Below are 115,343 nucleotides of genomic sequence, written 5' to 3'. Positions count from 1 at the left end.
GCTGGTGATGTGGGTCATTGCACTGCAATTGGCCTGGCATGGGCTAACCGCTAATTGGTAATAATCAACTATCTTTGACCGTAGGGGCGCCGCATGCTGCGCCCCTACAGCCCGATTAGCCCTTATATTTGTCACTAATCCGAATTCCAAGGGCGGCAGGATGTGTTAGCTTTGAAGGCAAGCATTTAGTCATTCAAGGAGACACTGTGAAGCTTAAAGCATTGGCCATGGCCGCAATGATTGGATTAGGCACGTTACCTCTGGCGCTGCAGGCAGCAGAAGTACCTGAAGGGCCGCACGTGGTCACTTCCGGCACGGCCAGCGTAGACGCCACCCCGGATATTGCCACACTGGCGATCGAAGTTAGCGTCTCTGCCAAAGATGCCGCCCAGGCGAAAAAACAGGTTGATGAACGCGTAGCGCAGTATTTTGACTTCCTGCAGAAAAACGGCATTGAAAAGAAAGATATCAATGCGGCCAACCTGCGTACCCAGCCAGAATATGACTATCTGAAAACCGGCGAATCGCAGCTGAAAGGCTACCAGGCCGTGCGCCAGGTGCAGGTGACCTTGCGCCAGTTGGATAAACTCAACGAGCTGTTGGACGGTGCGCTGAAATCGGGTTTGAACGAAATTCGTGCGGTTGAGCTTGGGGTGGCCAAGCCAGAGGTTTATCGCGAACAGGCGCGTCAGAAAGCGATTGAAAATGCCACTCAGCAAGCCGCATCGTTGGCGCAGGGCTTTAAGGCCAAGCTGGGGCCGGTGTACAGCATTCGCTATCACGTTGCCAACTACCAGCCGATGCCAGTCGCACGCATGTTTAAGGCCGCTTCTGCGGCACCGGAAAGCGATGCCGCTCAGACTTACGAACAGCAAAGCATCCACTTTGACGATCAGGTGGACGTGGTATTTGAGCTGAAAACCAACGCCGCGCAGTAAGCAATCTCTTGCCATGGCGCGGTGTTATGCCGCGCCTTTAATCCTGCCTTAATACCTGATGCCCGTGAGACAGCAGCGCATCGGTGACCTTACGCATCATGCGGCTCTCCGGCGCAAAGCGGTGCCAGAACAGCATACGGCGCTGAAACAGGCCCGGAGTCAGGTCGATCAGTTCTCCGCTAGCCAGCTCTCTCTCAATCTGCAAATGCGGGATCATACAGCAGGTGGTGCCTTGCCGTGCCAACTGAACAAATGCCTCTGACGAGTTAACGATATGGCAGGGAACGCTGCCCGGCGAGAGATCGAAGTTCTGCTGTAAAAACGCCTGATGCATATCATCGAGATGATCGAAAGCCACCGCCGGTGCCTTCAGCAGGGCAGAACGGGTCACGCCATTAGGGAAATAGCGATCGGCAAAGGCTTTCGAGGCGACAAACAGATAGTCCAGCGCGCCCAACCGATCGACCAGGCAGCTCGGCAGCGGCTGCGGCTGGATACTCACCGCACCCACCACTTCCCCCCGGCGCAGACGTTCCTGCGTGCGGGTTTCGTCTTCCACCTGCAAATTCAGACGTACAGGAGAATCGGCCAGCACCGGTTTTAGCGCCGGTAACAGCCAGGTTGCCAGGCTGTCGGCGTTGACTGCCAGTGACAGCAACAGCGGCGTATCGACCCCATTGTCATTCCCTAACCACTCCTCTTCCAGCAGCTCGACCTGATGCAGCAAGGCCAGCAGTTTTTGACCCTGCTCGGTTGGGCGCGGTGGCACGGTGCGTACCAGTAGCGGTTGGCCGAACAGGTTTTCCAACTGTTTGATGCGCTGGGATACCGCCGATTGGGTGATGCAAAGTTTTTGTGCCGCGCGCTCAAAGCCACGCTCACGGATCACCGCGTCCAGCGCTTGCAGCGTTCTATAGTCTGGGCGTTTCATCGGAGAGAAGATCCCTTTTAGTAAATTGATTCAGGCACTATGCCACATTTTTGCACTTTCTCAGGTGAAAAAATCCCGCCGCTCTTTTCAGCGCGGGCGCCGTAGGGAAGGGCAGAAATGTGCGTCAGGTTAAATAAGTGTGTTTTAGCCTAAGTTGCCGTCAGTGATTTACCCTATAATACGCACACGTTTTCGTATATAGGCAATGAGACATCATGACTCAGGATGAACTGAAAAAAGCGGTAGGCTGGGCAGCATTGGAATTCGTGAAGCCTGGCACTATCGTGGGCGTGGGCACCGGCTCTACTGCGGCTCACTTTATCGATGCGTTGGGTTCGATCAAACACCAGATCGAAGGCGCAGTATCCAGCTCAGACGCGTCGACCGCCAAGCTGAAAAGCCTGGGGATCCACGTTTTTGATAGCAATGAAGTGGATTCGTTGGATATCTACGTGGACGGTGCCGATGAAATCAACGGCCACATGCAGATGATTAAAGGCGGTGGCGCAGCGTTGACCCGTGAGAAGATCATTGCTGCCATTGCCCGTCAGTTTATCTGCATTGTCGATTCCACCAAGCAGGTTGATGTGCTGGGTAAATTCCCGCTGCCGGTAGAAGTGATCCCGATGGCCCGCTCCTACGTAGCGCGTGAGCTGGTCAAACTGGGCGGCCTGCCGGAATACCGCCAGAACGTGTTAACCGATAACGGCAACGTGATCCTGGACGTGCACAACCTGGAAATCCTTGACGCTATCGCGTTGGAAAATAAGATCAACAGCATCGCAGGTGTGGTTACCGTGGGTCTGTTTGCCAACCGTGGCGCGGACGTTGCACTGGTCGGCACGCCGGATGGCGTAAAAAAAGTGGTCAGATAATCTGGCCGTTAACAGGTTGAGCAATCCCAGCCTGTTCACTAAGTAGGGGCGCTGCATGCTGCGCCCTTTAACGTGTGCCGGGCATGCTCAGCAGCTCGGGGGTGAAAGTCCCCTGTCCAGCCTGATGGTGGCGAAGGACTAGTGAAGCGCAAGGGCGTCGTCGTGAGGCGGGGTCTGAAGGAAGCGTGGAGCAAAACCATGACCTGACGAACAGAAATCAGATATGAGGCCTACCCGGCTGGCGGAGCAAGCGTTTGATTGCAAAGGCCATAACCATCAAGAGTCGGGGGGGTAGATCTGGCAGGTGTGTGGTGAAAGCGGCTGAGCTTACCCCGGGAGGCCTGTCCGGCGTTCTGCATTCAGAACTGAGCGCACCGTAAGGTGCGCTGATCGGCGGACAGGAGTCAGCAGAGGGCATAGTAGGACAGGACTGTCCGAAGGCCCGAACGGTAATGAGTGACAAGTATCAGCGGAGGTTCTGAACGGTCATGCAGCAGAAAACGCATCGCGGCCCTGAAGCAGAAAGACGGGGTGAAGCCCCGAACGTCGGCTCTCAGGGGGCTGAAACCGTACAGGCACCGACGACCAGAGAAAGTCCGTCGTCAGCAGAATGGCTGATGGAAGCCATCTGTGAACCCGTCAATCTCAAGCAAGCCCTGAAAAGAGTGAAAGCCAATAAAGGTGCGGCGGGAAGTGACGGCATGAGCGTAAGCGATCTGCCGGACTACCTGAAACGCCACTGGCCGGAACTGAAAGCGCAACTGCTGTCCGGCAGTTACTGCCCATCCCCTGTGAGAAGAGTGAGCATCCCGAAACCCGGGGGCGGCGAACGCCTGTTGGGTATCCCGACGGTAGTCGATCGCTTTATCCAGCAGGCGGTGATGCAGGAACTGCAACGGCAGTGGGATGCGTCGTTCAGCGATAACAGCTATGGGTTCCGGCCCGGACGCTCGGCCCATCAGGCAGTGAAACAGGCTCAGGACTATATCGGTTCTGGGTATCACTGGGTAGTCGATCTCGATCTGGAGAAGTTCTTTGATCGGGTAAATCACGACGTGCTGATGAGCCGGATAGCGAAACGGGTAACGGATAAACGGGCGCTGTCACTTATCCGCCGGTTCCTGAACGCAGGTGTGATGGAGGCCGGTCTGGTAAGGCCGGTGACAGAAGGGACGCCGCAGGGCGGCCCACTGTCGCCGTTGTTATCGAATGTGCTACTGGACGACTTCGATAAGGAACTGGAGAAACGTGGCCTGAAGTTCGTGCGTTACGCAGATGACTGCAATATCTACGTGAAAAGCGAACGGGCAGGCCGCCGTGTGATGGAGGGGCTGACACATTGGCTGAGCCGAAAACTGAAACTGAAGGTGAACGCGAAGAAGAGCGCGGTAGCGCAGCCGGAAACGCGTAAGTTCCTGGGTTACAGCTTCAGAAGGGGCAGAAAGGTCAGGTGCGTGGTGTCGCCGGACGCAGTGAAACGGTTCAAAGTGCGGGTAAGGGAACTGACGGGGCGCAACACAGGGAGAAGTCTTGAGCAGCTAATCCAGCCATTAAAGCGGTATCTGATGGGATGGAAAAGTTACTACGGGATGAACGAGTGGCCGTCGATAATGCGAGAGCTGAACGGATGGATAAGACGCAGGCTGCGAAGTGTACTCTGGAAACAGTGGAAAACAGGCAGCAAGCGTTATAAAGAGCTGCGGCGGCGGGATGTAAGGAAAGACCTGGCGGCGCGGACGGTGGGAAGCAGCCATAAACAGTGGCGGATAAGTAATAGCCCGGCGCTGAGCATAGCCCTTCCCAACCAGCTGTTCATCAAACTGGGCCTGCCAGAACTGTAAGCAGGCGGCGATAAACATAACCGAACCGCCGTATACGGACCCGTATGTACGGTGGTGTGGGAGGAGGCTGATCGTGAGGTCAGCCCCTATCCCGATCGTGCCCGTCATAATTCTTGTCTTAAAATATCTTTTCTCAAAATCGACGAATTTGGTGACATATGTCACATTCCGTTAATAACCTCCGTTAAGCTTCTGCCTAAATCTTTCCCAATGGCATTTTCCACCAGAAAGCACCGACATCGCTGAGCCTTGTGCTAACGGGTAGGCAATCGTTTGTATTGCCGGGCGCGTTATTTTTGTTATGTTGGAGGGACGTGCTGTTGATTTTGGGTTGCTGCCAGTGTGGTGGCAATTTGAAAGCTATCCCCGTCGTGTGGTTTAAAGGATGGCGGGTATAAAGGGGAAAACAGCCGCTTCTGAAGTCTGATTATAGGGTCGGGTAAATGGCAAAAGTATCATTGGAGAAAGACAGGATTAAGTTCCTGTTGGTAGAAGGGGTTCATCAGAGCACCGTAGATAACCTGCGTGCTGCCGGATATAGCAACATCGAATATCACAAAGGTGCGTTAGACACCGAAGCGCTGAAAGCATCGATCCGTGATGCACACTTCGTAGGTATCCGATCGCGCACGCATCTGTCCGAGGAAGTCTTCGCGGCCGCAGAGAAGCTGGTCGCGGTGGGCTGTTTCTGTATCGGCACCAACCAGGTTGATTTGAAAGCGGCGACCAAACGCGGCATTCCGGTGTTTAACGCGCCTTTCTCCAATACTCGATCCGTGGCCGAAATGGTGCTGGGTGAGCTGCTGTTGATGCTGCGTGGGATCCCAACGGCCAACGCCAAGGCACACCGTGGCCAGTGGCAGAAACTGGCCGTAGGCTCGTATGAAGCACGGGGCAAGAAACTGGGGATCATCGGCTACGGCCATATCGGGACTCAGCTCGGCATCCTGGCGGAAGGCCTGGGGATGAAGGTGTTCTTCTACGACATCGAGAACAAGCTGCCGCTGGGTAATGCCCAACAGGTGCGCCATCTGTCCGATCTGCTCAATATGAGCGACGTGGTCACGCTGCACGTGCCGGAAACGCTGTCGACCAAGAACATGATCGGCACCGAAGAGCTGGCGCTGATGAAGCCAGGTGCGATCCTGATCAACGCCTCACGCGGCACCGTGGTGGATATCCCGGCACTGTGTAACGCCTTGGCGAGCGACCATCTGGCCGGTGCGGCAATCGACGTGTTCCCGGAAGAGCCGGCAACCAACAGCGATCCGTTCAATTCTCCACTGTGCGAGTTCGATAACGTGCTGTTGACGCCGCATATCGGCGGTTCAACCCAGGAAGCGCAGGAGAACATCGGTGATGAGGTGGCTGGCAAGCTGGCGAAGTATTCCGATAACGGCTCAACGCTGTCTGCGGTCAACTTCCCAGAGGTGTCGCTGCCAGCTCATGGCCCGAACGCCAGCCGTTTGCTGCATATTCATGAAAACCGCCCAGGTATCCTGACGCAGATTAACCAGATCTTCGCCGAAGAAGGGGTGAACATCGCGGCCCAGTATCTGCAGACCAGCTCGGAAATCGGCTACGTGGTTATCGATATCGAAGCGGAAACCGAACGTGCGGATGCCGCGTTGCAACGTATGAAAGCGATCGAAGGGACTATCCGCGCCCGCCTGTTGCTCTAACTGGCCATACAACGGGCGCAGCATGCGGCGCCCCTACGACGAACCATCTGAGGCCGGAGCAATCCGGCCTTTTGCTATGTGGAGAGCGGCCAGGCCCAGCTTTGTGACGGGGTAATAATTTCTGGCAGAGGGATATCCCATTGCTCCACCGGCAAGGCGCTAACCCGTTGGCAATCGTGCGCAATCCCCATCGGATAGGGGCCTGCGTGCTGCCAGTTTTGTAAGGTGCGATCGTAAAACCCGCCGCCCATCCCCAGACGTTGCCCTGCCGAATCGAAGGCGACCAGCGGTGTCAATACCACATCCAACAGCGACACCGGCAAGACGTGGCGGACATCGAGCGCTGGCTCAAGAATGTTGAAGCGGTTGCTAACCAGTGATGTTTGCGCGGTGTAATGCAGGAACAGCAAGTTACCGGGGCTGAACGGATGCAAAACCGGCAGATAAACCTGTTTACCCAGTTGCCACAGCTGCTCGATCAGCGGGCCAGTATCTAGTTCACCATCAAAAGAGAGAAATGCCGCGATGTACCTGGCTGCCTGAATGCGTGGATGCTGCGCAATATTGCTGGCCATTTGCTGGGCGAAATCATGCTGTTGAGCGGGCGTTAAGGCACGGCGTCGTTGACGTATTTCGTTACGGATGAGTTGGCGTTGCTGAGCGAACTGAGGTTGCAAAGACATAGTGTTAGATTCGCCAGTAGTGGTGAGTTAACACACTGAAAACGCAGGTGAAGGGATCTCCGAGATGCCGTCGCAGGCTGTAACCCTTGAACCCATGGTTCAAGGTGAACGTGCTGTCACAATCTTAAGGCTTCTCGGACGGGCCGAGCATGCACACCGATCGTGGATCATCACATTCTGTTGGTACTAAATATCGGCTCAGGGGACTGGCCCGCTGGCAAACATCTCAGAGAAATTTTTCACTCATTGCCGGAGCCTTCAACTCCAGCAACTTAAGTTATTCGAATTGTGCATCCTGACGTTCAGAGATGCGACCCTGTTCAAGCAGCGCTTGTTCAATGGTCTGTTGCAGCATACGAATTCGTTGTTCCATATTGGCCGCATAGTCACGCGTTTTCAAGCGTTCTTGAGCAAGTTCGTGACAGACGTTCAATGCTGCGATAAATACGAGCTGCTCTGTATTTGTGACTCTAGTGCGAACTTTAAGATCTTGCAACCGTTGGTTAAGATCTTCTGCTGCCATGTTCAACGCATCTTGTTGTTCTGGCGGGCAATTGACTCTTAACGAGCGGCCAAAAATTTGAATATCTACCGGTTGTGCAGACATGCCACCTTCCTGCCTAAATTTCGCGCCAGCACCGGTCAGCCATTGCCGGGCTGCCGAAGCGGGCGTCACTATATATACCTGGGTACCAAGATTCAACACTTTTTCAGTACCTGGTTGTAATCTACCGCGCCTAACATTACCAGACAAAAAACGGTTGCAAAATGCGTATTTACCGTACGTTTGCCCGGACTGCGCTGATTATAACTAGCCACTGAGGTGTTGCCTCAACTGGTATACCAACGGACCTTGGTGGTAGCATAACACGAACTTATCCTGCCAACGATGACGAATGCGCATGTCTATACAGAATACATTTCCAAGTTACCAATCTTTGACCGTGGCTCTTAACCAGCAGGCGGTTGCTTTGACCGCCGCTGAGATGCACGGTTTGATCAGTGGCCTGCTGTGCGGCGGCAACCGTGACGCCAGCTGGCAGACGCTGGTGTTTGATCTGACCAACGAGGGCATTGCCTTCCCGCAGGCGTTGAGCCAACCGTTACAGCAGCTGCATGAAATCACTCGTGATACGCTGGAAGATGACGAGTTCATGTTCCAACTGATGATGCCGGAAGGCGAAACCGTCAGCGTGTTTGACCGTGCGGATGCCTTGGCAGGTTGGGTAAACCATTTCCTGTTGGGGCTGGGCATGATGCAGCCGAAGTTGGCGCAGGTGAAAGATGAAGTGGGCGAAGCGATCGACGATCTGCGTAATATCGCTCAACTGGGTTATGACGAAGGCGAAGACCAGGAAGAACTGGAACAGTCGTTGGAAGAAGTGGTGGAGTACGTGCGCGTTGCTGCGCTGCTTTGCCATACTGAATTTACCCGTCAGAAACCGACGGCCCCGGAAAATAAAAGGCCAACGTTGCACTGACCGGCGGATCCCACGTCCGTTGGCCGAGAGCGCTGATAACCCCTACTGACCGCGTTCAGCAGGTGGCATAAACCGATTTCAGGAGATGTGATGACCCAGCAGGAATTTCATAAACGCCGTCAGGCTTTGTTGGCACAGATGGCTCCGGCCAGCGCGGCAGTGATTTTTGCCGCACCGGAAGCGACGCGTAGTGCAGACTCTGAATATCCTTATCGTCAGAACAGTGATTTCTGGTATCTGACCGGTTTCAACGAGCCGGAAGCGGTGCTGATCCTGGTGAAGAGTGATGAAACTCATAACCACAGCGTGCTGTTCAACCGCGTACGCGATCTGACGGCAGAAATCTGGTTTGGCCGCCGTTTGGGGCAAGACGCGGCTCCGGCCAAGCTGGGGGTAGACCGCGCGCTGGCCTTCGACGAAATCAACGATCAACTGCACCTGCTGCTCAACGGCCTGGACGTGGTGTATCACGCGCAGGGGCAATATGCCTATGCCGATGAAATCCTGTTCGGCGCGCTGGATAAACTGCGTAAAGGCTTCCGTCAGAATCTGGAAGCTCCTGCAACCCTGACGGATTACCGTCCTTGGTTGCATGACATGCGCCTGTTCAAATCGGCAGAAGAAGTTGCCGTTATGCGCCGCGCCGGTGAGATCAGCGCCATGGCACATACCCGTGCGATGGAAAAGTGCCGCCCGGGCATGTTCGAATATCAGCTAGAAGGGGAGATCCTGCACGAGTTTAATCGCCTGGGTGCCCGTTTCCCGTCTTACAACACCATTGTCGGCAGCGGAGAGAATGGCTGCATCCTGCATTACACCGAAAACGAATGTGAAATGCGTGATGGCGATTTGGTGCTGATTGATGCCGGTTGTGAATATCGTGGTTATGCTGGCGATATCACCCGTACTTTCCCGGTCAACGGCAAGTTCAGCAAGCCGCAGCGTGAGGTATATGACATCGTGCTGGCGTCGATCAACAAGGCGCTGGAAATGTTTAAACCGGGGATCAGCATTCGCGAAGTGAACGATCAGGTCGTGCGCATCATGATCGCCGGGTTGGTGGAGCTGGGCGTGATGAAGGGCGACGTGGAACAGCTGTTTGCCGAGCAGGCACACCGCCAGTTCTTTATGCACGGCCTGAGCCATTGGTTGGGGCTGGATGTGCATGACGTGGGCCACTATGGCTCAGCGAGCCGCGATCGCGTGCTGGAGCCTGGCATGGTGTTGACGGTAGAACCTGGCCTGTATATCGCACCAGATGCCGATGTGCCGCAGGAGTATCGCGGTATCGGTATTCGCATCGAAGATGACATCCTGATCACCCAAGACGGCAATGAGAATTTGACCGCCAGCGTGGTGAAAGATGCCGACGCGATTGAAGCCCTGATGGCGGCGGCCAGATAACATGAGCGTAATCATTGTGGGCGGTGGGATGGCGGGCGCTACGTTGGCGCTGGCGATTTCATCACTGACGCAGGGCAAGGTGGCCGTCGATCTGGTGGAGGCCACCCGGCCGGACGATCGTGCGCATCCAGGTTTTGATGCACGGGCTATCGCTCTGGCGCAGGGAACCTGCCAACAGCTGGCGCGTATCGGCGTTTGGGCTGCCTTGCGGGACTGTGCCACGGCAATCACTCACGTCCACGTCAGCGATCGCGGGCATGCCGGTTTTGTGAACCTGCACGCGCAAGACTATCAGGTGGAGGCGTTGGGGCAGGTGATTGAACTGCACGACGCTGGGCAGCGGTTGTTTGCTCTGCTGGCGAAGGCCCCTGGGGTCACTCTGCATTGTCCGGCCAAAGTGGTCGACGTGCTGCGCACCGCCGATCGTGCTGAAGTGCAGTTGGATAACGGGCAGCGCCTGACGGGCCAGTTGCTGGTGGCGGCGGACGGTTCACGTTCGGCGCTGGCGCAGGCCTGCAATATCCAGTGGCAGCAGAGTGATTACCCGCAGTTTGCCACCATTGCCAACGTTTCGACGGCCGAGGCTCCGCAAGGGCGTGCGTTCGAACGTTTCACCCGCTACGGGCCGTTGGCGCTGTTGCCGATGTCTGGTGGGCGTAGCTCGTTGGTTTGGTGCCATGCACGGGAAAATCGTGAACAGGTCGATAGCTGGAGTGATGAGCGTTTTCTCAGTGAGCTGCAACAGGCCTTCGGCTGGCGGCTGGGCAAGATGCTGAAGGCGGGTAAGCGCCACAGTTACCCTCTTAGCCTGCTGAAGGCCAATCAGCACGTTAGCCACCGTCTGGCGCTGGTTGGCAACGCGGCGCAGACGCTGCATCCGATCGCCGGGCAGGGATTCAACCTGGGCTTGCGAGACGTGATGTCGCTGGCGGAAACCTTGGCAGAAGCCGCGCAGGCTGGCACCGATTTGGGTGCCTATGCGTTATTGAGCCAGTATCAGCAACGTCGGCAACAGGATCAGCAGGCGACTATTGGCGTCACCGACGGTTTGATCCGCCTGTTTGCCAATAGCTACGCGCCGCTGGTCGCCGGGCGTAATCTGGGGCTGATGGCAATGGAGCAGCTACCGGCCATGCGCGATGCCTTTGCCAAACGCACGTTAGGTTGGGTTGAACGCTAATTTATTCCCTCATATTCCTTGTCGAAGTGGGGCAAGATATTGATAACGGTCACCGAATCAGTTCCCTCTCCCTAGTGGGATAGAGTTAGGCCGACGTTGGGATGAACACTAATTTTTGCCCTACCACCTTGCCGAAGTGGGGCAATATTTTGATAAAAGTCACCAAATCAGCTCCCTCTCCCTGTGGGAGAGGGTTGGGGTGAGGGGCAAATTTAAGGAACTCAAGCAGCATGCAATCATTTGATGTGATTATCGCCGGTGGCGGTATGGTGGGATTGGCACTGGCCTGCGGCTTGCAGGGAAGTGGCCTGCGCGTCGCGGTGCTGGAACAACGGCAGCCGGAACTATCGCCGTTGCCAGAACAACCCGCGTTGCGCGTATCTGCCATTAACGCCGCCAGTGAGCGCTTGCTGCAAAGCATTGGCGTGTGGGATGAGATCCGCAACCTGCGCGCCAGCCCGTATAACGCGATGGAAGTCTGGGATCGTGACAGCTTCGGTAAGATCGCGTTTCGCGGCGACGAATGTGGTTTCAGCCATCTCGGCCATATCATTGAAAACGAGGTGATCCAGCAGGCGCTGTGGCACAAGGCGGCCACCTTGGCCGATGTGACGCTGCTCGCTCCGGCCGCGCTGAAACAGGTGGCATGGGGGGAAAACGACGCCTTCGTCACACTGGAAGATGGCCGCATGTTAACCGCCCGACTGATGATCGGGGCCGACGGAGCCAACTCCTGGCTGCGCCAGCACGCCGATATCCCGTTGACCTTCTGGGACTACCGCCACAGCGCGCTGGTGGCCACCATTCGCACCGAAGAGCCCCATTTGGCCACGGCCCGCCAGATGTTTCATGGCGAAGGGATCCTGGCCTTCCTGCCGTTTAGCGATCCGCATTTGAGTTCGATCGTCTGGTCGGTTGCGCCAGAAGAAGCTGAACGGCTGCAACAGCTGGAACCGGAAGCCTTTAACCGGGAACTGGCAATGACCTTCGATATGCGTTTGGGTAACTGCCAGCTCGAAAGCGAGCGGCTGACCTTCCCGCTTACCGGGCGATACGCCCGCAGCTTTGCCGCCCATCGTCTGGCGCTGGTAGGGGATGCGGCACACACCGTGCATCCGCTGGCCGGGCAGGGCGTAAACCTGGGCTTTATGGACGCCGCCGAGTTGATATCCGAGCTGAAGCGTCTGCAGCGTCAGGGCAAGGATATTGGTCAACACCTGTATCTGCGCCGTTATGAGCGCCGCCGCAAGCACGGTGCTGCAGTTATGCTGGCGAGCATGCAAGGGTTCCGCGAACTGTTTGCAGGCCATAACCCGGCGAAGAAACTGCTGCGTGACGTGGGCTTGAGGCTGGCAGACAGCCTGCCGGGCGTGAAGCCGAAACTGGTGCGGCAGGCCATGGGGCTCAACGATCTGCCGGACTGGCTCGCCTAAAACCAGTGTAGTTGTCAAACGGGCGCACATGCGGCGTCCCTACGGCCGAATATTTCAGCAACCATGGCGTTGCTGCCAAAACTTGACCGATTCACTACGTCGTAGGGGGTGCCACATGCCGCGCCCGCTAATCTGCATGTTTACCCGTCATCGATTTCCCTTATATCTCCCTTCGTTTGAGAAATTCTAATTTCAGGCAGAATTTCCCATTACTTTTTCTAATTCCATGGTCGGTTATCAAAAACCGAAATTCTCTATCCCAGCCTCTGTTTGTTATATAACTTCGGATTTTTGCCGCTTTAATTGTTAATTTTGTGCCTCAAAGCGCATTTTTCCAGTGAAAAACTCTGCAAACTAACGCGGCATTTTACCGACCCTGAACCCGGTCGAACCTATTTTAACTTATGGTTAATAGGGGCGTTCGGTGTTAACGTCAGGACAAAGGTATCGTTTGCGTCGTTGACCATTGGCGAGGCAATTTGTGTTGAGCAGCCAGCGTGTTTCGCGCAATCAGGCCCGCGAGCTACACCCGCCTTATTGCGTAATAACACCCTGTCTTCGGCTACTTGAGTGGAAAGAGGGAAAAGATGGCAAAGCAAACCCCACTGTACGACCAGCACGTGGCGTGCGGTGCGCGCATGGTTGATTTTCATGGCTGGATGATGCCGCTGCACTATGGCTCCCAGATTGATGAACACCACGCCGTGCGTCAGGATGCCGGCATGTTCGATGTCTCCCATATGACCATCGTGGATCTGCGCGGTGCTCGTACCCGTGAATTCCTGCGTTACCTGTTGGCGAACGATGTCGCCAAACTCACTCAATCTGGTAAAGCGCTGTATACCGGCATGCTGAATGCCTCCGGCGGCGTGATCGACGATCTGATCGTCTATTTCTTTACCGAAGACTATTTCCGCCTGGTGGTGAACTCCGCCACCCGCGAAAAGGATCTGGCCTGGATCGAACAGCATGCGGCTCCGTACAACGTTGAGCTGACGGTGCGTGACGATCTGGCGCTGGTTGCGGTGCAAGGCCCACAGGCCAAAGAGCGCGCCGCCACCTTATTTACCCCAGAACAGAAGCAGGCTGTGGAAGGCATGAAGTCGTTCTTCGGCGTGCAGGCGGGTGACCTGTTTATTGCTACCACCGGCTATACCGGCGAAGCGGGCTATGAAATTGCCCTGCCAAAAGAGCAGGTGGTGGATTTCTGGCAGAAACTGCTGGCCGCTGGGGTAAAACCTGCCGGACTGGGTGCCCGCGACACCCTGCGTCTGGAAGCCGGTATGAACCTCTACGGCCAGGAAATGGACGAAGGCGTTTCACCACTGGCTGCCAATATGGGCTGGACCGTTGCCTGGGAACCGCAGGATCGTCAGTTTATCGGCCGTGAAGCGTTGGAACAGCAGCGCGAAAATGGCACCGAACAACTGGTCGGCTTGATCATGACGGAAAAAGGCGTATTACGTAATGAGCTACCGGTGCATTTCACCGATGCGAACGGTCAACCCCAGGTTGGGGTGATCACCAGCGGTTCTTTCTCACCAACCTTGGGCTTCAGCATTGCGTTGGCAAGGGTTCCGGCCGGTATCGGTGAGCAGGCTATCGTACAGATCCGTAACCGTGAAATGCCAGTGAAAGTCTGTAAGCCAGGTTTTGTACGTGCCGGTAAGTCACTGATCAATTAGTTTTTATTCTTCGAAGGAGTAGCAGGCCAATGAGCAATGTGCCAACAGAATTGAAATACGCCACCTCCCATGAGTGGGTGCGTGACGCAGGCAACGGTGAATATGTTGTCGGTATCACCGAACACGCGCAGGAACTGCTGGGCGATATGGTCTTTGTCGATCTGCCGGAAGTCGGCACCACGGTTTCCGCGGGCGATGACTGTGCCGTTGCGGAGTCGGTCAAGGCCGCTTCCGATATTTACGCGCCAATCAGCGGTGAGATCATCGCGGTTAACGGCGAACTGGAAAGCTCCCCGGAGCTGGTCAACAGCGAGCCATACGGCGAAGGTTGGTTGTTCCGCATCAAGGCATCCGATGCGGCAGAGCTAGACAAGCTGCTAGATGCGGGTGCTTACCAGGCCTCCATCGACGAATAATCACTATCACGCCCCACCTACCTGTGGGGCGTTTTGCAGTTCAGGCTATATCCCGTACCCCGCAAGCATTCAGGAATTTGTAGCAATGACTCAGACACTCAGCCAACTTGAACACAGCGAAGCGTTCATCGAGCGCCACATCGGCTCTTCCGCAGAGCAACAGCAGCAGATGCTGGAAGCCGTGGGCGCTCGCTCGCTCAGCGCGCTGATCCAACAGATTGTGCCAGCCGATATCCAACTGCCAGGGCCTCCGCCGGTAGGCGATGCGGCCACGGAACATCAGGCGCTGGCCGAACTGAAGGCGATTGCCTCACAGAATCAGCGCTACAAATCCTATATCGGTATGGGCTACAGCGCGGTGTTGACGCCGCCGGTGATCCTGCGCAACATGCTGGAAAACCCAGGCTGGTATACTGCTTATACCCCTTATCAGCCGGAAGTGTCGCAAGGCCGCCTTGAGGCGCTGCTCAACTTCCAGACGCTGACTCTCGATCTGACCGGGCTGGATCTGGCCTCTGCCTCCTTGCTGGATGAAGCTACCGCTGCCGCAGAAGCGATGGCGTTGGCCAAACGTGCCAGCAAACTGAAAGACGCCAACCGCTTCTTTGTGGCTGACGATGTGCACCCACAAACGCTGGACGTGGTCCGTACCCGTGCCGAAACCTTTGGCTTTGACGTGATCGTCGACAAACCGGCGAAGGTGCTGGAGCTGCAAGGCGTGTTTGGCGTACTGCTGCAACAGGTTGGCACCACCGGTGAACTGCACGATTACAGCGCCCTGTTGGCAGAGCTGAAAACGCGCAAAATCATCACCAGCGTGGCAGCCGATATCATGGCGCTGGTGCTGCTGACGGCACCGGGCAAGCAAGGGGCCGACGTGGTATTCGGTTCTGCGCAACGCTTTGGCGTACCAATGGGCTACGGTGGCCCACACGCGGCGTTCTTCGCCTGCCGTGACGAATTCAAACGCTCGATGCCTGGCCGTATTATCGGGGTGTCCCGCGATGCTGCCGGCAATACCGCGCTACGCATGGCGATGCAAACCCGTGAGCAACATATCCGCCGCGAAAAGGCCAACTCGAATATCTGTACCTCGCAGGTGCTGCTGGCCAATATCGCCAGCCTGTATGCGGTGTACCATGGTCCACAAGGCCTGCAACGTATTGCCGGGCGTATCCATCGCCTGACCGATATTCTGGCCGCTGGCCTGCAACAAGCGGGTCTGACACTGCGCCATCAAACCTGGTTCGACACACTGACCGTGGAAGTGAAAGACAAGGCGGCGGTGCTGGAACGCGCGCTGGGCTTTGGCATCAACCTGCGTACCGATATCCACGGGGCAGTCGGCATCACGCTGGATGAAGCCACTTCCCGTGAAGATGTGCAGACGCTGTTTGCCCTGTTGCTCGGCGATAACCACGGTTTGGATATCGATGCGCTGGATGCCGCCGTGAGCAAAAACAGCCAGTCGATCCCGGCGGCAATGCTGCGTAAAGATCCGATCCTCACGCATCCGGTATTTAACCGCTATCACAGCGAAACCGAGATGATGCGTTATATGCACCGTCTTGAGCGTAAAGATCTGGCGTTGAACCAGGCGATGATCCCGCTGGGCTCCTGCACCATGAAGCTGAACGCCGCTGCGGAGATGATCCCGATCACCTGGCCTGAATTCTCTGAACTGCACCCGTTCTGCCCACCGGAGCAGGCCGCAGGTTATCAAGTGATGATTGGGCAGCTTTCCCAATGGTTGGTGCAACTGACCGGTTACGATGCGGTGTGCATGCAGCCTAACTCGGGCGCACAGGGCGAATATGCCGGTTTGCTGGCGATCCGCCGCTACCATGAAAGCCGCAATGAGGCAGGGCGTAATATCTGCCTGATCCCAAGCTCGGCGCACGGTACCAACCCTGCTTCTGCCCAGATGGCGGGCATGGGCGTGGTGGTCGTGGCCTGTGACAAGAACGGCAACATCGATCTGCACGATCTGCGGGTGAAAGCCGAGCAGGCCGGGGAGGCCCTGTCCTGCATCATGGTGACCTACCCGTCAACCCACGGCGTGTATGAAGAAACCATCCGCGAAGTGTGCCAGATCGTGCATCAGTTTGGCGGCCAGGTTTACCTGGACGGTGCCAACATGAACGCGCAGGTGGGGATCACCACGCCGGGCTATATCGGCGCGGACGTATCGCACCTCAACCTGCATAAAACCTTCTGTATCCCTCACGGCGGTGGCGGCCCAGGCATGGGACCTATCGGCGTGAAGTCTCATCTGGCACCTTTCGTACCAGGCCACAGCGTGGTGCAGATTGATGGCGTTACCACCCAGCAGGGCGCGGTTTCTGCCGCACCGTTCGGCAGCGCCTCTATCTTACCTATCAGCTGGATGTATATCCGCATGATGGGCGCGGAAGGGCTGAAGCAGGCCAGCCAGGTGGCGATCCTGAATGCCAACTACATCGCCACTCGCCTGAAAGACGCTTATCCGGTGCTGTATACCGGCCGCGATCATCGCGTGGCGCACGAATGTATTCTGGATATTCGTCCGCTGAAAGAAGAGACCGGCATTAGCGAGATGGATATCGCCAAGCGCCTGATCGACTACGGTTTCCATGCGCCGACCATGTCATTCCCGGTAGCTGGCACGTTGATGGTTGAACCGACCGAGTCGGAAAACAAGGTGGAACTGGATCGCTTTATCGATGCGATGCTGGCTATCCGCAGCGAGATTGACCGCGTGCAGCAAGGCGAATGGCCACTGGAAGACAACCCATTGGTTAACGCACCGCACGTGCAGGCTGAACTGGTTAACGACTGGCAGCATGCTTACAGCCGCGAGCTGGCGGTATTCCCGATAGCTGGCGTACGTGAGAATAAATACTGGCCGAGCGTGAAGCGCCTGGATGATGTTTACGGCGATCGTAATCTGTTCTGCTCTTGCGTACCGATGAGCGACTACGAGTAACACCATCTGCCAAAATGATGATCGAGGGACACTGCATGATGCCGTGTCCCTTTTTTATTGCAGCTCCACAGTGATTGCTGTTCACTGAGTAACGGGTCACCCGAACGAACAAGGAAACGGTATGAAAGCGGCAGTCGTTAATACGTTAGGTCAGGCACCACAGTTAGGCGTTTTTGCTGTTCCACAGCCATTAGACGGCGAAGTGGCTATCGAAGTGATGGTTACCGGTATCAAACAGTTGGATCGCGCCATTGTGGCTGGTAAACACTACTCCAGCCCGAAGGATCTGCCGTTTGTCCCCGGTACCGATGGTGTAGGCAGAACACCAGATGGGCAGCGGGTGTACTTTGCTTCTTTTCGCCAGCCACACGGCGCATTGGCCGAGCGTACCGTTGCTTCATGGACGGTTCCAGTGCCCGATGCGCTGGATGATGCGACCGCCGCAGCGTTGATCAATCCGGCGCTGGCGGCATGGTTGCCGCTGTTCTGGCGTGCCAATATTCAGCCAGGGGAAACCGTCTTGATCATTGGCGCGACGGGCACTTCAGGCAAGCTGGCGGTTGCGGCGGCGCGTCAGGCCGGTGCCGGGCGAATTGTCGCGGCTGGACGGCGGCAGAGCGTACTGGATGCGTTAGCAGTGGATGCCACGGTGGATCTGAGCCTTGAGGGTATTGAACTACAGCAAGCCTTTACCGCCGCTGCCGGGCCGCAAGGCTATGACGTGGTGGTGGATTATATCTGGGGACCCGCTACGGAGGCACTGCTGGCGACCTTCAATAATCACGATCTTTCCTCTCATGCTGGTGGGCTGGGCATCCGCTTGGTGAACGTAGGCTCCATGGCTGGGCCTACCATTAGTTTGCCTGCGGCGGTGCTGCGCAGTACGCAGTTGCAGATCCTGGGTAGTGGCACGGGCAACTTCCCGCCGATCCCGCAATTAAAAACCATCGTGGCCGATATTCTTGCACTGGCAGCGGAAGGAAAAATCAGTGTCGATACCCAGGAACATGCCTTTGCCGATATTGCCGAGGCGTGGGATATCAACAAGAAAAGCGATACCCGCTCCGTTATCCGCATCCGCGACTAAGCGCAGTTAAGGAACAGAAATGACAAAAGTAGTGTTAGTGACCGGTGCCAGCCGTGGGATAGGCCGCGCGACGGCATTATTATTAGCCCAACAAGGCTATGCGGTGGGGGTCAATTATCTGCGCGATAGTGAGGCGGCTGAGCAGGTGGTGGCGCAAATCCGCCAACAGGGTGGCAAGGCGCAGGCACTGCAAGCCGATATCGCTGAAGAAGCAGAAGTGGTGGCGATGTTTGCTGAATTGGAGGCCACGTTGGGGCCAATCGGCGCTCTGGTCAATAACGCAGGTATTCTGTTCCAACAGGCGAGCATTGAGCAACTCACCGCCGAGCGGATCAATAAGGTGCTGACGACTAACGTCACCGGGTATTTTCTCTGCTGCCGCGAAGCGGTAAAACGTATGGCGCTACGCCATGGTGGGCAGGGCGGAGCGATCGTCAATGTGTCTTCCGCTGCGTCGCGTCTGGGGGCCCCGTGGGAATATATCGACTATGCGGCGTCAAAAGGGGCGGTGGATACGTTGACTACCGGTCTGGCGTTGGAAGTGGCGGCACAGGGGATACGCGTCAACTGTGTAAGGCCAGGTTGTATTTACACCGAGATGCATGCCAGCGGAGGAGAGCCGGGGCGGGTAGATCGGGTGAAGGCGGCGTTGCCAATGCAGCGGGGTGGTCAGCCAGAGGAAGTGGCGCAAGCTGTTGCCTGGCTGCTTTCCGATGCGGCGTCCTACGTCACCGGCACTTTTATCGAGGCCGCTGGCGGACGTTAAGTACGGCAATTGCGGTGTCCCCTCACCCCAACCCTTATGTCTTGATCTTCTCCGCCTTAGCGGAGAAGATCCCCGACTGATCATCGGGAGATAGCCGGTGAGCTCCCCCTAACCCTAGTGCCTATGAGCCCGTGGGAGAGATTGTGCCCCGGCTGTCTATTTCCCTGTCGCCTTCTAGACCGAACGGTATCCTGTGCCTATGAGCACCCACATATAAGGATGGTCCGGCGATAAATTTCAGACATGGTTATGGAGTGCCATAATGCGTAGAACCCCTGTCGGCGTTGATATCGCCAAACACAAATTTGATGTCGCCGTACTGCTGGACAATCAGAAGTATAAAACCAAAAAGTTTGCCAATACCCCTTCTGGATGCCGCGAGTTCGCAGCCTGGTTGAGCCGCTTTGGCGACTGTCATGTCTGTATGGAAGCCACCGGGAGCTACAGTACGGAACTGGCCACTTATCTGGCAGACAACAACTACCACGTCAGTCTGATGAACCCGGCGTGTATCCATTCCTTCGGCAATACAGAACTGGCCCGGAACAAAACGGACAAAAGCGATGCAGCGATGATAGCCCGCTACTGCGCACTGCATCAGCCTGACCCGTGGTTCCCAGCCCCGTTGAGCGAACGCCAGTTGACCGCGTTGGTCAGGCATCTTAAGAACCTGGAAGAGATGCGTCAGATGGAAGAAAATCGCCTGGAGGTGGCCGAAGCAGTCATCGTCCCTTCACTCAATGAGCACATCGCCACGTTGGATGAACTGATACGAGAAACGAAGAAGAAAATCAGTCAGCACATCGATGATAACCCTGACCTGAAACGGGACAGCGAGTTGCTAAAAAGTATCCCTGGAGTGGGAGAGATGCTGAGCTCCAGCCTGCTGGCCTTCGCAGGAAACCTGCGTCGGTTCACCAGCAGCAAGGCCCTGGTAGCGTACGCAGGACTGAATCCACAGCGATGTGAGTCGGGGATGTTTAAAGGGAAAAGCCGGTTATCGAAAGTGGGACACGGTGAGCTACGAAGCGCGTTATACATGCCCGCGGTGGTGGCAAGCCAATACAATGTTGTGGTTAAAGACTTAACAGAAAGACTGAAGTTGCGTGGGAAATCGGGCAAAGAGAGAGTGTGTGCGGCGATGCGAAAACTGCTGCAACTGGCCTATGGTGTGGTGAAATCAGGAAAGACATTTAATGCGGAAATACCGCTTGCCGGATAGCCGACAAGACGGTATCTCTCCCTGTACAGACCGGGGACATGGTGAACAGGTGTTCAAGGACATGGTGAACACTTTTTAACATCCTTTACCCATGATGATCGACCTATTTCTCAGGTCGATCGTCCCCACTTTCGTGCTGTACCACCATACCTCGTAGTACCCCTCCCTCTCACTTTCCTTCAGTCCGACATATTCACCGATAAAGGCCTTGCCCACTTTCAGGCTCATCCCTTTCAGACTCAGTTTTCCACTGACATCCACTTTCCTGACCAAGACCCCCTCGTCATACTCGGCTGCCGCTGGATTACCATTGTACTGTCGCGATGAAGGCTGATAACGGGACGCCGGTACCGCCATTGACAGGGCTTCATGTGGACGTTCTAGGTTGTAGATTTCTCGCCAGGCGTCGAACACCTCCTGCAACTGCGTGGCATGGGTAAACCACCGCCCCTGCAGGAGCTCTGCCTTCAGGCTGCGGTGGAAGCGCTCCAGCTTACCCTGAGTCTGAGGATGATAAGGCCGCGAGTGACCCACCCGGATACCCTGACGCATCAGCCACAGTTCCAGTGCGGTCCAACTGCCCGTCGTGTCGCCCCAGGGCGCACCGTTATCCATGGTCATTCTCTCCGGCAAGCCATAACGTTCGAACACCGCTACCAACTGAGACTGCACGGTGACGCGTCGTTCGTCTGGGCAGTGCGCCAGACAGAGCGAGAAGCGTGAATGGTCATCCAGCAGGGTCAGCGGATGGCAACGCCCTTCGGCGAAGGGGAAGTGGCCTTTAAAGTCCATCTGCCAGAGCTGGTTCGGTGCATCATGTTCAAAGCGTCCAACAGTGGGCGCTGGTGATGGGCCACCCGGTAGCAGGTCATGGCGGCGCATCAGGTTATGCACGGTGCTGGCGGCAGGTAACGTATGCCCCTGCATCTCAAGCCACCGCTTGAGCTTGCGCGCCCCCCACATCGGATGGGCCAGATGCGCAGCGCGGAGGTGTTGGACAACGATATCGGGTGTTCTGGAAGGGGAATGGTGTGGCACTCGAGAACGTTCGTTCAGACCGGCCCGCCCATCAGACTGCCAGCGATGTAACCACTTGTATGCGGTAGCAGGCGCTATGCCGAACTGACGGCATAGCGCACGGATATTAGCGCCTTCTTGCGAGGCGAAAAGCACAAACTCGGTACGTAATGACATGGCAGATCTCTCATTCCACGGCATAAGCAGCTCCACTCAGAAGTACTCATACCTATGTTGTAAGTGTCTACCATGTCCCCGAACAAGTGTTCATGATGTCCCCGGTCTGTACACTCCCACAGGGAGAGGGAGCTGTAATCAGGTAATAGGTGTTAATCTTTAACAGTGGCGATTTAGGGGACGAATACAGAAGCCGATATGTAGCACGTTAAGTCCTCTCTCCCTGTGGGAAAGAGGGAGCTAGTACTGAGTTGTAATCAGGTATAGGTGTTAATCTTTAACAGGGGCGATTTAGGGGACGAATACAGAAGCCGATATGTAGCACGTTAAGTCCCCTCTCCCTGTGGGAAAGAGGGAGCTAGTACTGAGTCGTAATCAGGTATAGGTGTTAATCTTTAACGGGGCGATTTAGGGGACGAATACAGAAGCTGATATGTAGCACGTTAAGTCCCCTCTCCCTGTGGGAGAGGGTTAGGGTGAGGGGCGTTACTTCAGCCAGCCTTTACGCTGCGCATCCTGCAAATGCTGCTCCAAATAGTGCCACAGCTCAGGATGGATATCGGCAATCATCGTATTACGGTCCAATACCTGCTGCAGGCTGATATCATTCTCTACCCAGCTCTGACCGCCGTTGTGCAGGTTCATCAGCATTGGCATGCAGCGATCCAGCACCAACGCGAAGCGGGCATCGGCGCTTTCGCCTGCTTCATACTCTTGCCACAGCGCGGTGAAAACCCCGCGTTGAGGTTCAGGTAATATCCCGAACAGCCGTTTTGCCGCCGCCACTTCCTGATCGTGGATCGCCGCCCGTGCCGCCAGATCGTAAACCATAACGTCACCGGCATCGATCTCGACGATATCGTGCAGCAGGGCCATCTGGATCACGCGCTGAATATCCACTTCATCGCTGGCATAAGGGGCCAGGCTCAAAGCCGCAATGGCAAAGTGCCAACTGTGCTCGGCCGAGTTTTCCTGACGCTGGGTGCCCATCACCTTGGTACGGCGTTGCACGCTTTTAAGTTTGTCGATTTCCATCAGAAACTGGATGGTTTGAGTCATGGAGCCAAAGTCTAACGCGGGTACAGCGGATGACATGGTACGAACCTCGAGGTGAATGATGGGATACCCGCCGTCTTCCAGCCGTAACTGAAATCCATAGGGTGCAAAGCATATCGATTGTAGCCCAGCGGGCTGAGGATTTCGATGTTAGCGTGGTGTTACAAGCGCTCACAGTTTTATTTTAGCGTACACGTGTACACTGGAATCGTTCTCAGTTAATCTCATTTGCGGTTAATTCGCACAATATGCGTTGTTTTGAGGAGTTGCGCGTTATGGGGAAAAAGGACGAAGTGAAAGCCGGGGCCGACCAGTTGCCCGCCACGGCTTATCCATGGGCAGAGGAAATTGCCAACAGCATTAGCCACGGTATTGGCTTGGTGTTTGGGATTGTCGGCCTGGTGCTGCTGTTGGTTCAGGCGGTAAACGACGGCGCTGGGGTAACGGCCATTACCAGTTATAGCCTGTATGGCGGCAGTATGATCCTGCTGTTCCTGGCTTCCACGCTGTACCATGCTATTCCACATCAGAGAGCCAAACACTGGCTGAAAAAATTTGACCACTGCGCTATCTACCTGCTGATCGCCGGAACCTATACGCCGTTCCTGCTGGTGGGGCTGGACTCACCGTTGGCGCGAGGGCTGATGGTGGTGATCTGGGGGCTGGCGCTGTTCGGCGTGATTTTCAAACTGGCATTTGCGCACCGTTTCGAGGTGCTGTCGCTGGTGACCTATCTGACCATGGGCTGGCTATCGCTGATCGTGATCTACCAGTTGGCAATGCGCCTGGACGTCGGTGGAGTCACTTTACTGGCGGTGGGGGGCGTGGTGTATACGCTAGGGGTGATTTTCTACGCCTCGAAACGCTTCCGCTTTGGCCATGCGATATGGCACGGTTTTGTGCTCGGCGGCAGTGTGTGCCACTTCATGGCGATCTACCTTTACGTATAATCCGCCCATCTGTTGTCGATATATTGCCAAAGCGTTTCTTTTGGGTTAAAAAGAGGCGCTTGTTTCTTTCGGGTATCCAGCAAGCCTTAGCTTTATTTCTGAGCCCGCCAAACCCCTCGCTTTCAAGTCGCAGGGGGTTGGCTGCGCTTGCTGCTGGCTGACCTGCATCTTGAGATCTATGGGGTCGTTTGCACCTCCCGGTGCCTTTAATCATTACCCAGGACTCTTCACTATGATCGTTCGTTTATCCAAAGCCCTGCTGGTTTGCGCTATCGCGCTATTTGCCTCACTGGTGGCCTTTGGCAATATCACTGATTACGACACCAACTTCGCCTTCGTACGCCATGTTTTTATGATGGATACGATCTTCCCTGATGCCACTATCACCTATCGTTCCATCCAGTCGCCATGGCTGCATCAGGCGGGGTATATCGGCATTATTGCGTTGGAAACCCTCACCGCTATTTTGTGTTGGATTGGGGGGATCCGCCTGCTGTGCGGCCTGAAATTGCCTGCGGCCAGCTTTAACCGTGCCAAGACCTTTGCCATCGCAGGGTTGACGTTAGGCTTCCTCACCTGGCAGGTGGCCTTTATGTCGGTTGGTGGTGAGTGGTTTGGCATGTGGATGTCAAAACAGTGGAACGGGGTGCCCGATGCCTTCCGCTTCTTTGTCACTATTTTGCTGGTGCTGATTTATCTGGTGCCGCGTGATGGGGAATTGGACGAATAACTCGTCTGGCCGCAGGCGCGATGCCTGCGGCCAAACCATTTACTTTTCTTCTGCCAGTGAGTAAGGCAGAGACTTGATGGTTAACTGGCTGCTGACATCATCGCGTACGCGCAGCACGCTGTCCGCTTCCAGATCGTTATTCATTACCACCTGCACCCACAGTGTCCCGTCAGCCAGCGAGCTTGCTGCCAATACGGTGCCGGTACGGCGCCAGTTTTCACCCAGCTTCAACTCCAGATCGTCACCCGCCTGCGGAACCTGACTGCTTTTACCTTCCAGCCAGTACAGGGCACGTTTGTTGGCTCCCCGGAACTTGGCACGAGCTACCATTTCCTGCCCGGTGTAGCAGCCTTTACTGAAGCTGATCCCGTCCAGCGCCTGTAGATTGGTCGCCTGAGGGATCAACTGCGCACTGTTTGCAGCATCAATCACCGGATAACCGGCCTCGATATCCAGTGCCAGCCATTGGCGGCTGTCGTTCAGTTCAGCCTGACCTTCCAGCTTGGAAGCTAGCAGAGCGGCGGTTTCTGCCGTGGTAATCAGCACAAAACGTTCTGCTGGCAGCGCAAAGTGCAGCAAGGTGGTATCGCCGTCTTGCACCACTTGATGTTCTGCATCCGGCAGGGTGCTAAACACCTTCGCCAATGCGGCCCGAGCCTCAAGGCCAGCTAGGCCCAGCAGCACCGCATCGCTGTCTGCCGCGATGGTGATTTTAGAGAACACCGCGTATTTCTTTATTTCCGCCAGTTGGCTTTCCAGCACGCTGCGGCGCTCAAGATAGGCAAAGCCTTCACCGCGGTGGAATAAACGCAGATTGCTCCACATTTTGCCTTTGGCATCGCAATGGCCGCACAGCACGTGTTGATCGGCCGCCAGTTTATCGATATCAGCCGTTACCTGGCCCTGAAGATATTTTACCGTGTCTGGCCCGCTCAACTGCACCATGGCCCAATCTTCCAGTGAGATCAGCGTCAGTGGCAGATGGGAAGAGGCGGAAGGTTGACGGGGTGGAAAAGGAATATTGAACGCCATAATCGGTTCCTGCTGCATGTTTAGCATACCTGTTGGGGTTGCTACCATGGTAAAAGAGGTGGCTGGCTTTGCAAACAGTTATTACCAGGCAGCGCTTTTTTTGACATTTTACGTTTTGTTGGGTGAACGCCCTTCCCGGCGAGTATGTCAAATTGTTACTCTAGGCGCTTACGGCCAACGAGACCCAATTGCACTCAAATCGTTGGCTGACGGAATTAAATTGCGCGCGCGTTGCCATACCAAGTGTCGGTTGCCCAAGAGCATGGCAAGCCATGCCGAAAAGAGGTTAGTCATAACAACATGGATATTAATAATAAAGCACGTATTCACTGGGCCTGCCGCCGCGGCATGCGCGAGTTGGATATCTCGATCATGCCGTTTTTCGAACATGAATACGATACGCTGAGTGATGCAGACAAGGCCGTATTCATCCGCTTGCTCGAATGTGACGACCCCGATTTGTTTAACTGGCTGATGAATCATGGCGCTCCGCACGATCAAGATCTGCAGAGAATGGTGTCCCTGATCCAAACGCGAAATAAAGCCCGTGGCCCAGTGGCGATGTGATGTCCGCGTTTCCTGGCGTACCCAGTTAATCTCGTTGTTGACTCACGGCCTGCTGATTTTGCTGATCCTGATCGCCCCGTGGCCGGAAGGCTATGGCCCGATTTGGTTGGTGCTGTTGACGTTGGTGGTGTTTGAGTGCATTCGCAGCCAAAAGCGCATTGCATCCAGGCAGGGAGAACTGCGGTTGCTGGCTGAACGCCGGATTGAGTGGCATGGCCAGGAATGGCTGATGGTGAACAAGCCCTGGATGCCTGGGTTCGGTATTTTACTGTCGCTTCAGCAGATCGACGGCAAGAAACGCCATCGGCTGTGGTTGGCTTCGGATTCCATGAGCAAAGCGGATTGGCGCCAACTGCGTCAGGGGTTGTTGTTTGAACAATCCGCTACCGACGAGGACGTATAATGAAACCGCTGCTTTGGCTGGTAGAAGACGAGCCCAGCATTGCGGATACGCTGATTTATACCCTAGAGAGCGAAGGCTTTCAGGTGCGTTGGTTTGAACGTGGCGAGCCTGCTTTGCAGGCTCTGCAACAGGGCTTACCGGCGTTGGTGATCCTCGACGTCGGTCTGCCCGATATCAACGGTTTTGAGCTTTGCCGTCGGCTGCTGGCGCAGGCGGCGGATTTACCGATCCTGTTCCTTACCGCCCGTAGCGGCGAGCTCGATCGCCTGATCGGGCTGGAAATCGGTGCCGATGACTATGTCGCCAAACCCTTTTCCCCGCGTGAGGTTAGCGCTCGTGTACGCACGATCCTGCGGCGTTTACACAAACAGCAGCGCTTGCAGCAGCCGACTCTCTATCATTTTGGCGCCTTCAGCCTGGATGAAGAGGGGGCCACGATCTGCTACCACCAACAGCCGCTGCCGCTGACCCGCTATGAATTCCTGTTGTTGAAAACCCTGTTGCAAGCGCCTGGCCGGGTGTTCTCCCGCCAGCAGTTGATGGATATCGTTTGGGCCCAGGCGGAAGAGAGCCTGGATCGTACCGTCGATACCCATATCAAAACGCTGCGGGCCAAACTGCGGGCGATCGACGCCGCAGAACCCCCGATCCATACCCATCGTGGCTTAGGCTATAGCGTGAGCCGCCAGCCATGAGGATTGGCCTGCGCCTGCTGTTGGGCTATTTCCTGATTGTGGCGGTGGCGGGCTATTTCGTACTGAGCATTTTCGTTCAGGAGGTCAAACCTGGCGTACGGCGTGCCACCGAAGGCACTCTGGTGGATACTGCCAACCTGCTGGCGCAGGTGGCGCGGCTGGATATGAGACATGGGGATGCGGCAAAAGGCCAGTTAGCACAGGCTATCGCCCAGCTTAATAAGAGGCCGATCGGGGCCAATATTGCCGGGATCCGCAAAGATCGTAACGAATATCGCGTCTATCTTACCGATGGGCGCGGCAAGGTGATTTTCGATTCATCAGGCCAGGCGCTGGGGCAGGATTACTCCCGTTGGAATGATGTTTATCTGACATTACGTGGCCAATACGGTGCGCGTAGCACCCGAACGATTGCCGAAGATGAGAGCAGTTCGGTGATGTATGTCGCCGCACCGGTGGTAGAGCAAGGGCAGATTATCGGCGTGTTGAGCGTCGGCAAGCCCAACAGCACCATGGCTCCGGTGATCCGCCGCAGCGAACGGCGTATTTTGCTGGCGGGCGCGGTGCTTCTGGGGATTGCGCTGGCGATCGGCCTGGGCTTCGTCTGGTGGATTAACCGCTCGATTAACCGTCTGGTTCGCTATGCCGACGGAGTGGCGCACGGCGAGGCGGTGCCGTTACCACGCATGGGCAGCGTTGAGCTGACCCAACTGGCGCAAGCGCTGGAAAGCATGCGCATGAAGCTGGAGGGCAAGGCCTATATTGAGCAGTATGTGCATACCCTGACTCACGAGTTGAAAAGCCCGCTGGCGGCGATCCGTGGCGCGGCGGAACTCCTCCAGGAATCACCGCCTCCCGCGACGGCGAAACGCTTTTTGACCAACATCGAACAGCAGAGCGCCCGCATTCAGCAATTGGTCGATAAGCTGTTGGTGCAGGCGCAGTTAGAAAGCCGGCCCGGTTTGGAATTGGCTGCGGTAGCGCTGGTGCCGTTAGTCCGGCAGATTGTCGCGGGCAAAGAAGCACAAGCTGCGCAGCGTGGTGTCACGATCAAACTGGGAGAGTTAGCTGAAACCTCACTGACCGGGGATGCCTTTTTACTGGGGCAGGCGCTGAGCAACCTGCTGGACAACGCCCTTGATTTCACCCCTGCTGGTGGCTCGGTAAGTATCGATGGCGAGCGGTTAGAGCATCACTACCAGATCACCCTTTGCGATACCGGCAGCGGCATACCCGACTATGCGCTGGATAAAGTGTTTGAACGTTTCTATTCCCTGGCGCGGGAAGATAAACCCAAGAGCAGCGGCCTGGGCCTGAACTTTGTGCAGGAAGTGGCGCGCCTGCATCGTGGCACCATCCGTTTGCAAAACCTGCAACCCACCGGCGCGAAGGCTATCCTCACTTTACCTCTCTGATTACAACTTATTGCCCGCACTTCACCTTCTCTTCACATAACCACATTCTGATTTCACTTGCCGACTCTATCGTAGCGACATTACCTACAAGGAGTCTGCCACGATGTTTAAATCGGTACTGTTTTGGAAAATAACCACTCTGCTGGGATTGATGATCCTGATGATGATCCCGGTGGGTATGCTCATGGATGTGGTACAGGAACGCAGCGGCTATCGCCAGAGCGTGGTGGGGCAAGTGAGTGAAAGCACCAGCCGGGCGCAGCGTATTCTTGGGCCAGTGATCGTGATCCCTTACACCTTGCGAGAAGAGAAGAAGAATGAAAAAGGTGAAATCAAGATAGAGACCAGCCGCTATCAACGCTTTGTCTTGCCCGAATCCTTGGTGGTGAATGGCAGGCCAAACGTTGAGATCCGCAAGCTGGGTATCTACCAGACTCAGGTGTATCAGGGGCCACTGGATTTCCAGGTGAAATTCGGCCAACCCGATCTGGAGGATTTGCAGCATAGCAACATCACGGTTGGCCAACCCTTCCTGATGGTGTCATTGAGCGATTCTCGCGGTATCAAAAGCATTTCTGCCCTCAACGGCATTCAACAGCAGGCCAAGTTTGAGCCGGGTACTTTGGTCAGCGGGCTTTCTCAGGGGATCCATGCGCCTCTAGCCCTGGCCTCGTTGCAGAAAGAAGGGCTGACGGCGGATTTCACACTGAACCTGGCAGGGACCAGCAGCTTGTCCCTGGTGCCGGTAGGGCGTAGTTCCGAACTGCTGCTGCAAAGCAACTGGCCGCACCCGAACTTCCTGGGCAACTTCCTGCCGGATGAGCGCAAGGTGACCGATAGAGGCTTCTCTGCCCGCTGGCGCAGCACCTGGTTTGCCAACAACATCAATAGCGCCTTCATGTATGACAACGGCATTATGGAAGAGGAAAAGCTGCCGACCTTCACCACCAGCCTGATCGAACCGGTCGATCACTATCAACTGACCGAGCGGGCGGTGAAGTATGCGGTGCTGTTCCTGGGGCTGACGTTTATGGCGTTCTTCCTGTTCGAAACCCTGACCGGGCTGCGGGTACACCCGATCCAGTATCTGCTGGTGGGGGCGGCGCTGGTGCTGTTCTATCTGATCCTGCTGGCTTTCTCGGAACATCTGGGGTTCGACGTGGCCTACCTGCTGGCAAGTGTGGCCTGCAGCGGACTGATTGCCTTCTACCTCAGCGCGGTACTGCGCGGGATGCGCCGTGGCATGCTGTTCGCCGCCAGTCTGCTATTGCTGTATGGCATTCTGTATATGCTGTTGCAGTCGGAAGATAACGCGCTGGTATTAGGGTCGGTGCTGCTGTTCGGGGTGCTGGCAGGCATTATGCTGCTGACACGTAAGCTGGACTGGTATCAGGTGGCCGACCCGGCTCGCTTGAAGGGCAACGCTGCCGAGCCAGAAACCGCTGAGACGCCAGCCAGTAATGGCGATAGCCGTTTCAGATTGTGGAAGTAAGATTGTCGGGTCGAACATGTTCGACCCCTACAAATTTAGCTCGGAGTTCGTGATGTAGGGGCGCAGCATGCTGCGCCCGTTGCGTTACAGCAGAGGTTCCATCTCCAGCAGGATCTGTTCACACCACTGTTGCAGGCGTTCTTCGCTCAGGTCGTATTGATTCACTTCATCCAGCGCCAGGCCAACAAAGTGTTTGCCGTCGGCGCTGAGCGGTTTGGGGCTGGTAAATTCAAACCCGTCAATCGGCCAGAAACCGATAAACTGCACGCCCTGTGGGGCAAGCTGGTCGTGTAACATCCCCAGCGCATCCAGGAACCATTCGCCATAACCCAACTGATCGCCCATCCCGTACATGGCGACGATCTTGCCTTTCAGGTCTAGTTCAGTCAGTTGCGGCCAGATCGCTTCCCAATCCTCTTGCAGCTCACCAAAATCCCAGGTTGGAATACCCAGGATCAGGATGGAATAGTCTTCCATCAGCTTGGGGGAAACGTCTTTCAGGTTGTGCAGGTCGACCAGGTCTTCACCCAGAATCTCACGGATTTTTTCTGCCGCCATCTCGGTGTAGCAGGTGCTGGAGCCGTAAAACAGACCAATCTTCATGTTTAAACCATTTATAATGCCGTAGGTAGAATTGCAACGAGTATACCTTAAGGCATAATGCCTGTGGCATATACCCGTCGTCTTTCAAGCTGCAGCTTGAAATCCATAGGGTATGAAGATAATGAAGAGGGGACCGCGTGCAACAGCAAGACAGTGCGCTGATTGAGCAATTCCTGGATGCGTTGTGGATCGAACGCAATCTGGCAGAGAATACGCTGGCCTCTTATCGGCTCGATTTACAGGCGCTGGCCGGTTGGTTGGCTCTCAACAACCGCAGCCTGTTACAGGCCGAAGCGTTGGACTTACAGGCCTTTCTCGCCGAACGGGTGGAGGGAGGATATAAAGCGACCAGTTCAGCCCGGTTGTTAAGCGCGATGCGCCGCCTGTTCCAATATCTCAACCGTGAAAAAATGCGGGCGGATGACCCCACCGCGTTGCTGGCCTCGCCCAAATTACCGCAGCGGTTACCCAAGGATCTGAGCGAAGCCCAGGTTGAGGCCTTGCTACAGGCACCTTGCGTCGATCAACCGTTGGAGCTGCGTGACAAGGCTATGCTCGAGGTGTTGTATGCCACCGGGTTGCGCGTGTCGGAACTGGTGGGGTTGACCATCAGCGATGTCAGCCTGCGCCAGGGCGTGGTGCGGGTGATCGGTAAAGGCAACAAAGAGCGCCTGGTGCCGTTGGGTGAAGAAGCGGTGTACTGGATCGAAAATTATCTGGAACACGGCAGGCCCTGGATGCTGAACGGCCAGACGCTAGATGTGCTGTTCCCCAGCAACCGCAGCCAGCAAATGACCCGCCAGACGTTCTGGCATCGGATTAAACACTATGCGATCCTAGCGGGTATCGACAGCGAACGGCTGTCTCCGCATGTGCTGCGCCACGCTTTCGCCACCCACTTACTGAACCATGGGGCCGATCTTCGTGTCGTACAGATGTTATTGGGGCATAGCGACCTCTCAACCACACAAATTTATACTCATGTAGCCACTGAAAGATTGAAACAGCTACATCAACAGCATCACCCGCGCGCCTGACGCGCAGGGATCGAAAGGATTGGAAGAATGAAAAAAGGTTTAATGCTGCTCTCCCTGCTGGTGGCTTCGGTTACTGGCGCGGCCCATGCTGACGATGCAGCCATTCAGAAAGCACTAGGTAGCCTGGGCATTAAGCAGGCAGACGTGCAACCCTCGCCGGTCGCCGGTTTGAAAACCGTATTGACCGAAGGCGGCACGCTGTATGTGACGGAAGATGGCAAACACGTGTTGCAAGGGCCACTGTATGACGTCAGCGGCGGTGAGCCGGTCAACGTGACTAACCAGCTGTTGATGACCCGTCTGGAAGCGCTGAAAGATCAGATGATCGTCTACAAAGCGCCGAAAGAGAAACACGTGATCACCGTGTTTACCGATATCACCTGTGGCTATTGCCACAAGCTGCACGAGCAGATGAAAGAGTACAACGATCTGGGGATCACCGTGCGCTATCTGGCGTTCCCGCGTCAGGGGCTGGAATCTCAGGCAGAGAAAGATATGCGTTCCATCTGGTGTACCGCAGACCGGGCTAAAGCCTTCGATGCTGCCATGAAGGGCGACGCGGTGTCTCCGGCAACCTGCAAAACCGATATCAGCCAGCATTATGCGCTGGGCGTACAGTTTGGTATCAACGGCACCCCGGCTATCGTGCTGAAAAACGGCATGGTTGTCCCTGGCTACCAAGGGCCGAAAGAGATGGCCGCGATGTTGGATGCGCATGCAGCCTCCGCAGCCACGAAATAAGTCACGGTGAGTATTAAAACCCAATTACGCCGCCGCGAGGCGGCAGATGCCAGCCATTTACCCGCCAGCCTGCCCCCCCTGTTGCGCCGCTTATACGCATTGCGCGGAGTTAAGGGCGAGCAGGAGCTGGAGCGTAGCGTCAAGGGTATGTTGCCTTGGCAACAGTTGAGCGGTATCGATGCTGCGGTAGCGATATTGCAGCAGGCACTGGCCGATGGCCGCCGCATCATGGTGGTGGGCGACTTTGATGCCGACGGCGCCACCAGTACCGCACTGACGGTGCTGGCCTTGCGCAGCATGGGCTGTAGCTCCATCGAATATCTGGTACCCAACCGTTTTGAAGATGGTTATGGCCTGAGTCCCGAAGTGGTGGAGCAGGCGGCGGCTCGGGGTGCTGAGCTGATCGTCACGGTCGATAACGGTATCTCCTCGCATGCGGGCGTTGACGTTGCGCACGGCTTGGGAATACAGGTGCTGGTCACCGATCACCATCTGCCGGGGGATACTTTGCCTGCGGCAGAGGCGATCGTTAACCCGAACCTGCGTGACTGCGATTTTCCCTCCAAATCCCTGGCTGGTGTCGGTGTTGCCTTTTATCTGATGCTGGCTTTGCGGGCCAAGCTGCGTGAAAGTGGCTGGTTTGAACAGCGTGCGCTGGCTATGCCTAATCTGGCCGAATTGCTGGATCTGGTGGCGCTGGGCACGGTGGCGGACGTGGTGCCGCTGGATGCCAACAACCGTATTCTGGTGTATCAGGGGCTGAACCGCATCCGGGCTGGCAAGTGTCGGCCAGGTATTCGCGCTCTGCTGGAAGTGGCCAACCGCGATGCGCGGCAATTGGCGGCCAGCGATCTCGGCTTTGCCCTTGGGCCACGGCTGAACGCGGCAGGGCGGCTGGACGATATGTCGATCGGCGTAGCCATGCTGTTGAGCGACGATATTGCCCAGGCGCGTATGTTGGCCAACGATCTCGACGCGCTCAACCAGACCCGGCGTGAGATTGAGCAGGGGATGCAGGTGGAGGCGCTGGAGCTGTGCGATCAACTGGAACGCACTACCACTGAACTGCCTTACGGGTTAGCGATGTATCACCCAGAATGGCATCAGGGCGTGGTGGGTATTCTGGCTTCGCGCATTAAAGAGCGTTTCCATCGCCCGGTGATCGCCTTTGCCCCTGCGGGCGACGGCATTCTGAAAGGCTCTGGCCGCTCGGTAGCCGGGTTGCATATGCGTGATGCGCTGGAGCGGCTCGATACCCTGAATCCTGGGCTGATGATGAAGTTCGGCGGCCATGCGATGGCGGCGGGCTTGTCGCTGGAAGAGGCCAAGTTTGACGAGTTCCGCCAGCGTTTTGGCGAGCTGGTCGGCGAATGGCTCGATCCGGCGATGCTGGAAGGCGTGATCTGGTCGGATGGCGAACTGATGATGCAGGAACTGACCCTGACCACCGCAGAGCTTCTGCGTGAGGGCGGGCCGTGGGGGCAGGCGTTTCCTGAGCCAACCTTTGACGGCAAGTTCCGTATCCTGCAACAGCGGCTGGTGGGCGAGAAACACCTGAAGCTGATGATCGAACCGCTCGGTGGCGGCCCATTGTTGGACGGTATCGCCTTCAACATCGACACCACACAGTGGCCGGACAGCAGCATCAAAGAAGTGGAACTGGCGTACAAACTGGACGTGAATGAGTTCCGTGGCAACCGTAACGTGCAGTTGCTAATCCAACACCTCTGGCCGCGTTAACCTGCTGGCCCCTCTCCCAAAGGGAGGGGGGACTTAACGTGCCACATGTTGATTCCTGCATCCGATCGCCGATCCCCCACAAAAACTGACCAACTCGCTATAAACTGGCCGCTGGATCCGCTAGAATTACCGGTTCCAATGGCATTTCGCCATCGACGACATCAACGTAAGAACGCAAAAAATCATGTTTGAAATTAATCCGGTAAAAAACCGCATTCAGGATGTGTCCGAGCGGACAGCCGTTCTCAGGGGGTATCTTTGACTATGATGCCAAGAAAGAACGCTTAGAAGAAGTTAACGCCGAGCTGGAACAGCCGGACGTTTGGAACGAACCTGAACGCGCACAGGCATTAGGCAAAGAGCGCTCGTCGCTGGAAGCCATTGTCGAAACCATCGATCAGTTGGAACAGGGCTGTGAAGACGTCACTGGCCTGCTAGAACTGGCGGTTGAGGCGGAAGACGAAGACACCTTCAACGAGACCGTAGTTGAGCTCGATCAACTGAGCGCCAAGCTGGAACAATTAGAATTCCGTCGTATGTTCTCTGGTGAATACGACAGCGCGGACTGCTATCTGGATATCCAGGCAGGCTCCGGCGGCACCGAAGCGCAGGACTGGGCCAGCATGCTGCTGCGCATGTACCTGCGTTGGGCGGAATCCAAAGGCTTTAAAACGGAAGTGATTGAAGAGTCCGACGGCGACGTCGCGGGCCTGAAATCGGCAACCATCAAGATTATCGGCGACTACGCGTTTGGCTGGTTACGTACTGAAACCGGCGTGCATCGCCTGGTACGCAAGAGCCCATTCGATTCCGGCGGCCGTCGCCATACCTCTTTCAGTTCCGTATTTATCTATCCGGAAGTGGATGACGATATCGATATCGAAATCAACCCGGCCGATCTGCGCATTGACGTTTACCGCGCCTCCGGTGCCGGTGGTCAGCACGTTAACAAAACCGAGTCGGCGGTGCGTATTACCCACTTGCCAACCAACATTGTGGTGCAGTGCCAGAACGATCGCTCTCAGCATAAGAACAAGGATCAGGCATTCAAACAGCTACGCGCCAAGCTGTATGAATACGAGATGCAAAAGAAAAATGCTGACAAGCAAATGCTGGAAGACAACAAGTCCGATATCGGCTGGGGCAGCCAAATCCGTTCTTACGTGCTGGATGACTCCCGCATCAAGGATTTGCGCACCAACGTCGAAACACGTAATACGCAGGCCGTACTGGATGGCGACCTGGATAAATTCATTGAGGCAAGTTTGAAAGCCGGGTTATGAGGAACAGAAATGTCTGAGCAACAAGCACAAGGCGCCGAACAGGCGTTGGATCTCAACAACGAGCTGCAGTCACGCCGTGAAAAACTGGCCGCGCTGCGCGAGAACGGCATTGCGTTCCCGAACGACTTCCGTCGTGATACCACCTCCGACAAGCTGCATGCCGAATACGGCAGCAAAGAAAACGAAGAGCTGGAATCACTGGGTATCGAAGTGACCGTGGCTGGCCGTATGATGACCCGCCGTATCATGGGTAAAGCCTCCTTCGTGACGCTGCAGGACGTGGGTGGCCGCATTCAGCTCTACGTCGCACGCGACGATCTGCCTGAAGGCGTTTACAACGAGCAGTTCAAGAAATGGGACCTGGGCGATATCCTCGGCGCACGCGGTAAGCTGTTCAAGACCAAAACTGGCGAATTGTCTATCCACTGCACCGAACTGCGCCTGCTGACCAAAGCACTGCGTCCGTTGCCAGACAAGTTCCACGGCCTGGCCGATCAGGAAACCCGTTATCGCCAGCGTTATCTGGATCTGATCGCCAACGAAGAATCCCGTAACACCTTCAAGATCCGTTCGCAGGTGATGGCGGCGATCCGTAACTTCATGGTGGGCCGAGGCTTTATGGAAGTCGAAACCCCGATGATGCAGGTGATCCCTGGCGGTGCGTCTGCTCGTCCGTTTGTTACTCACCACAACGCGTTGGACATCGACATGTACCTGCGTATCGCGCCAGAGCTGTATCTGAAGCGCCTGGTGGTAGGTGGCTTCGAGCGCGTGTTCGAGATCAACCGTAACTTCCGTAACGAAGGTGTTTCCCCGCGTCATAACCCAGAGTTCACCATGATGGAACTCTATATGGCGTATGCGGATTACAAAGACCTGATTGAGCTGACCGAGTCGCTGTTCCGTACGCTGGCGCAGGACGTGTTGGGTGACGTCAAGGTGCCTTATGGTGATGAGGTGTTCGACTTCGGCAAGCCGTTTGAAAAGCTGACCATGCGCGAAGCGATCAAGAAATACCGCCCGGAAACCAACCTCGACGATCTGAACGAGATGGCTAGCGCGGTAGCGATTGCCGAATCAATCGGCATCAAGGTAGAGAAGAGCTGGGGTCTGGGTCGCGTGGTTACCGAGATCTTCGAAGAGACCGCAGAAAGCCATCTGATCCAGCCAACCTTCATCACCGAGTACCCGGCAGAGGTTTCTCCGCTGGCACGTCGTAACGACGAGAACCCGGAAATCACCGACCGTTTCGAATTCTTCATCGGCGGGCGTGAAATCGGTAACGGCTTCTCGGAGCTGAACGACGCAGAAGATCAGGCGCAGCGTTTTGCCGATCAGGTTAGCGCGAAAGATGCTGGTGACGACGAAGCGATGTTCTACGACGAAGATTACGTCACCGCACTGGAACACGGCTTGCCGCCAACTGCAGGACTGGGCATCGGTATCGACCGTATGGTGATGCTGTTGACCAACAGCCACACCATCCGCGACGTGATCCTGTTCCCGGCCATGCGCCCGAGCAAGTAACGTTTGCTGAGTGATTAAGCCGGTACAGGCGACTGTGCCGGTTTTTTTTCGCCCGAAGAGAACCGGTTGTTGCTAACCGCTTAAAACATCGGCAGTTATGCGTTATCTTCGCTTGCCCGGCGCGCATAACCGGTTATAATGCCAATCGCACACCTAAGCGGGTGTAGTTCAATGGTAGAACGGCAGCTTCCCAAGCTGCATACGAGGGTTCGATTCCCTTCACCCGCTCCAATCTCAAGTCTCCCAAAACTCCACTGAAATCAACTACTCCCTGATTTAACAGCGTTTTTATCCTATTCCATATCAACTTGGTTTAACCCGTGTTTCCCTAATCAACCCACTATCTTGTATAGCAATGTGTAGTTGCACCTATGCAGTTTGAAACTGCACAAATTGCGTGATTTCAGAGGTGGAAACTATACTCATGCCATCTTGGAAAACCACTTCTGCGTAGATCTGACAAGCTGCCTTACAATTAGAGGGGATAAGGCATGGTTCGGTTGGTAATGATTTTACTTGGGGTAGATTATTTGCGTAACCGCTGGCGAGGGTTGATGACTGCCGGTTGGTTAGGCGTGTTAGCGGGCTTGATCGTTTTCATCGATGCGTTGGATAACGCGATTTATTTCCCTTTGCATCCCTTCGCTTTCCTGTTGTTGGTTGAGGGGCTGGCAACGTTGATGGTCGCGCATACCGGCATTGGCGGGCAACGTACTTTGCGTTATGTAAAAGGAGGCGCATTTTCACTGGCCGCGGTATTGATATTGAGTGGGCAACACCATGGCCACTTTATTTTATCGATGATTTTTGGCACGTTGTTTTTGGCCGATGGACTATTGCAAATTGCCTCTGCTGGGGTCGTGCGCTATAAAAACTGGAAGTTGGTGATGGCTGGCGGTGTATTGGAAGTCATGTTAGCTATTTTCTTCTTTCAGCCCTATCCGACCCATTATGTCGGCACCGTGCCTTATTGTTTAGGACTGGGGTTGATGTTTGGTGGGTGGAATATGGTTATGTTGGCGATGCGCGTCAAAAAGCTGGAGGTCAACCCCGCAGTTTTGGGTAATAAGGCCGCTGAGGAAGCCAGTAGTGCAGTAACCACGCCTTTGGTGACTGAGTGGGAAGGCCCTCCGGCCGATGATGAAGCTGCACTGACCATACATGTCTGGACTCCAGTGGGATCCTCGAAGAGTAAAACGGTGCCTCATCCTGTGATTGATCGTTATATTGCTGCGGTGGATAAAAATGGGGTGATTTCCACTGGCCATGCTGCACTTGAATCTCCGGAAGGTATTTATATCAGTTTGTATCCAGCGGTCGATATTGACCGGTCGCCGGATCAATTTACCCGTTTGCTGCGGGCAACCGCAGACAATAATGTTGAAGGGAAATTCCAACCGGATTATGTGACTGAGTCAGGTGCATGGTGTCCTTCAACCCAGCGTGTGCGGATCAGAAACTACGATGCTGAACGTCTGCAACGGTTCTGGGAAGTTTATCGTGAAGACAATACGTATAATCTAACGCATCGTAATTGCTCAAGCAGTGTGGCACGGGGTCTTGAAGCGGCGCTGGAAGGCGTAGTGAGCAAGATATGGGGACAACGTGGCCACTGGTGGGTGTTGAGTAAAATTCTCACGACACCGGAATTATGGGTGGCAGTGCAAATACGTAAACGCGCAAAAACGATGGCTTGGACACCAGGGCTGACGCTTGACTATGCACGTGCATTAAGCATGTTGGCGGATCCACGGCCAGCCGGCTGGATCGCCACCATACGACGTGCCCTGGAGAAAATGTTTTCTTTGCGTAAGCAATGGCGCGATGAAAAAGCGCAGGGCGCGATAGCGTCCGGCGTTCGCAACGAGCCCTCAAATGACAAAGGCAAATAGCGATTATGGCAATGTTTCCGTGGTTGAGCTCACCAGGTGTTTTCATCGATAGGGGCTCAATTTGTTTCCCCCTGATACGCGTGGCTTTATTTGAATAATGGTGGGAGTGAATAGGTTAAGCAGAAAATCGCAGCATCAATCTCATCTTTTGGCAGAAGAAATGCATAGGTAAACCTCGGGTTCAAAAGGTCATGCTGCCCGAATGGAGCCGTGGCAAGTGCTGGTAGCGAGGTGGAGTCCGTGTTTGTCACGTAACCCACTAAATGCAAACTAAAAAAAGGTGAGTGCTCTGATGAGTGGCTATAACGCAGTATTAGCAAGGAATACGGAAAATGCGCCCAAAAGTATTGGGCCCTATTCACAAACCGTGGCTTTTTCTCATTATAATAATTTATCGGCTCAGCTACCTATCGAACTGAGAACGGGTAAATTAATTGCCGGGGGGATAAAAGCACAGGCCGAGCAGTGCTTTAACAATATCAAAGCCATTTTAGACAGCATCAACCATGCGATGAGTGACGTGGTTAAAATCACCGTATTCGTCAAGAATATCAAAGATGTTGACGTGGTAGATCTGGTTTATAAGTCATTCTTTCCTGCCTATGTCCCCACGCGGACGGTCGTCGTCGTTGATGCTTTACCTATGGGGGCTTTGATACAAATTGAAGCCCTGGTTTCAAACGGTGAAGGGACAATTCCACATGCACCGCAAGCAGGCGATCTGATCAAGCTGACCAATAACACGGAAAACGCACCAATAAGTGCGCTATCTACGCAAACCGTGGCTTTCTCTCATTATAATAATCTGTCGGCTCAACTACCTATCGATCCAAAGACCGGCAGGTTGGTGGCTGGTGGTGTAAAAGAGCAGGCGGCGCAGTGTTTAAAAAACATCAAGGCGATTTTAGCCAGTATTGACGTGCCTGTGGATGATATTGTTAAAGTTAATCTCTTCCTGAAAAATCTGGCGGATATTGAAGCCGTAAATGAAGTCTACAGCACCTTTTTCCCTGACTCGGCTATCGCCCGGGCCGCAGGCTATCTGCCTGCACGGGCGGTAATTGCAGCTTCCGCTTTACCTATGGATGCTTTGGTACAAATTGAAGCCGTGGTGTCACACGGGGATGGCACTCCGCCACAAGCCGTGGAAGACAGACATGGGCTGATCATTAAGGCCAACAATACGGCCAATGCCCCAAGATGTGCTTTATCTACCCAGACGGTCGCGTTTTCCCATTACAACCATCTGTCGGCTCAACTGCCTGTCGATCCCAAAACGGGTGAGGTAGTCGCTGGCGGCGTAAGTGCGCAGGCTAAGCAGTGTTTAGCTAACATCAAGGCCATTTTAACCAGCATCAACCACGCGATGGACGATGTGGTTAAGGTCAATATTTCTCTTGGAAATATCGCCGATATTGCCGCTGTTGATGAAGTTTATACCACCTTCTTCCCCGCTGGCATTCCTGCACGCAGAACCATTGGCGTATCGGCTTTATGTAAAGGGGCGTTAATCGCTATCGATGTCGTGGTCGCTAATGCTGAAGGAACGCCACCACAGGCATAAATCAGCTCGCTTTGTCGTAGGGGGGGCCGCATGCTGCGCCCCTAGGTTGTGAACGTAGATCTATTTTTTGATGAAAGGCGCCAGGAACGGCTCGGTAGATTGCTCTAGCAGCGTGATAAGTTCAGGATCCATATATTGATAGTCATCGGGGATATCGAGAACATGCAGGGGCTTATGTTCCAGCAGGCGGCGATACTCGGCAACCAGACGGTTTTTGTGTTTTTGCTCCATGACAAAAATCATATCCGCCCAGTGCAACAACTCCGGCGTCACCGTTTTTATGGCATTACGGCTGGTCCCGGCCGACCTTGCGGTCAGGCCGGGAGTTCTGTGCCATATGCGCTCTGCGGTTGGGCTGCGCCATTGGTTACGGCTGCAGACAAACAGCACATTCATGGTCAATCGATCTCATCAAGTGCGTTACGCCGGGCTACGGCGCGGGATATCTGCGGATACTCAATACCCAATTGACTCGCTCGCGTTATTTTATGTGAGCGGGTGTAGAGCATTTTCCACCGTTTCTCTTTGGTGAACTTGGGTTGAAAATCCCCCATTTCACTGTGTTTGTTGCGTTTGTTATTCACCAGGCGCCAGGCCCGGCCACGTATGTCAGTCATGTTAATGCCTCATCGGTTTATCGGGGTTCAGCAGCCGCGATAATACGAGAGGTGGTGCAGCAGCATCTTATGCCGCCCGGTAATGCTAACATTTCGGCTATAAACAATAAATCATCTTGATACGGTGGCCGCTGGCCTGACGAGGTTGCAGCCTCTCTATGGGAAATAAAAGGAATGCATGATGTCAGTGAAGGATAGGTTATTGGCGCTGTTCGTGGTGGTGGCCTGGGGGCTGAACTTTGTGGTGATTAAAGTTGGGCTGTATGGCATGCCACCGTTTCTACTCGCAGGCCTGCGTTTTGCGCTGGTGATGTTCCCGGCCATCCTGTTTGTCAAACCACCGAATATCCCTCTCCGTTGGATGCTGGCGTACGGCATCACCATCAGCTTTGGTCAGTTCGCTTTCCTGTTTATGGCCATCAAGCTTGGCATGCCTGCGGGTTTGGCATCACTGGTGCTGCAGGCTCAGGCTTTCTTTACCATTTTGCTCGGCGCGCTGCTGTTGGCCGAAAAGCTGAAATGGAACCATATTGCCGGGATTATGATTGCCACCGTTGGCATGTTTATGTTGGCTAGTGCGGGCATGGCTGGGCAAACAACGGCGGGCATCACGCTGACCACCATGATGTTGACGCTGGCCGCAGCGTTATCTTGGGGTCTGGGGAATATCACTAATAAGGTGATTATGCGCGATCGCAATGTGCCGATCATGTCACTGGTGGTGTGGAGCACGCCCGTACCGGTGGTGCTGTTCTTCATGTGTTCATGGTTGTTTGAGGGGCAAGCGCTGTTGATTGACAGCCTGGTGCATATTCAAGGTGAAACCATTCTGGCGCTGATCTATCTGGCGTTTGTTGCCACCATTATGGGTTATGGCATCTGGGGTAATCTGTTGAGCCGCTATGAAACCTGGCGCGTTGCGCCGTTGACGCTGCTGGTGCCGGTTATCGGTATTCTCTCTGCCGCATGGCTATTAGGCGAAAGGCTATCATTGCAACAAATGATCGGTGCATTGGTGATCATTGTGGGCTTGCTGGTCAATGTGTTTGGCGGTTTGCTCAAGCCTGCCATCAGAAAATATCAACAGCGCTAGCGGTGAGGGGAGGCAACATGCTGAACTCCCTCATCTATTCTTTTTATCATGCTGAGTCCGTCAGGTGTTGAAGGCAGCGAGATAAAACATCAGCCAACGCTGCCATCGCAGGCCCGAATTTATTTGTTTCACCCCCACACATTTTGCGACTATTCCGGATCCATCGCGATAGGCATCGGTGGTACAGTGGCGCGATTTTCATTCATTTTGCTGTTTTTTTGGCTGTTGAACGCCGAGGTGTGAGTATGAGTAAGTTTATTGCTGCGGGCCTGCTGGCCGTTTTACTGTCCGGGTGTGCTACCGAATCACCTTGCGTACCGGTCTATGATGACCAAGGCCGTTTGGTACATACCAATACCTGCATGAAAGGCACCACTCAGGATAACTGGGAAACCGCCGGGGCGATTGCAGGCGGGGCGGCAGCGGTAGCTGGCCTGACGTTGGGCATTATCGCGTTAACCAAATAGTGATGCTTTTAGTAGAGGCACGCCTATGTGCCTCTACTGCTGTTCAATCTCAACTACGCTAGTCGCATGCTGCGCCCGAACATGTTTATCCCTAACAAATCTCCCACCCTAACCCCATTGTTGTTCCCCAGTGAAAGCTGCTAGCCTACTCACCAGCAAATCGTTTGTTACGTTCTGACGCCTAAAACATCACCTCCCATTGATTGCATCTCTGTCATGAAACGAATTGAGAATTAATCCAGTAATAGGTGGCATGCTATTATTCTGGTGATGTTGGGGAGGGAAAAAATTAATCCCACGGTCTAAAAATGGACTTTTGATGCATATTTGAACCGGAATTTTGTTGAATGGTAATTAAACATATGGATAATATGCAACAGAAGATAGGAAATACCTTAGCAAGGAAAAACGTTTTTAACCATATCTAACATTATTCTAGTTAATAGTGGCGGTTTGTTCTGGTTTGAGTTTCGTTGTTGGTATCTGTCTGTGTGGCTATTTCAGCAATTATAAATAATGGAAAAGTCATGTAAATAAAATCCAATTTTAAAATTGGATGGGGTTTGTTTTTATATTTACTGGCGAGTATTTAACTATTAAGGAGTTTTTCATGAAGAAGAACCTGATTGCTGTTACTGTGTTGGTTACTTCTGTATTTGGCGTTGCTTCTGCAATTGCTGTTGATTAGTTGGGGGTGAGCTGGTAATGAACAATGTCATGTAACCATTCCACTCCCGAGTAAAAACATTAACTTGCCAATTGCAATTATCACTGCAAAATGCCGATGGGTAGTAGAAAATGAAATTGATACTGAGATTAATACTGCTGATATGCCTCCCTATATTGACTATAGCCCATAGCTATGCGGAATGTAATTATGGAAGTGTGGGTCATTATGCTCCAATGTATGTGGATATTGGTGAAATAAATGTACCCCGGGGCCTGCCGATAGGGACATTAATAAAAACTGTCTATTCTGATTCACAGGTACCAAGTGTTATTTACTGTTCAACGAACTTTAGGACTGAATATCGGGTCAATGGCGGGGTTTTCGCCACTCCTGCTCCCTGGGGTAGTAATGTTTGGCAGACAAATATTCCTGGTATTGGTTTGTATTATCAGTTTAATCCCATAGTATACCCGTCAGCTAACGGTGTAAATTTTCCTGGGGGAATTCAGATACGGGTCTATAAAGTTAGTGACCCTGTCGGCGGCGGCTCGCTGACCCCAGGAAAGTTATTCGAAATTAATGCTATTAGTTTGTCTCCAACATTTTTCAAGGGTACGGAAGTGGATCTGAGAGGTGGTTCGGTAAATCCGACCGGTTGTACAATAACAACAGAAAATTTATCATTCCCGATAGGGGACGTTAACCAGTCAGAGTTTAGTAATACTGTTGGATTCTCACCGGCTGCCGAAAGTACGCAGAATTTAGGTCTGGAATGTGATGCTGGGTACAATGTGAAGGTTACACTTAATGGCGTTCAAAATCCAGATGTTAGCGGCAATAACAGCGTACTTGCCTTAACTGGTCAGGGCTCTGCAGGGGTAGCAGGAGGGGTGGGTGTTCAGTTGTCTTATAATTCACAACTCTTGAAACTGAATGAGCCACTTGCTCTTGGTGTGTCGCCAGACGGATTAGTGACTTACCCTTTAAAAGCAAAGTATTATCAAACACAAACGACCGTTACACCGGGTAGTGCGAATGCTTTGGCGACGCTGCAAATAACATATCAATAATAATTTTCAGAGAGTAGTAAGTGTAAAAGACCACCTCCTGAGGGGGTGGCTTTACACGATGCCCCCTAGAAGGAGGCAATATCTGAGTTAATCCTGTAATAACTCCATTTGCTGTTTGATCTCTTGGCCCTTCTTATCCTGATGCCTCCGCATCGGTCACGTTGTTCAGTGACAGGTCAGCACAGATAACCTCGTGGGTTTCGGCATCCACGGCGAGGTGCAGTTTTCGCCAGGCGCGGTGCTTTTCCTGACCGTGCTTTTTAACCTTCCACTCGCCCTCACCGAAAACTTTTAAGCCGGTGGAATCGATAACGAGATGGGCAATCTCACCGCGTGTGGGGTTTTTAAACGGGGTGCAGACGGACTTCGCTCGTCTGCTGACGCAGGAATAATCCGGGCAACGAAGCGGGAGCTTCATTAACGTAAAAATGGAGTCAATGAAGCCCTGAGCAGCACGTAGCGTGAGGCGAAAGACACGTTTGAGCATCAGTACGGTGGAAATCGCTAATGCAGAATAACGTTGTGGACGCCCTCGTGAAGATACTTTTGGCTCGTCGTACCAGGCCTGGATGGCCGACTCATCCACCCAAAATGTGAGAGACCCACGGTTTATAAGCGCCTTGTTGTAGGCTGTCCAGTTGGTGATTTTGAACTTCTGCTTTGCCACGAGATACCACTACAAGGTCAGGGATGTGGTGATCTGATCCTGATTGCCGTAAGAAGTTCGATTTATTCAACAAAGCCATCTCTGTCATGAAACGAATTGAGAATTAATCCAGTAATAGGTTGCATGCTATTATTCTGGTGATGTTGGGGGAGGGAAAAAACAAAATTAATTCCATGGTCTAAAAAGGGACTTTTGATGCATATTTGAACTAAAATCTTGTTGAGCAGTAATTAAATATATGGATAATGTGCAGTAACAGATAGGAAAAACCTTAGCAAGGAAAAACATGCTTAAATATGACTTACATTATTCTTGTTAATAATGGTGGTTTTTTTTGGTTTGGTTTTTGTTGTTAGTGTCTGTCTGTGTGGCTATTTCAGCCAATTATAAACAATGGAAAAGTCATGTAAATAAAAACCAATTTTAAAATTGGACTGAAAATTTTTTTCTATTTACTGACGAGCTTTTAACTACTAAGGAAAATTTCATGAAAAAGAACCTGATTGCTGTTGCTGTGTTGGCTACCTCTGTATTTGGCGTTGCCTCTTCAATGGCTGCTGTGGGCCAAGTGAACTTCACCGGTGAAATCATCGAAACCCCTTGTGTCCCGGTTAATACCCCGGCAAACCCGCTGGAAGTAAAACTGGGTACAGTGAGCAAAACGGAGTTTACCGGTGCTGGTTCTACTGCAGCAGCGACCAAGTTTACCCTGCAGTTGAAAGATTGCCCAGCCACTGTAAGCAGCGCGACTATCAAGTTTGACGGTACTTCTGTGGCGGGTGACAACAGTGTATTAGCCCTGACCCAGGTTAGTGGCGTGGCCACCGGTGTAGGTATCCAGCTGTCTGACGATAGCAACACCGTGCTGCCATTATACACCGCGTCTAAAGCATACCCACTGCTGCCTGGTGTCGGCGTAGTCAACGATTTGGACTTCGTGGCGCGTTATATCGCTACTGCTGCGACTGTAACAGCAGGTCCTGCCAACTCCATGGCTAGCTTCTCCGTCGTCTACAACTAAGTTAGTTGGGTGCCTTTCCGGGCACCGGATGGCTATTTCGGGCCGGCGTGTGATTGCCGGCTTTTTTTACCTTCTTTTATTGGATTTTTAATGATGAAACTTATTCCCACCACGCTGTTGGTTGCCTTGCTGGCGAGCGCCAGCGTTGCCCAGGCCGGTGTGGTTATTGGCGGTACGCGGCTGATTTATGACGGCGGCAAGAAGGAGTCTTCACTGAGCGTCAACAACCCAGACAAAGTGCCGTATCTCATTCAGAGCTGGGTGGAGACCACCACCGGTGGCGCTGAGAAAGCCCCCTTTATGATCACCCCACCGCTGTTCCGTCTGGACGGTGGTCAGCAGAACGTACTGCGTGTGATACGTGCGGGTGGCAATCTCCCGTCAGATAAAGAGTCGATGTTCTGGATGAACATCAAGTCTATCCCGTCGGTAACCAAGGACACCAACCAGAACACGCTGCAGATTGCGGTAAAAACCCGCATTAAGCTGATTTATCGCCCAGAGGGCTTGAACGGCACACCAGAAGATCAGACTGAGAAACTGACCTGGCGCCGCAGTGGCAATAATCTGCAGGTGACCAACCCTACACCGTTCTACATGAACTTCCAGGAAGTGAAGGTAGCGGGTAAGGGCGTGAAGGACGTGACCTATGTGGCACCGATGAGTTCGGCGACCTTTGCGCTGCCAGCAGGTACCAGCGGGGGAAGCATAAGTTGGAAAATAATCAGCGATTACGGTGCCGTGGGGGATGCCCACACCGGTTCCCTGTGAGTTGCTCTTGATTACAGGCAGAAAAACTAGCAGGACCCCTACAAGGTCGTGGGGCCACAGGACATAGGGTTGTCGGTTCGCCCTGCAGGCAATGGAGTAAAATGGATGAATAACTATACAAGTCGGAACGTACGTGGCCAGTCGCCCCGTATCAGCCGGTTGGCTTATTTGATTGCCGCGCAGTTGGCCTTGTTAGGTAGCATCTCTTTTGGAGCGCAGGCGCGTGACTACTTTAACCCCCAGATGCTGGAGATTGATAACCCGAATCAGGGTAGCACCGATCTGACCGTATTTGAGGATGGAGCCAATCAGGCACCAGGTACCTACCGTGTTGATATCTATCTCAACAATGAACAACAAGACACGCGCGACGTCGAGTTCCGCATTCAGAAAGACGCTAGCGGTAAAGAGAGCTTGCAGCCCTGTTTGAGCGTTGCATCACTGAATGCCATGGGCGTGAAGACCGATCTGTTTCCCGGCTTGGGTGATGCCAAGGCCCAGTGTGCCAACCTGAGTGGGATCCCCCAGGCCAGTGCCGAGTTCCGTTTTAGCGCGCAACAACTGTTATTAAGTATTCCGCAGGCGGCTGTCTCGCAGAAGGCTCGTGGCTATGTGCCAGAAAGCCAATGGGATGATGGCATTCCAGTCGCACTGCTCAATTACAACCTGAGCGGAGCGAATAACTATGCCCGTAACGGGGAAGGTCGCGATGATAACAGCCAGTACGCTAACCTGCGTCCAGGTATCAACGTAGGGTCATGGCGGTTGCGTAACTACACTACTTATAACCGTGACAGCAACGGCCAGGGTAAGTGGGACACGGTGTATACCTATGCGCAGCGCGATATTATTGCCCTGAAAAGTCGGATGACGTTGGGTGACAGCAGCTCCCCAAGTGACATTTTTGACAGCGTGCCGTTTCGCGGAGCGCAACTGGCCTCGGATGATGACATGGTGCCGGATAGCCTGAAAGGCTACGCGCCAATTGTCCGTGGTATTGCACGGACCAACGCGCAAGTGATCATCCGCCAGAACGGCTATGTGATTTACCAGAGTTATGTGGCACCGGGTGCATTTGAAATCAACGATATGTTCCCTACCGGGGGCAGCGGTGATTTGTATGTCACCATCAAAGAAGCCGACGGCAGCGAACAGTTATTGGTCGTACCCTTTGCCTCGTTGCCCGTGTTGCAACGTGAAGGACGCCTGAAGTACAGCGTCACCAGTGGTCAATATCGCTCATATGATGGCAGTGTGGAAAAAAACCTGTTCAGCCAAGGTACGGCCATTTATGGCCTGAGTAATGGCTTCACCGCTTATGGTGGCGGCCAGTTTGCCAGCAAGTACCAATCTTTGGCGTTAGGTTTGGGTAAAAACCTCGGTGATTTTGGGGCGATATCTACTGATGTGACTCAGGCATGGTCCACCATGGAGGATCAGCCAAAAGACAACGGTCAATCGTGGCGTATCCGCTACAGCAAGAATATCGTGCAGACGGGCACCAACTTTGCGATTGCTGGTTACCGTTATTCAACCGACGGCTACTACAGTCTGCAGGAAGTGCTGGATACTTATCGAGACCATCAGAACTATCAGCCGTTGAATGAACGCAAGCGTAATCGTACCGAACTGACCATGACGCAGAACCTGTGGGAAGGGGCGGGAGCACTGTCGCTGAGCCTGATAGCCGAGGATTACTGGAACAGCGATCGCAAGATGCGCTCAATCGGCGGCGGGTATAACAACAGCTGGAAGGGTATCAGCTACGGCTTGAACTACACCTACAACGAGAACTCGACGGCCAATGGCAGTAACGACGGGAGCAGTAGCAGAGTATATGACCGCGATCAGGTATTCTCCTTCAACATCAGCGTGCCGCTTGATCGTTGGTTAAGCAATACCTATGCCAGTTACAACCTGAATACTAGTAAAAATGGTAACACGACCAACAGTGTAGGCCTGAACGGCACGGCATTGGCGGACAAAAACCTGAGCTGGGGCGTCCAGGAAGGCTATGGCAGTCAGGGGGTCGGCAACAGCGGCAGCCTGACCGCGGATTATAAAGGCACCTATGCGGAAGTGAACGCCGGTTATGCCTATGACCGCAACAGCCAGCGTCTGAACTACGGCCTGCAAGGCGGGATCGTGGCGCACCAGGATGGGGTGACCTTCGGGCAACCGTTGGGTGAAACTATCGCGTTGGTGAAAGCGCCGGGGGCGAATGGCGTGGGTATCACCAATCAGTCTGGGGTGAAAACTGACTGGCGCGGTTATGCCATCGTACCGTACACCAGCCCATACCGTAAAAACCAGGTGCAGTTGAATCCCGAGACGCTGCCGGACAACGTCGACCTGACGCTGACCACTCAGAACGTGGTACCGACCCGTGGGGCTGTGGTGCGCGCCAACTTTGAGGCGAATGTCGGCCAGCGGGTGCTTATGACGTTGCTCAGAACGGGTGGTGCGCCAATACCGTTTGGTGCCACGGTCAGCGATGCCGCGCAGAAAACTGCACAGGGCTTTATCGTGGGTGACAATGGCCAGGTGTACCTGACCGGTCTGGCAGACAGCGGCACACTGAACGTGAAGTGGGGCGGTGGAGCAGACCAACAGTGTCAGGTGAGTTATTCCCTGGTGAAACAGACAACAGAGAACGCTGGTGTTCAGACTGTGAATGGACAGTGTAGGTAAAACAGGTGGACAGGAAACATTCCCGTTTATAGCCCTGTATTATCAGACAAAAAATACGGTAACTGCAGATCTGGTTAATGTTATCGCGATGTTAAAAATTACATGCCAATAACGTACTGTTTTAATTATTTAATCAAGTTTTTACTGTTAGTTAATGGATTATATAGTTGTCATTATTAAATAGAAGGATGAAATAGTTATGAATACATTATTAAAACACTCATCATTGGCATTGCTGATCATGACTGCTGGGTATAACGCAGCGATGGCAGCAGTAAATATTAATATTACCGGCCGGGTGATAGCTTCACCTTGCGAAGTAAATAATAACCTAAGCAACTTGGACGTAAATTTAGGGCAAAATATCCAAGCTTCTACGTTGGCCGCTGCTGGAGCGGGTACAACACCTACGCCGTTTAATCTGGAATTAAAGTCGTGTCCGGTGGGTACTGATAACGTCAAGGTGACCTTTACCGGTACCGCTGCCGCCGCCCCGCAAACCGATATGTATATGAACACCGGGGTAGCTACCCCACTGGCGGTGGAATTGTCTAGCGGTTCGACAATTCTGGGTAATAACAGCTCGCTGACCCAGCCTGTTCTGTCCGATAGGAGCGTGACCTATGCGTTGAGCGCTCGTGCCGTAACGTCGACAGGTAACGTGACGACCGGGAGTATCGCTGCTGTGGTACAAGCTGATTTTACCTACAACTAAACCCATCGTTTTATAAACAGGAGTTGCCTGAATGAGCGACCTGATCAAAAAAACACTGCTGATTATGGCAGCAGGCGTGCTCAGTAGCGCCGTTCAGGCTACTGACCTGAGAATTAGTGGGATGGTGGTGGCTAGCCCTTGTACTGTTGATTCAAGTTCGGTGAGCCAGGATGTGGATTTTGGCCAAGTAAGCCTCTCAGAGATGAGGGCTAACGGTAATGCCTCGGACTGGAAGCCGTTCGTGGTCAAACTGATCAACTGCCCGCAAGGCACTACTGCCGTGACAGCAACCTTCTCGGGAACGCCTGCCACTGCCGATGCCACGCTGTATGCTAACACAGGGACTGCCATCAACGCGGCAGTACAGGTGGTACAAGATGCCAATAAAACGTTGGTACAGGGTGATGGCACCAGCATGACGGTGTCAGTTGATGCGTTACATAACGCAACTTATGCTTTGGCCGGGAGATTGATAAATTTTAATGATACTACTGCAGGATCGTTTCGCAGTATAGTACAGATGAATTTTACCTATCAGTAAGGCGCAGCTAACACAGCGCTAGGTCTGACATCAATGTTTCAATAGTGCACCGGTGTAGATTTTTATGCCGGTGTTATCTGTTTAACCACCAATATATCAAGCAGGGGTGTTCAGAACTTATTGGGTAATTTATTAATTTTAATTAACAATCCCCTTTTTATGACGATATAACTGCCTGAGTTTAACTCAGATAGGGTTTTCATAATCCCGCTGCGGGACAACTGAGTTCTCTCGAGGATGTATTGCACTGCTGATACGGTGGCCCGGGTTTCAAAATCCTCATCGTTCAATGCGCGTAGGCAGTTGCAGATAAGCTCATAGCTGGATAGCGCGGTATTCGATTGCATATGGTCATCGTACCGTGCGGTCAGATACATCAATGTATAAGAAAGTGGCTTCCATAGGTTCAGTTGCTCGATATGCATCAAGAAGTCCTCTAGAGGGAGATACATATACTCGATCGGGGTGTTGGCCTGAATAATAAGGTTGGCGGGGTCGTGCACTAAATTGCTGACACCAACAATAATAGGGGCTTTAAAAATGCCGATAAGCAGTGAGTCTTTGCTCCGCTTAAACTCACACTCTCCCTGTATTAGCGCAAGGCACATCCTTTTATCGTTTAAAATCAGTGGGAAACGTTGCCCTGCTTTGCCCTTGCGTATGCTAAAAACCGTTGATAGGGAGTCCTGTAACGTTTGAATATGAGTGACGGGCTTAGTCTCGGTAAATTTTTTGCTGTTGTTCATGAGCGACCACGGGAAAACACGGATTGTAGTGAGTATAGGTGAAATCGGTAACAAAGATAAGCGAGTGAGGTCGCTGATGACATCCCCCGCTTACCTTGATCTGATGCTTTCCGCTGTGCGTTGCCCCACAGGGGCATTGGGGGATTTGGCAGTTTTATTTCTGGGGATAAGTAACACATTTAGTCCATTTTTGGACTGATGGGCTAAAAATGAATCACAAAGACTTTGAGAGTATAGGGTTACTATAAGATAATGCTTAGTAATAAGGGGCGTCTGCAATGGTTTCTTCTCTTGTCGGTGAGGATAGACAGCCTCTATTATTCCCATAATTGCTTCTTGCCTGGAGACTCGTTTACTTTTATCGAAAGTATCAACGGGATTATTCCTTAATGCCTAACTCTTATTGATCATCAAAGGGACCTGATCAGTATTATATGCTACTAAACTACTTCTTGCAGGTTTTTAATATCAACAATGGAATTCTATAGTTCATTCGAGTAAACAGTATGTATGACTTTAGTAAAGTGACGGAAAGAACGAAGGCACTCGCTGCGGTTGACGAGATTTTAGCTTCAATTAGATCGATTGCCCAGATAAAGCAAGGACGAACGGGGCAACGATTTTATCTCGAACAGAATGATAAAAGAATGTGCTTTCTGCTTTACAGTGGGATCTGCATCGCTAAAAGAACTCAAGATTCTCTGGTGTTATCAACAATAAGAGCGCCCTGTATTATCGGGCTGCAGGATGTTTTTCATGCTAAATCGGATGTGCAACTCTTGGCGATCAGTGACGTTGAGTACGGCATTCTGCCGGTAGATGATTTTTTTCGCTATGCAGATACTAACGATGTTTGGAAAGACATATGTCTTATGCTAATGCTTTCGACTACACGCTTTAGTGAATATCAGCGGGAAACGGTCGGCATCAGTAATTATGAATTAATTTGTAACCTTCTGAATTCACTAAGTATTGAAGATTTTGAGATCAGGGCTACCACTACGGCGCTGGAGTATATCCAGGAGCGCAGTCTGTTATCCCGTAGCGGAATAATGAAAACTCTTTCATCATTAAAAACGGGGGGGTATATCGACATTAAAAATGGGTTGCTGATCAAAATAAACTCTTTACCAAAAAAGTTTTAATCATCGCTATATCGAAATTTTTAGCATGCAGATAAATAAAGAATAGTTAATGGAACCAATTTTATGATCTCTTCAATCGGAGTGGTAGAGTCTGCTTTAAACATAGAGGTAGAAAAAACATGCTATATCAGGCAGGTATTGATTATTGATAATTGTCCGATGATCCAGATTGGGATCCGCCATGGGTTTGCTCAATCAGGCATTCAGGTCGAGGCTTACCAAATGACTCCAAAGGTAACGGGTGTATTGGAGTTGATGCACAGATACCAAGCTGATTTGGTGATGATAGAGTTATGCGGTAGTGGTGATTCGGTGCTAGAGAGCTTACGTGTGATTAGCCAACTCATCAGCAACTGGCCTAAAATCCGTCTGATTGTGTGCACCAGCTTGACGGATAGCCGATTGTTGAAACAATTGGTTACGATGGGGGTGAGTGGTATTTACCTTAAAAACGAACCGTTGTCAGCATTGGCACAGTGCGTATTTCAGGTGATGGCCGGTCATTATCATTACAGCTTCCAGACCGGTACGCTAGCCACAAACAGCAAGGCCTACCCCTATCCATTGACCCATCGTGAGCTGGATGTTCTTGAGCTTTTGTTCAAAGGGAAAAGCGTGACCACAACGGCTCAGGCACTACAGCGTGATATACGCACCGTTAGCGCGCATAAACGGAATGCCATGTTCAAGCTCGAACTGTATAGCGATAGCGATCTTTATCGCTGGGCAGCACAGGTGTCTGTTGCGGGCACTGCAGTCAATGGCGGGCAATAATGATGAAATCTCAATCATCAAATATCAATTTAGGTGTCTTGGCTTGCAACCCGCTGATGGCTTTGGGTCTTGCGTATTATATTGAGGATTTACAGCTCGGCCATCGCTGCCAGATGGCCACGATGTCCTTAACCGGCCTGGGGGATAGACTGAGACAGGCCGCCGTTTCGGTGTTATTAGTCGATCTGAGCGGATCGCCACAGGAAATGGCCACCATAGCCCTGCGGCTAGCAATGCTGCATGAGCAATGCCTGTCATTAAATATTGTGGTCTACACGGCCTGCTGCGATGTGAAAATCCTGGCCCCATTACAATATCAGGAACGGATCAGCCTGATTGCGCAGCAAGAGCAACCGGAGCAAATATGTCGGGATTTGACTGAGGCATTAACGGGGGGACACGTCCATAGCCCTAGCATCAAACTGTGTCTCAACAATATGAATGCGCTGAAACCGCTGGATCAATGCTCGTTGACCCGCAGTGAGCGCAACGTACTGATCCATTTGTATTCCGGCTTGAGTCTGACGGAGATCGCGAAATTATTAAATCGCAGTATCAAAACCATCAGCGCGCATAAATGCAGCATTATGCGCAAGCTGGGTGTCCACTGTGATGCCGAGCTTTTTCGCATTGCTCAGCGGGATGCCCTACTGGCTGGTGGTATTGCAGATGTTACCTATGCTCCTGAACGCCCTTTAGTGGCAGGACTTTGATTTATGGAGCTCGGGAGTCCAACTTTGCAAGTAGCGGTGGTTTCGCCGTGCCAAATGGTGCGTATCGCTTTGCCAGCGCTGTTTAGCCAATGCTCCTGCAAGCTGTCCTGGCAGAGTGAGAACTATCAAGAACAGGTGTTGCAACAACTGCTGGAGTACCCGGTTGATTTGCTGATCATATCGTTACATATCTATCAGCCCAATTTGCCGTGTGCTATCCGTTTGATCCAACGTTTACAGACCATACATCCTAAACCACGTTTAATCGTCACCATCGATGTGGATATCCCCTATCTGGTATCACGATTACATGATTGGGGAATAGATAAGGTGATCACCTTGAGATTGCCATTGGCAGATTGGCACAAGCAGTTCCATCTTATTGATGGTCTTGAAATACCCTCCTTGATTGAACAACCCGCAGGCCGTCGTCAACGGATTAAGATAGCGAGCTTGTCCCCAATGGAATCTCGCATCATGCGTTATTTCCTCGAGGGTTTTTCTCTATCCGAAATCGCCGGTTTGATGATGCGAAGTATCAAGACCATTTCCGGCCAAAAAAGTCGCGCGCTGCATAAAATGGGGATCAGCCACTATGCGCAATTGGTCGCGCTGAAACCGGTATTCGTCGCAATTCAGAACGAATATGAAAGCGGCAGACTGATTAAAGTACTTCCCGACAAAGTGGTTAAATTGAGAGTGAGACGCCCGGGTTTTTGATGCGGGGCGCAGCATAGGCGCCCCGACCCTCTTACTGCTGCTGAGCCAGTTTTTTGCTGTCACAGCCGGTACTTTTGCATTCCCGCTCTACGCTTTTCAGAAAATCGATACGGCTTTGCATGGTCTTGTTTGAGCAGGCGACATTGATCATGGAGTCGTCGCTACATTGGCTGTCCCGATTTTTCAGCCATTCGATCTGCGACTGCTTCAGCGTCTGCTTTTGTGGTTGAGTCAGCAGTCCCATCACTTTCTTGTATTGCACGTTGATCTCTTGATCCAGTTGCACCATCTCCAATGCCGCGCAGTAGGTCACGTCATAAGGGGTGCGCGGGCTGTCACAACCACCAGCCAACGCAGTGGCAGAGACCAACAGCAGCGAACATCCCAAGATTGTTTCTTTAATCACTTTGCACTTCTCCGTGTTTGGTTTTGAACTGGCTACACAGTAAACCAATGCCGCATTTTGCAATAGCCCGATTTATGCAAGAGGCTCTCTTTATTGCGAGGCCGTGTAAACGGGCGCAGCATGCGGCGCCCCTACGTAGAGTGCGATCTCAAGCTTCAGTCGCCACCTTTTGCTTGTCGGAGTTCATGCAACTGTAGATCACCGGCAATACCAACAGAGTCAGCACGGTAGCAAAGCCCAGGCCGAACATGATCACCACCGCCATACTTTGGAAGAAAGCATCGCTAAGCAGTGGGGCCAGGCCGAGTACGGTGGTAAAGGCCGTCAGCAGGATAGGGCGCAAACGTGAGGTAGAGGCGTCGATGATGGCCTCCAGGATCGGTTTTTCCTGCCGCTGCAACCCAATCTCCTCTACCAGCACAATGCCGTTACGGATCAACATGCCGCTTAAACTCAACAGGCCGATCAGCGCCATAAAGCCAAACGGAATACCGGTTAGCAGGAAGCCTACGGTTACCCCAATCAACGCTAGCGGAATGGTCAGCCAGATGGCGACGGCATTTTTCAGCGAGCTGAACATCAGCACGGTGATGATGAACATGATCACAAAGGCCACCGGCAGGCTGGTGAACAACCCGGCCTGGGCTTCCTTGGTACTTTCATAGTCGCCGCCCCAATTCAGTTCATAGCCGCGCGGTAATGGGATGGCATCAATATCCGGTTTGATGCGTTGCAACAGTTCGGCAGAGGTTTCACCGCTCTGGGAGCTAGGATCGGCCTGAACCGTCAGGGTGCGTTTGCGATCCCGGCGCATGATCAGCGGATCTTCCCACTCGGTAGTAAAGCCGTTGACCACGTTGTCGATAGGAATAAACGCCTGCCGTGCCTGGCTCCAGATCATCACGTCGTTCAACCGTTCGGCATTCAACCGCTCCGAGTCCGGCGTTCTTAACACAATCGGCATTAACCGTGTGCCATCACGATATAGGCCAACGGCGATCCCGCCAAAACTCATGCGTAGCGCACTGTCGATTTCGCGTTTATCCACCCCTAATTCACGGCCAAGATAATCCGAGAACTGCGGGCGAATGACCTTACTGCGCTGTTGCCAGTCGTGCATGACTCCGTCGGCATTGGGGTCTGCGCTGGCGATGGTTTCTGCCTTGGCCGCCAGCGTGCGCAGCACGTTCGGATCCGGGCCTATAAAGCGTGCCTCGATAGAGCTGTTATTTGAAGGCCCAAACATGATGCGTTTAGCCTGGGCATTCACCTGAGGGAAATTATTGCGTACGTAGCCCTCTATTTGGCCGATCATGCCGGGGATCTGGTTTAGCTGATCGGCCCGCACCATCACCTGTGCGTAGTTGGAATATTGCCGCTGTGCGTTATAGGTCAGCATGAAGCGCATTGCACCTTGGCCAATGGTGACCATGGTATCGCTGACGCCCTCTTGCGACTGGATATGTTGCTCGATTTCGGCGGCAATCTTTTCGGTATAGGCGATATCGGTGCCATAGGGCAGCCAGAGATCGACGAAGAAGATCGGCGTATTGGACGGCGGGAAGAAGCTTTGGCGCACGTTGCCAAAACCGATCACCGAAACAACCATCAACGCGGCCAGCACTCCCAGCGTAATAGTGCGCTGGCGCAGCAGTTTGCCCAACAGATTGCGATAGACGCGGAACAGCCAACCATCATAAGGCGATTTGACCGGCTCATCGGGTTTTGGCTCGGCCATTTTCTGTTTTTCAAACGCCCATTTGGTGAATACCGGCGTCAGGGTCAAGGCGGTGAACCAGCTCAGCATCAGCGAGATCAGCAATACCTGGAACAGTGACTTACAGTATTCGCCGGTGGCATCGTTGGATAAGCCGATCGGCGCAAATGCCAGAATGGCAATCACCGTCGCCCCCAGTAGCGGGAACATGGTGCGTTTGACCACGTTATTAATGGCCTGCAGGGTCTTCTCACCCTGTTGCCGCCCAACCAGCACGCCCTCGACGATCACAATGGCGTTATCCACCAACATACTTAAGGCGATCACCAGCGCCCCGAGCGAAACACGCTGCAGCTCAATATTGAACAGCTTCATGATCAGCAGGGTGCCAAGCACGTTCAGCGCCAGCGAGGCGGCGATCACCAGCCCGCTGCGCACCCCCATAAAGATCAGCAGGGTGCCGACCACGATCAGCAGCGCCAGCAAGAAGTTCGTGATAAAACCGTTCACCGCGCCTTCTACTTCATGGGACTGATCGTAGAAAACGCTGATATCCATCCCAGCGGGGCGTTCGGCTTGCAGTTGGGCCAACCGGGCCTTGACCGCTTCGCCCACCACAATCACGTTCACATTCGGAGCAAAGGATACGCCGATAGAGAGCGCAGGCCGCCCGTTGGCACGGTAGATATTATTGGGGGAGTGGGTTACGCCCTGGCTGATGGTGGCGATATCGCGCAGGTAAACGCTGCGCGGGCTGCCCGGCTCGCTAATCAGCAGATTACCCAATTCTTGCACGCTGGCAAATTCCCCGGTGGGATGCAGCCTGATCGACTCGCTGCCCACCAACAGATCCCCGGCGTTGGACACCACGTTCTGCCGGCTCAACAGATCGTAAAGCCGCTGTGGGATAATATTGGCGGCGGTCATCTGGGCGCGGGAAATCTCAATCTGCACCTCTTCCGGGATCACCCCGACAATCCCCACCTTGCCCACGCCTGGTACCACCACTAACTCACGGCGTAACAGCTCGGCAAAGTTGCGTAGCTCCTGATTGCTAAAGCCGTCGCCATACAGCGAGAAGAAGAAGCCATACACATCACCAAAATCATCGTTCACTATCGGAGGGCTGGCACCGGGCGGCAACCGTATCGCGGCATCGCCAATACGCCGGCGCAACACATCCCAGATTTGCGGCAGTTCGGCGGCACCGTATTCGGCACGGATATTAATGGTGATCTGCGACAGCCCCACGCTGGAGATGGAGGTGACGTTGTCGATATATGGCAACTGCTGAATGGCATTTTCCAGCGGCAGGGTGACTTCTTCCTCCACTTGCTGGGCTGAAGCGCCGTCATAGCGGGTGACCACCACCGCAGTCTTGATGGTAAAGGCCGGATCCTCCAGCCTGCCGATGTTGAGAAACGCCAGCACGCCGCCAATACTTAGCAGCAGGATCGCCAGCCAGATACGGGTGCCGTTGTTGATAAAGTTCTCTGTCAGTTTCATTACAGACCTCGCTCACGGACCCAGGCGCGCACTTCCTGATTGGGGCGCAGTTCGCGAGTACCGGCGGCGACGATCCGTTCACCATCGGCCAGACCGGAGACGATCTGTATTCCGTTCGCGGTCAGTTGTCCGGTTTCAACCTGACGAGATTCCACAAACAGTTTGCCATCACGTTCCTTGATCACCCACACATGGGGCTGATTGCGTGGGCTGTTATCTGGGTTAAATATCGCTTCTACGGGCACAATGACATTGGCTTTCTGCGAAGCCCCGGCCAGATTACCGAGATTGATTTTCACGCTGCCGCTCATTCCCGAGAGCATTGGCAAGTCTTGCGGACGCGGCATGGTCAGGGTCATTTGATAGGTCAATGAGCCCGCGGTGGTATTGGTGGTGTGTTCTTTATAGCGGGCGGTAAACTCGCGGCCCGGCAAGTTGTTCAGAAGAACAATAGGCTGGTACTGTGCATTGTTTTCATCAATCACAATGAACAGATTTTCGGGGATGCTGAAGACCACATCCAGCGAATCCAGCGAGTTCAGGGTCGCTATCGGTTGGCCTGCCGGGATCACTTGATAGTTACGGGCAGTGAGCGTGGCAATCACACCGGTAAAGGGTGCACGGATTTGCATATCGTTCACTTCTTCCCTGGCCAACTTCAAGGCGGCCTGGGCCGAGTCACGCGCTGCACGATGAACATCCAGTTCGGCGCGGGGAATGACATTGCGGGCACTCAGGGTGGCGAAACGGTTGAATTGCGCCTGCGCCAGATCGAACGTGGCCTGTCGATCACGTAACCGCAGGCGTGCGTCATTACTGTTTAGTTCGGCAATCACTTGCCCCTTGCTGACCTGCTCCCCTTCACGTACCAGCAATTGCTGCAGTTGCCCTGGGCGCTTAAAGGCCAGGTCGGTACGGTCACCCGCGATAATCCTGGCTGGGAAGATGCGTACTCCTTGCTGAGCACTGTTGCTAACTTCAAAGATATTCACCGGACGGACGCTTTCGAGTTCTTTAGGCGTCTCCCTGTCACAGGCAGTAAGAAAAAGTGTGCAAAGCACAACGGCAACCAGTTTTATATTCACGATGCAATCTCTTAGGATCGGATTTTAGGGGAGCGATGAGCTAACTTATTGACCATATGCATCACGTCTTACCGCTCGTCTAGGCCAGCTCCGGCCTTTGTTCACGCTGCTGCGGGAACGTAATCTTGCTACTGTGACCGTAGGACACAACCACCTCGGATTTCACGCACTCCCGGCGCTATTCCCCTTGCCCGTTAGCGGGCGTGCGCCATCTCTATTGTTTCCTTCAGTTTCAACCACTCGTAGACTCTTCAAGCTTAGTATGCCGTTTGCTAACGTGAGTAAATTATCTTCAGTTCATGCCGTCGGCCCGGTTTTTGGCTATGGCTAATCCATCAGTGCTAATGATTTCCCGACTCAAATGATGTGTAAAAGACAATGAATACCCGCTGTGTGTGGCTGGATGCCGATGATGGTACGGAGTGAGATGATTCCTGGTTATGATCTCAATCATTTTTCTAGTTATAGCGTTGAATATTTTTTTAAAAACAGACATTTTATTTAGGTTTCGTTTAGGAATCTTCTTTTCTCAATGGGGTGAAAATAATCCTATTGGATAGGGAATATCCCGTGATAGAGCTTGTGGCAATATTATTGCGATTAATTGTCATTTACACCTGTTATGAAATTGTAATCCACAACTATTGTATAGTTATGATTTAGCGCAAAAAACCAACAAATTGTGTGATGATTAGAGGCGTGTCGACGTTAAAGATCTTAATGAAATGATGCTTGTTACTTAATTAATTGATAATAGTGGTTATTTTATAATTTATGGTTGGCTTTAATCAGTGGGTAGGTGTTAATGATTTCTTAGTTAAAGTTGTTTTTAACATTTATTTATCAATTTAATTCAATAAGATAAACAACTGCGTTCGTTTTTACTACATTTTAAATGGGTGAATGTGTCTTTGGTGTTATTATTTGTGATGTATTTCGTTTCGTCTGATCACTAAAATATAACAGATACGATTAAATTGCGGGGTTTATATTTTTAATTGTTAATTTAAATGTTAATTATTTCGAGGTAAATATTATGATGGTGTAATATTCAGACATATTTTGAATTTATTTGAATTTAACTATTGCAATGAGATTTTACTCAATATACTTTCCTCCACCAGAAAGGAACTGGTAAGGAGTTAACTTCGTCATGCTAATTATGGCTCCCGTTTTCATCCGCATTTACCGTATTTCGATAATCACTTTTATATAAACTTTAGATAGAGAGCTATTATGAAAATTCGCGTACTTTCACTGTTGGTTCCGGCTTTGCTGGTTGCAGGCACCGCGGGCGCTGCTGAAATCTACAACAAGGACGGTAACAAGCTGGATCTGTTCGGCAAGATTGACGGCCAGCGCTACTTCTCCAGTAACGACTCGGTTGATGGCGATCAGTCTTATATGCGTCTGGGCCTGCGTGGCGAAACCCAAATCAACGACAGCCTGACCGGCTTCGGCATGTGGGAGTACCAGGTTAACCTGAACCAGGCAGAAAGCGAAGCCAACAACAGCTTTACCCGTGTAGGGTTTGCCGGTTTGAAATTCGCCAATTATGGTTCACTGGATTATGGCCGTAACTACGGCGTGATGTATGACATCGGTGCATGGACCGACGTACTGCCAGAGTTCGGTGGGGACACCTACGGTGCCGATAACTTCCTGTTCCAACGTGGCAACGGTTTGCTGACTTACCGTAACAGCGACTTCTTCGGCATGGTTGAAGGCCTGAATTTTGCTCTGCAATATCAGGGCACCAACGGCAGCGCCTCCGAATCCAACAACTACCGCGATGTATTGGCGCAGAACGGTAACGGCTACGGCATGTCCGTCAGTTACGATTTGGGTTATGGCATCAGCGCAGCCGGTGCGTTCTTCAGTGCCGATCGCACGGCAGACCAGAACGGCCGCAACAACCCGGCAATCCTGGGTAATGGCGATAAGGCTCAGGCCTATAGCACCGGTCTGAAATACGATGCCAATAATGTCTACCTGGCGGCCATGTTTACCCAGTCTTATAACGCTAACCGTTTTGGCAGCCGTAATAGTCAGGCTTATGGCTTTGCCGACAAGGCTCAGAATATTGAGCTGGTGGCACAGTATCAGTTCGACTTTGGCTTGCGTCCGTCCGTGGCCTACGTACAGTCCAATGCCAAAGACATTCAGGGCTTTGGCAGCCAGAACCTGGTGAAGTATGTTGATCTGGGGGCCACCTATGCCTTCAATAAAAACATGTCCACCTATGTGGATCATAAAATCAACCTGCTGGATGAAAACGACTTTACCAGCAAGGCGGGTCTCAACACCGATAACGTGACCTCGGTCGGTATCGTTTACCAGTTCTAAGCTTGTCCGTTTGGCTTAGCCCGGTACATCCGTGTATCGGGCTTCGCTACGTATGATAAAAAGCCCAGTGCCGCACACCTCGTGCTATCAACATTGCAAGTGGTTCCGCTCTCTCCCTCCGATTATCGCCTCGTAATACTGTTTAGATTCTCTTTAATATCTTGCGTTCTTGATGTGGGGCTGCTTTTACGCTCAGGGAATTGTCCTTTATTAATTATTGTTATTTGGTACGGTATATCTAGTAGTGTATTTTCCTATTGTATTTAATCTTATTATTTAGCGAGAAATATCCTGCATTAGCGGTGTTATGATCTGGTTGGAATATGTCAATTGCCATAAAAATTATTATTGATCTGCTTTAAACGTCGGGCTATCCTTGGGTCAGAGCTCTTTTGATAGAGAGAAATAATTAACTTTAACTTAACTCCCTACGCTTTAATAAAGGTATGGTTAATTGTGCCTTTATATCAAGCGTAGGATTACTCTATCACTGATGATAGACGTTACTCGGGCTGTTTTTGTTTCACTTTTATAAAAAGGACGACACTGTGAAAAAAGTTAATACCTTAGATGCAGGTGCAATTGTTGGTGGTAAATGTAAAAGAGTCTGTGCTGTTGAGTATGTGGGTGGCGTTGGTGGTGCTTGCTATCTAGTCAGAACTTGCCTGGATAAGAATGGCCGAATTGTGAGTCAGACTAGCTCATCTGTTGACTCTGCCAACTGCCCGGCTGGCCGGCCGTAAGCTCTTCCTGAGTTTCAGGATATAAGTTTGGGCTGATGCGATAGGATTTTTGCATCGGCCTGTTTGAGAATGGTGCTTATTGATGGACAGGGATGTGATGGCTGTTGGTTCGCCAACGGCGCTACGTGCTAAATAAAAATGGCTATCCCTCCGTTATAAGATCTCATTGGTGTGCCTTTTTTAGGATGTATGGCTTATGTTCAAAAGACCCCTGCTGCTTCTCATTTATACCTTGGCGATCATCGTTATTTCCTCGTTGATCACAACGGCCTATTTCCACTATTTTGTATTGAATCAGGGCATCGAACAGCAAGCTCTGGTTGCCGTCAGCGATGACGAGATCAAGAATAGCCCGATCAAAGAGGGTAATACCATCGTCGAGATATTCTCTTACGGCTGCCACTACTGTGCCATAAACGAAGAGAATATTGCCAAGCTGGAAGCGCGTATGCCAGCAGGTACAAAACTGATCCGTCTGCATCTCAATAATGCGCAGAGCAATGGTCTGGCAAGTTTCGCCCCATTATTTGCCACCCTGACGGTGATGGGCATTGAACCTCAGCACCGTGAAAGTGCCTATAACGCCGTCATCAAACAGCAAAGCGATCTGAGTAAACCCCAAAATCTTGATAGCTGGTTGATGGAGAATGGTATCGATCTCGCGGCTTATCACGCTGCCAGTCAAACTCCGCAGGTCGCAGAGTTGCTGAGCTATATGACCATCGTGTCCGATCACTACAAAATCAACGCGACCCCAACCTTTATCGTCAGCAAGAAGTGGCTGGCCCTGCAGGATCGCGATTTCCCGGAATTTGCCGATCACCTGCTGTCGCTGCTGCAGCATGATAAACCGCTGGAGCAATAATGCGTTTCTTTGCCGTGTGGGTTTACCTGGCATGGAGAGATGCCCTCGCAAAAATCGCGCGGAGTTTTTCGCCATTGCGCAGAGCACAGGACAAGACCGTTTGCTGGTTGCTGCGGCATGGCGATTATCGTTGGTTTCTTGGGCTGGCGGCGCTTAGCCGCTGGCTGCGGTTGAATAACCGGGGGGAGCGCAGGCGTGCTTTTGTGGCCGCAGCCAATAAGCAATGCCTGATTGATGATGGCCGTAAGGTGGATTTTGCCAAGATCAGCCAGCGTCGTCGCTTGCTGGATCTGGCCGCTGCCCATGCCGCTAACGCTCACCTCCTGGCCCAGTTGGAACATTGTCAGGTACAGCTCAACGCAGTCGTCGAGCCCTTGCACCGAGCAGGGCAACCGGTGGTGCTTGCACCTCTGCATATGGTCTCTGACGTGCTGGCTGGCATGGTAGGGGCTGGGGTGTTTCCGGGGCAGGCAACGGTGGTGGTTTCTGCCAGTGCAGAGGTCTATCAGGAAAGAACGCGGCAGCAAGCGGGAATTAACCTGACTTACTGCTCGATCCATGATGATAACCGGGCGATTGCCGGCAATTTGACTAGCGCGATTATGGCGGCGGCCGATCATCAACGCAATATCATGATTTTCCCCGACATCTCACCGGATTACACCGTTAATACCAATGAGGCGAAAACGGCGAAGCTGAGTTGTCGCCTGTTTGATCGCCCGGCCAACCTGCACAGCGGCGTTATTCGTATCGCCAGAGCCTTGTCTGCGCAGGTGGTCTCTTATTACCTCTATTACGACCAGGGAATAAAAATCCACATCTATCCGCCGATACCGGCCTGCAACCTGAAAGCCAAACTGCCGGAGCTGATTGAAACGTCGATCGTCAGGCACCCGGAAGATTGGCTGTTATGGCACTCACATTCGTTATTTTTTATCAATGAATAACCTGGAAATTGAAGAAGTCAGATCATGGAAAAGATAATCCCGGCGCTGGTGTTTCAAGGCGAAACGAATGAATGTGGACTGGCCTGCATCGCCATGATGGCGGAAACGCAGGGCATCAGTGCGCCATTGGAGAGCTTGCGGGAGCGCTATCCCGCCTCGCAGCATGGCACCTCGCTGGCCACACTGTGCGACATTATGGCTGAACTGGCGATGCCCGCCTATCCCGTGGCCTTCGAGCACGGTGAACTGGCGGAAATACCGCTGCCTGCCATTTTACATTATGGGGCGAGCCATTATGTGGTGCTGGCCTACCGTAAAGGTAATCACGTTTGCGTGATGAACCCGGGCATTGGCCAGCAACTGTTGCCGATTGATGCGTTAAAAATGGAAATCAGCGGTTATGCGTTGGTGCTGGACAGTGAAACCCAGCCTGACCCTCAGGCGCTGGCCAATGTTCAGCCCAGTAAACGCTTCAGTGCGTCCGACACCATGAGCCTGAAAGAAACCGCGCGTATCCCCGGTATTTACCGGCTGATGATACTGGCGTTTCTGATCTCTTTAACGCTGTTTATTATGCCGACGATGGTCAGCAGCGCCATCAATCAGGTTTTTTCCAGCGCAGGTGAAACCGACTTCCCTTACTTCTACTTCCTGTTGGCGTTTGTCGTTTCGACCACGCTGGCTTTCGGCGTGCGTTGGATCACCGAGCGCTTTATCAAACGCTTTGTGGTGATCAACAGCGTGGCGGGATTCTCGCGCCTGCTCAGTAATTCGCTGAACTTCTTTGATAAACGCGCACCGGGCGAAGTCTTCAGCCGTTTTTCCAACTGGCAGATGGCGTCGGGGACTAAAATCGAGCTGGATAACGGCCTGCGTACCGACTGGATCATCGGCGCTATCGCACTGGCGGTGATGTGCTACATGAGCCCGCTGCTGGCCATGGTGTCTGGTGTGGGGGTCACTCTGATGGGGTTGGTCAGCGTCTGGGCTATCTATCGTGACCGTTTTTACACCCAGCAGTTGCAGGTCAAGACCGCCGAGCAGAGCGACTTTATCCTGGAGAGTATTCAAGGGTTCTCCACCATCAAGTCCGCCGGATTGGACAGCCAGCGCAAGGGGATGTTTGCCAAGTTTGCTCTGTCGCTGTTTACCTGTCGCCAGCAGCAGAAGATGTACGAGCAGGTCAAAAGCAGCCTCTATCAGTTGATAGGCAGCCTGGAGATGGTGTTCTTTATGTTGCTGGCGCTGCCGTTGCTGAAAAACGGCACTATCACGCTGGGTGAGTTCTTTGCCTACAGTTTTGTGCGTGAAATCTTCACCTCTTATATCACCAAGATTTTCTACTCCGTCCTGCAAAAGAATCAGCTGCACGTGATCGATACCCGCGCCAGGGACTTGTTCCCATCACGGCCTGAACAGGATAGGGCGGAGGATGCGGTACCTGCACCGATCCCTAAATTCACTTCGCAGTTACGTTATAAAAATATCGCTTTTGCCTATGACGCCCAGAAGCCGGTATTGCAGGACCTTTCCCTGTCTCTCAAACCGGGGAAAAGCATTGCCATTGTGGGTGAGTCGGGGGCGGGGAAAAGTACCTTGCTGAAAGTGATGACCGGCCTGATGGCACCGCAACAGGGGCAGGTGATTGTCGATGGGCAGCCGCTCGATTATCAGCAGGTGCACGCGCTTTTCTTCCTGCAAAGCCAGGAGGACATCTTGTTCAATGCCTCGGTGCTGCAAAATATCACCCTGTTTGATGAGGGGTTTGATGAGCGCAAACATCGGCAGATCGAGCGCTCCCTTGCAGGGCTGAATCTGAGCTCGGTGATAGAAAAACTGCCGGGGGGCTTGAATGCCCTGATCCGTGAGAGTCATGCCGGGCTATCGCTGGGGCAGCGCCAACGTCTGCTGCTGGCGCGGGCTATGTACAGCGATCGTCCGGTGCTGGTGCTCGATGAGCCTACGGCCAACCTGGATGAGGAAACTGCGCACCAGGTGATGACCACCTTGCTGACACATTGCCGCGAGCAGCATAAAACGTTGATCACCGTGACGCACAGCGAAAGCGTATTGCCGATGTTTGATCGGGTGTACCGCGTGAGCAACGGCCATGTGGTGAGCGTTGCTACGGAGCTTGAAGCGTCAGCAGCGTTAACCACGGCGGTGAGTTAATGAAGTTGAAAATGTTTGGCATGGATAAACGCAGGCTAGTGCCGATTGCCTTGCTGTGTCAGGTGGTGTTGATAGGCACGATTGCCTGGTTCATCGTTGGGCCTACGCACAATAATACCTATGACATCGAAGAGATCGCCCGTGGCGATATCGAGAAAACCGTGTTGGCCACCGGTATCCTCAAGCCGGCGCTGCAGGTCAGCGTCGGTGCGCAGGTTAACGGACAATTGCAAAAGCTGTATGTGAAGCAGGGCGATCGTGTCACCCGAGGGCAACTGCTGGCGGAAATCGACCCGACCTTGCAACAGAACGCACTGCGTAAATCGGAGGCTGCCCTGCAAAGCGCCGAAGCGCAAAAGCAAGTCACCCAGGCAACGCTCAAGCAGTATCAGCAGGAATTGAAGCGTCAGATAAAGCTGGATCGTGATGGTTCAGGCGTGAAAAGCGATCTGGAGAAGGCGCAGGCGCAGTTCCAAACTCAGCTTGCCCAGTTGAAGGTCAACGATGCGCAGATCGTTCAGGCGCAGATGGAGCAGCAAACCGCGAAAGCCAATCTGGGCTTCACCCGCATCGTAGCGCCGATCGATGGCGAAGTGTTGGGGATCGTCACCAAGGAAGGGCAGACCATCGTATCGTCACAAACCGTGCCGACCATTCTGGTGCTGGCGGATGTGGACACCATGACGGTACACACCCGTATTTCGGAGACTGATATCCTGAAGGTGCGCGTCGGGCAACCGCTGTGGTTCTACGTTGTTGCCGATCCCAAACAGCGTTACGAAAGCGTGATGGGCTCGATCCAGGAAGCCCCGAACGAAGCCTTGCAGGAAGGTAACTCGTCAGGCTCTGCCAATCAGCAAGCTTCGGCGGTGTATTACAGCGGCGTGTTTGCCATTGCCAACAGCAAACGTCTGTTGCGCACCTCGATGACCGCTCAGGTCTTTATTATCACCGAACAGGTGAAAAATGCCCTGCGCGTGCCGGTGGCCGCCTTCGGTGAACAACAGGGTAAAGATCGTTATCAGGTGCAGGTAATGAACGGCAAACAGCTTGAAACACGCTGGATCCGCATCGGCCTGAACGACCGCCAGTTTGCCGAAGTGAAAGAGGGGCTGAAAGAGGGTGACCGCGTAGTATTGGCGCAGCATGCCATCGGGAGTGCTAGCAATGGTTAAGCCATCCGCTCCCTTGATCGCATTGAGCGGGATCTCCCGGCATTTTGTCTCCGGGTTGCAGACCGTGGCGGTGCTGAAAAATATCTCTCTCTCCATTCAGCGTGGCGAAATGGTGGCGATCATTGGCGCTTCCGGCTCGGGAAAATCCACGCTGATGAATATCATCGGCTGCCTGGACAAGCCCACGCAGGGGACGATGCAGATCAAGGGTATCTCTACCCAGCTTGCCAGCAGCGATCAGTTGGCCCAGCTACGCAGCCAGTACATCGGCTTTATTTTCCAGCGTTATCACCTGATGCCCTATCTGAGCGCTGCCGAAAACGTCGCTATTCCCGCCCTGTATACCGCGATGCCTGCGGCAGAACGCCAGACGCGGGCCGAATACCTGCTCACCCGGCTTGGATTGCAGCACCGAATGGATTACAAACCGGCGCAGCTCTCTGGTGGGCAACAGCAGCGTGTCAGTATTGCCCGCGCGTTGATGAACGGGGCGGAGATTATTCTGGCTGATGAGCCAACTGGTGCGCTCGACCGTGCCAGTGGTCAGGAGCTGATGGGGATCCTGCACTCGCTGCACCGGTCGGGGCATACCATCATTATCGTCACCCACGATCGGGACGTGGCCAATCAGGCGCAGCGCATTATCGAAATCAGCGACGGCGAGATCGTGGCCGACCAGCGTAATGAGGCGGTAGCCCTACAGGAAACCAAACCTGCGTTGCCGGTTGCCGCGGCTACCGGGCGCAACCCGTTCTGGCCGAGCGTGCAAGAGGCGGTCAAGATGGCCTGGCGTGCGTTACTGGGGCACCGGGCAAGGGCCTTTTTGTCGATGTTGGGCATCATTATCGGCGTCTCTTCCGTGGTGTCGTCAATGGCGGTGGGTGAGGGCGCACGTCAAAATATACTGAATGAAATTAGCCAGTTGGGCAGCAGTACCCTAGATGTTCGCCCCGGCATGGGGTGGGATAAACCGCGTCCGGATCTCGCCCGCTCGCTGACGGTGGCTGATGTTGAGCTGTTGGAGCACCAGCCTTATGTCGACAGCGTGTCGCCGGTGGTCAGTAAAACCGTGGCCGCGGTGCGCGGTGGCAAAGAGGCGATGGCTTCAATTTCCGGTATCAGCAACGCCTATTTTCGTGTGCAGGGCCTGAATTTCCTTTCCGGTAATGGCTTTACCCGGCGCGATCTGGATGAGCGTGAGCCGGTGGTGATTATCGATCCGCAATTACGCGACACGCTGTTTGAGCCGGATGAAGTGGCTGAGGGTGGGATCGTCCAGCTTGCGGGTACCCCTTACCGAGTGATCGGCGTTGCCGAACGTAAAGGCGGCAAATACAGCGGCATGATGTTGGGCGCCTGGATGCCTTATACCGCGGTGTTGGAGCGTATGTCCGGTGATATGCCGATCGAGTCGATTATGCTGCGTGTGCATGAAGGGACCTCGCTTATCGAAGCACAGGGGCGCGTCGAACGGCTGTTGGAACAGGCGCATGGCCGGCGCGACTTTTTCACCCAGACCAATGACCAGATGACCAAGGCCATCCGTAAAGCCTCGGATTCCATGACGCTGCTGATCACCGCCATTGCAGGGATTTCACTGCTGGTGGGCGGGGTTGGCGTGATGAATATCATGCTGGTGTCGGTCACCGAACGCACCCATGAGATCGGCATACGCCTTTCGGTCGGCGCGCGGCCTGCGGACATCATGCGCCAGTTTCTGATTGAGGCAATGGTGATCTGCTCGCTGGGTGGGTTGATTGGCATTATTGGCTCTGGGCTGGCGGGAGTTATTTTCTCCCTGGTGACGCAGGAATTCACCATGATTTTTACCTGGCCGCCGTTGGTGCTGGCCTGTGGGTTCTCGGCGTTGATCGGCCTGGGGTTTGGTTTTTTCCCAGCGCGCAACGCGGCGCGACTGCATCCAACGGAGGCGCTGGCGCGCGAATGATGAAGAGCAAACTTCCTCTACTACTGTTGCCTCTGCTGCTGAGCGGCTGTGGCGCCTTGACGAAAAGCGACTATCAGCGGCCGATGCTGTCGGTGCCCGCCGAGTGGCGAGTGCAGGAGACCGGTTCTGGCTATCTGCAACACACTGACCACTGGTGGGATAACTTCGAGGATCCGCAGCTCTCCGTGCTGATTGGGCGGGTGCTGACCAGCAACAACGATCTGGCCATTGCCGGGCTGCAACTCCAGCAGGCGAGGCTGGCGGCCGGGCTGAAGAATACCAACCTGACGCCAACCGCCACGGCAAGCGGCGGGGTCAGTAATAGCAAGAACCTGCGTCAGAATACGAACTCCACAGAGTCTTACAACAGTGGGCTGGAGCTAAGCTATGAAGTGGATTTGTGGGGCAAGTTGGCACGAACCAGAGAGCAGGCGCAGTGGCAGGCTGAGGCCAAGGAACAGGATCGGCAAAATACCGCGCTGACGCTGATCGGCAACACGGCGCAGTATTATTGGCAGATCGCCAACCTTAATCAGCAAATCAAGCAACAGCAGGCGGGGCTGGAAATCGGCCAACAGACGCTGGCGATGGTGCAATCCCGTTATGACGCCGGTGCCGCCGGGCAACTCGACCTGCAACAGGCGCAGCAATCGCTGATCAATCGTGAGAACACCTACCGCACGCTGCAACAGCAGCGGGAAGAGAACCGTAATGCGCTGGCGATCCTGTTCAACCGTTCGCCCACCGATCGTCAGGCCGAACGCCGCTCCCTTGATATCACTCAGGAAGTGCCGGTAGCGAGCGCTTTGCCGGTAGAAGTCATTGCTCGTCGGCCTGATGTGCAGGCGGCAGAAAAGAACTTGCGTGCTGCGTTGGCAGGGTCGGATGTGGAGCGTTTGAACTTCTACCCTACGCTTTCGCTGAGTGCTTCACTCAATGCGGGCAGCACGATTTTCCAGCAGTGGTTCAGCAACCCAAGCAGAAGTTTGGGGAGCAGCGTTGCTTTACCCTTCCTGAACTGGAATACCGTGCAACTGACCATCGAAATAGCCGATTTGGACGTCAAGCAGGCGGCGATCGCTTTCCGCAGCCAGGTCTACAATGCGTTGGCCGACGTGGATAACGCCATGTCGCAACGTCTCAGCTATCAACAGCAAAAAATCAATCAGCAACGCAACCTGCGGCTTGGTCAACAGCGTTTGGCGCTGGCCAACAGCCAGTATCAGGCCGGAGCGGTCTCTCTCCAGACTTTGCTGGATGCCGAGGATGCGTTATTGACCATCGAAAGCAATTTGTCAGATCTGCAGTACAACTATCTCAACGCCACCATGAAGCTGTGGTTGGCGTTGGGCGGCGGTGTGGAAAAAGACGGTGATATAACAGGATGAGATCATGAATAGAGAGGCTTTGCCACGTCGCGTGGTGGTTACAGGTTTTGGTGCGGTCACGCCATTAGGGATGAATACCGAGCAAAGCTGGGCGGCGATGATGGATTACCGCTTGGGTTATCGCTATTACGATAAATCTGCCGTGGGGATCCAGTCGCGTTTCTTGGGGGTGATCGACGACGAACCTGACTTGAAAGGGGTGCCTGCGGCGATCCGCCGCCGTTTGCCCCGCTTTGCCCGGTTAGCCTTGGGGGCGGCCCGCGAAGCAATGGAGATGGCCTTCCATGGGGAAAGCCCGGCGGCCTATTACGATCTGCTGGACTGCGGCACTATCATCGGCAGCGGTTGGGCGGGCCAAGATGAAATACAAAACAATCATGAGGACTTTTTACGTGCAGGATTGGGTTCACCCTTTGGGTGTTTCCTGTCCATGCCGAATGTCGCGACGGCCGCCTGTAGCCTGTTTTGGGGGCTGCGTGGCTATCAGAATAGCCCGATTGCGGCCTGCGCCACCGGGACGATCGCCATTGGCGATGCGTTTGAGGTGATCCGCAGTGGTCGTGCCTCGATGATGCTGGCCGGGGCAGGGGAGTCGTTAAGCAGCGACACTGCCGTCTGGAATATCGATGTGCTGCGTGCTTTGACGAGTGAGCAGGACGACATCAGCAAGGCCTGCTGCCCGTTCAGCCTCGATCGTAACGGCTTTGTGCTATCCGAAGGTGCTGCCGTGTTGTGCCTGGAAGAGCGCGAAGCCGCACTGGCGCGTGGGGCAACCATCTTGGGGGAAATCAAGGGCTACGGCAATTACTCTGATGCCTTCGACTTTACCGCTCCCGCAGAAGACAAGCTTGCCCGGGTGAAAACCATCCAGCACGCCTTGCGGCAGGCCGGTGTGGCGGCGGAGGAGATTGACTATATCAATGCGCACGGCACCTCTACGCCACTCAACGATCTGAATGAAACCCAGGCGATCAAACTGGCCTTCGGCGAGGCGGCCTACAGCACGCCGCTTTCCAGCACCAAGTCTTACTCCGGGCATCTGATTGCGGCGGCAGGCAGTTTTGAATCCATCATCTGCCTGCAAGCGTTGCAGCATCAGCTGATCCCAGCCACCTGTCACCTGAAAAATGCTGACCCGGAGTGCGATCTGGATTACGTCAGCGAAGGGCACCGTCCGGCCCGGTTACAGAACATCTTGAATCTGAGTTTCGGCTTCGGCGGCGCTAACGCGGCGTTGGTTATCGGGCAGGCATAAGTATGATCTTCAACTACACCCTGCGCGATGCCGAGGAGTGGGCCGCCTTTTCCGGCGACTACAACCCGATCCACTTTGATCTGGAGCACGTGCGCAAAATGGGGGCCGATCAACTGAGCGTCCATGGGATGCGTGCGATGCTGGATGTGAAACGTCATTTGAGTGCGGTGTTGCTTGCGACTCCGCTGGAGCATGACTTTTATGTTTTCAGCACCCGCATGCGCCGACCGGTGCTGTGCCAGACGCCGTATCACTTGCAGATAGCGGGCAACGGCAAGCAGATCAGCGGTGAGTTGCGGGATTGTGCCACGCAGGAAAGCTGCTTCAGCAGCAAGCTGGCTCCGGCCAGGTCACTAGACTTGGTGGCTTGCGATCACGAACATGCGCTGACCGTTAACGAGGTGATGGCACTCTGCCAGCCCTTCCCAGGGCAGGCATCGGAGGCCGCTCAGGCGTGGAGTTTCTTTGACGCCCTGCTGTTCCAACTGCTGGTGAAATCCCCGGAAACCGTGGCGATGCTGGCGACGACGTTGCCGGAACTGCAGGCCACCACGCTGATTGAGGTGTTTGCCCAGAGCCCGGTGGTACAGACGCATCATGAAACCCACTTCAGTGCCCGATTATTCACCCCCGAAGCGCTTTTTGCACCCGAAGATCGGCTGTATTACCGCATTCAGCCGATGCTGGTGATCGGGAATGTAAGCAGCGGATTGGTGTTACGCACGGTGATCGAGGCCAGAACGCAGCAGCATCCGCTGCTCGCGACTTCCGTCACCTTAAAAACATGGCCAGTGGCCGATCATTAACATAGGGATATAACAATGGAAAACTACCAACAGGTTTACGACACCGTCACGGAAATGATTTGTGATGCCAAAGATCTCGAGATGGCCGATCTGGCGCCAGAGATGCCCCTGCACCAGTTGAAGCTGGACAGTCTGGACTATGTGGAGCTGATGGTATTGGCCAAACGTGAGTTTGGGGCCACGCTCACCGCCGAAATGTTCATCAATCAGCCGACTATGACGCTGGGTGAACTCTGTCAAAACCTGGCCGATGCGCAAAAGTAATCTCATGACTAAACAATGGGTGTTGGTGACCGGTGGGAGCCGGGGGATTGGCCGCGCATTGGTGGAAGAATTGGCCAAGCAGTGGAACGTGGTGTTCACCTGCCGTAGCGGCCAGTCGGCCAGCGCGGCGGTGATTGAAGCCTGCGCGGGTTTGCCGGGCTGGGTGGAAAGCTGCATCTGTGACGGCAGTGACGAGCTGGCGGTAGACGTTGCAGCTCCGCCGTTGCTGGCACGCCTAGGTGCGCCTTTTGCGGTGATCCATAACGCCGGGATCACGCAGGATGATTTGCATATCCAGCAAACCGGTGAGCGCTGGCGGCAGGTGATCGATACCAACCTCAACGCCATCTTCTACTGGAACCGGCACCTGCTGCCCGCCATGATGGCGCAGGGGGAAGGGGCGATGGTGCTGATGTCCTCAGTGACGGGTATCAAGGGCAACACCGGGCAAACGGCCTACGGGGCCAGTAAGGCGGCGATGATCGGCCTGGGGAAATCTCTGGCGCTGGAAGTGGCGCGCTTTGGTATCCGGGTGAACAGCTTGCTGCCCGGGATTATCGAAAGCGAGATGACACAGGCCATTCCGCCGGAGGCGCTGAAAGCGCTGCGCAAGCAAATTCCTCTGCGTCGTCTGGGCAAAGCCAGCGAGGTAGCACGTACCACCGCGTTTCTCATCGGTGATGACAGCCGTTACATGACGGGGCAAATTTTGGTGCTAGACGGTGGTTTGACCGTCTGATCGCGTTAATACCTCCTGTATCAAGTCGGGGCACTGTCTATCGGTGCCCCTTTTTTATTGCCGTACGTTCCTGCGAATTTATTTTTATCCGTTTGATTGCCAACCCGCTCTATATGCGTATTTTCCGATATGATCACCTTTTTATATAGGTGGTGGTTATGTTTTCCACTTATTTTATGTGCTTTTATTTTGGGATGATTCTCTGACCGATCCGTTGTAGGACGCCTCTCCGTTTAATGTCCTATTGATTGTCGGGGGTGGGTATTATTCCATTTTCCATCAAGGTGCATTTATGTTGTATTTCTTGCTTTCATTATGTTGTTGTTATGTTGCATAACTCAACCCTGCTGTTTTATTAACCTATAACTGAGCTGAATTACTGATTTTAATCTAAGTGTTAGCTAAGTTGCGTTAGATCATGGGTAATTAGCATTGTTCCATGACCTGGCTGTTTCGTGATTACTTATCGGCTATACTCCGCTGAGGATCCAGGATGTTATCCGAAGGCAGGGGCAAATGCTCCTGAGCGTTGTTGTGGAAATAAAAGGGAGGAAAAATCCACATACTTTTGGTGAAAAGTCAAAGAGGTACTATGACCAGTCGTAAACATTTAACGCCTTCCGAAGTGGAAAAGCTGCTAGAGGCAACGCTGAAAGGCAAGAACCCAGAGAGAGATTACTGTTTGATTTATATGTGCTTTATTCATGGTTGCCGCGTGAGTGAAATCAATAGCTGGCGGCTGTCAGATATCGACCTTGAAGGTGGCAATATTTATATTCATCGATTGAAGAACGGCTTCTCAACGGTTCATCCTTTGTATGTGCGCGAGCGGAAATGTTTACAGCGTTGGATGGCCAAGAGAAAACAGTACCGTGGCGCGGATAGCGAGTGGTTGTTTCTTTCTAACCGGGGATCTCGTTTATCACGCCAGCGAATTTATTGGCTAATTCGTAATTACAGTGAAGCGGCCAATCTGGAGGTCAATGCACATCCCCATATGCTGCGTCATGGCTGCGGTTTTGCCTTGGCGGACCGGGGAATAGATACGCGCTTGATTCAGGATTTTCTTGGCCATAGGAATATTCAGAATACGGTGTTATATACGGCAAGCAATGCCAGGCGGTTCAAGGAAGTATGGTGATTTGAGTAAGGAAAATATGTCTAATGAGTCACTTTGAACTAAATTGCAACATACTCTAAGGATACTCAAAAATAATGTCAACACTAACTATTCAATAATTCATATTGATTGATAAATGCATTGAATAACAACGATTTAAATAATTTTAGCCATAAAAAACCCTCACCCAGCCTTAAGTTTTTTCTTACGTAACCACCTAAAAAAAGCCAAGAGCGAAACCAGTCCGTTTTATAACCAGTTCATAATCCTTTTATATTTGTGTTTTTCAGAATATTAACCCGCTAATTTTTTGTTTTAAGGCCATCCCTGGCACGTTAAACCAAAGGAGTCACTTTAGTTCAAAATGAATCGTTTGACTGGAAAGGTATTGCTGCCCCATTGCTATTTGCGGAGGCGTGTTTCAGTCGATGAACTAAATAAAAAGGAATGACATAGGGTTATGTCAAAAATAAACAAATGTGCGTATTTGAAGTGCATTATTTAAAAGGAAAGTAGTATATGAACAAGAATCTGCTCGCCGTAGCTGTATTGGCTGCCTCCGCGTTTTCCACCGCTGCGTTCGCTGCAGACGGCAAAGTCAACTTCGCTGGTGAAATCATCGATCAAGCTTGTACCGTGCATTCTGACTCAGAAAACCAGACCGTTACTCTGGGTAAAGTGTATGTCGGCGCATTCAAGGGTGGCGCGGGTGTCACTGCTGCTTCTAAGGATTTCTCCCTGATCCTGCAGAACTGCCCAGATACGGTTAAAGCGGCGACAGTGCGTTTTGATGGTATCCAGGTCGCGGGTAACGATGCCGTTCTGGCGCTGACCGATGAGCCAGGTGTTGCCACCGGTGTTGGTGTTCAGATTGCTGACAACAACAACAAAGTGATTAACCTGCACACGGATTCCAGCGTTTACCCACTGAGCAGCACCGATGATAACGTGCTCGGGTTTGTTGCACGTTATTACGCGACTTCAGCCACCGTAACGGCTGGCAAGGCTAACGCAGTGAGCAACTTTACCATTATCTATCAGTAAGTTTTATCCGCTCGGCTGATACGGGCGGTATAAGGCTGGTCAGGGGAGCGAAAGTCACCCCCTGGCCTTTCTCTCAATGGCCGAAGTGGTGAATAAGCAATGAAAGTCTGGCGGAGCACAATAGTCGCAGCGCTGTTACTAACCTTTGGTGCGCAGGTACAGGCGGGCATTATTGTCGGCGGAACGCGCCTGGTTTATGACGGTGGTAAAAAAGAAGCCTCCCTGGGGGTCAATAACCCGGATAAGGTGCCTTATCTCATTCAGTCCTGGGTTGACACAAACGAAGGGGATACCTCCAAGGCACCATTTATCATTACCCCCCCTTTATTCCGTTTGGATGGCGAGCAGAATAATATCCTACGCGTAGTGCGTGCAGGGGGGAATTTACCGACCGATAAAGAATCTCTCTATTGGCTGAACATCAAATCTATTCCTTCGGCCAAGAAACAGGAAAACAGTTTGCAAATTGCGGTCAAGACGCGCATCAAGCTGATTTATCGCCCTCAGGGGTTACCCGGTACGTTAGAGGACGCCGCCAAGACATTGACCTGGCAGCGTAGCGGTAACGCGGTTCAGGTGACTAATGCATCGCCCTATTTTATCACTCTATTCTCAGTCAAGGTTAATGGTAGCCCGCTGAAAAGTGTCAGCATGGTTGCACCGAAATCCAGTGCACGCTTTGAACTACCCGAAGGTAGCTCTGGTGGGGCATTGAGCTGGGAAGTTATTAACGATTACGGCGGTATTACTAAACCGTTTATCGGGAATCTATAAAGGCATTCACCAGATTAAATACTGCAAATCCCTGCACAGGTAGTACAGGGAAGGGACGCGGCTTGCCGGAATTTACTGGCGCGGCTGATAAATGGAGTTAAATGGATGAAAAACCCGAAGCGTATAGGCTCGCGCGGATTTAACCGTACCCAGCTGGCGTGGTTAATCCCATGCCAGGTTGCCATGTTAATGGGAATGTCCGGTAGCGCACAGGCCCGCGATTACTTTAACCCGGCACTGCTGGAGCTTGATAATCCGTCTCAGCGAGGGGCTGATCTGACGGTGTTTGAACATGGTCGGAGTCAGGCCCCAGGTACGTACCGGGTTGATATCTATCTTAATGGGGCGATGATCGATACCCAGGATCTTGATTTCTCCCTGCAACGGAGCCCGGCAGGTGAGGATAGCCTGCAGCCTTGCCTAAGCAGCGATATGCTTGAGGCAATGGGGGTGAAGATCGCCTCCTTCCCCGCTATCCCGGCCTCGGGGCAGTGCGTTAATCTGGCGCAGATCATTCCCCAGGCATCGGCCACGTTCCGTTTTAATCAACAGCGGTTGGATATCAGTATCCCCCAGGCGGCATTGAACTCGACCGTCCGTGGCTATGTTTCACCAGATCAGTGGGATCAGGGAATACCGGCGCTGTTGGTCAACTATAACTTTAGCGGTGCCAATAGCTGGGCACGAAACAGTAAGAGCTCGGACAGCAATAGCTATTATCTCAACCTGCGTTCAGGGATCAACCTTGGCGCCTGGCGTCTGCGTAACTACTCAACCTGGAATCGTGACTCTGATGGTGAAAGCCACTGGGATTCCATCAATACCTATTTACAGCGCGACATCGTAGCGCTGAAGAGCCAGTTGATACTGGGTGATAGCTCCTCTCAAAGTGAAGTGTTTGACAGTGTGCCTTTCCGGGGCGGTCAGTTAGCCTCGGATGATGACATGCTGCCAGAGAGTTTAAGAGGTTATGCACCAACGGTGCGCGGCATTGCCCGCAGTAACGCTCAGGTCACAGTTCGCCAGAACGGCTATGTCATTTATCAGAGCTATGTGCCACCTGGGGCCTTTGAAATCAGCGATCTGTATCCGACGGCGGGCAGCGGCGATCTGCTAGTGAGCATTAAAGAGAGCGATGGCAGTGAGCAAAGGTTAGTGGTGCCGTTTGCTTCCGTCCCGGTGTTACAGCGACAGGGGCGTTTCAAATACAGCCTGACCAGCGGCCAATATCGTTCATCCAACAGTAACGTGGATGATACGTTGTTTACTCAAGGCACGGCGATCTACGGCTTGCCGAGGGGGGCCACCCTTTACGGCGGTGTGCAGGCCGCCAGCAAATATCAGGCACTGGCTTTCGGCTGGGGGCAAAACATGGGGATTATCGGCGCGTTTTCTACCGATGTTACCCAGGCTTGGTCTAAACCTGAATTTTCTGCCAAAGAGCGCGGCCAGTCGTGGCGTATGCGTTACGGCAAGAACTTTGTCGAAACGGGCACCAGCTTCACCTTGGCCAGCTATCGTTACTCTACAGCGGGGTTCTATACGCTGCAGGAAACGTTAAATACCTATACCGGCGGCAAAACATCACAAAGTCAGATTCACAAGAAGAGTCGTGCTGAACTGTCGATGAGCCAGGCGCTATGGGAAGGTGCCGGTTCACTATCGCTCAGTCTGTACAACGAAGATTATTGGAACGATCGGCGCCGTAACCAGTCGGTGAGCGTCGGGTATAACAATAGCTGGAACAGTATCAGCTATGGCCTGAACTACACCTTCAGCAGAGATGGTTATGACAGCAGCGGCGAACGCGTCAACTATGACGACCATATTCTCGCCTTTAATATCAGTATGCCATTGGGCGGAAGGCTGTCTGACAGCTATGCAAGCTACAACCTCAATACCAGCCGCAAAGGCACCACCAGTAACTCCGTCGGCCTTAACGGTACCGCATTACCCAGTAATAACCTGAGCTACAACGTCAGCCAGGGATACACCAGCCAGGGCGTCGGGGCTTACGGCAATAGCAGCCTTGGCTATCGTGGCGGCTTGGGCAGAGTCAACGTGGGGTATGGCTATAACCGTTCCGATCAACGCCTCAACTACGGTGTACAGGGCGGGATCCTCTTGCACGAAGACGGTTTGACACTCTCGCAACAGATGAATGAGACGGCGGTGCTGGTAAAAGCACCGGGAGCCAAGGGTGTCAATATAGCCAACCAACCTGGGGTGACTACCGACTGGCGTGGCTATGCCGTGGTGCCTTACGCCACGGTCTATCGCAAAAACAATATTGCGATAAACACCACTACTCTGCCAGATGATGTCGATATGACGATAACCAGTCAGACGGTGATCCCAACCCGTGGTGCGATCGTGCGCGCCGAGTTCAAACCTAATGTCGGTCAGCGGGTATTGATGACCCTGTTGAGGCAGGGGGCGCCAGTACCGTTCGGTGCCACCGTAACCGATAGCAATGGGGGTGACAACGGCAGCATCGTCGGTGACGGTGGTCAGGTATTCCTCTCTGGGATGGCCGGTAGCGGCAAGTTGCAGGTCAAGTGGGGCAACGCCGCGTCGCAACAATGCCAAGTGTCTTACAGTGTGCCGGAGCAAAAAGATAGCACCGGGATCCGTTTGATGAATGGCCAATGTTTATAAAGGCTTTAATGATGAATAAATGGAAATCGTTAGTGCATTATTCAGCCATCGGGGGAGTTATCGCCTTGGGGTTGGGGAGCCTGCCATCGGCGCAGGCCGCCATCGGGCAGTGCGAACCTGCAGGCTCGACTATGGGTTATCACTTTACGTTTAATCAGCTGTTCGACCATCCGGATAAGAACACGGCTGGCAAGACGTTTTATGAGGTGAATAAGGCCGAAAATGTGTGGCAGAACGAGGGGGACGGGTATCTGGTCAACTGCGACTGCGGTAGCGAAACTCGGATGAAAGAGTCGTTTATTATGGCTGTCCCAAGGGGGGCGGCTCTGCCGGATGGGGATGGTAGTAGGCAGTTCTATTCGTTGAGCGGTAGCGAGGATTTTTCTGCCGCTATGGAGGTGTATATTGCCGGTGCGGTCAATAAATATTTCCCTGTGCCTTTCCCTGGTAACGGATGGCGGGGGAATGGCTTTTTTAACCGGCCTCAGGATTGTAAGGGCGTACTCTACGATAGTGGTGCACAAGGATTAGTTCATCTCTATTTCAGGCAGGCGGTTATTGGCACGTCGACAATAACGCATTCTCCCCTGTTGGATGTCTATATTAATTCGGATCCCAATGTAGGCCGGGGGAGCAGACCAACGGCGTCAGTGAGCATGAGCGGTAAGATCACCGTGCCGCAAAAATGCGAACTTAAAAACCCAATGATTACCGTGCCCTTTGGCAGCATTATGTCCACCGATTTTAATGTTAAAGGTCAAAAGCCAAGTACCGTCCAGATTCATGAAGAAACCCTGTATCTGGAGTGCACCAACCTGTCGACGCGCGCAAAAATCAGCTTGCTGTTTGAGGGCGAGGTGAACCCTCATGATCCTACTGCCCTGAAGACCACCACCACTAATGGTTCGGTGACGTCGAATAATGATGATATTGCGATCAGAATTGAAGAAAAACGTGGCGGGAATACTCAGGTTATTTCGCCTGGGGACCGACTATCAATGGAAATGAATGGCTTGGGTAATATTAATAGTGATAGTCAGACGACATTGAACATCTACCCTATTAGCACGACCGGCAAAGCACCGAAAGTTGGAGACTTTGAGGCAACCGCGACTATTACGGTAAAAATGGAATAATCCCGTTTGCCTCGGAAATCTCGGGCTTTCTGCGAAAGTAAGTTTAACTAAAATGGAGAAGGATATTTATTATGGATATGAAAGCAATTTTTAAAACGACTGCATTGTGCCTGGCTCTCGGTGGTATGGGGATCAGTTACTCGGCTTTGGCGGTCGATGCACGCATAAAGATCACCGGTACGGTTAAAGCTTCGCCGTGTACGGTCGATGCCGTAGGGGGCGATGTAAACGTGAATTTGGGGGAGATCAAGGCACATACTCTGACCGCGGGTGCGGGGAGCGATTGGGAGAATTTTAGTCTGGATCTGAGTGACTGCCCAGCCTCAACCACTAACGTTATTGCGACTTTCACCGGTACGGCAGCGGATGAAAGCACGGATTTGTATAAGAACGAGGCGGCTAATCCTGCCGGTGCCGTGCAGATTGAAATGGTTGATGGCAGTTCATCAGCTAATCGCCGGTTGGGCACCGGCAGTGATATGACCGTGGCTGTCGATCACTCCACCAGTAAGGCGAGCTTCCCGCTGAAGGCGCGCGCTTTTAGCACTAAAGGTGGGGCAACCCCAGGCAGTATTGAGGGCGTTGTGCAGGTGGCTCTCACCTATCAGTAATCACCAGTAATACCCTCAAGCCATAAGAAAGCCTGGCCCCACTTTTTTATGGTAGTTTTAGCTGTGTCTGTTGGGTTAATTGCCTGGGGCTTATTAATTATTGGTAGCTGACTTTATTTTCAATGTGTTGTTTGATCAATAAAAACAAGAAAAGATAGCCCTCATAACTATGAGAGGGAATGACATTTTTGCACACCAATTTATCAAGGAAGTAAAAAAGGGTATTTAGCAGAAATGGGAGGTTTAATATGACAATGGTTCATACTTATCAGAGAGGGAGTGCGCATTCCCCCAGCCCTTATGGGTTAAAAGGGGACGGTGTGATTGTAATGGAATCTTGCCCCATCACGGCACTCGGAATGCGTAACATTTTGGCCCAGTCCTGTGGCTTGACGGACGAGGTACAACGAGTCAGTAATCTGGAGCAAATCCCAGGATTGATGCGCCATCGCCCGGCCCGGCTGTTGATTATGGAACTGTGTGGTGAAGAAGAGTCGGTTCTGGATGGTTTAAGGCTGATTGCACAGTGCCTGGAGCATTGGCCAACCACGGCGATGATCGTGTGTACCGCTCTTGACGATCCTCGGGTGCTGCAATTGCTGACCGCATCAGGCATCAAAGGGCTGGTGCTCAAACAGGAGCCTGGCGTTGCGCTGGCGCAATGCGTAAAGCAGGTTTTATCGGGTTGTCGCAGCTATAGCCATAAGGTAAGGCAATTGCTGAGCAGTCAGTCCGCCATTGGCAAAGCCTTGACGTCCCGTGAGCTGGATGTGTTGACGCACCTGTTTTCCGGCAAAAGCGTGACCACCGCGGCGTTGATGATGCACCGTGATGTCCGCACCGTCAGCACCCACAAGCGTAATGCGATGCACAAGTTGGGCTTTCAGAATGATGGTGAACTTTATTTGCAAGGCAAGTGGATGGCAAAGACCGGCCCGGTGTTTGCCCGCTAACCCTTGATACCGCTATGCACTTATTCTCTGGATGGAATCAACGAGATATTTATACAGGAGTCGTCTATGCAACCGTTGTCACAAAAGCCGCTTGGCTTGGCGTTAATGGATCGCAGCCCACTCACACTTACTGGGCTGTCTTGCTTTCTTGGCACGCTTAACGTCGCCAATGAGATTATCGTGCAGGAAACCAGCATGGCTGGGGTTGCCGAAAGGTTGCTGTACCAACCCGTCGATATTCTCATCACCGAACTCAATGGCCTGAATGAAACCATCGCACAGTGTCGTGAAGTTCTCCTTAATTTGTGCGCGCAGCAGCCTGAGTTACGGGTCATTGTTTACACCCGCAGCCAGACAGGGGAGGATCTGTGCAAGCTGCTTGATGTGGTCAATATCAGCGTGGTGTCCCGTGGGGATGAATTGCCGCTGGTCGGGGAGTTCTTTCACCGGGTATTTAACGGTGAGCGCGTACTGAGCCCGTTGATCGGCTCTTATCTGGCGCGTACCGATCCTGAAGATGTTTCCAGCCTGCATCATCTGACCCGTTGCGAAAATGATGTCCTGTCGTTCTTGTTCAACGGGATGAGCCTGCGGGAAATTGCTGAACTGCAACAACGCAGTATCAAGACCATCAGCGCGCACAAATGTAATGCCATGCGCAAACTGCAGGTTAAAAACGACAGCGAGCTGTTCTCGCTGAGAAAAAACATTAGCCAGCAGTTTGCCTGTGATTGATGGCTGGAAATCGCTTGATGCCCCGCCGTGCTGTCATCAAGTATGGCGGGGCATACCGCAGAGCTGACGGAACGGTACCTCGAACTGAGCCGCTATCCATAGATATTCAGAACGGCGTTCTCGAAGCGGCCAAATCTCGGCAGTATCATGATAATCGTGCCGTCAAGTTTGGCTTATGGCAATAAAGGCCAGCCCCTGATATCCCATCGTGATCGACTATGATATATAGCGTAAGAATATTGGCTGTTGCACAGCTAGCTACACTTGCGAAGTAAAGAATGCGGTGCCAGTTTGAATCGGTGGCCTGCGCTGGGTTAAATATGTATTACCCGAAAGCGTTCAACATTGCTGGCAGTATAAATAACGGTGTTCTGAATGTTGCGATGGCCCAGGTAATCTTGAATGAGTCTGGTGTCGATCCCTCTATCTGCCAGGGCATAGCCGCAGGAGTGGCGTAGCATATGGGGATGGACCTGGACGTCGATACCGGCTAATTCACCGTAGGACTTTATTAATCGGTAAAGTTGTTGGCGTGAAATTTGCCCACCGTGGCGAGAAAGAAACAGCCAGGGGCTATCAGGTTCCAGGTAGCTTGGGCGTTTTGCCAGCCAGCGGCTCAGCGCGATACGCTCGCGGATTTGAATAGGATGCTGGACCGAAAAACCGTTCTTTAGGCGGGATACATGTAAGCGGTTGGTGGCCAGGTCAATATCCTCCAGCCGCAGGCCCCGTAGTTCGCTGACGCGTAATCCATGAATAAAGCACATCAACAACATACAGCGATCGCGGCAACCGTTGGCACCGTCCGGGACGGCGGAGATCATTCTCTCAATTTCAATATGGCTGAGATATTTGCGTTTTGTCATTCTCTTATCCCTAAGTTAAATAAAGCAAATATGGCGGGTGGTTTATTCATTTAAACATTGAATACCCTTGGCAGCAATAAAAATAGCAGTGTGAATGCGGGGTTAATCCTGCGGTATTATCTTATCTCTAGGGTTGAAGGGGGGTTAGTGGTTATTTATTAAGAAAAAATCAACTCACTTGATCATCAGGAAATCCTGCTTGATGGGGTTGAGAATCGTATGTTTAGAAATGATTGGCCTAATCTAACTATTTTAATTGTTTATCTAAAACGACTTGAACATCTTTGGGTTTATACCTTTTTTTGAGATTTTTATTATTGTGTTAATAATATTTCTTAGCCCGATAAGCAGCTGCTTGCCCTCTATTTTCTTTAGTCATCGCCCCGCGTTTAGTCTGCACGGACAGGCCAGGGCCAGCATCTTCTCACCCAACAAAATGAGAATTGTTATTGATATCACGCTTTCGCCCACTACAATGCCCGCCAGTGCATGATTTTTGAATAGGGTTTCTGATGGAGTTGTTACGGGTGGTGTTCCAGCAGTATCGCTGGCCGTTTCTGGCGGTAATGGCGTTAACCATGGCCAGTGCGGCGTTGGGGATTGGCATCATTGCATTTATTAACGTGCAATTGATGGGCGCGGCGGGTAACCCGCTAGTGGTGTTGCCACAGTTTCTCGGCCTGTTGGCTCTGTTGATGGCGGTTACGCTCGGCTCTCAGTTGGCGTTGACCACTTTGGGGCACTATTTTGTTTACCGGCTGCGTGGTCAACTGGTGAAGCGCATATTGGATACCCATATTGAACGGTTGGAGCAGTTGGGCAGTGCCTCGCTGCTGGCTAGCCTGTCGAGCGATATCCGCAATATCACCATTGCTTTTGTCCGCCTACCGGAGTTGGTTCAAGGGGTGATCCTGACCCTGGGATCGGCTGCCTATCTGGGCTGGCTGTCACCTGCCATGCTGGGCGTGACCGCGATATGGGTGACGATCACCATTTTGGGAAGTTGGTATCTGGTCTCGCGGGTTTATAGCCATCTGAGCAGCGTGCGCGAAGCGGAAGAGCGGCTCTATCTGCATTATCAAGCGGCGATCGACGGGCGCAAAGAATTGGCGCTGAACCGCGATCGGGCAAAAATGCTATTCCAGCAGGCTTACCAGCCCGATGCAGGTGACTACCGTTACCATATTATCCGTGCAGATACTTTCCACCTTAGTGCCGTGAACTGGTCGAATATCATGATGCTGGGCGCCATCGGCCTGGTGTTCTATATGGCAAACAGCCTGGGCTGGGCGAACACCACGGTGGCGGCGACCTATTCCCTGACATTATTGTTCCTGCGTACCCCCTTATTACAGGCGGTTGGGGCATTCCCGACGCTGATTGCGGCCGAAGTGGCCTTCAATAAAGTGAAGGCACTCAAACTGGCGGACTATGATCCGGCATTTCCGGCCCCACAGACTCGCGCGTGGCAAACGCTGGAACTGCGCGACGTGGCATTCCACTATGCGGCGGGTGAACAGCAATCAGGGTTTGCGGTTGGGCCGATCAATTTGACGTTACGGCGGGGCGAACTGGTATTCCTGATTGGCGGCAACGGCAGCGGTAAATCGACGCTGGCCATGCTGCTCACTGGGCTGTATGTGCCCGTTAGTGGGCAGATCCTGCTGGATGGTCAACCGATTACGGTTGCCGATCGTGAAGATTATCGCCGCCTGTTCTCTGCCATCTTTACGGATTTCTACCAGTTTCACCATCTGTTGGGGCCGCAAGGGGAACAGCCGGACGCCGAACTGGTGGAAACCTGGTTGCAGCGCCTGAAAATGAAAAGCAAATTGGAGTTCGACGGTACGCGCGTCACCAATCCGCAACTGTCACAAGGGCAGCGCAAGCGCCTGGCCCTGCTGCTGGCGGTGGCTGAAAAGCGGGATATTTTACTGCTGGATGAGTGGGCGGCGGATCAGGATCCCCAGTTCCGCCGTACTTTCTACCGCGAGTTACTGCCTCAGCTGCGTGAAATGGGAAAAACCGTGTTTGCCATCAGCCATGACGACCATTACTTTGAACATGCAGATCGTCTGCTGCAAATGCGAGATGGTCATCTGAGCGAACTGATTGGGGATGAGCGCCATCAGGCGAGCCGGGACTCCGTTAGCCAGCTTGATTGAATTGCCGAATTTGTCGGGGCGCACATGTTTGCCCCGACATAGCGAGCCGGTTGAGAAATATCTGTCGTCCCATAGGCCTAGGCTTGTTGAGTGATTGTTTATATCGATAATCAAAATCGCCGCCAATGATTTACTCTGTGTCTAGGGGAAAACGGTACATGGCATTGCGCTCGTGGTACCGATTTCAATTGGCAACAGGGTAGCCAGGGGAGCAGGAACGCGCCGATGGACAATCAATCACTCATTCCCACCACAGAGGTCCCATTAGCGGAAACGCTATTATTTCCGCCATCCTGGCAACTCAATGAGCGGCAACAGCGCTTTATCGAAGATCTTTGGCTGGTGGAAGATCATACCGTGCCCGGTTCAGCCGATAATCTTGCGGCGCCCGGCCAGGATGCCGAATAGCATCTGCAGCAGCGTTAACCCCAGCAAAATTGTCAACGGCACCGTCCAGCCTTGCGTCAAATCATGCACCAGGCCAAACAAGGTCGGCCCCAAAGCGGCCAGCAGATAGCCGATGGACTGCGCCATCCCTGACAGCACCGTTGCCTGATGATGGTGCTGGCTGCGCAGACCAAAGAATGACAGCGCCAGCACCAACGAACTCCCCGCCCCCAACCCGGCAAATATCAGCCAGATAAGCGAGTGGGCAGGCAGCAACAGCAATCCGCCGACGCCAATAAAGATCAACAGCGAACTGACCAGTGCGATCCCCCGCTGGTCGCGTGCGCGTGGAAGTGCAAACACCATCACAAAGTTGGCGGCGATTGCCACGATCTGATAAACAAACAGCTCGAACCCCGCCTGCTGCGGTGAGGTGCCGTGGCTGGCGGCAAAGGTGCTGAACCAACCGATAATGGTGTAGAAGGTGATGGATTGCAGCCCCATGAACAAGGCTACCTGCCAACCCAGGGCGCTGCTCCAGGGGGAGCGAAAGGTTTCTGCGGCCACCGGCGTGCCGGTTCGGGTTACCGGAGTGGGCTTGCGTTTCAGTTGGGGTAGCCAGATCGCCAGCGCGATAAACGCCGGCAGGCTCCAGCACAGCAGTGAAAAACGCCAGCCGTTATCGTTGAATGCCGCTAACGGCACCGCCATGCCGGAGGCGATAGCGGCCACCAGTGACATCACGGCTGCATAGGTACTGATCATCACCGCAGCCCGATGGGGAAAATCGCGTTTTACCAGCGTTGGTAGCACCACGTTGGCAAAGGCGATGGCCGCGCCGATCAACACCGTTCCCAACCACAGCATGCCATCCCGCGGTTGTGAACGCAGCACGATCCCGGCGACCAGCAGCACCAGCGCCAGCCCAAGCGTGCGCTCAATCCCGATGCGCTTGGCCAGCGACGGTGTTAATGGCGATAACACCGCAAACAGGATCAGCGGCAGGGAGTTGAGTAACCCGGCGGCGGTGGCAGAAAGCATCAGCTGGTGCTGGATCTGTTCCAGTAACGGGCCTACGCTGGTTAAAGGGGCGCGCAGGTTAGCTGCCACCAGCATGATGCCGGCCAGCAATAAGAAACGCGTCAAACGACTGCGTTTAACAACACAATTTGCGGATGGTTCGGGTTGGGGCATGAGATCCTCGCATCAGGCATGCAGCCAATCATTACTGCACGACGGGATGCGTTGATTGACGTTAACGCTTACGTACTGGCAGGGCTGCCAGTATCTGCGTGCCAGTTTAGGAAAGATCGCCTCGCCTGACAAGAGGTTAAGGAAACCGCGCCTGGCCCCCCACCAAGTGACTTTGATCAACGTGAGGGAAACTATTGCTGGCAGCATTGCTCGCCATAACGGATAGTAACAGCAGTAAACTTATTGTGAGGAATCGCTATGTCTTCTTTCTACAGCCCCCGCCGTATTGTGCTTTACACCATCGCCGTGATCGTGATTTTGGTGATTGTCGGTCTGGTGACCCACCTGGGTGTCGGTTGGCTAAACTGAGCCAATTAACAGTTTTGTGATGTTGATCACCTAAGGAAAGAAAAGCCTTTCCGCTGCTGCCCGCCAAAGCCGCTTTCACTGTGCTATTTTTCACATACTCTTAACCTGCCGCCCTATCGGCCTGCGGCAGATTTCACTTTTCTCGCGCCCGCCGAGGAAATAGTTTCATTTCGTTTCGATCCGAAAGCTTTTTACCCCCATTTGCTGCTAAAACTGCCCTGTAACCCCGATCACAATTTCATTGCTTTCGCTTTGTTGTAATACCGCCGCAGTAGAGCGAAAGCCATCATCTCCCGGCCAAAACCGGAAACCTGAGGACCTATTGCTCATGCCAGTGAACACCGCTAAACGACGTGAAGACATCATCGATCTGCTCTGCGAGCACGGAAGCGTGCGGGTGGAACAGCTCAGCAAACAGTTTGCCGTTTCCACGGTGACGATCCGCAACGATCTGCGCTTTCTGGAACGTAAAGGCTGTGCGCTGCGTGCCTATGGTGGGGCAATGCTCAACCAGCAGTTTGCCTTTGACCGCCCGTTACATGACAAAGGGCGTTTGAACCGCGATGTGAAATCACAGATTGCCTGCCGAGCGGCAAGCTATGTGCGGGACGGCGATGCGCTGATCCTGGACTCCGGTTCCACCACGGCCCAGATCGTGCCCTGGTTGAAACCGCGCCGCGATCTGGTGGTGATGACCAATGCGCTGAACATTGCCTATGAGCTTTCAGGTTACGACGGGGTGGAAGTAATGGTGTTGGGGGGAAGCGTCCGGCAGAACTCCTATTCGCTCTATGGCCCGGCTGCCGAGCAGCAATTGCGCCAGTACCGCTTCGACAAACTGTTTCTGGGCGTCGACGGTTTCGATCTGGTTGCGGGGATCACTACGCCTCACCCCGGTGAGGCACACCTCAATCGTGTGATGTGCGAGGTGGCGCGTGAAATTATCGCGGTAGCGGATGCCAGCAAGTTTGGTCGCAAGAGCTTTTGCATGATCCGCGAAGTCGGGCAAATTCATCGGCTGATCACAGATAGCCGTCTTCCACAAGATTATCAGCAGGCGCTCAGCGATTTAGGCGTAGATGTGGTGATAGCCGATCGCGACTAGGGCGCCCTCATGGGGGATTCATGCAGCAGTGGTTACAACTGGTAGCACAGCACAAGGCCGGCCAGCCGGTGGGGATATTTTCCGTTTGCTCCGCGCATCCTTGGGTATTGCAGGCCGCCTTGCGGCAAGCAAAGGCACGTGGCACACCGGTATTGATCGAGGCGACGTCAAACCAGGTTAACCAGTTTGGCGGCTATACCGGCCAGACCGCCGCACAGTTTCGTGATGCACTGTGGCAGATGGCGGATGACATCGGGTTGCCAAGGAGCGCTATTTGGCTGGGGGGCGATCATCTTGGCCCCAACGCCTGGCAAGACCGCCCGGCACAAGAGGCGATGGCGCTATCCGAAACCCTGATTGACGACTATGTGCGCGCCGGATTTCGCAAGATCCACCTCGACTGCTCCATGTCCTGCGCTGACGATCCTACCCCGTTGGGAGATGAAGTGGTGGCACAGCGTGCGGCGCGCCTGTGCGCGGTGGCGGAACGAGCCTGGCAGCAAGCGGGTGGTGAAGCTCCGGTGTATGTGATCGGAACCGAAGTTCCGGTACCGGGTGGAGCGCAGGAAACGCTGCAAGGCATCCAGGTGACTACGCCACAGGCTGTCTCCGTCACGTTAGAGGCGCACCGTCATGCCTGGCTGCAGGCAGAGCTGAGCAGCGCCTGGTCTCGAGTGATCGCCTTGGTGGTGCAACCCGGCGTCGAGTTCGACCATCACAGCGTCGAACATTACCAACCGCAGGCGGCGCAGGAGTTAAGCCGCTTTATCGAACGCCAGCCGGGGCTGCTGTATGAGGCCCATTCGACCGATTACCAGGCACCCAAGGCCTATTCGCAGCTGGTGCGTGACCATTTCGCCATTCTGAAAGTTGGCCCGGCGCTCACCTTTGCGCTGCGTGAGGCGCTGTTTGCCCTCGATCGTATCGAGCGTGAATGGTTGGGGGAGCATCGTTCGGCCCAGCTGTGCGCCACGCTTGAGCAGGTGATGCGCGAACAGCCGCAGCAGTGGAGCCGCTATTATCACGGCAGCCCGCATCAACAGTATCTGGATCGGCACTACAGCCTGAGCGATCGCGTGCGCTATTACTGGCCGCAGCCACAGGTTCAGCAGGCAGTGGATGCGCTGATGGACAATCTACGGAGCAACCCAATCCCGCTGGCCTTACTCAGCCAGTATTTACCCGATCAGGCACGGGCCTTGAATGCCGGTGAGCTGAGCCAGGATCCGCAAGATTGGGTGATCCACAAAATTACCCAGGTGCTCGAAGACTACCACTCAGCCTGTTACCCGGAGGTGCGCTGATATGCCCAATATTCTGATGACCCGTATCGATAACCGCCTGGTACATGGCCAGGTCGGGGTGACCTGGACCAATACGCTGGGCGCCAATCTGGTGGTGGTGGCCAACGATGATGCCGCCGCCGATCTGGTACAGCAAAACCTGATGGACATGGTGGTCGCGGAAGGCGTGCAGACCCGTTACTTCACCCTGCAAAAAACCATCGACGTGATCCATAAGGCGGCGGATCGGCAAAAGATTTTTCTGGTGTGCAAAACGCCGCAGGACGTGTTGACGCTGGTGCAGGGCGGGGTGCCCATCACCTTTGTCAACGTTGGCAATATGCACTTCGCCGCAGGGAAACGGCAAATCCACAAAACGGTCTCGGTGGATGACGATGACATTGCCGCCTTTCGTGAGCTGGCGGCGTTGGGCGTAGCCTGCGAGGTGCGCCGGGTGCCGGATGAAGCCGGTGAAGCGATAGGCAAACTGCTCGCTTGAGCGCAGGGGGAAGCATGTTAACTGACGCGTTATTGATTGCATTGCTGGCGGGGTTGGCCGGGGTCGACCTGTTTAACGGTCTGACCCACTTCCATCGCCCGGTAGTAATGGGGCCACTGGTTGGCCTGATCCTGGGGGATGTCACCACCGGCTTATTGGTGGGCGGGACGCTGGAGTTGGTATGGATGGGCATGGTGCCATTGGCCGGTGCACAACCGCCTAACGTGGTTATCGGCGGGGTGGTCGGCACGGCGTTTGCCATCCTCACCAAGGCCGATCCCAAGGTGGCCATTGGCGTGGCGGTGCCGTTCGCCATTGCAGTACAGGGCTGCATCACGCTGCTGTTCACCGCGTTTTCACCCATGATGCACCGCTGCGATCGCATGGTGCAGGAACTGAACTGGCGCGGCGTTGAGCGGGTGAACTACCTCGGCATCAGCATTCTGTTTGTTTTCTACTTTGTGGTGGCGTTCTTGCCGATCTACTTCGGTGCCGATGCGGCCAGTGCCATGGTGCAGAAAGCGCCGACCTGGCTGCTGGATGGGCTGGCGGTAGCGGGCGGCATGATGCCGGCAATCGGCTTCTCACTGCTGATGAAAGTGATGATGAAGAAAACCTACGTGGCGTATTTCATCCTCGGTTTTATTTCGGTGACTTTCCTTAAGCTGCCGATCCTGGCGGTGGCGCTGGGGGCATTGGCGATCGCGCTGATCGATTTCTTTAACAGTCAACGGGCAGATGCGGACGTGACCAGAAAGCCTGTTCAACCGGAGGACGCCGAAGATGGCATTTGATGATTCTGACGATCTGCTGGCGCAAAAGGCCGCAAAACGCCTGGAACAGGCATTGGCCACCAGCCAGGTAGAGCAGGATGACTATGTTGATAGCCAGCCAGCAGAAGCGCTGACGCGCAGTGATATCAACCGCATGGCCTGGCGCTCGCTGCTGCTGCAGGCATCGTTCAACTATGAACGTATGCAGGCCGGTGGCTGGCTATACACCCTGATCCCTGGCTTGCGCAAGATCCACCGCAATCCTCAGGATCTGGCGAATTCGATGAAGATGCATATGGAGTTTATCAACGTGCATCCCTTCGACGTCACCTTCCTTTCGGGGTTGGTGCTGGCGATGGAGCAAAACAAGGAAAAAGTCTCCACCATTCGAGCGGTGAAAGTGGCGCTGATGGGGCCGTTGGGAGGCATTGGCGATGCGCTGTTCTGGCTGACGCTGTTGCCGATCTGTGCGGGCATCGGGGCATCCCTGGCGCTGGAGGGCAGCCTGTTTGGGCCGATAGTGTTCCTGCTGTTGTTCAACGTGTTCCACTTCGGGCTGCGCTTTGGGCTGGCGCACTATGGCTATCAGGCGGGCACCAGTGCGCTGACGCTGTTGAAAACCCATACCAAACGAATATCCCATGCGGCGTCGATCGTGGGCATGACGGTCATCGGTGCGCTGGTGGCCTCTTATGTGCATCTTTCTACGCCGCTGATCATGCATGCCGGTAAGGCCACCGTCGCGTTGCAAACGGACGTGCTCGATAAGTTGATGCCCAACCTGTTGCCGCTGTGCTTCACGTTGTTGGTGTTCTTCCTGATGAAGCGTGGTTTCTCACCGGTGAAACTGATCGGTGTGACGGTGGTGATTGGCGTAGTGGGTAAATTTATCGGTTTGCTGTGAGGAAGAGAACATGCCAGGAATTGTCATTACCGGCCACGGCGGTTTCGCCAGCGGCCTGCTACAGGCGGTAGAGCAGGTGGTGGGGGAACAACCCGCCTGTATCGCGGTGGATTTCCCTGTCCATATGGGCACGGCGGAACTGAAAGTGGCGTTGAGTGCCGCGCTGCAAGCGGTAGCGCAGCCGGACGGCGTGGTTTTTCTTACCGATATGCTGGGGGGATCGCCATTTCGGAGCGCATGCGAGTTGGCTGATGCGCATGGCAACTGTGAGGTGCTGACCGGGGTGAATATGCAGTTGGCTGCCGAAATGATGCTGGAGCGCGAAGGGCTGAGCCTGACTGAGTTCCGCGACATGGCGCTGGCCTGCGGCAAACGCGGCTTGACCAGCCTGTGGCACGAACGGCGTAAGGTGAAATGCGCCAACGCCGAGGCGGATGGGATTTAATCAAGGGGACCCGGTTCTCTATGGGAATGGAATCCCCTTGTATGTTGAGACTAACTCGGTATTGGCAACGGGCTAAGCGCCATCTGGGCCGGGCCATTTTCATCACGGCTGAAACGCCAGCAGGTCTGATGATATTTCGCCACGCTGTTGCGGTGTGCCACGCTGACCAGCGTGACTTCGGGCAGTTCATCAACCAGCAGGCAATACATCAACTGCTCGGTTTCATCATCCAACGCGCTGGTGGCTTCATCCAGGAACAGCACATCCGGGCGGGTCAGGATCGCACGAGCAAACGCCAACCGCTGCTGCTCACCCGGTGAAAGGCGATGGCTCCAGTTGGCGCTGGTATCCAACCAGCGTTGCAGGTGCTTCAGCCGGCAGTTTTCCAGGACTTTCAACAACTGCTCATCGCTGTAGTCTTTATCCTGATGTGGATAGCTCAGCGCTTCACGCAGCGTACCGATCGGGATATAGCTGCGCTGCGGCAGGAACAGCGTAGTGAGATGTTTATCCAGGCCGATCTCACCAGAACCGTAAGGCCAGATCCCGGCAATGGCCCGCAACAGTGTGGATTTACCACAGCCAGAAGGGCCGACGACCAGCACGCGCTCACCGCGTTGCAGCGTCATGGTTGCCGCACTTAACAGCGGCTGTCCATCGGGCAGCGTCAGGCCAACATCGCGCAGCATTAGCGGCGAGTGGTCTTCCTGTTGCAGGCTGATACCGCGGGTTTGGTTATGGACTTCGTCCACCGCCGCGTTAAAGCCTGCCAGACGGTTAACGCAGGCTTTCCAGGTAGCCAGATCGGTAAACGCGTCGATAAACCACGACAGCGATCCTTGCACCTGGCCAAACGCGGAGGAGATCTGCATCAGCCCGCCCATCTGGATCGCACCGGAGAAATAGCGTGGTGCCGCCACCAGCAGCGGAAAGACAATGGCAAACTGGCCGTAGAAGTTGCTGGCGATATTCAGCCGCCGGGTGATGCGCATGATCGACCACCAGTTGCTGCGGATGGCTTCAAAGCGGTTACTTAGCTGTTGCTTCTCTCGTGGTTCACCGTGATACAGCGCGATGGCATCGTTATTTTCGCGGATACGGATCAGCCCGAAACGGAAGTTCGCCTCATAGCGTTCCTGATTAAAGCCGAGCATGACCAGCGGCTTGCCGACCCACCAGATCAGCAACGAACCCAGTACCGCGTACAGCAGGGCGAACCACACCATATAGCCGGGCAGGGTAATGGTATGTTGGGCGATCACAAAGGTCATCGGCCCGCTGATATGCCAGAGAATGGTAATAAACGAACAGAGCGTCACCAGGCTGGAGAGCAGGCCGAGCGACAAAGATAAGGTGTACTGGGTCAGGACGTTGAGATCGTCGGAGATACGCTGATCGGGGTTATCGATAATCTGCTGCTGTTCGGTATGGTAATAGGCCTGATGTGCCAGCCACTTGCCCATAAATTTTTCCGTCATCCAGCGCCGCCAGCGCATCTGTAGGCCCTGGGTCAGGTAGATCTTGTAGACCGCCAGCACGATGAAAGCCAACGCCAGATAGGTAAAGCGCCACAGCTGGGCTTTGAATACCGGGTAGTTCTTATTCTGCAGGGCATCGTAGAACACCTGGTTCCACTGGTTGATCAGTACGCTGATATAGACCAGCCCCAGAGATAGGCCCACGATAGCGATCAGCATCGCCCAGGCGCGCCATTTTTCTTCCGAAACCCAAAAGGGTTTGATTAATTGCCAGACGGCTCGTTTTTGTGTGGTGCTCGTGTTCATAAAAATCCAGAAGGTATCGTTTTCTTCTAGCATGGGCACGAGGCTGGTAACAAACAAACCGCCACATGTAAGCAGTTTTGACGTGGCTCATTATTTGCAATACAGCGGAGATAAAGCGAGCGCTAGTAACGTTGAGTAGCGTGAGGCGAGGATGTCATGGGCGCGGCGGCTAATCACAACACAAAATGAAATTGTTACAACTATGTTCGGGGCGAACATGTGCTCGCCCCGACAGATTTATTTCACGGCATCTTTCAGCAAGGCTTTCCAGCCTTCAACATTCCCCAAAAACTCCTGCACGGGGATCTGGGATAGCCGCCCTTGATTATCCTCCAGGGCAAAGGTTGGGAAGCCATGCCCACGGACTTTGGCGAGCAGTGCACGGCTGTCGGCAATATGCTGTGCCGTTGGCGCGCCGCTGTTCAAACGCATCTCGGCAATAAAGGCAGCAGGATCCAGGCCCAGCTCACTCGCCAGCGCTTCCAACACCGGCGTATCGGCAATACGTCGTCCTTCCCGGTAGTGAGCTTCCTGAATGCGGTGCAGCATATCCAGGCCTCGTCCGGCGAGCTGTTCAGCTGCCAGGATCGCGACGATCGGCGGCTCAGAGTCCATCACCGCCGTGGTGTCACGCAGTAGGCCGTTGAAGTAACCGTCGCCGAAGGGCTGGCCGGTTAGCTCGGCAATCCGCTTATCATGGGGCATCACGTAATTGCGCCATTCCTCGTTGATGGTTCGGCGGGCATTGCCGGTCATCATGCCACCGGCGTGCAGGGCAACGGTCAGGCCCGGAATAGCCTGCAAGGCCTTGGCCAGCGGTGCCGCTCCGTAGCACCAACCGCACAGCGGATCGAAAATGTAATGCAGGGTCGTCATGTTTTTGCTCCTACCGTTTTACTGCGGCCACTTCATTTCGCCTTTCAGCACCTTGGCGCTCAGTTCCAGGCTGGAACCATCTTGCAGCTTTGGATAGTGCTGCTGCATGGCCGCGATCAGTTCAGCGGAGTTCTTGGCTTTTGGCAACTCGCTTTCCAGCGTGGTCAGGTAATTGTGGGTAAAGGTCACCGACTCCAGCGTTTGTGCCGCTCCTGGCAGGAAGTGCCCCGGAACCACTACCTGCGGTTTCAACGCCTTGATGCTTTCCAGCGTTTGCTGCCAATGCGCACGTGACTCGACAGTCTGATTATCCGCAATCCACGGATGAATATTGTCACCGGCTACCGGCACACCCCCCACCACGGCTTTCAACGATGGGATCCACACAAAGGTGCTATCCGGCGTTGGGCCATTGAGGCCTTTCACTTCGACCTGTTGGCCATCAATGCTAAAGCTGCTGCCCTGCAACGGCTGAGGCACGATCACGGTCTGCGGTGCATTCTCCTTCAGGATCGGCCCCCAATAGGCGAGTTTACCTGCCTGGGTCGCATTGATCGCTTTGATCGTTTCCGGTGAAGCAATGATGTTTGCCTCTGGGAAGGCGGCTTTGATCACGTCCAGGCCGAAATAGAAATCCGGATCCGAATGGCTGATATAGACCGTGGTCAGCTTCTTACCGGTGGCCTTGATCTTTTTCACCAGCTCCTGCGCGTCGTTACGCTGGAATTGGGCATCGATCAGCGCCACTTCGTGTGGGCCGCTGACAATCTCGGAAGAGACCGGGAATACGCTCTTTTCGCCTGGGTTGTACACTTCCAGGGTCAACGTATTAGCCGCATTGGCGAAGGTGCTGAATGAAACGAAGCCGGTTACGGCCAGGGTCAGTAATGATTTCTTAAACATGTGCAGGTGCCTTTTGGGTGTTTGTTATCGTTGGCCAGATGATAGGTTGCATAGAACGGGAGAAAAACCGGATAATAAGCAATTATTCATTGCGTAAATCGAGCGAATCATGGATCGCATTACCGCCGCAGAGGTTTTTGTCACTATCGTCGAACGCGGCAGCATGATTGCGGCAGCGGATACCCTGGCGATGTCGCGGGCTATGGTGACGCGCTATCTGGCACAAATGGAACAATGGGCCGGCGCACGATTGCTGCATCGTACTACGCGCAGGCTCAGCCTGACCGATGCCGGAGAACGCACCCTGGAGCGCTGCCGCCAAATGCTGGCGGTAGCGAAAGATATCGATCTGGTGGAAAACGAGCAGAGTGACGATTTACGTGGCCTGCTACGAATCACCTGTTCGCAATCGCTTGGCCAAACGGCGCTGGTGGGGGCGGTGGCGCAGTACCTGAAGCGCCATCCTCAGGTTGCGGTGGATCTGCAAATGAATAACCGGGCGGTCAATCTGGTGGAGGAGCGGATCGATCTGGCACTACGCATCACCAATGAGTTGGATCCCAATCTGATTGCCCGGCCGCTTTCCAACTGCGCTTCGGTGATCTGTGCGTCTCCAGCCTATCTGGCCGCTCATGGCACCCCGCGCCACCCACAGGATTTAGCCCTGCACAACTGCCTGACCTACTCCTACTTTGGTAAAAGCCTGTGGCACTTTGATGAGCAAGGCGTGAAGTCGGCGGTGGCGGTCAGTGGCAACCTCAGCGCCAACGAGTCGGTGGTGTTGTTGGCAGGAACGCTGCAAGGGGCGGGGATCTCCATGCAGCCTTACTATTCCGCTGCGCCATTGTTGGCAAAGGGGGAGTTGGTGGAACTGTTACCGGGGTATCTGTCACAGACGATGGGGATCTACGGCATCTACACCTCGCGCCGCCAAATGCCCGCCACGTTGCGTACCATGCTGGACTTCCTGGTGGAATGGTTTGCCACCGATCCTGGCTGGTGCGCCACTCTGCGCTAGCGTTGGATCACCGAAGCCAGGCGGGCAGGCAACTGTTGCGCCTGCTGTTGCAAGTGCTGCACAAAGGCGTTGACCAGTGCGGAAGAGGGGCGGTGCAGCGGGCGGATCAGGCTCACGGTAAACGGCACCTCGACGCTGAAGGGCCGCACATGAACGCCATTATTGGCGTAATCCAACGCGGTCAGCGGGTTGACGATAGAGATACCGACTCCGGCCTTGACCATCGCACACACCGAAGCGGCGCTGTGGGTCTCCATCACCATCCGGCGCTCGATGCCTTGTTCATGGAACAGCGCATCCAGCAGTTGCCGATAGCTGTCGGTGCTCGACAGGCTGATAAAGTTTTCTGCGTTGAAGTCCTGCGGCGTCAGCGTGCTTTTCGCAAGCATTGGGTGCCCGGCAGGCAGCACACACACTTCATTCATCGTCATCAGCGTCATGCGCTCGGTGCCAGCGGGCGTCAGGGTATTTTCCGTCAGGCCCAGATCGTGGCGCTGTGCCGAAAGCCACTCTTCCAGCAACGGTGACTCCTGCGGGATCACGCTGAAGCTCACTTCCGGATAACGATCGACAAAAGGTTTACACACGGCAGGCAGCAGCGATTGGGAAAACACCGGCAGGCAGGCAATGGAAAGCTGCGCCTGCTGGAATTGCCGGATACCGGCGGCCGCATTCTTGATGCGATCCAGGCCGTAATAAGAGCGCTGCACTTCTTCAAACAGCCGTAAGCCTTGCACCGTCGGGTAAAGGCGGCCACGTACGCGGTCAAACAATTGCAGCTGGATCAGCTTCTCGAAGCGTGCCAGTTCGCGGCTGACGGTCGGTTGTGAAGTTTGCAGCAGCGTCGCCGCTTCGGTCAGATTGCCGGTGGTCATCACCGCGTGGAAAATCTCAATCTGGCGCAGGGTAATAGCGTACATGGCGACACTCCACGGAGAGGGAAAGCCATATCATAAATGAATAGACTATGGCGAAATAGATATTTTTCACACCGAGGCCGCTGCGGCATGATGGTGGAAAATTTGATTATGGGAACCGAACCATGCCACGCGCCTTGAACGACACCTCTACCGCCCTGAACGCCGCCAATCTGCTGGCGCTGCCCCAACGCTTTGGTTGCCCAGTCTGGGCCTATGATGCAGATATCATCAGCCAGCGTATCAGCCAGTTGCAGCACTTTGACGTGATCCGCTTTGCCCAGAAAGCCTGCTCGAATATTCATATTCTGCGCCTGATGCGCGAGCAGGGCGTCAAGGTGGATTCGGTGTCGCTGGGGGAGATTGAGCGCGCGTTAAAAGCCGGTTTTGAGCCGGGTGGCGAGGATATTGTATTTACCGCCGATGTGCTGGATCACGCTACGCTGGCGCGCGTCAGCGAATTGAAAATCCCGGTCAACGCCGGTTCTATTGATATGTTGGAACAGCTTGGCCAGGTGTCTGCCGGGCATCCGGTGTGGCTACGTATCAACCCTGGTTTTGGCCACGGCCATAGCCAGAAAACCAATACCGGCGGTGAAAACAGCAAGCACGGTATCTGGTACGCCGATCTGCCGCAGGCGGTCGCCAAGGTGCAGCAATACGGCCTGAAACTGATCGGGCTGCATATGCACATCGGTTCCGGGGTGGATTACCAGCATCTGGAACGCGTGTGTGATGCCATGGTGCAGCAGGTGATTGCCCTGGGGCAGGACATCACGGCGATTTCCGCCGGTGGCGGCCTTTCTATCCCTTATCAGCAAGGGGAAGAGGCGATCAATACCGAACACTATTACGGCCTGTGGAATCGTGCACGTGAGCGAGTTGCCGCACATCTGGGCCATCCAGTGAAGTTGGAAATCGAGCCGGGGCGTTTCCTGATGGCCGAAGCGGGCGTGCTGGTGGCCGAAGTGCGTTCGGTAAAACAGATGGGCAGCCGTCACTTTGTCCTGGTGGACGCTGGGTTCAACGATCTGATGCGTCCGGCGATGTACGGCAGCTATCACCATATCTCCCTGCTGCCTGCCGACGGCCGCAATACTGATAACCAACCGCTGCAAGACACTGTGATTGCCGGGCCGCTGTGTGAGTCGGGTGATGTGTTTACCCAGCAAGCGGGTGGCGGTATTGAAACCCGTCCGTTGCCGCAGGTGCGGGTCGGGGATTATCTGGTATTCCATGACACCGGGGCCTATGGCTCGTCGATGTCCTCCAACTACAACAGCCGTCCGCTGCTGCCGGAAGTGCTGTTTGAAAACGGTGAACCTCGGCTGATCCGTCGCCGCCAGACGATTGAAGAATTGATCGGGCTGGAGCTGCTTTAAGTTGAAATTAACGCGCGTAGGGGCCTGGTACCACGGACTCGCGCAGTTTTAACTCCCCGACAAACGGCGTTAGCGGTTGTAGCGCTTCGCCGTTGATCAGACGCAGGGCTTGGGCTATCGCCGCTTCGATCATCGCGTCGATCGGCAGGTAGACGGTGGACAACGCCGGTTGCAGATAGGCGGCGCTTGGCTCATCGTCGAAACCAAACAGCGAAACGTCCTCAGGCAGGCGTTTGCCAGCCTGGTGCAGGGCCTTCATCGCGCCGATAGCCATATCATCGTTGCTGGCAAACAGCGCGCTGAATGAGTTGCCGCTAGCCAGCAGGGCCTTACAGCTTAAGTATCCGCCAGGTACGCTGCTATCACCGTTGGTGATCAAGGCATCATTGAACGCAACCTGGTGGTGTTCCAACGCCTGACGATAACCCGCCAAGCGGGATTGGGCGGTGGGTGTATCGATCGGCCCGGTGATGCAGGCGATCTCACGGTGTCCTTGACGGATCAGATAATCCACTACGTTGAAGGCGGCCTGTTGCTGTTCGAAGAACACGCAGCGTTCACGAGCCTGCGGCAGATCGCGGTTAATGACCATCACCGGAACCGGCAGGTCTTCCAGCAACTCCATCAGGGCTTTTTCGCTCATAAAGCGGGTGTACAGGATAATCGCGTCGCAGCGGCGATCCGCCAGCAGCCGTACCGCCTGTAATTCATCTTCTGGCGTGTCGTGGCCGTCGGTGACGATCAGGTGCTTACCGCTGGCCTCGACCAGTTTGGCGGCCTGGCGCAGCAAACGGCCAAAGTAGGGGCCATCAAAATTGGACACTACCAGCCCAATGCTGTTGGAGCTTTTATTGGCCAGCGATTGGGCGAGAAAGTTTGGCCGGTAGCCCAGTTCATCCATTGCCTTGAACACCGCATCACGCGTGCTCTTCTTCACCTGGCCGGTGCCATTTAAAACGCGGGAAACCGTCGCTTTGGACACCCCCGCGCGCATGGAAACATCCAACATGGTGATCATCAATGGCTACCCTCTTTCAACGTCCGCTGCGGTAAATAGTGCAGAGTCTAGCATAGGGTGAGATCGGCTCGAACATGTTCGACCCCTACAAATTCAGCAACCTATGTTGTTAGGGCACCCATGCATTGATTCACGTACACTGACGGTGCTGGCATTAAGGCATTTTTCAGAGGGGATTAGCGTGTTTCGTATTGTGCATCTGGCGGACTATCCGCAACATCAGCAACAGGTTATCGACTGGCAGTGGCAGGCGTTTGGCAGCGAAAAAAGCCGGGAATTCTTTGCCAGCGTGGTGGCCAGCAGCCTGCGGCATGAAGGTTTGCCGATCACCTTTATCGCCCTGTTGGATGACAAGCCGGTAGGCACCGTGGGGCTGTGGCGCTGTGATTTGATCAGCCGCCAGGATTTAACGCCGTGGTTGGCCGCGCTTTACGTTGAAGAGAGCCAGCGCGGCAGCGGGCTGGGGTTGCAGCTCCAGCAATATGTGCAGGAGTACAGCCGCCGGGCCGGGTACAAGGAGCTGTATCTGTATGCCGAGTTTAGCGGTTATTACGAACGTCATGGTTGGCAGCACATCGGCAAGGCGCTGGAGTACCCGGATCGCCCCGTGCGCCTCTACCACCGTCTGCTAGATTAGTTTTGCTCGAAAGCGTTATTGATGCTGGCGACCGAATGGCGGCGTACCAGCGTCGGGCTGAACATATTGGTGATCTCCGGTAGCGGCTGGTTGTTGGCCAACGCTAATGCCAGCTCAGCAGCCTGCGTCGCCATCGCCACCACCGGGTAGCGGATAGTGGTCAGGCGTGGGCGCAGATAGCGCGAAATCAGCACGTCGTCAAAACCAATCAGCGAAATCTGGCCTGGAACGTCCACACTGTTATCACTGAGCACCGAAAGCGCCCCGGCGGCCATCGGATCGTTATAGCAGGTGATGGCGGTGAACTGCTTACCACGGCCCAGCAACTCGGTCATGGCCTGCTCGCCGCCAATCTCATCCGGCTTGCCGTAGGCAACCAGCTTTTCATCCACCGCAATACCGTGCTCTTCCAATGCATCCAGGTAGCCCTGCAATCGATCGGTAGCATCTGAAATCTGATGGTTGGAGCAGATGAATGCGATCCGTTGGTGGCCTTGTTGGATCAGATGGCGGGTGGCCAGCCAGGCACCGTAGCGATCGTCAAGCGCTACGCAGCGGGGCTCAAACCCAGGCAGCGTACGGTTGATCAGCACCATGCCTGGGATCTGGCGCATCCAGACGGTCAGCTCATCGTCGGTCAGCTTCTTGGCATGCACCACCAAGGCCGCACAGCGATGGCGCACCAGTTGCTCAATGGCCTGGCGTTCTTTTTCGGCATTGTGGTAACCGTTACCAATCAGCAGAAAATTATGCGTGGCGTAGGCCACCTGCTCCACGGCTTTTACCATGGCACCAAAGAAGGGATCGGAAACGTCAGAGACAATCAGGCCCAGGGTTTCGGTGGATTGTTGTGCCAGCGCACGGGCATTGGCGTTGGGGTGATACTGCAATCCTTCCATGGCGGCCAGCACGGCGGTCCGTGAACTTTCGCTGGCTTTCGGGGAGTTATTTATTACGCGGGACACCGTGGCGACGGAAACACCCGCCAGCCTGGCAACATCCTTAATCGTGGCCATATCTGCAACACTTCCTGGGTAATCGCTTACATTCCTCAGTTTTGCGGAAAAAATCGCGCGCCGCAAGGGCTGGTATCGTTAACTTGTGGTGAGCGTTGCATTTATGGTTTTTAAATTCACCTTTTCGCCCCAAGTGGATCCCGGGTTAACGGGGGCTGCATGCGGTTAAGCGGGCGCAGCGCCCTTACATTGCATGGTATGGCCATTGAGCAGGCAACAAGAATAACCATGTCTATCAAAGGCAAAACTACATCGCTGGTTACACTTTGCGCCTGACTGTTGCGATTGGCCGCTGGCGAGAGTTTGGCGTGGCGGGGTAAATTGACTGTCCCAGAGGTATTGATTGGTGAGCAATCGACATACTCTGTATGTTGAAGCCATTTTCAATTGCACCAACCTACGCGGATGCGTAGGTTTTTTTTTGCCTGCCGTATAGTATTCTTCCCTCAGACAATTTTTAAGGCCATCAACCCCGAGGGAGAGTGGGATGATATATACCGTGTTACGTGCACTGTTTCGCCTGATGTTTCGTGTTCGTGTCGAAGGCGACGCCAAGCATTTTGAGCAGCAGAAACTGCTGATCACCCCGAATCACGTTTCTTTCATGGATGGCGCGCTGCTGGCGTTGTTCTTACCGATCAAACCGGTGTTTGCCGTTTACTCCAGCATTTCCGATCGTTGGTTTATGCGCTGGCTGAAGCCTTATATCGACTTCGTGCCACTGGATCCCACCAAACCGATGGCCATCAAGCATCTGGTGCGCATGGTTGAGCAGGGCAGGCCGATCGTGGTGTTCCCGGAAGGGCGCATTACGGTGACCGGCTCATTGATGAAGGTCTACGACGGGGCGGCCTTTATCGCCGCCAAATCTGGTGCCACCATCGTGCCGGTACGTATCGATGGCCCGGAGTTCAGCGTGTTTGGCCGTATGGCCGGGGTGTATAAACTCCGCGCCTTCCCACAGACCACCATCAGCATTCTGCCGCCAACCACTTTACCGATGCCAGAGGCGCCAAAAGCCAGTCAACGCCGGCAGTTGGCCGGTGACAGGCTGCATCAGATCATGATGCAGGCGCGCATGGATACCCTCAAACCGCAAACCCTGTTCGGCGCGCTGTTGGCCGCGCAGCATCGTTATGGCCGCTTCAAGCCCTGCATCGAAGACGTGGGCTTCAAGGAAGACAGCTATCATACGCTGCTCAAAAAATCGCTGGGCGTCAGCCGCATCCTGGAACGCTTTACCGCGCCGAAAGAGCATGTTGGCCTGCTGTTGCCGAATGCCACTATTACCGCTGCCGCCATCTTTGGCGCTTCATTGCGGGGCCGTATTCCGGCCATGCTCAATTACACCGCCGGTGTGAATGGGCTGAAAAGCGCGATGACCGCGGCCACCATTAAAACCATCGTCACCTCGCGCCAGTTCCTGGAAAAGGGCAAATTGACGCATCTGCCAGAGCAGGTGCCGGAAGCTAACTGGGTCTATCTGGAAGATTTGAAAGATACCGTCACCCGGGACGATAAGCTGTGGATCCTGCGTCACCTGCTCCAGCCACATAAGGCAATGGTGCCACAGCAGCCAGAGGATGCAGCACTGATCCTGTTTACCTCCGGCTCGGAAGGCCATCCGAAGGGCGTAGTGCATTCCCATGCCAGCTTGCTGGCCAACGTGGAGCAGATCCGAACCATTGCGGATTTCACCCCGCGCGATCGCTTTATGTCCTCGCTGCCGTTGTTCCACTCTTTCGGCCTGACAGTCGGGTTGATCACCCCGTTGATGACCGGTAGCCGGGTATTCCTCTACCCTAGCCCGCTGCATTATCGCGTGGTGCCGGAACTGGTCTATGACCGTAACTGCACCGTGCTGTTTGGTACGGCAACCTTCCTCAACAACTATGCCCGCTTCGCCCATCCTTACGATTTTGCCCGCCTGCGCTATGTGGTGGCCGGGGCCGAGAAGCTGGCCGAGAGCACCAAACAGATTTATCAGGATAAATACGGCATCCGCATTTTAGAAGGCTATGGCGTCACGGAGTGCGCTCCGGTGGTGTCGATCAACGTGCCCCTGGCGGCCAAAGTTGGCACCGTAGGCCGCATTATGCCGCAGATGGAAGCACGTTTGATCAAGATGGCCGGCATCGATAACGGCGGCCGTCTGCAATTGAAAGGCCCGAACATCATGAAGGGCTACCTGCGGGTTGAGCGCCCAGGCGAACTGGAAGCTCCGGCAGCCGAGGACGAAAACGGCGTGCTGCAAGCTGGCTGGTACGATACCGGTGACATTGTCAGCTTCGATGAACAGGGCTATTGCACCATTCGTGGCCGTGTGAAGCGCTTTGCCAAACTGGCGGGGGAAATGATCTCGCTGGAGAGCGTGGAACAGTTGGCAGTGCGCCTGTCACCGGAAGGGCTGCATGCGGCCACGGTGAAAAGCGACAGCAGCAAAGGCGAAGCGCTGGTGTTGTTCACCAACGACGCCAGCATTACCCGTGATAGCTTGCTGCGGGTGGCTCGTGAGCAGGGCACCCCGGAGCTGGCGGTGCCACGTGATATTCGCCTGGTGAAGGCGTTGCCGTTACTGGGCAGCGGCAAACCAGATTTCGTTACTTTGCGCCAAATGGCTGAACAGCCGGAGAAGGCATAATGAATGCAACTGATTCCCCACTGCTGTCACGTTCAATGATCGCGGTGATCTGTGCCCAGTTTCTCTCGGCCTTCGGCGATAACGCCTTGCTGTTTGCTACCCTGGCGCTGATCAAACAGCAAATGTACCCCGATTGGAGCCAACCGATACTGCAAATGGCCTTCGTGGCTACCTATATCATCCTGGCTCCGTTTGTGGGCCAAATCGCCGACAGTTTCTCCAAAGGCCGGGTGATGATGGTCGCCAATGGCTTGAAGCTGGCCGGTGCGCTGGTGATCTGCTTTGGGCTGAACCCGTTCCTGGGCTATACCCTGGTCGGCATTGGGGCTGCGGCTTATTCACCGGCGAAGTACGGCATCCTGGGTGAGATCACCAGCGGCGATAAGCTGGTGAAGGCCAACGGGCTGATGGAAGCTTCCACCATTGCCGCCATCCTGGTGGGTTCGGTAGCCGGTGGCATGTTGGCAGACTGGCATATCGTGGCCGCACTGGCGGTGTGTGCCGTGGTTTACGGCGCGGCAGTCGTCGCTAACCTCTATATCCCGCGCTTGCCGGTTGCCCATAAGGTAGCCTCCTGGCACCCACGCGTCATGGGGAGCACTTTCTTCAACGCTTGCGTGGTGCTGTGGCGCGATGGCCAAACCCGTTTCTCACTGATTGGTACCAGCCTGTTCTGGGGCGCTGGGGTTACCCTGCGCTTCCTGCTGGTGCTGTGGGTACCGGTAGCGCTGGGCATTAGCGATAACGCCACGCCAACCATGCTCAACGCGATGGTGGCAATAGGTATCGTGGTCGGGGCCGGGGCGGCAGCCCGCTTTGTGACGCTGGAAACGGTTAAGCGCTGTATGCCTGCCGGGATCCTGATCGGCATCGCCGTGGCCTTCTTTGCCGTGCAAACCAGCATGCTGAATGCTTATGGCGTACTGCTGGTGATTGGTGTGCTGGGTGGCTTCTTTGTGGTGCCGCTGAATGCGCTGTTGCAAGAGCGGGGCAAACGCTCAGTTGGGGCGGGGAACGCCATTGCGGTACAGAACCTGGGTGAAAACACCGCCATGCTGCTGATGCTTGGCCTCTATTCTTTGGTGGTCAAATTAGGCGTGCCGGTGATCGGCGTCGGGATCGGTTTTGGCGTCGTGTTCGGTCTTGCCATCACCGTTCTGTGGATATCTCAGTTCCGCTCGAAAGCCTAACAATAGTCCCCTCACCCCAACCCTCTCCCACAGGGAGAGGGAGCTGGAATGGTGTCGTATCAGGTAACGTGATCACTCTACTACCTCCGCAAAGGGGCAGGTGCAGTGTCTAGTCAGATAGCGTGTTCAATAAAAGAGAGCTGATTCGGTGCGGTGGTCAGGTAGATTTCTGCAACCGAAATTGAACTCGATCGGTCCCCTCTCCCTGTGGGAGAGGGTTAGGGTGAGGGGGCATTTATGGTGCTGGAATGGTGAAGCGGCTGTGGATCTCTTCCAGGGCCTGCAACACCTCCTCGTTCAGCATCACGTCAAAACTGTCGATATTTATCTTCAACTGCTCCAGCGTGGTGGCGCCCAGCAAGGTGCTGGCAACAAAAGGCTGCTGGCGCACGAACGCCAATGCCATCTGTGAAGGATCCAGACCGTGCTTTTTCGCCAGCGCCACGTATTCGGCGATCGCCGCCTGGCTCTGTGCTGAAGAGTAGCGGGTAAAGCGGCTGAACAGGGTGTTGCGTGCCCCGGCCGGTTTGGCCCCGTTGAGGTATTTACCGGACAGCGTACCGAAGGCCAGGCTGGAATAGGCTAACAGCTCAATGCCTTCATGTTGGCTAATCTCCGCCAAACCAATCTCAAAGCTGCGGTTTAACAGACTGTAGGGATTCTGGATCGAGACGATACGCGGGAGTTCGTGTTTTTCTGCCAGTTGCAGGTAGCGCATCACGCCCCATGGGGTTTCGTTAGAGACGCCAATATAGCGAATTTTGCCAGCACGGACCTGCTCGGTTAACGCTTCCAGGGTTTCCAACAGCGGGATGGTGGCTTTCTCATCGGTGTACTGATAGTTGAGCTTGCCGAAACAGTTGGTGGTGCGCTGCGGCCAGTGTAGCTGGTACAGATCCAGATAATCGGTATTTAACCGTTTCAGGCTGGCATCCAGGGCGGCGCGGATATTCTTGCGATCCAACGCCTGCTGTGGGCGAATGCCCGCGTCATTACCCCGGATCGGCCCGGAGACCTTGCTTGCCAGCACGATTTTGTCGCGGTTGCCGCGCGCCTTGATCCAACTGCCAATGTACTGTTCTGTCAGCCCCTGGGTTTCCGGGCGCGGCGGCACTGGATACATCTCTGCGGTATCAATCAGGTTGATGCCAGCGGCTAATGCATAATCCAGCTGTGCGTGGGCATCGGCTTCGCTGTTTTGTTCGCCAAAGGTCATGGTGCCCAGTCCCAGCACGCTCACTTCTAAAGAACTGTGGGGAATACGGTGGTATTGCATTAACGGCCTTCCTTCAATGTTAGCGCTGACGGGCGTGATGCCCGGTAAAACAGAAGCCAGAGATCCAACGGCGTAACACGCCTTACTTGACTATAACCAAGCTAAGAAGATGGTGAAAGAGGAATATAACTGCCGGGGGTAGGGCTAAACCCCTGATTGATAATCCGTCAGGGGTCAGGATGATGCGGGGGCCGGGATTAACGCTCGATAACCTGCGAGACCCGATCGCCGTTAATCTGGCGCTGGTTGCCTTGCTCGTCCTGATAGCTGATCAGGCCGGTATCCTTATCGATTTTAGGCTTACCCTGCGTGAGGATCATATTGCCGTCTTTGGTGGCCATCACATAGTCGCTGGAACAGCCTGCTAATCCGGCGACCATCATCAGGGCGGAAATAGCCATTACCCACTTTTTCATGCCGAACACCTTATATACCTGGAATAATTGTCTTAATAGAGTAGCAAACTCTGCCAAAGATGGCTTTCGGACGTATCCCATCTGTGTCAGGAGAAATGACGGTGAAAACAGGAGCGGAGGACTAATCAAAGCGTAAAGTGCCTGGCCAGCAGCGCCCGGGTGAAGTTTTTCTTCAGATAGAAGCCGCGCGGCAAGGTGAGGATCGGCTGGCCCTGTTCGCCGGTGGCTTCGGTCAGTGCCTTGTTGTTGGCCGCTTTTGGCCGCAGCTGTAGCACTTCGCCATGGCGGGCGGTGATCCGCTCAACCTGGCCGAGCACGATAAGATCCATCAGCTCTTCCCAATCCCGGCGCAGCATCTCGGTTTCTTCCTGATTGGGCTGCCACAGCAGCGGGGAACCTACGCGGCGCTGTGCCAATGGGATTTGTCGTTCACCTTCCACAGGGATCCACAGCACGCGTGCCAGTTTGTGGCGTACGTGGCTGCTTTCCCAAGTGACGCCGCTATTGCCTGTCAGCGGAGCTACGCAGACGAAAGTGGTTTCCAGCGGGTTACCTGTGGCGTCGACCGGGATGGTTTTCAACTCAATGCCCAGCTCTGGGAAATCCTGCTCAGGCTTGCTGCCCGCCATGGCCCCCAGATAGAGCTCCAGCAGCATGCCGACCCAGCCTTTATCCCGTTTGAGATCCTTGGGAATGCTGACCTGCGCACGGGCTGCCAGTTCGCCAAGGTTAAAGCCAGCCAGCGCCTGGGCACGGGCTAATAATTGCTGCTCGTTTTCTGGTGGCAGCGGGGATAAACACGCCATAAATCAGACCTATGCATTATGGTTAAAAAACGTACCGAATTTACTCACTGCCTTAAAAGGGAAAAGCAGGCTGGGGAAAACAACAATAGTAGCATGATTTTGCATGACTTTTTGGCTACCCCATCGCGGTAGAAAATTTTCAGTGCGGGGTTGTGCACCTGTAGCCACCGACAATAAACAGGATCTTACACCTATTTATCCACAGATTTCTGGGATAACCCAACTTTTTGCCGATCACTGGTTTGATTTACAGCCTTGACGCGGGGCATTTTTTACGAATTTGGCGGTTTTATAGGTCACTGGGTATAATAATCTGTGGATAAAATCCGCATTGGTGGATCTTTCGCCAGAGAAAGATCCAAAGCGTGCATAGATCACATTTTTACCCTGTTCATAACTGTGTTTAAGTGTTTATTGCATTGTATTTAAAGGAATAATAAAAAATTAAAAATACGGCGGATTTTAAGTTCAATCGAGTTTTCCCGGCTTATCCCTAGAGTTCTTCACACACCTATCCACAGAAAAAGTGAATAAAACCGCCCTCGAACCTCGTTACATGTTTATAACTTTGCCATTATCTGTGAGTTATCCCAATGTTATCCGAGCGACGGTGCTGCAAAGCAGTGGTTTACCGCCTGTGGCTTGTGTGAAACAATCAGGTTATCAATACGAATTTATGCTTATCGAGGTAGTCCGGTGATCGATGATGATGGCTACCGCCCGAATGTTGGTATCGTAATCTGTAATCGTCAGGGGCAGGTCCTATGGGCCCGCCGTTACGGTCAGCACTCCTGGCAGTTTCCCCAAGGGGGAATAAACCCTGGCGAAACGCCTGAGCAGGCGATGTACCGTGAGCTGTTCGAAGAAGTGGGGCTGAGTAAAAAGGATGTGCGTATCCTGGCCTCAACCCGCAACTGGTTGCGCTATAAATTGCCAAAACGTTTGGTGCGTTGGGACACAAAGCCGGTTTGTATCGGCCAAAAGCAGAAATGGTTTCTGCTGCAGTTAATGTGCAATGACGCGGATATCAACATGCAGCGCAGCAGTACGCCGGAGTTTGACGGCTGGCGTTGGGTGAGCTTCTGGTATCCGGTGCGCCAGGTGGTGTCGTTTAAACGCGACGTGTACCGCCGGGTTATGAAAGAGTTTGCCGCAACCGTCATGCCAATGCAGGAACTGGCAGCGCAGCGGCAGCCTCCTGCTTATCGCCGAAAGAGAGGTTAAGTCAAACCGACTATGCTCACGCGCTTGCGAGAAATTGTTGAGAAAGTGGCCGCGGCGGCCAGTCTGACAGATGCGCTGGATCTTTTGGTCAATGAAACCTGTCTGGCGATGGACACCGAAGTCTGCTCCATCTATCTGGCAGACAACGACCGCCGCTGTTATTACCTGATGGCGACGCGCGGGTTGAAAAAGCCCCGCGGGCGAACTATTGCCCTGGCCTTTGACGAAGGCATCGTCGGCCTGGTCGGGCGGCGGGCAGAGCCGATCAACCTGGCGGATGCCCAAAGCCATCCCAGCTTCAAATATATTCCGCAGGTCAAAGAGGATCGTTTCCGATCCTTCCTTGGCGTGCCGATCATTCATCGCCGCCAGCTGCTTGGCGTGTTGGTGGTGCAGCAACGTGAACTGCGCCAGTTTGACGAAAGCGAAGAATCCTTCATGGTTACCCTGGCCACCCAAATGGCCGGGATCCTCTCGTTATCACAGCTAAACGCCATTTTTGGCCAGTATCGCCAGACCCGCATTCGGGCGCTGGCTGCGGCTCCTGGCGTGGCTGTGGCGGAGGGGTGGTTAGATAGCAGCCAACCTTCACTCGATCAGGTGTATAAAGCCTCCACGCTGGATACCGTCAGCGAGCGCGAACGTCTGACACAGGCGTTGGAAGAGGCTGGGGCAGAGTTCCGCCGCTTCAGTAAGCGTTTTAGCGCCAGCTCGCAAAAAGAGAGCGCGGCGATCTTCGATCTCTATTCCCACCTGCTCAACGATGCTCGCCTCAAACGTGAACTGTACGCGGAGATCGATGCCGGTTCGGTGGCCGAATGGGCGGTAAAACAGGTGATTGAAGCTTTCGCTGCCCAGTTTGCGACCTTGCAAGATACCTATATGCGTGAGCGTGCCAGCGATCTGCGCGCGCTTGGCCAACGTCTGCTATTCCACCTCGACGATACCACCCAAGGGGCCAGCCAATGGCCAGCCCGTTTTGTGCTGGTTGCCGATGAGCTGACGGCTACCCTGTTGGCCGAAGTGCCGCAGGATCGCCTGGCTGGCGTGGTAGTGCGGGACGGTGCTGCCAACTCCCATGCCGCGATCCTGGTGCGGGCCATGGGTGTGCCAACGGTGATGGGGGCAGACATCCAGCCTGCGCTGTTAGCCCAGCGAATGCTGATTGTTGATGGCTATCGCGGCGAGCTGCTGGTCGATCCGGAACCGGTGCTGGTGAAGGAATATCAACGTCTGATCAGCGAAGAGCAGGAGCTCAGCAAGCTGGCAGAAGACGACGTTGAACAGCCCGCAGAGCTGAAAAGCGGTGAGCGGATCCAGGTGATGCTGAACGCCGGCCTTAGCCCGGAACATGAACAACTGCTGGGCGCGCGCGTGGACGGCGTTGGCCTGTACCGCACCGAGATCCCGTTCATGCTGCAAAGCGGCTTCCCGTCGGAAGAGGAGCAGGTGGCGCAATATCAGGGCATGCTGCAACTCTTCTATCCGCATAAGCCGGTGACGCTGCGTACGCTGGATATCGGTGCTGATAAACAACTGCCCTACATGCCGATCAGCGAGGAGAACCCGTGCCTCGGTTGGCGGGGGATCCGCATTACGCTGGATCAGCCAGAAATCTTCCTGATCCAGGTGCGCGCCATGCTGCGTGCCAATGCGGGAACCGGCAATCTGGGGATCCTGTTGCCGATGATCACCAGCCTGGAAGAGATCGACGAGGCCAAGCGCCTGATCGATCGCGCCGGGCGAGAAGTGGAAGAGATGCTGGGATATGATATTCCCAAGCCGCGGATTGGCGTCATGCTGGAAGTGCCGTCGATGATCTTCCTGATCCCTTATCTGGCCGCACGCGTCGATTTTATCTCGGTAGGAACCAACGATTTAACCCAGTACCTGCTGGCGGTGGATCGTAATAATACCCGCGTTGCTTCGCTGTACGACAGCCTGCATCCAGCCATGTTGCAGGTGCTGAAATTGATCATCGAGCAGGGGACGGCGGCTGGGTTGCAGGTCAGCCTGTGCGGTGAACTGGCGGGAGACCCGATGGGCGCTCTGCTGCTGGTGGGTATGGGTTACCGTAATCTGAGCATGAACGGGCGCAGCGTTGCACGTATCAAATATCTGTTGCGCCATATCGAACTGGAAGATGCGCAAGGGCTGGCCCAGCGGGTATTGAGTGCCCAGATGACCACCGAGGTTCGCCACCAGGTTGCGGCGTTTATGGAACGGCGTGGCATGGGTGGGTTGATCCGCGGTGGCCGTTGATTAGGCGTTGTCCAGCCCGTTAAGCGTTGACCTATTTTTTTACAGAACTTTTCCCTGCCGGCAAGCCCGGACGTGGTTAAGCCTATGTTATGATGCGCCATCTCAACGCGGTGCTCCCGTTGCACGGGCTTTGCACCGCGTTTGGCACCTGCCGCCCCCGCTTGGGGATGAATAACAGACATATTGTGGTGATAGATGAGCACTAGCTATCTGGCGTTTCCAAAATTTGATCCGGTAATTTTCTCTATCGGCCCGGTCTCTTTGCACTGGTACGGTTTGATGTACCTGGTTGGCTTTGTTTTTGCCATGTGGTTGGCGGTACGCCGCGCGAACAAGCCCGGCAGCGGTTGGACCAAAGACGAAGTGGAAAACATGCTGTATGCCGGTTTCCTTGGGGTCTTTATCGGTGGCCGTGTCGGTTATGTGCTGTTTTACAACCTGCCGCTATTCCTGGATAACCCGCTCTACCTGTTCAAAGTCTGGGATGGCGGTATGTCATTCCACGGCGGCCTGATTGGCGTGATCGCGGTGATGCTGTGGTTTGCCCGCCGCACCAAGCGCAACTTCTTCCAGGTTTCTGATTTTATTGCCCCGCTGATCCCGTTTGGTCTGGGCGCTGGCCGCCTGGGTAACTTTATCAACGGTGAGCTGTGGGGGCGTGTCACTACCAATACACCTTGGGCGATGCTGTTCCCAAGCTCGCGTCCGGAAGATATCGCCATCGCTGCCGCCAATCCTCAACTGCTGCCGCTGCTTAACCAATATGGCGTGTTGCCACGTCATCCGTCGCAGCTGTATGAAATGGTGCTGGAAGGCATCGTACTGTTTATCATTCTGAACCTGTTCATCCGCAAGCCGCGTCCGATGGGGGCCGTTTCCGGCCTGTTCCTGATTGGCTATGGCACGTTCCGTATTATCGTCGAAGCGTTCCGCCAGCCGGATGCCCAGCTTGGCCTGTTTGACGGGGTGATCAGCATGGGGCAAATCCTGTCCGTGCCGATGGTGCTCGCCGGTATTATTATGATGATCTGGGCGTATCGTCGTCGTCCACAGCAACAACAGTCGTGAGGAAAAATGAAACAGTATCTGGATTTGATGAACAAAGTGCTCGCCGAGGGCACCCCTAAAGCCGACCGTACCGGCACTGGCACGTTGTCGATTTTCGGCCACCAGATGCGTTTCAACCTGCAGGAAGGCTTCCCGTTGGTGACCACCAAGAAATGCCACCTGCGGTCGATTATTCATGAGCTGCTGTGGTTCCTGAACGGCGATACCAACGTGGCGTATCTGCGTGAAAACAACGTCAGCATCTGGGACGAATGGGCCGATGAAAACGGCGATCTTGGCCCGGTCTATGGCAAGCAATGGCGTGCCTGGGGCGCGGCGGATGGTCGCCAGATTGACCAGCTAAGCACCGTATTGCAACAGCTGAAACAGGACCCGGACTCGCGCCGTATTATTGTTTCTGCCTGGAACGTGGGTGAGCTGGATAAGATGGCTCTGGCACCGTGCCATGCCTTCTTCCAGTTTTATGTGGCGGACGGCAAACTCTCTTGCCAGCTGTATCAGCGCTCGTGCGACGTGTTCCTCGGCCTGCCGTTCAATATTGCCAGCTATGCGTTGCTGGTCCATATGATGGCGCAGCAGTGCGATCTGGAAGTGGGCGATTTCGTCTGGACCGGTGGTGACACCCATCTGTACAGCAACCACATGGAACAGACGCAGCTGCAATTAACCCGTGAGCCGCGTGCGTTGCCGAAGCTGGTGATCAAACGCAAACCAGCCTCGCTGTTTGATTACCGCTTTGAAGATTTTGAGATTGAAGGCTACGATCCGCATCCGCCGATCAAGGCTCCTGTCGCTATCTGATTTGCTGAGGGCCGTATCCGGCCCTCTTTCTTAATCCCGCTGAAAGTAGGCGCGCCGCATGCTGCGCCCGTGCTGTATTGCCAAAAATGCGAAGCCGTACTCAATTTCCCCCGCCGTGTTACCTGCTAACTAAAAATTCTGCGCATCATTTGCCAGCCTGAGAAAAGGTGCCTTTCATCGTGCCTCTGGCTGATTACACTCGCCGTATGAACCGATATAAAAATAGCCCCGAACACCAGCAAGGCCTGACGCTGATCGAACTGTTGATCGTCATGGTACTGGCAGGGATGCTGACCTCTTGGGGGGTTAGCCAGTGGTATCACTATCAACAGGCGCTGCGGCTGGAGCAGACCGCCCAGCAACTGCTGGCATTCCTGACGCGCTTACAGGCCGATGCCAACTGGCATAACCGCACCGTTTTACTGTGGTTTCGGCCTGGGAAAATCTGGTGCATAGGCAGCGGCCCGCAGGCGGCATCCTGTACTGCATTGACGGACCGGGCCTTTACCCCAGAACATCTGGATGTGGAGTTACAAGGTTATACCCAAAAGGATATGGGATTTTATGGGGTGCGCAACAATGCGCAGGCCGGGCATATCTTGCTGGGCAATCCGGCTGGCCGCATACGTCTGGTGCTCTCTGCCAAAGGGCGGTTGCGGCTGTGCAGCGAAGAAACCGCCATCCGGAGCCTGCCCTTATGCGCACCTTAGAACAAGGCTTTACCCTGCCGGAGGTACTGCTGGCGATGACATTCGGCAGCCTGATTGCATTGGCGGCGGCGAAAACCTTACCGA

Annotated in this window: 103 protein-coding genes, 1 tRNA gene, 1 other RNA gene and 1 pseudogene (2 of these 106 running past the window's edge); 80 read left to right on the top strand and 26 right to left on the bottom strand. The window is 54.0% G+C overall.

What is annotated here, in order from left to right:
* Positions 1 to 61: the end of an arginine exporter ArgO gene (gene argO / locus WN53_RS02445; protein WP_024485683.1), read on the top strand. 563 nt of this gene lie to the left of the window's left edge; the window shows 61 of its 624 coding nt (coding positions 564-624); the start codon falls outside the window, past its left edge; it ends in the stop codon at positions 59 to 61.
* Between the two features lie 145 nt (positions 62 to 206).
* The gene (locus tag WN53_RS02440; protein WP_021806211.1) at positions 207 to 938 is read left to right on the top strand and encodes an oxidative stress defense protein; all 732 of its coding nucleotides are present in this window, start codon (positions 207 to 209) and stop codon (positions 936 to 938) included.
* Between the two features lie 37 nt (positions 939 to 975).
* Here WN53_RS02440 and WN53_RS02435 read toward each other — a convergent pair whose 3' ends face one another.
* A complete protein-coding gene (locus WN53_RS02435) occupies positions 976 to 1,869 on the bottom strand; it encodes a LysR family transcriptional regulator ArgP (protein ID WP_021179788.1) in 894 nt (297 codons plus the stop codon).
* A 215-nt stretch (positions 1,870 to 2,084) separates the two neighbouring features.
* Here WN53_RS02435 and rpiA point away from each other — a divergent pair, with 215 nt between their 5' ends.
* The 3 genes from rpiA (at position 2,085) to serA (ending at position 6,267) form a co-directional block, all read left to right on the top strand.
* Positions 2,085 to 2,744: a ribose-5-phosphate isomerase RpiA gene (rpiA, locus tag WN53_RS02430; protein ID WP_024485684.1), complete on the top strand. Its 660-nt coding sequence runs from the start codon at positions 2,085 to 2,087 to the stop codon at positions 2,742 to 2,744.
* A gap of 488 nt (positions 2,745 to 3,232) precedes the next feature.
* Positions 3,233 to 4,585 carry a group II intron reverse transcriptase/maturase gene (gene ltrA, locus WN53_RS02425; RefSeq protein ID WP_024487021.1) on the top strand — a complete coding sequence of 451 codons (1,353 nt, stop codon included), beginning with the start codon at positions 3,233 to 3,235 and terminating at the stop codon, positions 4,583 to 4,585.
* A gap of 443 nt (positions 4,586 to 5,028) precedes the next feature.
* Positions 5,029 to 6,267, top strand: coding sequence for a phosphoglycerate dehydrogenase (serA, locus tag WN53_RS02420; protein ID WP_024486383.1), 1,239 nt, complete (start codon positions 5,029 to 5,031; stop codon positions 6,265 to 6,267).
* Between the two features lie 74 nt (positions 6,268 to 6,341).
* Here the strand turns inward: serA and WN53_RS02415 are convergent, their stop codons facing one another.
* From WN53_RS02415 to zapA, 3 genes are all read right to left on the bottom strand, one after another.
* A complete protein-coding gene (locus WN53_RS02415; RefSeq protein WP_024486382.1) occupies positions 6,342 to 6,950 on the bottom strand; it encodes a 5-formyltetrahydrofolate cyclo-ligase in 609 nt (202 codons plus the stop codon).
* A gap of 52 nt (positions 6,951 to 7,002) precedes the next feature.
* Positions 7,003 to 7,186: non-coding RNA, 6S RNA (gene ssrS / locus WN53_RS27040), on the bottom strand.
* Positions 7,187 to 7,227: 41 nt separating this feature from the next.
* Complete coding sequence (gene zapA / locus WN53_RS02410) at positions 7,228 to 7,557, bottom strand: cell division protein ZapA (protein WP_021179791.1); 330 nt, start codon at positions 7,555 to 7,557, stop codon at positions 7,228 to 7,230.
* A gap of 295 nt (positions 7,558 to 7,852) precedes the next feature.
* Here zapA and WN53_RS02405 point away from each other — a divergent pair, with 295 nt between their 5' ends.
* The 10 genes from WN53_RS02405 to WN53_RS02360 all read left to right on the top strand — a co-directional run bounded on the left by WN53_RS02405 (position 7,853) and on the right by WN53_RS02360 (position 20,589).
* On the top strand, positions 7,853 to 8,431 hold the full coding sequence (locus tag WN53_RS02405; protein WP_024486381.1) for a YecA/YgfB family protein: 579 nt from the start codon (positions 7,853 to 7,855) through the stop codon (positions 8,429 to 8,431).
* A gap of 90 nt (positions 8,432 to 8,521) precedes the next feature.
* Positions 8,522 to 9,835, top strand: a complete 1,314-nt coding sequence (pepP, locus tag WN53_RS02400) for a Xaa-Pro aminopeptidase (protein ID WP_021806207.1) — start codon at positions 8,522 to 8,524, stop codon at positions 9,833 to 9,835.
* A gap of 1 nt (position 9,836) precedes the next feature.
* Positions 9,837 to 11,015, top strand: coding sequence for a 2-octaprenyl-6-methoxyphenyl hydroxylase (gene ubiH, locus WN53_RS02395; RefSeq protein WP_024486380.1), 1,179 nt, complete (start codon positions 9,837 to 9,839; stop codon positions 11,013 to 11,015).
* A gap of 230 nt (positions 11,016 to 11,245) precedes the next feature.
* Positions 11,246 to 12,448 carry an FAD-dependent 2-octaprenylphenol hydroxylase gene (ubiI, locus tag WN53_RS02390; protein WP_024486379.1) on the top strand — a complete coding sequence of 401 codons (1,203 nt, stop codon included), beginning with the start codon at positions 11,246 to 11,248 and terminating at the stop codon, positions 12,446 to 12,448.
* A gap of 587 nt (positions 12,449 to 13,035) precedes the next feature.
* Positions 13,036 to 14,133 carry a glycine cleavage system aminomethyltransferase GcvT gene (gcvT, locus tag WN53_RS02385; protein WP_024486378.1) on the top strand — a complete coding sequence of 366 codons (1,098 nt, stop codon included), beginning with the start codon at positions 13,036 to 13,038 and terminating at the stop codon, positions 14,131 to 14,133.
* Positions 14,134 to 14,162: 29 nt separating this feature from the next.
* A complete protein-coding gene (gene gcvH, locus WN53_RS02380; protein WP_021806203.1) occupies positions 14,163 to 14,549 on the top strand; it encodes a glycine cleavage system protein GcvH in 387 nt (128 codons plus the stop codon).
* Between the two features lie 85 nt (positions 14,550 to 14,634).
* Positions 14,635 to 17,514 carry an aminomethyl-transferring glycine dehydrogenase gene (gene gcvP / locus WN53_RS02375; RefSeq protein ID WP_046807999.1) on the top strand — a complete coding sequence of 960 codons (2,880 nt, stop codon included), beginning with the start codon at positions 14,635 to 14,637 and terminating at the stop codon, positions 17,512 to 17,514.
* A gap of 121 nt (positions 17,515 to 17,635) precedes the next feature.
* Positions 17,636 to 18,601, top strand: coding sequence for a quinone oxidoreductase family protein (locus WN53_RS02370; RefSeq protein WP_024486992.1), 966 nt, complete (start codon positions 17,636 to 17,638; stop codon positions 18,599 to 18,601).
* Between the two features lie 19 nt (positions 18,602 to 18,620).
* Positions 18,621 to 19,367, top strand: coding sequence for an SDR family oxidoreductase (locus tag WN53_RS02365; RefSeq protein ID WP_024486991.1), 747 nt, complete (start codon positions 18,621 to 18,623; stop codon positions 19,365 to 19,367).
* Between the two features lie 262 nt (positions 19,368 to 19,629).
* Positions 19,630 to 20,589 (top strand): IS110 family RNA-guided transposase, encoded by a 960-nt coding sequence (locus WN53_RS02360; RefSeq protein ID WP_046807998.1) that lies wholly within the window; start codon positions 19,630 to 19,632, stop codon positions 20,587 to 20,589.
* Positions 20,590 to 20,664: 75 nt separating this feature from the next.
* Here WN53_RS02360 and WN53_RS02355 read toward each other — a convergent pair whose 3' ends face one another.
* Together WN53_RS02355 and WN53_RS02350 are read right to left on the bottom strand one after the other, a co-directional pair.
* The gene (locus WN53_RS02355; RefSeq protein WP_046807997.1) at positions 20,665 to 21,807 is read right to left on the bottom strand and encodes an IS481 family transposase; all 1,143 of its coding nucleotides are present in this window, start codon (positions 21,805 to 21,807) and stop codon (positions 20,665 to 20,667) included.
* Between the two features lie 462 nt (positions 21,808 to 22,269).
* The gene (locus WN53_RS02350) at positions 22,270 to 22,878 is read right to left on the bottom strand and encodes an HD domain-containing protein (RefSeq protein WP_024486361.1); all 609 of its coding nucleotides are present in this window, start codon (positions 22,876 to 22,878) and stop codon (positions 22,270 to 22,272) included.
* A 236-nt stretch (positions 22,879 to 23,114) separates the two neighbouring features.
* Here WN53_RS02350 and trhA point away from each other — a divergent pair, with 236 nt between their 5' ends.
* Both trhA and WN53_RS02340 read left to right on the top strand, forming a co-directional pair.
* Complete coding sequence (gene trhA / locus WN53_RS02345; RefSeq protein ID WP_024486360.1) at positions 23,115 to 23,789, top strand: PAQR family membrane homeostasis protein TrhA; 675 nt, start codon at positions 23,115 to 23,117, stop codon at positions 23,787 to 23,789.
* A 232-nt stretch (positions 23,790 to 24,021) separates the two neighbouring features.
* Complete coding sequence (locus WN53_RS02340) at positions 24,022 to 24,519, top strand: DUF2165 family protein (protein WP_024486359.1); 498 nt, start codon at positions 24,022 to 24,024, stop codon at positions 24,517 to 24,519.
* A 39-nt stretch (positions 24,520 to 24,558) separates the two neighbouring features.
* Here WN53_RS02340 and ygfZ read toward each other — a convergent pair whose 3' ends face one another.
* Complete coding sequence (ygfZ, locus tag WN53_RS02335; protein WP_024486358.1) at positions 24,559 to 25,551, bottom strand: tRNA-modifying protein YgfZ; 993 nt, start codon at positions 25,549 to 25,551, stop codon at positions 24,559 to 24,561.
* Between the two features lie 300 nt (positions 25,552 to 25,851).
* On the opposite strand from ygfZ, the gene sdhE reads away from it, so the two are divergent.
* The 5 genes from sdhE (at position 25,852) to creD (ending at position 30,123) form a co-directional block, all read left to right on the top strand.
* Positions 25,852 to 26,118 (top strand): FAD assembly factor SdhE, encoded by a 267-nt coding sequence (sdhE, locus tag WN53_RS02330; protein ID WP_024486357.1) that lies wholly within the window; start codon positions 25,852 to 25,854, stop codon positions 26,116 to 26,118.
* Positions 26,099 to 26,521, top strand: coding sequence for a protein YgfX (locus WN53_RS02325; protein WP_024486356.1), 423 nt, complete (start codon positions 26,099 to 26,101; stop codon positions 26,519 to 26,521). The genes sdhE and WN53_RS02325 overlap by 20 nt, the downstream gene beginning before the upstream one ends.
* On the top strand, positions 26,521 to 27,216 hold the full coding sequence (creB, locus tag WN53_RS02320; protein ID WP_024486355.1) for a two-component system response regulator CreB: 696 nt from the start codon (positions 26,521 to 26,523) through the stop codon (positions 27,214 to 27,216). Before WN53_RS02325 ends, creB begins: the two co-directional genes overlap by 1 nt.
* Entirely contained in the window at positions 27,213 to 28,631 is a 1,419-nt protein-coding gene (gene creC, locus WN53_RS02315) for a two-component system sensor histidine kinase CreC (protein ID WP_024486354.1), read from the top strand. The genes creB and creC overlap by 4 nt, the downstream gene beginning before the upstream one ends.
* 103 nt (positions 28,632 to 28,734) lie before the next feature.
* Positions 28,735 to 30,123, top strand: a complete 1,389-nt coding sequence (creD, locus tag WN53_RS02310; protein WP_024486353.1) for a cell envelope integrity protein CreD — start codon at positions 28,735 to 28,737, stop codon at positions 30,121 to 30,123.
* An 84-nt stretch (positions 30,124 to 30,207) separates the two neighbouring features.
* On the opposite strand, the gene fldB is transcribed toward creD, so the two are convergent.
* Positions 30,208 to 30,726 carry a flavodoxin FldB gene (gene fldB / locus WN53_RS02305; RefSeq protein WP_021179810.1) on the bottom strand — a complete coding sequence of 173 codons (519 nt, stop codon included), beginning with the start codon at positions 30,724 to 30,726 and terminating at the stop codon, positions 30,208 to 30,210.
* A gap of 137 nt (positions 30,727 to 30,863) precedes the next feature.
* Here fldB and xerD point away from each other — a divergent pair, with 137 nt between their 5' ends.
* The 8 genes from xerD (at position 30,864) to WN53_RS02265 (ending at position 40,510) form a co-directional block, all read left to right on the top strand.
* Positions 30,864 to 31,763 carry a site-specific tyrosine recombinase XerD gene (xerD, locus tag WN53_RS02300; protein WP_021179811.1) on the top strand — a complete coding sequence of 300 codons (900 nt, stop codon included), beginning with the start codon at positions 30,864 to 30,866 and terminating at the stop codon, positions 31,761 to 31,763.
* Between the two features lie 27 nt (positions 31,764 to 31,790).
* Positions 31,791 to 32,504 (top strand): bifunctional protein-disulfide isomerase/oxidoreductase DsbC, encoded by a 714-nt coding sequence (dsbC, locus tag WN53_RS02295; protein WP_021179812.1) that lies wholly within the window; start codon positions 31,791 to 31,793, stop codon positions 32,502 to 32,504.
* A 6-nt stretch (positions 32,505 to 32,510) separates the two neighbouring features.
* Positions 32,511 to 34,244, top strand: coding sequence for a single-stranded-DNA-specific exonuclease RecJ (gene recJ, locus WN53_RS02290; RefSeq protein ID WP_046807996.1), 1,734 nt, complete (start codon positions 32,511 to 32,513; stop codon positions 34,242 to 34,244).
* Positions 34,245 to 34,428: 184 nt separating this feature from the next.
* Positions 34,429 to 35,527 (top strand): peptide chain release factor 2 gene (gene prfB / locus WN53_RS02285; RefSeq protein WP_098929871.1). Its coding sequence is split into 2 segments (ribosomal slippage): positions 34,429 to 34,503 and positions 34,505 to 35,527, totalling 1,098 coding nucleotides; the frame shifts between segments, so codons are not numbered across the junction.
* A gap of 9 nt (positions 35,528 to 35,536) precedes the next feature.
* Positions 35,537 to 37,054, top strand: coding sequence for a lysine--tRNA ligase (gene lysS / locus WN53_RS02280; RefSeq protein ID WP_021806189.1), 1,518 nt, complete (start codon positions 35,537 to 35,539; stop codon positions 37,052 to 37,054).
* Positions 37,055 to 37,211: 157 nt separating this feature from the next.
* Positions 37,212 to 37,285, top strand: a tRNA-Gly gene (locus WN53_RS02275).
* A 260-nt stretch (positions 37,286 to 37,545) separates the two neighbouring features.
* Positions 37,546 to 38,946 (top strand): HdeD family acid-resistance protein, encoded by a 1,401-nt coding sequence (locus WN53_RS02270; RefSeq protein ID WP_024484983.1) that lies wholly within the window; start codon positions 37,546 to 37,548, stop codon positions 38,944 to 38,946.
* A gap of 292 nt (positions 38,947 to 39,238) precedes the next feature.
* Complete coding sequence (locus WN53_RS02265; RefSeq protein WP_024484984.1) at positions 39,239 to 40,510, top strand: RidA family protein; 1,272 nt, start codon at positions 39,239 to 39,241, stop codon at positions 40,508 to 40,510.
* 60 nt (positions 40,511 to 40,570) lie between these two features.
* On the opposite strand, the gene WN53_RS02260 is transcribed toward WN53_RS02265, so the two are convergent.
* Together WN53_RS02260 and WN53_RS02255 are read right to left on the bottom strand one after the other, a co-directional pair.
* Complete coding sequence (locus WN53_RS02260) at positions 40,571 to 40,906, bottom strand: low molecular weight protein tyrosine phosphatase family protein (protein WP_024484985.1); 336 nt, start codon at positions 40,904 to 40,906, stop codon at positions 40,571 to 40,573.
* Between the two features lie 2 nt (positions 40,907 to 40,908).
* The gene (locus WN53_RS02255) at positions 40,909 to 41,127 is read right to left on the bottom strand and encodes a hypothetical protein (RefSeq protein ID WP_024484986.1); all 219 of its coding nucleotides are present in this window, start codon (positions 41,125 to 41,127) and stop codon (positions 40,909 to 40,911) included.
* A 181-nt stretch (positions 41,128 to 41,308) separates the two neighbouring features.
* Between WN53_RS02255 and WN53_RS02250 the strand changes: the two genes are divergently transcribed.
* From WN53_RS02250 to WN53_RS27035, 3 genes are all read left to right on the top strand, one after another.
* Positions 41,309 to 42,220, top strand: coding sequence for an EamA family transporter (locus WN53_RS02250; RefSeq protein WP_024484987.1), 912 nt, complete (start codon positions 41,309 to 41,311; stop codon positions 42,218 to 42,220).
* A gap of 245 nt (positions 42,221 to 42,465) precedes the next feature.
* Positions 42,466 to 42,687 carry a hypothetical protein gene (locus tag WN53_RS02245; RefSeq protein WP_021179822.1) on the top strand — a complete coding sequence of 74 codons (222 nt, stop codon included), beginning with the start codon at positions 42,466 to 42,468 and terminating at the stop codon, positions 42,685 to 42,687.
* 798 nt (positions 42,688 to 43,485) lie between these two features.
* On the top strand, positions 43,486 to 44,427 hold the full coding sequence (locus WN53_RS27035; RefSeq protein WP_080660708.1) for a fimbrial protein: 942 nt from the start codon (positions 43,486 to 43,488) through the stop codon (positions 44,425 to 44,427).
* A gap of 142 nt (positions 44,428 to 44,569) precedes the next feature.
* On the opposite strand, the pseudogene WN53_RS02240 reads toward WN53_RS27035, so the two are convergent.
* A pseudogene (locus WN53_RS02240) lies at positions 44,570 to 45,094 on the bottom strand (IS5 family transposase); the annotation flags it as partial.
* A gap of 487 nt (positions 45,095 to 45,581) precedes the next feature.
* Between WN53_RS02240 and WN53_RS02235 the strand changes: the two are divergent.
* The 5 genes from WN53_RS02235 (at position 45,582) to WN53_RS02215 (ending at position 50,833) form a co-directional block, all read left to right on the top strand.
* The gene (locus tag WN53_RS02235) at positions 45,582 to 46,115 is read left to right on the top strand and encodes a fimbrial protein (RefSeq protein ID WP_024484989.1); all 534 of its coding nucleotides are present in this window, start codon (positions 45,582 to 45,584) and stop codon (positions 46,113 to 46,115) included.
* Positions 46,116 to 46,208: 93 nt separating this feature from the next.
* Positions 46,209 to 46,886: a fimbrial biogenesis chaperone gene (locus WN53_RS02230; protein ID WP_024484990.1), complete on the top strand. Its 678-nt coding sequence runs from the start codon at positions 46,209 to 46,211 to the stop codon at positions 46,884 to 46,886.
* 105 nt (positions 46,887 to 46,991) lie between these two features.
* Positions 46,992 to 49,577, top strand: coding sequence for a fimbria/pilus outer membrane usher protein (locus tag WN53_RS02225; RefSeq protein WP_024484991.1), 2,586 nt, complete (start codon positions 46,992 to 46,994; stop codon positions 49,575 to 49,577).
* A 199-nt stretch (positions 49,578 to 49,776) separates the two neighbouring features.
* Positions 49,777 to 50,292, top strand: coding sequence for a fimbrial protein (locus WN53_RS02220; RefSeq protein ID WP_024484992.1), 516 nt, complete (start codon positions 49,777 to 49,779; stop codon positions 50,290 to 50,292).
* A gap of 31 nt (positions 50,293 to 50,323) precedes the next feature.
* Entirely contained in the window at positions 50,324 to 50,833 is a 510-nt protein-coding gene (locus WN53_RS02215) for a fimbrial protein (RefSeq protein ID WP_024484993.1), read from the top strand.
* Positions 50,834 to 50,943: 110 nt separating this feature from the next.
* Here the strand turns inward: WN53_RS02215 and WN53_RS02210 are convergent, their stop codons facing one another.
* Positions 50,944 to 51,579, bottom strand: coding sequence for a helix-turn-helix domain-containing protein (locus WN53_RS02210; protein WP_024484994.1), 636 nt, complete (start codon positions 51,577 to 51,579; stop codon positions 50,944 to 50,946).
* A gap of 506 nt (positions 51,580 to 52,085) precedes the next feature.
* Between WN53_RS02210 and WN53_RS26710 the strand changes: the two genes are divergently transcribed.
* The 4 genes from WN53_RS26710 (at position 52,086) to WN53_RS02190 (ending at position 54,931) form a co-directional block, all read left to right on the top strand.
* Positions 52,086 to 52,724: a helix-turn-helix domain-containing protein gene (locus WN53_RS26710; protein WP_024484995.1), complete on the top strand. Its 639-nt coding sequence runs from the start codon at positions 52,086 to 52,088 to the stop codon at positions 52,722 to 52,724.
* A 63-nt stretch (positions 52,725 to 52,787) separates the two neighbouring features.
* Positions 52,788 to 53,498: a response regulator transcription factor gene (locus tag WN53_RS02200; RefSeq protein ID WP_024484996.1), complete on the top strand. Its 711-nt coding sequence runs from the start codon at positions 52,788 to 52,790 to the stop codon at positions 53,496 to 53,498.
* Positions 53,498 to 54,211 carry a helix-turn-helix transcriptional regulator gene (locus tag WN53_RS28875; RefSeq protein WP_024484997.1) on the top strand — a complete coding sequence of 238 codons (714 nt, stop codon included), beginning with the start codon at positions 53,498 to 53,500 and terminating at the stop codon, positions 54,209 to 54,211. Before WN53_RS02200 ends, WN53_RS28875 begins: the two co-directional genes overlap by 1 nt.
* A gap of 54 nt (positions 54,212 to 54,265) precedes the next feature.
* Positions 54,266 to 54,931 (top strand): LuxR C-terminal-related transcriptional regulator, encoded by a 666-nt coding sequence (locus WN53_RS02190; RefSeq protein WP_037412323.1) that lies wholly within the window; start codon positions 54,266 to 54,268, stop codon positions 54,929 to 54,931.
* 31 nt (positions 54,932 to 54,962) lie between these two features.
* On the opposite strand, the gene WN53_RS02185 is transcribed toward WN53_RS02190, so the two are convergent.
* From WN53_RS02185 to WN53_RS02175, 3 genes are all read right to left on the bottom strand, one after another.
* Positions 54,963 to 55,337, bottom strand: a complete 375-nt coding sequence (locus WN53_RS02185; RefSeq protein ID WP_024484999.1) for a lysozyme inhibitor LprI family protein — start codon at positions 55,335 to 55,337, stop codon at positions 54,963 to 54,965.
* 148 nt (positions 55,338 to 55,485) lie between these two features.
* Complete coding sequence (locus tag WN53_RS02180) at positions 55,486 to 58,560, bottom strand: efflux RND transporter permease subunit (protein ID WP_024485000.1); 3,075 nt, start codon at positions 58,558 to 58,560, stop codon at positions 55,486 to 55,488.
* Complete coding sequence (locus tag WN53_RS02175) at positions 58,560 to 59,645, bottom strand: efflux RND transporter periplasmic adaptor subunit (RefSeq protein ID WP_024485001.1); 1,086 nt, start codon at positions 59,643 to 59,645, stop codon at positions 58,560 to 58,562. The genes WN53_RS02180 and WN53_RS02175 overlap by 1 nt, the downstream gene beginning before the upstream one ends.
* 1,236 nt (positions 59,646 to 60,881) lie before the next feature.
* Here WN53_RS02175 and ompC point away from each other — a divergent pair.
* From ompC to WN53_RS02080, 19 genes are all read left to right on the top strand, one after another.
* Entirely contained in the window at positions 60,882 to 61,991 is a 1,110-nt protein-coding gene (ompC, locus tag WN53_RS02170) for a porin OmpC (protein ID WP_024485002.1), read from the top strand.
* Positions 61,992 to 62,930: 939 nt separating this feature from the next.
* Entirely contained in the window at positions 62,931 to 63,599 is a 669-nt protein-coding gene (locus WN53_RS02165; protein WP_024485003.1) for a DsbA family protein, read from the top strand.
* A complete protein-coding gene (locus tag WN53_RS02160; RefSeq protein WP_024485004.1) occupies positions 63,599 to 64,546 on the top strand; it encodes a lysophospholipid acyltransferase family protein in 948 nt (315 codons plus the stop codon). The genes WN53_RS02165 and WN53_RS02160 overlap by 1 nt, the downstream gene beginning before the upstream one ends.
* Before the next feature lie 24 nt (positions 64,547 to 64,570).
* Positions 64,571 to 66,718 carry a peptidase domain-containing ABC transporter gene (locus WN53_RS02155; protein WP_024485005.1) on the top strand — a complete coding sequence of 716 codons (2,148 nt, stop codon included), beginning with the start codon at positions 64,571 to 64,573 and terminating at the stop codon, positions 66,716 to 66,718.
* Positions 66,718 to 67,893 (top strand): efflux RND transporter periplasmic adaptor subunit, encoded by a 1,176-nt coding sequence (locus WN53_RS02150; protein WP_024485006.1) that lies wholly within the window; start codon positions 66,718 to 66,720, stop codon positions 67,891 to 67,893. The genes WN53_RS02155 and WN53_RS02150 overlap by 1 nt, the downstream gene beginning before the upstream one ends.
* Complete coding sequence (locus WN53_RS02145) at positions 67,886 to 69,841, top strand: MacB family efflux pump subunit (protein WP_037412330.1); 1,956 nt, start codon at positions 67,886 to 67,888, stop codon at positions 69,839 to 69,841. The genes WN53_RS02150 and WN53_RS02145 overlap by 8 nt, the downstream gene beginning before the upstream one ends.
* Positions 69,838 to 71,229 carry an efflux transporter outer membrane subunit gene (locus WN53_RS02140; protein WP_024485008.1) on the top strand — a complete coding sequence of 464 codons (1,392 nt, stop codon included), beginning with the start codon at positions 69,838 to 69,840 and terminating at the stop codon, positions 71,227 to 71,229. The genes WN53_RS02145 and WN53_RS02140 overlap by 4 nt, the downstream gene beginning before the upstream one ends.
* Positions 71,230 to 71,233: 4 nt before the next feature.
* Positions 71,234 to 72,484: a beta-ketoacyl-[acyl-carrier-protein] synthase family protein gene (locus WN53_RS02135; RefSeq protein WP_024485009.1), complete on the top strand. Its 1,251-nt coding sequence runs from the start codon at positions 71,234 to 71,236 to the stop codon at positions 72,482 to 72,484.
* A gap of 2 nt (positions 72,485 to 72,486) precedes the next feature.
* Positions 72,487 to 73,290 carry a hotdog family protein gene (locus WN53_RS02130; RefSeq protein WP_051346304.1) on the top strand — a complete coding sequence of 268 codons (804 nt, stop codon included), beginning with the start codon at positions 72,487 to 72,489 and terminating at the stop codon, positions 73,288 to 73,290.
* A gap of 15 nt (positions 73,291 to 73,305) precedes the next feature.
* Positions 73,306 to 73,554, top strand: coding sequence for an acyl carrier protein (locus WN53_RS02125; protein ID WP_024485011.1), 249 nt, complete (start codon positions 73,306 to 73,308; stop codon positions 73,552 to 73,554).
* 4 nt (positions 73,555 to 73,558) lie between these two features.
* Positions 73,559 to 74,293 carry an SDR family oxidoreductase gene (locus WN53_RS02120; RefSeq protein ID WP_024485012.1) on the top strand — a complete coding sequence of 245 codons (735 nt, stop codon included), beginning with the start codon at positions 73,559 to 73,561 and terminating at the stop codon, positions 74,291 to 74,293.
* A gap of 592 nt (positions 74,294 to 74,885) precedes the next feature.
* Positions 74,886 to 75,434: a tyrosine-type DNA invertase gene (locus tag WN53_RS02115; RefSeq protein ID WP_024485013.1), complete on the top strand. Its 549-nt coding sequence runs from the start codon at positions 74,886 to 74,888 to the stop codon at positions 75,432 to 75,434.
* A 498-nt stretch (positions 75,435 to 75,932) separates the two neighbouring features.
* Positions 75,933 to 76,457: a fimbrial protein gene (locus WN53_RS02110; protein ID WP_024485014.1), complete on the top strand. Its 525-nt coding sequence runs from the start codon at positions 75,933 to 75,935 to the stop codon at positions 76,455 to 76,457.
* A 99-nt stretch (positions 76,458 to 76,556) separates the two neighbouring features.
* Positions 76,557 to 77,231 carry a fimbrial biogenesis chaperone gene (locus WN53_RS02105; RefSeq protein ID WP_024485015.1) on the top strand — a complete coding sequence of 225 codons (675 nt, stop codon included), beginning with the start codon at positions 76,557 to 76,559 and terminating at the stop codon, positions 77,229 to 77,231.
* Between the two features lie 105 nt (positions 77,232 to 77,336).
* Entirely contained in the window at positions 77,337 to 79,889 is a 2,553-nt protein-coding gene (locus tag WN53_RS02100) for a fimbria/pilus outer membrane usher protein (RefSeq protein ID WP_024485016.1), read from the top strand.
* On the top strand, positions 79,880 to 81,025 hold the full coding sequence (locus WN53_RS02095) for a fimbrial protein (RefSeq protein ID WP_024485017.1): 1,146 nt from the start codon (positions 79,880 to 79,882) through the stop codon (positions 81,023 to 81,025). The genes WN53_RS02100 and WN53_RS02095 overlap by 10 nt, the downstream gene beginning before the upstream one ends.
* 71 nt (positions 81,026 to 81,096) lie before the next feature.
* Entirely contained in the window at positions 81,097 to 81,636 is a 540-nt protein-coding gene (locus WN53_RS02090; protein ID WP_051346306.1) for a fimbrial protein, read from the top strand.
* 359 nt (positions 81,637 to 81,995) lie between these two features.
* Positions 81,996 to 82,589 carry a LuxR C-terminal-related transcriptional regulator gene (locus WN53_RS02085; RefSeq protein WP_021179842.1) on the top strand — a complete coding sequence of 198 codons (594 nt, stop codon included), beginning with the start codon at positions 81,996 to 81,998 and terminating at the stop codon, positions 82,587 to 82,589.
* Positions 82,590 to 82,655: 66 nt separating this feature from the next.
* Positions 82,656 to 83,324: a response regulator transcription factor gene (locus tag WN53_RS02080; protein ID WP_024485020.1), complete on the top strand. Its 669-nt coding sequence runs from the start codon at positions 82,656 to 82,658 to the stop codon at positions 83,322 to 83,324.
* 314 nt (positions 83,325 to 83,638) lie between these two features.
* Here the strand turns inward: WN53_RS02080 and WN53_RS02075 are convergent, their stop codons facing one another.
* Positions 83,639 to 84,190 (bottom strand): tyrosine-type DNA invertase, encoded by a 552-nt coding sequence (locus tag WN53_RS02075; protein ID WP_024485021.1) that lies wholly within the window; start codon positions 84,188 to 84,190, stop codon positions 83,639 to 83,641.
* A 512-nt stretch (positions 84,191 to 84,702) separates the two neighbouring features.
* On the opposite strand from WN53_RS02075, the gene WN53_RS02070 reads away from it, so the two are divergent.
* Positions 84,703 to 86,355, top strand: coding sequence for a multidrug ABC transporter permease/ATP-binding protein (locus tag WN53_RS02070; RefSeq protein WP_024485022.1), 1,653 nt, complete (start codon positions 84,703 to 84,705; stop codon positions 86,353 to 86,355).
* 225 nt (positions 86,356 to 86,580) lie between these two features.
* On the top strand, positions 86,581 to 86,763 hold the full coding sequence (locus WN53_RS02065; RefSeq protein ID WP_024485023.1) for a hypothetical protein: 183 nt from the start codon (positions 86,581 to 86,583) through the stop codon (positions 86,761 to 86,763).
* Here WN53_RS02065 and WN53_RS02060 read toward each other — a convergent pair.
* Entirely contained in the window at positions 86,722 to 87,936 is a 1,215-nt protein-coding gene (locus WN53_RS02060) for a CynX/NimT family MFS transporter (RefSeq protein WP_024485024.1), read from the bottom strand. The two genes, WN53_RS02065 and WN53_RS02060, sit on opposite strands and share 42 nt — an antisense overlap.
* A 697-nt stretch (positions 87,937 to 88,633) precedes the next feature.
* On the opposite strand from WN53_RS02060, the gene agaR reads away from it, so the two are divergent.
* From agaR to agaF, 6 genes are read left to right on the top strand one after another with little or no spacing between them, the layout of a single operon-like run.
* Positions 88,634 to 89,410, top strand: coding sequence for a transcriptional repressor AgaR (gene agaR / locus WN53_RS02055; protein WP_024485025.1), 777 nt, complete (start codon positions 88,634 to 88,636; stop codon positions 89,408 to 89,410).
* Between the two features lie 20 nt (positions 89,411 to 89,430).
* Positions 89,431 to 90,714, top strand: coding sequence for a D-tagatose-bisphosphate aldolase, class II, non-catalytic subunit (locus WN53_RS02050; protein WP_024485026.1), 1,284 nt, complete (start codon positions 89,431 to 89,433; stop codon positions 90,712 to 90,714).
* 1 nt (position 90,715) lies between these two features.
* Positions 90,716 to 91,192: a PTS N-acetylgalactosamine transporter subunit IIB gene (gene agaV / locus WN53_RS02045; RefSeq protein ID WP_024485027.1), complete on the top strand. Its 477-nt coding sequence runs from the start codon at positions 90,716 to 90,718 to the stop codon at positions 91,190 to 91,192.
* Positions 91,193 to 91,206: 14 nt separating this feature from the next.
* The gene (agaW, locus tag WN53_RS02040) at positions 91,207 to 91,986 is read left to right on the top strand and encodes a PTS N-acetylgalactosamine transporter subunit IIC (protein ID WP_024485028.1); all 780 of its coding nucleotides are present in this window, start codon (positions 91,207 to 91,209) and stop codon (positions 91,984 to 91,986) included.
* Positions 91,976 to 92,869: a PTS system mannose/fructose/sorbose family transporter subunit IID gene (locus WN53_RS02035; protein WP_024485029.1), complete on the top strand. Its 894-nt coding sequence runs from the start codon at positions 91,976 to 91,978 to the stop codon at positions 92,867 to 92,869. Before agaW ends, WN53_RS02035 begins: the two co-directional genes overlap by 11 nt.
* Positions 92,870 to 92,879: 10 nt before the next feature.
* Positions 92,880 to 93,314, top strand: a complete 435-nt coding sequence (gene agaF, locus WN53_RS02030) for a PTS galactosamine/N-acetylgalactosamine transporter subunit IIA (protein ID WP_024485030.1) — start codon at positions 92,880 to 92,882, stop codon at positions 93,312 to 93,314.
* A gap of 50 nt (positions 93,315 to 93,364) precedes the next feature.
* On the opposite strand, the gene WN53_RS02025 is transcribed toward agaF, so the two are convergent.
* From WN53_RS02025 to WN53_RS02015, 3 genes are all read right to left on the bottom strand, one after another.
* Positions 93,365 to 95,098, bottom strand: coding sequence for an ABC transporter ATP-binding protein/permease (locus WN53_RS02025; protein WP_024485031.1), 1,734 nt, complete (start codon positions 95,096 to 95,098; stop codon positions 93,365 to 93,367).
* Between the two features lie 237 nt (positions 95,099 to 95,335).
* A complete protein-coding gene (locus tag WN53_RS02020; RefSeq protein WP_024485032.1) occupies positions 95,336 to 95,974 on the bottom strand; it encodes a DsbA family protein in 639 nt (212 codons plus the stop codon).
* Positions 95,975 to 95,992: 18 nt separating this feature from the next.
* A complete protein-coding gene (locus WN53_RS02015; RefSeq protein ID WP_024485033.1) occupies positions 95,993 to 96,877 on the bottom strand; it encodes an MBL fold metallo-hydrolase in 885 nt (294 codons plus the stop codon).
* A 109-nt stretch (positions 96,878 to 96,986) separates the two neighbouring features.
* On the opposite strand from WN53_RS02015, the gene WN53_RS02010 reads away from it, so the two are divergent.
* Positions 96,987 to 97,895, top strand: a complete 909-nt coding sequence (locus WN53_RS02010) for a LysR family transcriptional regulator (RefSeq protein ID WP_024485034.1) — start codon at positions 96,987 to 96,989, stop codon at positions 97,893 to 97,895.
* Here the strand turns inward: WN53_RS02010 and WN53_RS02005 are convergent.
* Positions 97,892 to 98,815 carry a LysR family transcriptional regulator gene (locus WN53_RS02005; RefSeq protein WP_024485035.1) on the bottom strand — a complete coding sequence of 308 codons (924 nt, stop codon included), beginning with the start codon at positions 98,813 to 98,815 and terminating at the stop codon, positions 97,892 to 97,894. The genes WN53_RS02010 and WN53_RS02005 overlap by 4 nt on opposite strands.
* Positions 98,816 to 98,937: 122 nt before the next feature.
* Here WN53_RS02005 and lysA point away from each other — a divergent pair, with 122 nt between their 5' ends.
* Positions 98,938 to 100,194 (top strand): diaminopimelate decarboxylase, encoded by a 1,257-nt coding sequence (lysA, locus tag WN53_RS02000; protein ID WP_024485036.1) that lies wholly within the window; start codon positions 98,938 to 98,940, stop codon positions 100,192 to 100,194.
* A 7-nt stretch (positions 100,195 to 100,201) separates the two neighbouring features.
* Here the strand turns inward: lysA and WN53_RS01995 are convergent, their stop codons facing one another.
* Positions 100,202 to 101,212 (bottom strand): LacI family DNA-binding transcriptional regulator, encoded by a 1,011-nt coding sequence (locus tag WN53_RS01995; RefSeq protein WP_024485037.1) that lies wholly within the window; start codon positions 101,210 to 101,212, stop codon positions 100,202 to 100,204.
* A 181-nt stretch (positions 101,213 to 101,393) separates the two neighbouring features.
* Here WN53_RS01995 and WN53_RS01990 point away from each other — a divergent pair, with 181 nt between their 5' ends.
* Positions 101,394 to 101,849, top strand: a complete 456-nt coding sequence (locus tag WN53_RS01990) for a GNAT family N-acetyltransferase (RefSeq protein WP_024485038.1) — start codon at positions 101,394 to 101,396, stop codon at positions 101,847 to 101,849.
* Here the strand turns inward: WN53_RS01990 and galR are convergent.
* Entirely contained in the window at positions 101,846 to 102,865 is a 1,020-nt protein-coding gene (gene galR, locus WN53_RS01985) for an HTH-type transcriptional regulator GalR (protein ID WP_024485039.1), read from the bottom strand. The genes WN53_RS01990 and galR overlap by 4 nt on opposite strands.
* A gap of 487 nt (positions 102,866 to 103,352) precedes the next feature.
* On the opposite strand from galR, the gene aas reads away from it, so the two are divergent.
* Both aas and lplT read left to right on the top strand, forming a co-directional pair.
* Positions 103,353 to 105,506, top strand: a complete 2,154-nt coding sequence (aas, locus tag WN53_RS01980) for a bifunctional acyl-ACP--phospholipid O-acyltransferase/long-chain-fatty-acid--ACP ligase (RefSeq protein ID WP_046807994.1) — start codon at positions 103,353 to 103,355, stop codon at positions 105,504 to 105,506.
* Positions 105,506 to 106,696 carry a lysophospholipid transporter LplT gene (lplT, locus tag WN53_RS01975; protein ID WP_024484276.1) on the top strand — a complete coding sequence of 397 codons (1,191 nt, stop codon included), beginning with the start codon at positions 105,506 to 105,508 and terminating at the stop codon, positions 106,694 to 106,696. The genes aas and lplT overlap by 1 nt, the downstream gene beginning before the upstream one ends.
* A gap of 235 nt (positions 106,697 to 106,931) precedes the next feature.
* On the opposite strand, the gene WN53_RS01970 is transcribed toward lplT, so the two are convergent.
* From WN53_RS01970 to mutH, 3 genes are all read right to left on the bottom strand, one after another.
* On the bottom strand, positions 106,932 to 107,972 hold the full coding sequence (locus tag WN53_RS01970; RefSeq protein ID WP_024484277.1) for an NADP(H)-dependent aldo-keto reductase: 1,041 nt from the start codon (positions 107,970 to 107,972) through the stop codon (positions 106,932 to 106,934).
* 197 nt (positions 107,973 to 108,169) lie between these two features.
* On the bottom strand, positions 108,170 to 108,388 hold the full coding sequence (locus tag WN53_RS01965; RefSeq protein ID WP_024484278.1) for a YgdI/YgdR family lipoprotein: 219 nt from the start codon (positions 108,386 to 108,388) through the stop codon (positions 108,170 to 108,172).
* Between the two features lie 125 nt (positions 108,389 to 108,513).
* On the bottom strand, positions 108,514 to 109,194 hold the full coding sequence (gene mutH / locus WN53_RS01960) for a DNA mismatch repair endonuclease MutH (protein WP_024484279.1): 681 nt from the start codon (positions 109,192 to 109,194) through the stop codon (positions 108,514 to 108,516).
* Between the two features lie 696 nt (positions 109,195 to 109,890).
* On the opposite strand from mutH, the gene rppH reads away from it, so the two are divergent.
* The 6 genes from rppH to WN53_RS01930 form a co-directional block, all read left to right on the top strand.
* The gene (gene rppH, locus WN53_RS01955; RefSeq protein WP_021179868.1) at positions 109,891 to 110,418 is read left to right on the top strand and encodes an RNA pyrophosphohydrolase; all 528 of its coding nucleotides are present in this window, start codon (positions 109,891 to 109,893) and stop codon (positions 110,416 to 110,418) included.
* A 12-nt stretch (positions 110,419 to 110,430) separates the two neighbouring features.
* On the top strand, positions 110,431 to 112,680 hold the full coding sequence (gene ptsP, locus WN53_RS01950) for a phosphoenolpyruvate--protein phosphotransferase (protein WP_024484280.1): 2,250 nt from the start codon (positions 110,431 to 110,433) through the stop codon (positions 112,678 to 112,680).
* Between the two features lie 195 nt (positions 112,681 to 112,875).
* Positions 112,876 to 113,748, top strand: a complete 873-nt coding sequence (gene lgt, locus WN53_RS01945; RefSeq protein WP_024484281.1) for a prolipoprotein diacylglyceryl transferase — start codon at positions 112,876 to 112,878, stop codon at positions 113,746 to 113,748.
* A 6-nt stretch (positions 113,749 to 113,754) separates the two neighbouring features.
* On the top strand, positions 113,755 to 114,549 hold the full coding sequence (thyA, locus tag WN53_RS01940) for a thymidylate synthase (RefSeq protein ID WP_024484282.1): 795 nt from the start codon (positions 113,755 to 113,757) through the stop codon (positions 114,547 to 114,549).
* A 206-nt stretch (positions 114,550 to 114,755) separates the two neighbouring features.
* Positions 114,756 to 115,259, top strand: a complete 504-nt coding sequence (locus tag WN53_RS01935) for a prepilin peptidase-dependent protein (protein WP_024484283.1) — start codon at positions 114,756 to 114,758, stop codon at positions 115,257 to 115,259.
* A protein-coding gene (locus WN53_RS01930; RefSeq protein WP_024484284.1) for a prepilin peptidase-dependent protein crosses the window boundary here: on the top strand, positions 115,247 to 115,343 show its start. 476 nt of this gene lie beyond the right edge of the window; the window shows 97 of its 573 coding nt (coding positions 1-97); the start codon lies at positions 115,247 to 115,249; its stop codon lies beyond the right edge, outside the window. The genes WN53_RS01935 and WN53_RS01930 overlap by 13 nt, the downstream gene beginning before the upstream one ends.

It is taken from the genome of Serratia fonticola (assembly GCF_001006005.1).
Lineage (GTDB): Bacteria > Pseudomonadota > Gammaproteobacteria > Enterobacterales > Enterobacteriaceae > Chania > Chania fonticola.
This window is presented reverse-complemented; position numbering and strand designations above follow the sequence as displayed.

Coding starts and splice junctions, on each gene's coding strand:
- WN53_RS02110 (WP_024485014.1), top strand. CDS start 75,933: ATGAACAAGAATCTGCTCGCCGTAGCTGTATTGGCTGCCTCCGCGTTT.
- WN53_RS02230 (WP_024484990.1), top strand. CDS start 46,209: ATGAAACTTATTCCCACCACGCTGTTGGTTGCCTTGCTGGCGAGCGCC.
- sdhE (WP_024486357.1), top strand. CDS start 25,852: ATGGATATTAATAATAAAGCACGTATTCACTGGGCCTGCCGCCGCGGC.
- WN53_RS02075 (WP_024485021.1), bottom strand. CDS start 84,190: ATGACAAAACGCAAATATCTCAGCCATATTGAAATTGAGAGAATGATC.
- ubiI (WP_024486379.1), top strand. CDS start 11,246: ATGCAATCATTTGATGTGATTATCGCCGGTGGCGGTATGGTGGGATTG.
- WN53_RS02160 (WP_024485004.1), top strand. CDS start 63,599: ATGCGTTTCTTTGCCGTGTGGGTTTACCTGGCATGGAGAGATGCCCTC.
- dsbC (WP_021179812.1), top strand. CDS start 31,791: ATGAAAAAAGGTTTAATGCTGCTCTCCCTGCTGGTGGCTTCGGTTACT.
- WN53_RS02010 (WP_024485034.1), top strand. CDS start 96,987: ATGGATCGCATTACCGCCGCAGAGGTTTTTGTCACTATCGTCGAACGC.
- lplT (WP_024484276.1), top strand. CDS start 105,506: ATGAATGCAACTGATTCCCCACTGCTGTCACGTTCAATGATCGCGGTG.
- WN53_RS02405 (WP_024486381.1), top strand. CDS start 7,853: ATGTCTATACAGAATACATTTCCAAGTTACCAATCTTTGACCGTGGCT.
- aas (WP_046807994.1), top strand. CDS start 103,353: ATGATATATACCGTGTTACGTGCACTGTTTCGCCTGATGTTTCGTGTT.
- ltrA (WP_024487021.1), top strand. CDS start 3,233: ATGCAGCAGAAAACGCATCGCGGCCCTGAAGCAGAAAGACGGGGTGAA.
- creC (WP_024486354.1), top strand. CDS start 27,213: ATGAGGATTGGCCTGCGCCTGCTGTTGGGCTATTTCCTGATTGTGGCG.
- thyA (WP_024484282.1), top strand. CDS start 113,755: ATGAAACAGTATCTGGATTTGATGAACAAAGTGCTCGCCGAGGGCACC.
- WN53_RS02085 (WP_021179842.1), top strand. CDS start 81,996: ATGCGTAACATTTTGGCCCAGTCCTGTGGCTTGACGGACGAGGTACAA.
- WN53_RS02120 (WP_024485012.1), top strand. CDS start 73,559: ATGACTAAACAATGGGTGTTGGTGACCGGTGGGAGCCGGGGGATTGGC.
- ompC (WP_024485002.1), top strand. CDS start 60,882: ATGAAAATTCGCGTACTTTCACTGTTGGTTCCGGCTTTGCTGGTTGCA.
- WN53_RS01970 (WP_024484277.1), bottom strand. CDS start 107,972: ATGCAATACCACCGTATTCCCCACAGTTCTTTAGAAGTGAGCGTGCTG.
- WN53_RS02125 (WP_024485011.1), top strand. CDS start 73,306: ATGGAAAACTACCAACAGGTTTACGACACCGTCACGGAAATGATTTGT.
- WN53_RS02180 (WP_024485000.1), bottom strand. CDS start 58,560: ATGAAACTGACAGAGAACTTTATCAACAACGGCACCCGTATCTGGCTG.
- WN53_RS02080 (WP_024485020.1), top strand. CDS start 82,656: ATGCAACCGTTGTCACAAAAGCCGCTTGGCTTGGCGTTAATGGATCGC.
- WN53_RS02130 (WP_051346304.1), top strand. CDS start 72,487: ATGATCTTCAACTACACCCTGCGCGATGCCGAGGAGTGGGCCGCCTTT.
- WN53_RS02095 (WP_024485017.1), top strand. CDS start 79,880: ATGTTTATAAAGGCTTTAATGATGAATAAATGGAAATCGTTAGTGCAT.
- WN53_RS02245 (WP_021179822.1), top strand. CDS start 42,466: ATGAGTAAGTTTATTGCTGCGGGCCTGCTGGCCGTTTTACTGTCCGGG.
- ygfZ (WP_024486358.1), bottom strand. CDS start 25,551: ATGGCGTTCAATATTCCTTTTCCACCCCGTCAACCTTCCGCCTCTTCC.
- WN53_RS28875 (WP_024484997.1), top strand. CDS start 53,498: ATGATGAAATCTCAATCATCAAATATCAATTTAGGTGTCTTGGCTTGC.
- WN53_RS01995 (WP_024485037.1), bottom strand. CDS start 101,212: ATGATCACCATGTTGGATGTTTCCATGCGCGCGGGGGTGTCCAAAGCG.
- lysS (WP_021806189.1), top strand. CDS start 35,537: ATGTCTGAGCAACAAGCACAAGGCGCCGAACAGGCGTTGGATCTCAAC.
- ptsP (WP_024484280.1), top strand. CDS start 110,431: ATGCTCACGCGCTTGCGAGAAATTGTTGAGAAAGTGGCCGCGGCGGCC.
- WN53_RS02100 (WP_024485016.1), top strand. CDS start 77,337: ATGAAAAACCCGAAGCGTATAGGCTCGCGCGGATTTAACCGTACCCAG.
- WN53_RS02165 (WP_024485003.1), top strand. CDS start 62,931: ATGTTCAAAAGACCCCTGCTGCTTCTCATTTATACCTTGGCGATCATC.
- WN53_RS02225 (WP_024484991.1), top strand. CDS start 46,992: ATGAATAACTATACAAGTCGGAACGTACGTGGCCAGTCGCCCCGTATC.
- WN53_RS02020 (WP_024485032.1), bottom strand. CDS start 95,974: ATGACGACCCTGCATTACATTTTCGATCCGCTGTGCGGTTGGTGCTAC.
- zapA (WP_021179791.1), bottom strand. CDS start 7,557: ATGTCTGCACAACCGGTAGATATTCAAATTTTTGGCCGCTCGTTAAGA.
- mutH (WP_024484279.1), bottom strand. CDS start 109,194: ATGGCGTGTTTATCCCCGCTGCCACCAGAAAACGAGCAGCAATTATTA.
- WN53_RS02015 (WP_024485033.1), bottom strand. CDS start 96,877: ATGTTTAAGAAATCATTACTGACCCTGGCCGTAACCGGCTTCGTTTCA.
- lysA (WP_024485036.1), top strand. CDS start 98,938: ATGCCACGCGCCTTGAACGACACCTCTACCGCCCTGAACGCCGCCAAT.
- WN53_RS02340 (WP_024486359.1), top strand. CDS start 24,022: ATGATCGTTCGTTTATCCAAAGCCCTGCTGGTTTGCGCTATCGCGCTA.
- WN53_RS02435 (WP_021179788.1), bottom strand. CDS start 1,869: ATGAAACGCCCAGACTATAGAACGCTGCAAGCGCTGGACGCGGTGATC.
- gcvT (WP_024486378.1), top strand. CDS start 13,036: ATGGCAAAGCAAACCCCACTGTACGACCAGCACGTGGCGTGCGGTGCG.
- WN53_RS02050 (WP_024485026.1), top strand. CDS start 89,431: ATGCAGCAGTGGTTACAACTGGTAGCACAGCACAAGGCCGGCCAGCCG.
- WN53_RS02140 (WP_024485008.1), top strand. CDS start 69,838: ATGATGAAGAGCAAACTTCCTCTACTACTGTTGCCTCTGCTGCTGAGC.
- fldB (WP_021179810.1), bottom strand. CDS start 30,726: ATGAAGATTGGTCTGTTTTACGGCTCCAGCACCTGCTACACCGAGATG.
- WN53_RS02090 (WP_051346306.1), top strand. CDS start 81,097: ATGGATATGAAAGCAATTTTTAAAACGACTGCATTGTGCCTGGCTCTC.
- WN53_RS02145 (WP_037412330.1), top strand. CDS start 67,886: ATGGTTAAGCCATCCGCTCCCTTGATCGCATTGAGCGGGATCTCCCGG.
- pepP (WP_021806207.1), top strand. CDS start 8,522: ATGACCCAGCAGGAATTTCATAAACGCCGTCAGGCTTTGTTGGCACAG.
- WN53_RS02260 (WP_024484985.1), bottom strand. CDS start 40,906: ATGAATGTGCTGTTTGTCTGCAGCCGTAACCAATGGCGCAGCCCAACC.
- WN53_RS02370 (WP_024486992.1), top strand. CDS start 17,636: ATGAAAGCGGCAGTCGTTAATACGTTAGGTCAGGCACCACAGTTAGGC.
- creD (WP_024486353.1), top strand. CDS start 28,735: ATGTTTAAATCGGTACTGTTTTGGAAAATAACCACTCTGCTGGGATTG.
- WN53_RS02265 (WP_024484984.1), top strand. CDS start 39,239: ATGAGTGGCTATAACGCAGTATTAGCAAGGAATACGGAAAATGCGCCC.
- WN53_RS02155 (WP_024485005.1), top strand. CDS start 64,571: ATGGAAAAGATAATCCCGGCGCTGGTGTTTCAAGGCGAAACGAATGAA.
- WN53_RS02360 (WP_046807998.1), top strand. CDS start 19,630: ATGCGTAGAACCCCTGTCGGCGTTGATATCGCCAAACACAAATTTGAT.
- agaV (WP_024485027.1), top strand. CDS start 90,716: ATGCCCAATATTCTGATGACCCGTATCGATAACCGCCTGGTACATGGC.
- WN53_RS02065 (WP_024485023.1), top strand. CDS start 86,581: ATGGACAATCAATCACTCATTCCCACCACAGAGGTCCCATTAGCGGAA.
- WN53_RS02150 (WP_024485006.1), top strand. CDS start 66,718: ATGAAGTTGAAAATGTTTGGCATGGATAAACGCAGGCTAGTGCCGATT.
- WN53_RS02200 (WP_024484996.1), top strand. CDS start 52,788: ATGATCTCTTCAATCGGAGTGGTAGAGTCTGCTTTAAACATAGAGGTA.
- serA (WP_024486383.1), top strand. CDS start 5,029: ATGGCAAAAGTATCATTGGAGAAAGACAGGATTAAGTTCCTGTTGGTA.
- WN53_RS02350 (WP_024486361.1), bottom strand. CDS start 22,878: ATGTCATCCGCTGTACCCGCGTTAGACTTTGGCTCCATGACTCAAACC.
- WN53_RS02355 (WP_046807997.1), bottom strand. CDS start 21,807: ATGCCGTGGAATGAGAGATCTGCCATGTCATTACGTACCGAGTTTGTG.
- WN53_RS02135 (WP_024485009.1), top strand. CDS start 71,234: ATGAATAGAGAGGCTTTGCCACGTCGCGTGGTGGTTACAGGTTTTGGT.
- WN53_RS02035 (WP_024485029.1), top strand. CDS start 91,976: ATGGCATTTGATGATTCTGACGATCTGCTGGCGCAAAAGGCCGCAAAA.
- WN53_RS02220 (WP_024484992.1), top strand. CDS start 49,777: ATGAATACATTATTAAAACACTCATCATTGGCATTGCTGATCATGACT.
- galR (WP_024485039.1), bottom strand. CDS start 102,865: ATGGCCACGATTAAGGATGTTGCCAGGCTGGCGGGTGTTTCCGTCGCC.
- WN53_RS02115 (WP_024485013.1), top strand. CDS start 74,886: ATGACCAGTCGTAAACATTTAACGCCTTCCGAAGTGGAAAAGCTGCTA.
- WN53_RS02270 (WP_024484983.1), top strand. CDS start 37,546: ATGGTTCGGTTGGTAATGATTTTACTTGGGGTAGATTATTTGCGTAAC.
- WN53_RS02250 (WP_024484987.1), top strand. CDS start 41,309: ATGTCAGTGAAGGATAGGTTATTGGCGCTGTTCGTGGTGGTGGCCTGG.
- agaR (WP_024485025.1), top strand. CDS start 88,634: ATGCCAGTGAACACCGCTAAACGACGTGAAGACATCATCGATCTGCTC.
- WN53_RS01965 (WP_024484278.1), bottom strand. CDS start 108,388: ATGAAAAAGTGGGTAATGGCTATTTCCGCCCTGATGATGGTCGCCGGA.
- WN53_RS02365 (WP_024486991.1), top strand. CDS start 18,621: ATGACAAAAGTAGTGTTAGTGACCGGTGCCAGCCGTGGGATAGGCCGC.
- WN53_RS02255 (WP_024484986.1), bottom strand. CDS start 41,127: ATGACTGACATACGTGGCCGGGCCTGGCGCCTGGTGAATAACAAACGC.
- WN53_RS02215 (WP_024484993.1), top strand. CDS start 50,324: ATGAGCGACCTGATCAAAAAAACACTGCTGATTATGGCAGCAGGCGTG.
- WN53_RS02070 (WP_024485022.1), top strand. CDS start 84,703: ATGGAGTTGTTACGGGTGGTGTTCCAGCAGTATCGCTGGCCGTTTCTG.
- trhA (WP_024486360.1), top strand. CDS start 23,115: ATGGGGAAAAAGGACGAAGTGAAAGCCGGGGCCGACCAGTTGCCCGCC.
- WN53_RS26710 (WP_024484995.1), top strand. CDS start 52,086: ATGTATGACTTTAGTAAAGTGACGGAAAGAACGAAGGCACTCGCTGCG.
- WN53_RS02060 (WP_024485024.1), bottom strand. CDS start 87,936: ATGCCCCAACCCGAACCATCCGCAAATTGTGTTGTTAAACGCAGTCGT.
- gcvH (WP_021806203.1), top strand. CDS start 14,163: ATGAGCAATGTGCCAACAGAATTGAAATACGCCACCTCCCATGAGTGG.
- WN53_RS02415 (WP_024486382.1), bottom strand. CDS start 6,950: ATGTCTTTGCAACCTCAGTTCGCTCAGCAACGCCAACTCATCCGTAAC.
- WN53_RS02190 (WP_037412323.1), top strand. CDS start 54,266: ATGGTGCGTATCGCTTTGCCAGCGCTGTTTAGCCAATGCTCCTGCAAG.
- WN53_RS02235 (WP_024484989.1), top strand. CDS start 45,582: ATGAAAAAGAACCTGATTGCTGTTGCTGTGTTGGCTACCTCTGTATTT.
- WN53_RS02025 (WP_024485031.1), bottom strand. CDS start 95,098: ATGAACACGAGCACCACACAAAAACGAGCCGTCTGGCAATTAATCAAA.
- WN53_RS02005 (WP_024485035.1), bottom strand. CDS start 98,815: ATGTACGCTATTACCCTGCGCCAGATTGAGATTTTCCACGCGGTGATG.
- WN53_RS27035 (WP_080660708.1), top strand. CDS start 43,486: ATGAAATTGATACTGAGATTAATACTGCTGATATGCCTCCCTATATTG.
- agaF (WP_024485030.1), top strand. CDS start 92,880: ATGCCAGGAATTGTCATTACCGGCCACGGCGGTTTCGCCAGCGGCCTG.
- WN53_RS02105 (WP_024485015.1), top strand. CDS start 76,557: ATGAAAGTCTGGCGGAGCACAATAGTCGCAGCGCTGTTACTAACCTTT.
- WN53_RS01935 (WP_024484283.1), top strand. CDS start 114,756: ATGAACCGATATAAAAATAGCCCCGAACACCAGCAAGGCCTGACGCTG.
- WN53_RS02210 (WP_024484994.1), bottom strand. CDS start 51,579: ATGAACAACAGCAAAAAATTTACCGAGACTAAGCCCGTCACTCATATT.
- ubiH (WP_024486380.1), top strand. CDS start 9,837: ATGAGCGTAATCATTGTGGGCGGTGGGATGGCGGGCGCTACGTTGGCG.
- gcvP (WP_046807999.1), top strand. CDS start 14,635: ATGACTCAGACACTCAGCCAACTTGAACACAGCGAAGCGTTCATCGAG.
- rpiA (WP_024485684.1), top strand. CDS start 2,085: ATGACTCAGGATGAACTGAAAAAAGCGGTAGGCTGGGCAGCATTGGAA.
- lgt (WP_024484281.1), top strand. CDS start 112,876: ATGAGCACTAGCTATCTGGCGTTTCCAAAATTTGATCCGGTAATTTTC.
- agaW (WP_024485028.1), top strand. CDS start 91,207: ATGTTAACTGACGCGTTATTGATTGCATTGCTGGCGGGGTTGGCCGGG.
- creB (WP_024486355.1), top strand. CDS start 26,521: ATGAAACCGCTGCTTTGGCTGGTAGAAGACGAGCCCAGCATTGCGGAT.